The organism is Nitrosopumilus sp. (genome assembly GCF_025699255.1).
Classification (GTDB): Archaea; Thermoproteota; Nitrososphaeria; order Nitrososphaerales; family Nitrosopumilaceae; genus Nitrosopumilus.
Window position 1 is genome coordinate 1 of sequence record NZ_JAILWA010000006.1, and the last position, 88,357, is coordinate 88,357.

An 88,357-nucleotide genomic window follows, 5' to 3' on the forward strand; every position below is an offset into this window, starting at 1 on the left:
AACCAACACCAGAACCAACACCAGAACCAACACCAGAACCAACACCAGAACCAACTTCCGATGATCCTTTCGAAGGAATCAACGATGATGATATTGCAACTTATTCAGATTTGTTTGATGTTCCTCCACCTGAAAATGATAAACAGGCAACTGATTTGGCTAACAAAATTCGTCAGTGGATTAAAAATGGCAGACTACAATCTGGAGAGTCTGTAGATGATGTTAAAGACGAAGAGATACAAAAGCATGATAAAGAAGAACCCAAAAAGAAAAAAGGCAGGTTCGGGTTCTTTAAACGATGAAACTTAAAACAAAAAACTTACTTACTTTGGGAGAACTATCCCCAAAGGAATTTGCAGGACTAATTGATGATTCCATCAAACTAAAAAAACAACTCAAAAAAGGCCAGAACAAACCTCTTCTAAAAAACAAAACACTGACAATGATATTTCAAAAGCCGTCTACTCGAACACGTGTAAGTTTTGAAGTTGGCATGTATCAGCTGGGAGGACATGCAGTCAATCTATCATCAAATGATATGCAGCTGTCTCGAGGCGAATCAGTTGAAGACACTGCAAAAACTCTTTCACGATACTCTGATTGTATAATGGCACGTGTTTATGATCATGAATTGCTTGAGACGTTATCTGAACATGCCAGCATTCCCGTAATCAACGGTCTTTCTGATACTTTTCATCCTTGCCAAATACTCGCAGACTTTATGACAATCAAAGAAAAAAAGAAAAAGATAAAGGGATTAAAAATTGCCTGGATTGGTGATGGGAACAATGTTTGCAACTCTATGATTTACGGCGCAGCATTAGCTGGTGTCACTATGGCTGTTGCAACACCCAAAGGATTTGAACCAGACAAGGACGTAGTGAAAAAATCCCAAAAATCTACAAAGATTGAACTGACAACTGATCCCTTTGCTGCTGCAAAAGATGCAGATGTTATAGTTGCAGATACTTTTGCATCTATCCATAATCTTGATAAGAAAAGATTACAAAAATTCTTGCCAAAATACCAAGTCAATGACAAACTAATGAAGGCTGCAAAAAAAGATGCGATCTTTTTGCATTGTCTTCCTGCAAAGAGAGAACAAGAGGTTACCTCATCAGTAATTGATGGACCTCAGTCTGTTGTTTGGGATGAGGCAGAAAACCGATTACATACTCAGAAAGCTTTGTTAGCTGCTCTGATTCGCGCTTAACGTATATAAGAGCAGATTCAAACTCGGTTTCTATAGATGGCCTATTCGAAAATATTGAGAAGATTAAGGGAAGAGAAGACCAATTATAAAAAACGTGGAACCATGTTGATGGGAAAACGCGATTTTATCACTGTAAATATTACTAATGAAAATACCCAAGTCCAAATTCTAAAGCCTGGCATGACTGGAGACAAGGTTGTCGCATCAGCTCACTCTAGATATTTGCTAAAGCAAGGCTGGAAGGGCTCTAGAAAAAGTGTACCTGCTGCATATCTGACTGGCTATTTGGCTGGAAAGAAAGCATTGGGACAAGGTGCAAAAGATGCAATCTTGTATACTGGAACTAAAAGATACACACAACGAATGGCAGCTGCTCTGAAGGGAGTAATTGATGCTGGAGTTGAAGTACCAGCTGATGAGGAAACATTTCCTGCAGAAGAAAGAATCAACGGTGAACACCTGACAGTTAAAAATGAAATTTCTAAAATAAAATCTTCAATTGATAGTGAGGTCAAATAGAAATGAGTCAAGCAGCACAATCCAAAGGTCCACGCGGAAAAGCTGCACCAGTATATGGTAGAGGTCCTCCTGGAGGAGCAAAAAATGGAGACCGTCCAAAAAGACCAAGAAGAGAACCTGAAGAAGAAGTTTGGGTACCAAAAACAATCTTGGGACAAAAAGTAGCATCTGGAGAAATTTCATCTCTGGAAGAAATTATCGAATTAGGATTAAGAATTCAAGAAGCAGGAATTATCAAGAAACTATTGCCTGACTTGAAAAGTGAAGTTGTAGATGTTGGAATCATTCAGAAAATGACTTCAAATGGTCAATCAACTAGATTCAAAGCAATTGTTGCTGCAGGTAATGAGAATGGTTACTTGGGAATCGGTCAAGGAAAATCTAAACAAATGAGAATTGCAATCGAAAAAGCAACCAGCCAAGCTTATCTTAATGTCAACCCAATCAAAATGGGCTGTGGCAGTTGGGAATGCAGATGTGATCAAAAACATTCTGTTCCATTCAAAGTAAGAGGCAAAGGTGGAAGTGTAACAATTGAAATTATTCCTGCACCACGTGGATTAGGTCTTGTAGCAGGAGGTAAAATTAAACGATTATTGGAATTGGCAGGTCTTAAGGACGCATGGACCACTGCAAAAGGTTCAACACCTACAATGAATTCCACTTCTAAAGCAATACTGGATTGTCTAAGACAGACATTTAGTCAAGGTTGATGAAAAATGGCAAATGCATATCTTGTTGTTAGAATCAAAGGCCAAGCTGATTGTCCTTACTGGGCAACTCATGCAATGATGCTCTTAAAATTAGATAAAAAATATCGTGCAACAATTCTTCCAGCCAAAGAGAATACTTTGGGAATGCTAAGAAAGGTACAACACTATGTATCTTGGATTGAACTTGATTCATCATTAGCAAAAGAATTGATTGACAAAAAAGCAAGAAAATCTGGCTATCAAAAAATTACTCCTGAGGATCTAAAGACTTTGGGATTTGCAAGTACTGATGAATTGGCAACAGCATTGGCTGAAGGCAAAGCAACACTATCAAAACTAAAACCAATAAAACCATGGTTTGCTTTGGCACCACCAGTTCACGGATTCAAAAGAAGTACCAAGAAACTTTATGGACAGAAAGGAGTTCTTGGACAAAACAAAGAACTTGACACTATTGTAAGGAGAATGATTTAACATGGCATCTAGATTAAGAAAAACAAGACGACTTAGAGGCGGACGACACATGGGATGGGGACAAGTAGGTCAACACCGTGCAAGTGGTCACAAGGGTGGTCTTGGAATTACTGGTATGAAAAAACATCATAGAAGTACTATGTTGAAAGAAGATCCAGATCATTATGGTCATGATATTCCTAAAACACCTCACCCAAATATTATAAAAAAATGGACTAGCCTTAGAGATCTAGATGACTTGTTCACTAAGTTCGGTAAAGAAGAGGGAGGCAAAAAAGTCGTAGACCTTGAAAGTGCAGGATACGACAAACTCCTTGGCGGCGGAAAAATTACAAATGCATATTCCGTCAAAGTTCCACAATTTACTGCATCTGCAGAAGAGAAACTCAAAGCTGTTGGGGGAGAAGTGTTAACTAACAATGGCTGAAGGTAGCGTCACTACTATTATTCGAAAAGTCGTCTTCAAAGCAGAACCATACTTACCTCAAGTTCCTAAACCTAAAAAGAAAATTCCACTCCCTACCAGACTACTTTGGTGTGGAATTGCATTACTCATCTACATGATAATGGGACAAACTCCACTATTTGGAGCAACAGCACCACAATTTGATTTCCTAGCCTTTGCTAGAGTTATTTTCGCATCACAACAAGGTACTCTTGTTGAATTAGGGATTGGGCCGATTGTAACAGCTGGACTCTTGATGCAATTGCTGAGAGGCTCAGACATTCTCAAATTTGATTTCAAAAAACCTGAAGAAAGAGGAATTTTTCAGACTGCCACTAAACTAGTAACCTATGTTGTAATCATAGCCGAATCTATTGTGTATGCAGCTGCAGTTTATGGTCCTGGTGTTACAGAGCCATATGTACTGTATGTGATGATAGGGCAGCTGATGGCGGCGTCTATTATTATCATGTTCTTAGACGAATTAATCCAGAAGGGCTGGGGACTGGGTAGTGGAATAAGTCTTTTCATTATGGCAGGTGTTGCTCAACAAATTCTTTGGAGCATGTTCAGTCCGTTGCCTGCTGGAGATGGAGGAATGATTGGTATTATTCCGTATATTGCTCAATCTTTGACTGGCAGTGGTGATATTACAAATATCTTCTTCCGTTCTAACCAGCTTCCAAGTATCTTTGGACTATGTCTTACTGCGGGAATTTTGCTAATTCTCGTATTCACACAAGGAATGAAAATTGAAATCCCAATCGTTTCAACAAAGTACAGAGGTTTCTCAGCAGTTTATCCAATCAAACTGATGTATGTCTCAAACATTCCAGTCATTTTAGCTTCTGCACTTACTGCAAATGCTGTTTTCATTTTCCAAATGCTGTGGGCCAACATGAATCCACGTAACAATAATTTCTTCATGAACTTTATAGCGCAATTTGATCCTACCAGTCCTAACACCCCGATAGGTGGTATCATTTACTATATTACTCCTCCAAGAGGCTTGGATGTTGCAGCACTAGATCCAATGCGTGCAGTAGGTTATGTTCTGTTTATGATAGGAATTGTAGTTGTATTTGGTAGGTTATGGGTAGAGCTTGGTGGTTTATCTCCAAAGAGTGCTGCTCAGAATTTGCTTGATGCAGATGTACAAATCCCTGGATTTAGAAGATCAAACAAACCAGTTGAAGCTTTACTCAACAAGTACATTCCCTCTGTCACCATCATTGGCTCAATGATTTTGGGTCTGTTGGCAGGTGTATCTGATGTCCTTGGTGTGTTTGGTTCTGGAATCGGAATTTTACTTATGGTAGATATTCTCATCAACTATTACACACAGTTAGTTAGAGAACAAGTAGAAGTTACAATGCCGCGTTTGGGTGCTTTGCTTGGTAGAAAATAAAAAAGTTGTAATGGTAGGAATACCAGGGGTTGGAAAAACTACGCTACTTTCCAAAATGGCAACTATCATTAAAGATCATAAAAAAAGTGTCAGTGTTGTAAGCTTTGGAACTTTGATGTTTGAAGTTGCAAAAGAAAATGGACTAAATGACCGTGATGAATTAAGAAAGTTGCCTGTGGCAGAACAGCAACGCATCCAAAAACTTGCTGCAGAAAAAATTGCATTACACCAAGAAGATGTTGTAATCATTGACACTCATGCATTCATCAGTTCTCCAGAAGGATACTATCCTGGTCTTCCAGAACATGTTCTCAAAATTATCAAACCTACCAACTTTGTTTCTGTATCTGCAAAACCTGAAGAAATCTACAACCGACGAATGACTGATACAACTCGAAACCGAGATAAGATTACCCTTGCAAATATTAAAAAAGAATTAGATGCTCAATCTGGTATGATTTCTGCATGCTCTGTAATTTCAGGCTCTCCTGTTAAACACGTTTTAAATCGTGAGGGAAAGGTTGATGAAGCAGCTGATAAAATAATTAATGCAATAGGACTGTAAAAAATGGACTTTAACTTTATTCTACTATTCATTGAATCTATCCCTCTGCAATTTGATATCTTTGGTGGAGAAAGAATGGCATTGGGCAGTGATGATCCAATTGTTAAAGGATTGATTGCATCGATGTTTGCAGTTTCTGGATTTGGAATTTTACTGAACATCTTCAACTCTGGAGTTAGAAAAAAGATGGTTGATCAAGTAAAGCTAAAACGAATCATGAAAGAAACACGTGCTTGGCAAAAAGAAAGAATGGCTGCAATGAGAGCAAAAGACCAAGCAAAGGTTGCAGAACTAGGAAAAAAATCATCATACATGAACAAAATGTCAATGGAGATGATGCAGATGAACATGAGACCAATGATGATTACCTTTGTTCCGCTAATTTTGATATTTTATCTTGTCTTGCCACAATTGTTCTCTTACACTGTTGCACTATCTCCAATTCCACTAAATGTAATTCCTGGAGATATGTTCCAATTAACATGCACTGCTGAACAAGCAGCAGATGTAGACCATGTTTGTACTGAAGAAAATGCACTATATCTGTGGGCTTGGTATTTCCTTTCATCCATTGCATTTAGTGGCATTATCATGAGACTCACAAAAACATCGATGGATCTCAGTTGACCAAATCTATTGTTATTTCTGGTCCTCCTGCAGTAGGAAAAACAACTGTCGCTAAAGGATTAGCTGAAGAATTTCAATTGCAGTATCTCAGCGGTGGCGATGTTCTAAAAGAGATGGCACTTGAACAAGGATTTGATTCTCAAGGAGATGATTGGTGGGATACTGAAGAAGGAATGAAATTTCTTAACCAGCGTGAACAAAATTCTGAATTTGATAAAAAACTAGATGAAAAATTAATTGGTTTGTTTGATCAGGGTGGAATGGTTATCACCAGCTATACCTTGCCCTGGCTAATTAAAGACGGAATCCGAATCTGGCTTGAAGGCTCTCATGAAAGCAGCACAAAAAGAATGCAATCAAGAGATAGCATGAGTCCTGAAGAAGCATATGAAATCACTAAAAAAAGATTTGACCGAAATAAAGCATTGTACAAAAAACTATATGATTTTGACTTTGGAGAAGACAAATCTGTTTTTGATTTGATAATTAATACAGACAACCTAACAGCACAACAAGTAATTGATGTTACAAAAGAAACAGTGAGGAAATTATTATGACTCTAAAACAACTTGAAAATCTCATAGAAATTGATCAGGACATCACTGATGATGCTTTTGGAACATATTATGACAAAAGGACTATTGAGCAGTTGCTAAATTATGGAATTATTCTTTTAGACAAACCGCCAGGACCTACAAGTCATGAAACAGTAGCGTGGACTAAACGTTTACTGAAACTACCTAAAATCGGACATAGTGGCACTTTAGATCCTCAGGTCTCTGGAGTTCTACCTCTGGGTTTGGGCGAAGCAACAAAGGCATTGGGTGTTTTGTTGTATGGCCCTAAAGAATATCATGCACTTGGGAGAGTTCACTCTTTGCCCTCTAAGGAGAAGCTAAAAGAAGTTGTAGAAATGTTTCAGGGTGAGATTTTCCAAAAACCTCCACAGCGTTCTGCAGTTCTTAGACAAACTAGGACAAGGACAATTTATGAATTTGAAATAATAGAACAAAAAGAGAGATTGCTTTTGACAAGAATTCTTTGTGAAGCAGGAACTTACATTCGTAAACTTTACTATGATATTGGAGAAATTTTGGGACCTGGTGCAACTATGGTTGAACTAAGGAGAAGCAGAGTTGATCAATTCCATGAAAAAGACGGATTGGTAACGTTGCATGAACTTGCTGATGCATTTGCATTGTGGGAGGAGAAAAAAGATGATAGTAAACTAATGAAAATGATAAAACCCGTTGAGTTGGCATTAAGTGAATTAAAATCTGTAGTTATTCGAGATTCTGCAGTAGATGCATTGTGCCATGGAGCACAACTGGCAATTCCTGGAATCTTGAAAATTTCACCAAATTTGAAAAAAGGCGATATTGTTGGAATTTATACACAAAAAGGAGAGGCAGTTGCTTTGGCTGAATCAACAATGAACGAAGAAGAAATTCGTGATGCAACTAAAGGCTATGCATTTGAAACTAAGAGAATCATTATGGCTCCAAACACATATCCAAAAAAATGGAGAACAAAACCAACACCTCCAAAGGATTAAAAAATAAAGAATATTTTTTAAAAAGAATTGCTATCAAAAAGCCTTGTAATCTTTATTGGAATTGGTGTTATTGCAGGACTTGCATTTGGTGTATATTTGATTGATTTTAAAAATACCAGTCATTTGGTATTTGTTGAAGGGCCTTCTGTTTCAGTTGTCACTGAAAAATCTGATTTTAAAAAAGGTGAAGAAATCAAAATTAGGATTGTAAATTCTGGAACTGTTCCTCTGGTTTTTCCTGATTCTTCTTTTGGGCTTAGGATTACTGGATTGTCTGGAATACTGATGTATACTCCAGTATCTGCACAAGTAATTTCTAATTTGGAACCCGGAGATGAAGTTGAATTTTCATGGGATCAAATCAAAAACGATGGTGACACTGCATTAGAAGGCCTGTACAAAATATCTACTAAAGGAGTGTATGAACAGGATAACACTGTTGAAAAATCAATTACCATAACAATCTGGAAGTAGTTTGCAGATTACAAAATAACACAATATATAATCACATTTTACCGAATACATTTGTCGCAAGACTTGTGCCGGGGTCGCCTAGCCTGGTAGGGCGCGCGCCTGGAAATAATTAACCATAAAGCGCGTTCTCGCAAGGGAACGGGAGTTCAAATCTCCCTCCCGGCGCCATCAAATTACTCTACATCTCTGCCATCCGTACTGTTCTTGGTTACATACGGCAAACTAAATCCCGTGTTTCTTTGTAACTAGAATCATTTCCCTCAGAATGTTTTTTTGCATTAGTTGATTTCTGATATCGGTTGTGTTTGTAACGAATCCGCAAATAATTTTTAATAATCAAATTTGTAAATCATGTTCTAAAAACTTAGAATATGATTGGTTTTGATCGTGTTTAGGTTTGTTTAATTATTTTTCCTTCCTAATGTCATACTGTAATAATGATCGCTGACATCTGATCACCTTTAATTAACATAGACAACTCGATCTTTCCAGTATGTTTGGTCGGGGGTTAGTGTTAGGTTTACTGTTTACTGTTTTGTTAATTGGATTTTCATTTTCACAAGAATCATTTGCAGCCGCTGGTGATCCAATAGTTGATGCTGGACCCGGTGCAATTATTGATGAAGGTGATACTTTCTCTCATGTAGGTTCTTTTACACTGCCAGATGCAGAAAACAATTGGACTGCAACGGTAGATTATGGAAGTGGTGTAGGAGAAGAACCTCTATCTTTAAACTTTGGAGCTGGAACATTTTCACTTGATCATCTGTATAACATGCATGCACCATTTCAGCTTACAGTAGAAATTACTAATGGTACACATACTGGTACTGATGTAATCACCATAGATGTTCAAAATGTTTCACCTGTTATTGATAATCCCATTCCAGACGTAACCCTTGATGAAGGTGATACTTTCTTTTATAGCGGAACTTTTACTGATCCTGGATTTGATGCATTCACTGGAACTGTTACTTATGGTAACTTTGGTATTGGTAATCTAACATTGGCAATGGGTGCAAGTACATTTGATCTTGAACGTACCTTTGTTACTGATGGAATTTTTGATTCTATAGTAGTAATTTCTGATGATGCAGAAAATTCTAATTCTACTGCAACATTTACAATTACAGTAAACAATGTTTCCCCGACTCTTAGTTTAGGTTCTGGTGGAACAATCAACCAAGGAGATACGTTTCTTTCATCTGGTTCATTTATAGATCCTGGTGAAGATCCTTGGATTATTACTGCTGACTTTGGTGATGGCACTGCCCCTGTAGATGTTTCATTTTCTGATACCAAAACTTTTGATTTATCTCACACTTTTAAAAAATCAGGAATATTTACTGTAACAGTATCTGTTGATGATGGTACTGATATTGTTACTGATACTCTATCTGTAACAGTAAACAATGTTGCACCAATAGTTGATGCAGGTCCTGATGATATCATTGATGAAGGCGAAGAATTTACTTCAATGGGCTCCTTTTCAGATCCTGGTGATGAATCATTAACAATTACAATAGATTATGGTGACGGCGAATCTGAAATTATTCCAGAATCAATTGACGGTAATTTTGATATTAATCATGTTTATGACAATGATGGAAGTTTTACTGTAGAAGTAACCGTTGATGATGGCACTACTACTGTCATAGATTCTGCAATTGTTACAGTAAACAATGTTCTTCCAGAAATTACCCTTGATAGCAAATCTGTTGATGAAAATAGACTATTCACTGGGTCTGGTTCCTTTGTTGACCCTGGTGATGATATGTGGACAGCAACAATAGATTATGGTGACGGTTCTAGTTCAGAGCCTCTTTTACTTTCTGGAATGACTTTTTCACTTTCAAACACTTATTCCACGAATGGAGTTTATGATGCATCTATCACAATTTCTGATGATGACGGTTCTACAGTTTCTACTTTTATGATTGGCGTATTTGTTAGTGATACCACATTACCTAGTGATCTAAATTCACCCATGTTTACATCTCAAATATCTACTGACAGTGCAACATTTAGCACCTCTAATCAGGATATTTGGGGACCTGTAACTGGCGGCTCTGGAACTTCTAGCTGGAACCTTTTCAATCCTCAAAGATGGAATGAATCTGACGGTGATAGCTCCTATGTTACTCTAGCTGGCAAAAGATTAGGTGGCGGTATTAGTGCAGGAACATCTGGACATCTGGAATTAATAGGCTCTGCATCTGATTTATCAGGAAAAATTGGCGTAAACTACCCTGGAAGTATCAAAGTAACTCATCCTGATGCTGATTCTTTCTTGGCAGGTCAGAGTGTACCTGTAAGTAGTGATTGGACACTTGCTTCTAGTGCAAAGATTCTTGCAGGAAAAACAATGGGTGATTTGAGAATGGACTTTGATATTGGATTAGCAGAATTTGTTGATACAGATGTATGTTTGTTAGTTGGATGTGTAGATCTATTTGTAATTCCTGATATTGATATTGACACTGGAAAAACTAAACTCTTTAGCATTTCAGATGCAGGTGACTTGGATATGCCATCAGCATTAACTGGATTTGTAGGACTAACTGGAAACTTTAATCCTATTTCAGTTCAACCTGCAACTACTTCTGTAAATCCTTCTACTGGAAGAATTATTGCAGAACATACTAACAAATTTTCTGACATTAATATAGATCTTGATAAAGTTGCAACTCGTCTTGGTGTTGCACCTCCATTAGGAATAGATAAAGAAATTAGTTCAGTTAAGCTAGTTGCAAATCTATTTGATGTAGATGCAGATATTGACTTTAAGGCACATCAAAAACTGACTTTTGATTCTGATGTCTTGATAAAGTTAGACTTTAGTCGCCCTGTAACTGGCGTTGTAGGTTCAATACTTGATCTTACTACTTCTGGAGACAAAGTTTCTTCAGTAACATATCGCCAAGGAGAAGAAATCAAAATAATATTCCCAATTGGCGAAACAGACCCAATCACTGTAACTCCGACTGCTTTGTTGGATTCATCAAAGACCAAATTACATCAATTCACTGAAGTCATAACTGAAAGTGATGTAAACATGTTCTCACTTGATGCAGGTATCGCTCTTCCTAGTTTTACTGTAGTTCCTGCCATTCCAATATACAATCCAGTCCCTCACTTTTCTAATTGGCAGTGCCATGAGCGTGTACTGGGAGTATGTGTTTGGGCAGGATATACTCATGGTCCTCACTGGCACAAAATTGGTGAAACTCCTGCGGTAAAATTCAATGGAGTTGATGTTGGAGTAGGTCCAGTATGGAATAGTGGTCCACAAGGTCAAGAAATCAAGAAAGATATTCTTGCAAACAAAGCATTTGCACTTGGTGGATTTAACACTGTTGCCCTTTCACCATTTGAACTAAATCCTGAAGTTCCGCCAACTGCAGAAGCCGGTGGCCCATACGAAGTTCTTGAAGGTTCTGTTGTCCAGCTGTTAGGAACTGGTGAAGACCTTGATGGTGATCCAATAACATTTGCATGGGACTTTGATGGTGATATGACGTATGAAACTAGTGGGGCAATAGTAGATTATCCATTAGGCATTGATGGTCCTGATACACTTTCAGCAGAATTACAAGTCTGTGATGATTTGAATTGTGATGAAGACTTTGCAACAATTACTGTCATCAATGTAGCACCAACATTAGAGGCTGGTGATGATGAAACAATTGATGAAGGAAGTTTGTTTACAAGAACAATTAACTTTGAGGATCCTGGTGCAGATACATGGGATATTGAAATTGATTATGGTAACGGATTTACAGAATCACTTTCTGCATTAACTGAAAGAACATTTGATTTGAATCATACGTATGCAGATAATGGAGATTATACAATTTCAATTATGGTGACAGACGATGATGCTGGAACCGATTCTGATTCCTTTGTAGTTACAGTAAACAATGTGAATCCGACAACTGAAGCTGGTGATCCTGATTCGGTAGATGAAGGAACTCTGTATTCATATGTTGCAACATTTACTGATCCTGGATTTGATTGTGATACTTGTGGAACATTAGAGGACTTTACTGCAACAGTTGATTGGGGAGATAATACTGGAGTGGAGTCACTTGCAGTTGATGAAACACCAGGAAGTCCAGGCGTTTTGACTCAAGGTACAGCATCAGGCTCACATACTTTTGCAGATAATGGAATTTACACTGTTACTGTAACTGTAACTGATGATGATACAGGAGTAGGCATTGATATATTTGATATCACAGTAAACAATGTTAATCCAACTGTTGAAGCTGGTATAGACCAAGAAGCTGTAATTCATGATTTAGTTAGTCTTGATCCTTCAACATTTACTGATCCTGGATTTGATTGTGCATTATGTAACACACTTGAAGACTTTACATCTATTGTAAACTGGGGTGAAGGAAGTGATGAACCATTAATAGTTGATGAAACTCCTGGAAGTCCTGGAGTTCTAACACAAGGAACTGCATCAGGTGATCATATTTACAGACTACCAGGAGATTACACTGTAACTGTTACTGTAGATGATGATGATGCTGGAACTCATAGTGACTCATTGATAACAACAGTTCTTGGTGCACAAGATTTGAAGAACAGAGCAATCTCATTTTTGTCTCCATATAATTCAGAAAAAGATGTGAAAAAAGCAATTGAATCTATTAATGACAGCTTGGATTCTAAATTTTGGTTAAGTGATGTATATCTTGATGAAAAATATGGAAAGAAAGTCTTTGATGAAGAGAAAAAAGCAGTAAAGGATCTTCAGAAAATACTAAAAGATGGAGCAAAGAAAGGAATTGACCCAACATTTGCCGAAATAACACAAGACTCTATTGATTTGTTGGTAAATGCAGATAGAGTTTTGACAATTACCATAATGCTTGATGCAACATCAACTCCAGCTGATGATCCTAAGAAACAAGACAAGGTAGACAAAGAGAATGAAAAATCTGCCGAAGAGTTTGCAAAGGCAGATGAATATAGAGATGAAGGTGATTATGATAAAGCAATTGATCATTACAAGAAAGCATGGGAACATTCACTTGCTGCTCTAAAACATGCAAACAAGTAACCTGTCAGTTTTATGTTTAATGTGACTCTTTTTATCTAGTATAAAATCCATCAATCCTCATGGAATATGTTTTGATGATAGGAGTTGCCTTAAGTGGAAAAACAACTTATGTGAAAGCCAATTTTAAGCATGAAAGAATTGCATTGTCTCGTTTTGACAATGACAGAAAAGATGAATTAGAATATATTGAAAAATGTCTAAAAAAAGGAATTAGCATAGTTGTAGATGATACAAATCTTACAGAATCAATACGAAAATCACACATTGACTTGGGTAAAAAATACAATGCAAAAATTCGAGGAATTTTTATGAATACCTCTCAAGGAATCCTTGAGAAAAGACAAAAAAGTAGACGTGACCCTTTTCCTTTGTCTGCAATTTACAAACAACTTCGACAATTAGAGACACCTGTAGTTGCAGAAGGGTTTGATGAATTAGTTGTGAAAAAAAATTACGAACAGCCTAGAAGTACATGATCTAAAAATTCTGTGAATAGGCCTATACTAATTTTCATGAGTTATGGCATTTGTAGACGATATGTAATTTCCAAGATTACTTGTAATTTTGGAGAAGAGCATTTAGTATCAAAAATAATCTGCCCAACCTCTTTTCATCAATACTTCTGCAGTAGATTTGCTCAAACAAACTGCATTTCCATTACTGGTTTTCATTAGTAATTCTAATCCACCATTACATACAATATCTGCAGGATCTAGTGTTTTCATTTGCTTGCTAGGGGAAGGGTATTTTGGTTCTGATTCATATTTGAAAAAAATAACTGGACTATGAAGGGATTCTCCTTTGATGTCAATCGTATATTTTCCAAATTCTCGTAATTTCTCTGAATTTACATCAACTGTAAATCTAGAATTCATCAACAAAGTATATTCTGAATATAGTACGATACCACTAGGAGAAGTTATTTCAGGCGTGATTCTGTATAATTGACTAGGATTTCTAACTTCGCCTGAAATTGTAATTGTGTCTCCCGGATAGTATGTCTGTTTATCAGTGATTGCTAAAACTTGATTTATCAAAACAAATGGTTCTTCAGTGAATTCACCAATTACATCACTTCCTACAACCTTAACTTGTGTTGTATGCCCTTCCAGAGGAATGGTCAATGTAGTGCCACTGTTTGTGGATTCTGAATCATAATTTGTAATTTGGTTCTTTCCTACCCATACTGATTGAGGATTTTCTATTAATTCTTGAGGCAAATAAACTACAAACACATCATTATCAATTTTCCCGACAAAATCAAAAATCAACATATTTCTTGAATTATCAATTTTGATGTCAGAAAGATTTCTTTGTACTTTAAAGGGGATATCAAATGTAACATCTGAAACATCAGAGCCAACATTGTGCATTATCTGAAAATCTTCGGGAAGATCAACTACGTTAACTATTCCTGTCATCCACGGATGAATTGTACAAAAGTATTTGAATTCTCCAAGATCATTGAAGGTAAACAATTTGATGAATTTTTCCCCTCCCTCTAAATAACCACTATCAAATGCTCCATCAAATCCAGATTCTAAAGAACCTGAAGTAATCGTATGTACTTCACCGTCCGTGTTTCCCCATTCAACAAAATCTCCAGGTCTTACAGAAATTTCTTGAGGTATGAAATGAGATGATAATGTAATTTTTGAAGAGCCCGGCGGAATTTGAATATTCCATGTATCAGCTAATACATAATGGCTGGCAGGAATTATTAGAACCAAAAATAATAAACAAACAATATTTTTCATAGACTTGGTTGTTTTATCGCTATTTCATAATTGCATATGATTTTCATTTTTGAAAATAACACGTAGTTTAAATTCAGATAATTCATGAATATGGTCAATTATGAGTGATGATTTTAATTTCAAATCTATCTTGGTGCCATACAATGCCAGTTCAGGTGCAAAACGAGGATTAAATGCAGCCATAGAACTTGCAAAGAAGGTTGATGCAGAAATCACTCTGATTACATGTATTGAATCTTCATCTCTTGCATCGTTTTTTAGAAAAAAAGATGATAAATACGAAGAAGAGAAACAGGTTATTCAAAAAGAATTGGAAAAAGTAGAATATGACACAAAAAAACTCAATTCCCCCTTAAAACACGTGATTCTAAAATCATCTTTTTCCCCAAACACAATAGCAGAATATGCTGAGGAAAACAAAATTGATTTGGTAGTGATTGGACAGTCGAAAATACTGCCTACTGAATCAAAATATCATGAAAGAATGGCCCATTATCTCATACGAGGTCTGACTTGTCCAATTTTGATTGTTAAATAATCGAGAATATTTTAAAAATTATCTTATTTCTTGAGATCTTTTTTCATTACTAAATATTCATCAATCGCTTTCAAACAATTTTGCATATTTTGGACATATTGTTGAGATTCAGAATGACGATTATTTTCTAATGCAGTAATAAGACCCGCTGAATAGAGTTTCACATCATTTACTAATGATTCAATCGTATCTTTCATGACACAAATTATATTATTTTACTGATAAAGAGGGTGGTAAATTTCAAATTTGATAATCTTTAACACTCAATTAAAATATCTAGTGGATTAATAGTAAGAAATTGAGAAAAATAGAAGTTCTTTGCTATGATCAGCAAAGTCAAAGTATAGAATTTACTTTTAAAAAATACAAAATTCCTTTTCATTCTGAATTAACAATGTCTGAAGATGATAGATTGTTAAGATATACAGGAATATGTCCTGACTCTTTAGCAAATGGATTAACTAACGAACTAAATAAAATCATAGACACTAGAAAAAAAGATTTGTATGTCACTAGTTTTGCAATCGAAGCTACTTTATCTGATTATCTCTCAAATTATGTCAAAGAACTTGAAACAAAAAATATTAAAATAAAAAAGAAAAAACTGATTGAAGAATATGAGTCATTAATTGAACCTAATGTAAAATTTAACAAAAATCTCCTTTTCATGATTGTGATAGCTGCAGGGGTTGCAGTAGTTGGTCTATTTGCAAACAATGCCTCTTTGGTAATTGGAGCAATGTTGATATCGCCATTACTTGGACCGATTTCTGCATTTTCATTCAATACTGCAGTTGGTCAGACAAACAAAATGTTCAAATCTGTGATTTCAGGATTATTGTTACTATTAGCAGTTATAGGAACAGGTGCACTTTTAACAATAATTGCAATTCAGTTTACTGAGTTACCTCTAACAAACGAAATTATATCTAGAACTGAAATATCTCCTGTATTTTTAGCAGCTGCAATAGCTATTGGATTTGCAGGAGGGATTGCTATGACTACTAATATCCCAGGCATTTTAGTAGGCGTGGCAATTGCAGCTGCATTAGTTCCACCTGCAGCTGTTGCAGGAATTGGAATTGCGTTATGGGATTGGGATATTTTTTCAAATGCATTGACACTTACTGCAGCAAACATCATAGGGTTGGTTCTTGGGATGATGGTTGTCTTTTTCATAGGAGGAGTCTCTCCAAGGAAATTCTATGAAAAAGAAAAGGCTCAACAACACATGATTATCACAATATCTGTTTTTACGGGATTGAGTATTCTTTTGGGATTCTTGTTATTCAAACCATCCTGAATTCATTAAAAACTTGTTTTTGCATCTTATCAAAATCAATAGAATATTTTATTTCGGACTGTTTTCTACCAAAATGTATGAGACGTAAGTTTTCAGCAAATGATAAAGAATGGCATCAAACATTACTCAATACATTTGAAAACATATTGAAAATAAAAATTCAACCTGTTTTAGTCTATGACAGAAAACATTTTTCAAATTATGTCTACAAAAATAATATTAAACCCAATACCGTTTGGGCTGAATGTATTAAAGAATGTGGCACCATTTGGTTAAATCCTGACTTGGCAACAGAGCCAAAAGTTGAAACCGTGAATACCCTTTATCACGAATGTCTACATATCAAATATCCAAAAAAAACAGAACGAGAAATAAGAAAACTTGCAGACAAAATAATTCCTGTAACAAAATCAATTTCTTCTAGTAAAAAGAAATTTGACATCACCCATATGCATTAAATTTCTATATGACTAATTTTATGACATCTAATGCATTCAAACAATTTGTTTGAATCAGGTATTGATTCTTAACAATTTCAAGATCATTTTCAAGATTCATGATCAACAAATCAAACGTACTTGCCAAAAATTAACCTATGTGGGTTTCATTGTTAGAAGATGACAATGAGATTTGTGATGAATCATGTTTATAATGTCATCATAAAGAGTTATTTCCTCCATTGACAGCTTTGGATAGTCTACAATTAACAAATCTGTTTTGTGCTCTTTGACATAATCAATAACCCAATGAGAAATGTTGTCAGTTAGGCCAAATTTTGTCTTAACGGAAACACCTTCTTTTTGAGCAATTTTCTTCCATTTTTCTAATTCTGCTTTAAGTTTCGAAGTCTGATTCTGTGTTGTTTTTTTATCGGATTTGGTCTCAAAAAAATAAAACTTTGGCGGAATTTTATACATGCACTCAATAACCGTTAATTCTGAATCAAATTTTTTGGCCATCTCCAGACCAAGTTCAAATGATTTCTTTGTATGTGTAGGAGTGATTATTGCAACAACTATTTTACTAAATGTCATACTATAACTCTCATCTTTACAGCATTATTATTTTATTCTGATTTAGTATGTCAAAAACCATTCATCCTCTTGACACTGTTCTCAATTTTCGTATGGGATTTTATAGTAACCAATCATTACCTTCATTGGGTATGCTGGAATCTTCTGAAATTTCTCCATCTGAATGGCTTGCAATCAATCAATTTCTTAATGATTTGAAACAAATCAGAGCAACATGCATCTCTGTATACTATCCGTATGGTAAAGGTACAGAAACTATTTCATTGTTACAAGAAAACAAACGAAGTGACGTTGTTGAAAAAATTGAATCCAAAATAGAAAAAAGGATTGCATATCTCAAAGAAAATCCTACATCTGCAGGAAAATTTACAAAAACCTTGTGTATTTTTGGCTGGATACATAATGGAAAAATTGTCATTAAAGAGATTGGAACTTCAAAAGAACTTCCATACATCTACATGCAAAGTAAAAAGCCATATCTGAAACCATTTGGGGATGTTCTAAAAATCAATCATGATGTTTTGTTGGTAACCATTGATCAAAAATCTGCAAGAATTCAAAAATTCCATGGCAGTCAAATTTTACAAGAGTCTAGAATCAAAATTGATTTACAAGGAAGGCATAGGAAAGGTGGTCAAAGTCAAGGTCGATTTTTAAGAGCAAGGCAAACAAAAATCCATGTTTTCTTTAAGAAAGTCGCTAATAAAGTAAGAACAATGGATGCCAATTCTGAACTAGTTTTATTGGGAGGAGCAGGTCCTGCAAAAACAGAATTTTATGATGAACTAAATTCTGATTTGGTAAACAAATGCCGATTTGTTGAAAATTTATCTTTTTCAACTCCTATGAATGAAATTCACAAGAAAATCATTCACCATTTGTATCAACACCGAAAAAAGTATGTCTCAGAACTACTTGAAAAATATGAAAAACTAGTCAAAGATGGATTGACTGCTAAAAGAAATAATGTTATTTACAAAGCGTTGGAAATTGGGGCAGTTGACACCCTAATTGTATCTGCAAACTATCATACAAACTCTCAATTCAAAAATATAATGAAAATGTTAGAGCTTGCAAAAAATACCTCGTCTAAAATAGAATTTGCAGTATCTCCAAAAATAATTAAAAAATTGGAATTAAATAATTCCGTTCTTGCCATATTGAGGTATAAAATCAAATAATTCTGTTTAATCTGAATTGTGATTATTGTAACTTTTCAATAATTTCTGAAAATTTCCAAGGGCCGCATTCAGAATCTTCTTGCTCACTTTTGAATAGTCCTGTTTTGTTTAGATGATTTACAATATGTGCTGAAAACGGTAATGCTCCCGTAGCCCCTGGAGAATTATAGTTCAAAATATGAAATGATGTTTCATCATCTACCAGTATGACATCTGGAACAAATTTTCCATCCTCATTAATTATTGATGATCTAATACCTGCAGTTCCTTTTTCAGTAATTTTGTTTGCATCAATTATTGGCAAGAATCTTTTTACTCTGTCTACCATTGCCGTTTTTGACATTGATGATTGTATTTCGTTCATTGCCAGTTCTTGAAATTGTTTATCAAAAATTGCCTTTCTAGCGCCAGACCCTAGCATTTCCAACATTTTTGGAATAAACTCTTTGATGTTTTCTGATGTATTGTATCCGTATGGGCTGAAAACTGGAACTGCGTTTGGACCTATTTCACAACTACCATCAACCCTGATAATCCAATGTGGATCTAAAAATGGATACTCTGGAAATTCAGGAACTGAATATACGCTTGATTTGGTTAAATTGTTATACTCTTTTGGAACTTTCCAATATTCTCCTCTGAAATGAACATCAGTAAATTTTTCTGCAACACCAACATTGTGTGCAATATCTACAGCTTCTCCTCCTGCTGCATTAATTAGAAATTTTGCAAAAATTTCATGTTCGTCATTTAGTGTAATCTTCCATTTGTCATTTTCTTTTTTTATTTCTGTAACTTTGGTATCTAATAGGAAGTTTGTTCCCTTTTCTTTGCTGTCTTTCATCACTGCATTTGTAAATGTAGAATAATCAGTTGATGCATCTTTGTATACATACAATGCTGATTCACATTTAATTTCTGGTTCGATTTTTTTCAATTCTTCTTGATTCATCAGCTCGATATCTTTGTCCTCAAGTCCGTTTTGTTTTCCCCACTTGAGATATTTTTCTAAAACCTTGATTCCTTTTTGATCTACTGCAACTTCTATCACACCATCTTTTTTAAATGGCAATTTTTTCAATTCTGCATACTTTTCCCACATCTCATAACCCAGAAAAGCTGATTTTGCAAACAGTTTTTTCTTTTCAGGATTGTAAAGATACGGTGCATGAACTTTTCCTGTATTTCTTCCACTAGTGTGAAATGCAACGCTATGGGCCTGTTCGATAACTGCAATTTTTTTTGATTTGTTAAGAGAGGATAAAAAATATGAAATCGAGGTACCTAGAATTCCTCCGCCGATTATTACAATGTCAAAATTATGAGCCATTTGCTTTCACTCTTAATTTGTTTTAGTTGATAATAAATTGAGTCTGTAGCAATCAAGATTAATATCCAATAAAAATAACTTCAAGTCATGTTACCTGACAAGTGTTCAGTAAAGGAAGAAGGCAAAGAATGTGTTAATCCTCCTGAATTTATTGTATCTATCATTTCAGGAAAAGATGAGTATATGGTTGGTTTAACTTGTCAAAAACATAAGCAAATAGTTTCTGGTAAAATAGGAATTTTGCAAAATGAGGGTAAAATGCATGATGGAAAAGTTAGTTTTTCGCCCGTAAAAGCAGTTGGAACTGATTGTGTTCATGGTGATTCTGATGATTTTGTTCAGATTGACATGAATCGCTCAAAAAATTGAAATAATTTCTTTTTTAATACTCATTGTTGCTTTTAGAACTGTTATCTGATTTAGTTAAAATTGATGATGTCTTATTGATCATAAAAAACAGCGGTACTGTCAGTGAGATTAAAAGTAATTCTCTTAGCATTCGCCAAAAAGAAAAATGGATTACCATTGGTGATAATGATGGTCCTGCACACATGCACATAAACTCTGAACTGATAAAGTCTGCAGAATTTATTCAAGAAGAAAAACCTGACCGAGTCAGTTACAGTGTTCGATTCTTTGATGAGAATGGAGATCGTATACTGGCAGCATTTTTTACAAAAATGTATGATGACTCAAAACATCTAATTCCTGAGAGAAAACAACTCTATGACAAATTGCTTGCAAAGTTTTCCTCTAAAATTCAATTTTAAAAAAAACCTTGTCTGAAAAAGACAAGGAGAAAAAATATTACTCTTCTAATTCTTTCTTCTTCTTCTCTTTTTCAGATTGTAGTTTAGCTAATTCTAATTCTTCATTGGTATGTTTGAATTTTTTCAATCTGATTTTAGATTACGATTTAGATATAAAAACTGCACATTTTTCTCAATCATAACTCATGCGTAAAAATCAATATCCTACAGAATAGATTGGCTTTTTCCCATTCATTCCTAAAATCAAGTTTTTGACAGTAATTTCTGCCATCTTCTTTCTAGTTTCTTTAGTTGAACTCCCTATATGAGGTGCAAGAACAATGTTTTCTAATTTACATAGAGGATTGTTCTTTTTGATAGGCTCCATTTCAAAAACATCTAGGCCTGCACCTGAAATAGTTTTTTTCTTTAATGCTGATTCTAGATCTCGCTGATTGACTACTTTGCCCCTTGAAGTGTTAATCAAAAATGCTGTTTTTTTCATTTTTCTAAATATTTTCAAATTAAATAAATGATCTGTTTCCTTTGTGTGGGGCACATGTACTGAAAGAAAATCGCTATCTGAAATTAATTTTTCAAATGAGACATATTTTGCACCAAGTGCTTTTTCTTTAGATTTTGAAACATGTTTTCTGTTATGATAAATAATTTTCATATCAAATGCCTTTGCTCTTTTTGCAAGAGTGCTTCCAATTCTCCCTAAACCGAAAATTCCCAGTGTTTTTCCTTGAAGATCTGTGCCAACATAATCGTATGCTCCATAGATTTCATTCCACTTTCCATTACGAATGATTCTATCTCCTTCAGAAACCCTTCTTGCAATATCTAACATTAATGAGAATGCTAAATCTGCTGTTGCGTCAGTTAGAACTTCTGGGGTATATCCTACTCGTATTTTCTTTTCTTTTGCATACTCTGTATCTATATGATCAAAACCTACACTGTAAGTGCTAATCACTTTGAGGTTTCTTGCATGTTTGATCATCTCTTTGTCTATCTTATCATATGGAAAACAAATGAGACCCTCAATCTCTTTGATTCTAGATCGCAATTTAGTTTGCGGGATTGGTATCTTTCCAGAATGGATTTCGATTTGATATTTTTTTCTTAGTTCTTTGAGTGCAAAGTCATGCAAAGTACGTGTAAGCAAGACTTTTTTTTTCATCATTCATGATATTCATCTCAAACCATTTATACGATTTCTTTGTACTTTCCTTGATGTCTTCTAAGGTTGAAGAAGAGGAAGAATTTGCTATTTGTGTTGAATGTGGTAATTCTATTGAAAAATGTGTATGTGTATGTCCCTATTGCGGTGAACGAGATAAATGTGAATGTGCATTGTTTGATGCAGCTACTGGGGGTTAGAAGTAATGAACCCTCATACTATTAAAATTCAGAAAAAGAGTGAAAATCAGTGAATAATCTAGATTTTACTTGGTTAATTGGAGGCCCTCAAGGAAGTGGTGTTGAATCTGGAGCTAATATCTTCTCAAAAGTTTGTGCTGAAATGGGATATCAGGTATTTGGCAAACGGGAATTTTACTCAAACATCAAAGGTGAACATAGTTATTTTACAGTAAGAATATCTGACAAGAAAATCAACTCAAATGTTAATGATGTAAATCTCATGGCCTCTTTTGATGCTGAAACAATTTTTCGTCATTATGATGAATTAGTATCTGGTGGAGGAATAATTTATGACTCTGATTTAGAAGAAACAAAAACTGATGCTGTACACACTCTTGACGCACCATTCAAAGAAAGATTACACAAAGAGCTAGAATTAAAAAATAAACCATTTACTGTTGCAGGCGTTTTGGAAATTGCAAAAGAAAACGGGGTGCAATTATTCCCAGTGTCTTTCAAGTCTATACTTGAAACACTTTCTGAAGAAACTGAAAATCCTCGTTTGAAAGGATTGGTAAGAATGTATAATGTAATTGGTGTGTCATTGTCATTGGGATTGGTAAAGATGCCTCCTGATTCATTACAAAAAACAATTGAATCTATTTTTTCAAAAAAACCTGAAATAGCAAAAATAAATCAACAGACTGCAAACTATTCATATAATTTTGCTACTGCAAAATTTGAAAATTTTAAACATACTTTGCCTGGAACAGAAAAAGAACCCAATACCATCTTGGTTCAAGGTTTTCAAGGTACTGCTCTAGGAAAAATGGCGTGTGGTTGCAGATTCCAACCTTACTATCCAATTACTCCTGCATCTGATGAATCTGTTTTCCTGGAGTCAAATGAAATTCTTGAAATAATTGATGACAGGCCTGGCTCTATTGCTGTTGTTCAAACAGAAGATGAAATTTGTGCAATGGGGATGACTATTGGTGGCGCATTAACTGGAACGCGTTCTGCAACATGTACGTCTGGTCCTGGATTCGCTTTAATGACTGAGATGTTGGGTTGGGCCGGCATGAATGAAGTTCCTGTAGTGATAACAAACTATCAGAGAAGTGGGCCCTCTACAGGATTGCCTACACGACATGGTCAAGATGATTTATTGTTCTCTGTATATGCAGGACATGGAGATTTTCCCAAAATCGTTTATGCATCTGGAGACATTGAAGAAAGTTTCTATGATACTGGAAACTGCTTTAATTATGCAGAAATTTTTCAAGTTCCTCTAATTCATCTGATGGACAAGTTTCATGCCAGTTCTGTAATAACCTGTAAAAGATTTGATCCTCAAAAAATGTCTATCAATAGAGGTAAACTATTAGAAAAAGTAGATGATGATTACAGACGATTTGAATTTACAGAAGATGGAATCTCCCCTCGCTCTAGATTGGGAATTGACAATGGTATATTTTGGAATACTGGGGATGAATCAGATGAATCTGGTCATATTACAGAAGATCCAGTATTGCGTGTAAAAATGATGGATAAGAGAATGTCTAGGCTAGACTTTATTTTAAAAGAAATTCCTGAAAGTGAACAAGCAAAATCATTTGGTGTCAAAGAGCATACAATAATTTCATGGGGTTCTGCAAAAGGTCCTATTTTAGATGCCATAGAAATGCTGGAAAATGAGGGGATTTCGATTGGTTTTGTTCAATTAAAGCTGTTACACCCATTTCCAGCTGATTACATCAAAAACATGCTAAAAGATGCCAAAACGATTATTGATGTTGAAGCAAATCATTCGGGACAATTAGGAAAACTATTCAAACAAAATACTGGTAGAGATGTTGATTACTTTATCTTAAAATACTCTGGAAGAGCAATGACAAGTACAGAAGTTTATGATTCTCTTAAAAAAATTATTCAAAACAAAGCAAACAAACGTGAGGTTCTAATGCATGGCGCTTAAACTTGCTGACTACAAAACAGATGTGCACAATGATTGGTGTCCTGGATGTGGAGATTTTGGTATAGTAAATGCAATTCAAATGGCATTAGCTGAAATGGGAATTGAGCGTGATAAGGCTGCAATGTTTTCAGGAATTGGTTGTTCTGGTAAAACATCTCATTACATCAATACGTATGGTGTTCATACATTACACGGAAGAGTTTTGACTTTTGCACAAGGTGCAAAAATTGCAAATCCTGAGATGACTGTTGTTGCAGTAGGTGGTGACGGTGATGGATTAGGAATTGGTGCCGGTCATTTTGTTGCAGCAGGAAGAAGAAATGTCGATATGACATACATTATTTTTGATAATGGCGTATATGGTTTAACGAAAGGTCAGGCATCTCCTACCTTGAAACTAGGCGAGAAGACAAAATCATTGCCAACTCCAAATACTAATTCAAATGTGAATCCAATTGGATTAGCAGTTGCATCTGGATTTACATTTGTAGCTCGTGGATATTCATATGATATCAAACATCTCAAAAATTTGATAATTCAAGCTGTTAATCATAAGGGTCTTTCTTTTCTTGATGTTTTACAACCTTGTCCAACTTACAATGATCTTAACACAAGGGATTGGTATGCAGGAGTAGATTTAGTTGACGAAGCTCAAAAAAGGCATTCTAGAATATACAAACTAGAAGAGCAAGGATTTGAACCAACAGTACATTATGACTCTGAAGCTGAAGTAAACGAAAAACTATCTCAGGCTTTGATTAAATCCCTAGAGTGGGGAAACAAGATCCCAATTGGAATCTTTTACAAAAATGAATTAATTTCCCCTTACACTCAAAGAATTAAAGACAAGATTCCAAACTATTTGGAAAACTCTCCTGCAAAACAAAATATCTCTAAAGATGGTCATCCTAATACTGATATTTCACAGATATTAGATTCTCTTGAAGTATAGTTTTTCTACTTAACCTAAGAAGTTATAGGCAAGTTTCGTAGAATATTATTTTGCATTTGAACATTAATGAGGCAAATAAAATATTTAGAAAATCTATTATCAAAGGTTTCTTTGAACCAGAACTTCTAAATCTAGATTTTAAAAAATCTCCCGTAAAACATCCTTCCATCACTGATGACGGTCTTATGCAATCTGATTTACTACATGTATTTTTTGATGTTGAAACTGGTTCTGATTATCCTGATGGCGATGAATGGTTTATTGTAGAATTACTGTTTCCTCATGATGTTAAACTTCCTGATTCTTTGAAAGGAACTGATTATTTTACAACCTTGTCTATTGAGGATGGAAAGACTTACTGGCATCATCGTGAATTGATTCGTTACAAGTATGGAAAATCTAAAAAATTACTTGATGCCTTGGACTTTTTAGAATCAAAATACAAAGAACTTCACGAATTACTTGAACCATTACAAAAAGATCTCAAGTAATTTCATTCCAAGAATCTCCTCTGAACGTATATTTTTTATTTTCAGATAGAGCTGTATCTAAACGCCATCTGATTGATTGAGAATCAAATTTATACATAATTACTGAAATGTCTGATGGAATTTTTTCTGGATTTAGATGATATGGTAATAATTCTAAAACAAAATCAATTTTTTCTAGTGCATTATCAAACCATTGTTTATCTTCAATGTCGATGGTGAAAATAATTTTTGGGTTTCCTGAAAAATTAATGATAATTTTTAATGCATTTCCACTACCTCGTCTTCGTTTCATCTCTTTGAAAACAGCTTTGACTTTTTCCCATCGTTTAAAATCAAACCACTGGAAAAACTCTTCATTGAATTGAAGTGGAATGTCAATATCCAAGAAACTAACAAAATTTTCATCATCTGCCTCTATTTCATCTTGGATTATCGTAAAATGTGAATTCAAAAACCCATAGAGAACTTCAATCTCCCAAGGTGAAATTCCATAGTAGCGTAATGTTGTTTTCACATTCTCTGTCAATGATATAAAATCTCGAAAATTGTAATTAAAGCTTCAAAACTGGTGCAAATCCACCTTAAAATTAAAATTATATGGAATGATACTCAATTTTAGATATGAAGAAAGAATATGTAGTAAAAAGCATTGATTCTGCACCTGATGGAGCACCATATGTCGTAGTTTCATTATCTTCTCTTAAAGATCTAAAAGAAGGAAATACTGCTCAACAACCTCCCTTTGGAACTCCCAAAGTAATGGGATTTTCAAACATGAATGATATGATGAAGGATCTAAACAAGATGATGTCTGGATTAGGTGGAGCCGGAATGCAATCTGGAATTACTCAACTAAAACTTGAGATGCATGAATACAAAGAGATGAATCTTTCAGTTGGAGACAAGGTCTTTTTAGAACTAAGTAAAGCCGAATCTTTAGGCGTCTAGTTTTACCAGATTGTATTGAAATATTTCCAACCATAGAATGCAGCAATTGTTCCAATGACAAATAGCATTGGTTTCCATGCAAATACTGGGATGCTTGGTGTTGCAAGCTTTACTTTGTAATTATCAACTATTGCATTGACATTTTTCTTAATTTTATCATGCCAAATATTGTAATCTACTTGATATTTTTTTAAAATTTCTTCTACTTCATAAATTACTGGTGTTCTTTGTGAAAACAAATGTTGAAGATAATCTCTTGAAACCTCTACTTCTGCATGAATGCCGATTAAACCTTTTTTCAAATCAACCATTCTCACATGCATTTCCCATGGTTTTTTTAATTTGAGATTTAGTCCATTTCCAATTTGATCAGGTTGTTTGTGTTCAAATTTTACTTTGGTAAATCCTTCATCTTTGAAAATTTTCATTAGCTCATCAAAGCTTTTCTTAACTACAATGTGGAGCTGTTCTACTCCTTCTTTACTATCTACATCAATTCTGTGTTTGATTCCGTCAAAAAATGACACTGTTTTGGGATATGTAGTCAGATATTCCATTATTTTTTCCATCAAATGCCTCTATTTAAAGCAGAACCAAAATTTAGGTTAGGGTTTTGGTGGATTTGACAAGCCTCTGACATACACACATTGATCCGGAGATATTGCCATTTCTGATGAGTTGATTTTTCTGTCTGTAAGCTTTGCACCAGAGTTTCTAATAATTGCAAATGGTTTTGATTCTGCACCTTCGCCCATCTTGTGATTTCCTATTGTTGCAAGATTGTCTACCACTGCTTGAAATGTTACTTTAAGTGGATTTCCATCAAGATCTTTTTTTGCTCTCATGTCTAGTACTGGTTCTATTCCAGCACAAGATATTGCAACACCTGAAGTTCCAATTCTTGCTGGCATTAGTCTGCTGTCTACCAAAATTATTCCAACATGGATGAAGAATTTCAAGAAAATTTTTCTGCGAATCTCTTCTGCAATTTGGTAAGGGTTGTTTGGATACAGAATTGCTCTTCCCTTTCTTGCATTTGATTTATCAATTCCTGCATTGGGTGCCATGATGTTATCTGCCGATGTGATAACAAATCCTCCGATACCTCCAAAAATTTTGTCTGATTCTCTAATGATTATTTCTGCAATTTCTGATTTTAATTGGAATGATTTTGCAATCTTTAATCCTTCTTCTGATGTATGAATATTATCTAAATCTACAATTCGTCCTTGTGAATTTGAGATATATTTTGTAGAAATTACTATTACGTCTCCATCTTCTAAGGCTGCATTGTTTTTTTCTAATGCTTCTAGTAATGCCTCAAAAACATCAAATTTTTCTTCTTTTCTTTCAGCTAAAAGTGGTAAAACTGTCAGTTCCACAGTTTCTTGATAATTCTTTTTCTTTTTTATTGTTCTGAAATTGATCTTTTTTCATAATTACTGAATCTGACAAAAAATGTCTGAGAGTATCAGAATTACAAAAAGTCTACATTCATTACCCTGTGGTTTGTCGCACCTACGCGTTTCTGTTTGTTATGCCTAACAGACTATGGTGTCTCTTCAGAAATATCGTTTACCGTGACATAGACCCGAAAGTCATTTTCATCTATCTTGACTGAAATATCATCAATTGTGGAATAGTATTTCTTGTTGTCATCAGAGTCCTTTAGGTCCCGTGTAGTGAGCAATCCGTGAGATATCAGGTATGATATGTTCTCAGACAGTGACAGGCTGCCATATCTGGTTCTTGATGCAATCTCCCATAGTGTAAGTGGATAGTCAAATGCAATATCTAAGATGTGCTTTTTTAGAGGATCATCATATGCATTTAAAATTGCATTTTTCAGTGACTCGTCTTTGATTTCTATTTTGTGTTTTGACTGTGACTCTAGGTGACATATCTTCTCTAGGGTCTTTTTTATTTTAGATGAGCCATCATCTCCCAGAACTTTTTCTGTAATGCATTCAAACTTTTCAAAGTCTTTTAGCGATGATGCAAGTGTAATTTGATACTGTTCAAACAAGTCGTCCTTGATTTTTGCAATATCGTCATCGTCTACAAAATTTGTAAATGTCTTCTCAAAAGGTGTGGCAAGGAGAGTTTCCATTGCAGTCATGGATAAACTGGCTCTCCTAATCTTGGTTTGGGTAAACGTGACAGGTTTACCTGCAGTCTTATCTGGCTGATTTTAGTTGATACACTAAACTCTGCCTTTGAAATTATTTTGTCAAACACTCTTACCCTTTTTTCCGTTTTTGTAAATCCTACTGGCAAGATGAATCCGTCTTGTAGCAGCTCATTGAACTTGCGGTATGCTGATGACAGTGATGCTTCACACTTTTGCAACAGCTCGTCTTTTGCAATTGGCTTGTCAATGTGCAACAGAATTTTTCGCTTTACAGGATCACTGTAAATGTCGATAATTTTTTCTGCAAGATTGTGCTCGTACAGCTCAATCCATAAAGTATAGTCATGATCCTTGCTTATTGCCAGTGCCGATTTTATTGTTAGTCTTGGAAATTTGTTCTCACATGCAAGCATTGTTCTTTGACCTGGTTCTAGATGATCATTTGCATTTCGAATTGTATCCATGCATAACAGTTGGGAAAATTGGTTTGGCATTGTACCATATTATAGGTCAAAATCTTACTTAAGAAATTCTACTTTTTGTTATTTTTGAAAAAATTTTTTTTGTTTATATACAAGCAAAAATTTAGGCACAAAAAAGGGGGTTTTAGCCCCTTCCAATTGCGGCATATTTGCCGTTTCTGCCACGAAGAAAGAACATTGCAGCAATTCCGCCAAAGACTCCTGCAGACAAGACAGATGCTCCAACTATCCCGTCAGCTGCAAATACTGGAGTGCCAGAACCCATGGCGTCTTCCTGTGTTGCAATCTCTACTTTGATCTTTGAATCTCTCATTCCTTCGTACAGCCCTTTCTCAGAAATATCGTATTGCGCAAATGCTGGCTGTATCATTACTGCCATCAGTGCAAGTGATATTCCTGCAAACAAAACAGATTGTTTTTGCATGACAGCACATATGTATCCGTATGATAAAAAACACAAATCATTTTCTCAATAAAAATAATTTCTTGTCTTTGTTTTATGTAATTGTGAGAAATGTAATACATGTACAAAATGTTTGTTATGATTTTAGTGTTGGTTATGGTGTCATCGTCTGTGAATCATGTATATGCTGCACAACTCGATGCTGCAATCGCAAAAGATTCCCAAGAGTTTACTCCAACATACCAGTTTACAAGAATCATTACCATTAACCATGATGGTGATTCCGAACTGGAACAATTGATTGAAAATGACAAAATATTTTTTGATATTAACAAAGATAATACTGCAATAGTCTCTCAGATAAATTCAGAGATTAGGCAAAAATCTTTTGCAAAGGTTACTGATGTAACTGGAACATATTCTGCAATCATATCTGTTCAGGAAAAATCAATCGGAATTGAATACAGAATAATTCTAAAACCCACAATCCAAAATCACTTTGTTGGTGATTTTGATACTTTGGATTCACAGTGGAGGGGCTTTTCCATAGATGATGCCATTCCTGTAGATACAATTCACGGTGTATATGATATCAATTCTCCTGCCAGCGCACTTGCATTATCTAATGTAAAAGCACTAGAGTATCTATCTGGTACTGGCGCCATGGAGGTTCTCCAGACTCCTCTAATTGATGCTGCAGGAATTTCTCAATTTCCTCTACATCGATGGGAATCTATGTTTGATCCTACTGCCAAGATGAGCGAGACTGCTGATTTTGGTTTCTCAGGCACGGTAATTACCAATTATTCCATGGGGATTTGTACTGTCTACCTTGGATTGTGCGAAGACAAGGAGATGTATCTGGAATTTACGATAGATGGGGAAGATTATTCAATTCGCTCAATAGAATCCCAAGACGATGCCACAATTGTCATTGAAGGATATGTCAGCGAATCAAAACTAGGTCAAGTCGAGATATTTGCAATTCAGGATGCTCCTATGATTGATCCGGAAAATGACATGCAGGCAGTTACACTGTATGGTATGGCAGGGCTGGGAGTTGCAGCAACTGTTGCATTCTTTGTGGTTAGTGACAGAAAGGCAAAACGAACCAGCTCAGAGCAGACTGGGATTGATCCTGCCAATTTACAATCTGTTCCAATATCAAGCTCCGCTGGAGGATACAGGACAAACAGAGGAACATCGCAACTAAAGAATTAAGTTGAGAATCCTTTATCTGTCTCTTCTCAAGGATGAAAAACAATTCAAATGAAAACTAGACTTTTGCTAATTATTGTTGCACTTGTACTTGTTCCGTTGACATCTGAAGTTTTTGCAGATCAAGTCAAAGTAAAGTTTGGAGAAACTGTTTCATATGAAAATCTGAAATTTTATTTCTATGATATAGAAGATTCTCGTTGTCCGCTAGATGTTACCTGCATTTGGGAAGGTAGAGTTTTGACAATGATACGCATTAGCAATGAGACTATTTCAGTTGGAGGAGGATCTGAAATGGATGTGCCTATGACTTTTTTTGAGCCATACAAAATTACTCTGGTTGGTGTAGAGCCACATCCAATCAGCACTGAAAAGCCTGACTATGTGGCAACACTAGAGATAGAAAAGCAAAAACCAAAACCCTCTGACTTTCGTGACTTGCAGACAGATGAGACAATATCTAATCCCGAGGTCATGATCATTATTCAAAGCCTTGGCGCAATTCTGATTGCATTGTTTATCATAATTTATGCAGTAAAGAAGAGAATGAAGAAAAATGAAAAATAGCATTCTGATAATTATTGCAATTGTTTCTGTTTGTATTATTGCTGCAGCAACTGTTGGTGCTCTAGAATACCAATCAGCATACAGTGAAAACTGCACTTCTGATGGTGGCCATGTTACTGGATTCTTGCGTTGCACATATGTCAATGAGGATTTTTCTGATCCTAGAATTACAGGAAAGATGGCACAAGAGATTTGTTCTATAACAGGAGGAGAGTGTCCATCAAACTATCCTGCAAACGTTATGGAGGATGGTTCTAAGATGGTAGGGGTTACAATTTGGAATGCCAAAACAAACTCTGAGAAATCATACGTCTTTACAATTGCAAACAATACCATAAGCTACAAACTAACTGAGAATATTTTTGATTCATCCCAAATCAGCTTAATGCAACCAAACTCTATGGAATTTTTTTACTATCCAAATCCTGAGGATACTGAGAACCGAGATGTATTTCAGAAATTTATCTTGATTCGACTTCCTGAAGAACTAGGTGGCAGTGCAAATGATGTTTCGGCATTTAGGGCATACAGTGCAGTGTCTCTTAGTGATCATTGTCTTGTAAAGTACTGGCCTGATGCTGGACGGAAAAGAATGGAGAATCCTTGCTGGGGAGATCTGTATCGTGCAGTCGATGGCGTACAGATGGCAGCAATTGATTCAGGCCGTGTTGCATTTTCTCCAAATGCTTTGCCCTATCTTGAACTGTCTGCTGATCATAGTGGCTCTTTGTTTGTAGAACCGCCAACATGGACTTTGGATGAGAATGGTGTAATCGGCGTTGGCAGACATGTATCTATGGAGCAAGTACGTGATGGCTCACAAATGTTAGTTGACTCTGCAATGGAATCTCATCCCAACTATCCAGAAATTCCTGTAACTATAGGTGCCTACACTTTAACCCAAATTCATTTCTCTCATGGCATGGAGGCAATGTATCTTGATTTCTCACCTGTTTCCGACTATCTGTATCTTGAAGTTGCTAGAGGAACAGCAAAAGATCAACAAAGTTTTGAGGTATGGCAGATTGATGATATTCTTATTCAGTTTAGAGGTTCAGGTTTTGACAAAAATAAAGCCACTCCGTATTTCAAGCAGTACAAGGCGGTTTTCTCCCTTGATGGATTTAGATTTACACTTGAAGGCAAGGACCTGGAACTGATGAAACGCGGGATTGTTGCAACCTTTTTCCCAGAACATTCCTATGATGATTTGGTTTTGATATCTGGCATGGTGGAAAAATAACATGAATACTTTCAAGCTGCAACAATTGACAATCAAAAAAATCAATATGCTAATTGAACAAAAAATTGGAGATAAAGACCGCCTTGAGCAAATCCAAATGAAGATTGCCCGTGACCTTCCAATGTTTTCAGAAAACCAAGCATATGTTGATTCACTAGTTTTGGATAATCTCTCTGATGGTGACATAGAGTCCATAAAAAAAGATGTAGAGTCTGCAATACTTGAAAAGTCAGAACTTGATGAGCAGCAAATGTTTCACTGTATTTGTTGTGGAAATGCAAACAAATCTCTTGATAATGGAGGCATGTGTGGTACTTGCTATCTTGATTACAATGTCAAAATTTCAAGATTCATCACAAAGCCTACTGGTAGGATGATGTTTTAGTATATGAAAACCAGATACAAGATAATTCTTGTAATAGGAATTTTTGCCTTGTTTTATGTTACAGTTCCGTTGTTTTCCAAACACTGTACTGAAGTATCTGAAGACTGTACTGTATTTTGGCAATTGATGCATCAAACACGAGCCGGAATAGTTACCAATTCGCTAGGGGAGGGAATTGGAGAATGGAGTGGGACTGCTCAAGGGATGGAAACTCCAACTGTTGCTGACCAACTGCGTGTGAATATTCCATTTATTCAGACAATGATAATTCCACCTCTTGTAATTATCAGTGTGATAGTTTTTTGGGATAGACGAAAATCAAAACTCTTGGAATAAACATACTATAATTAATTAGAATTCCTTATCAACTTTGTAGAAACCAAGAATTTGTAATGAACCCAGTTAACTCTCTCTTTATAATTAGCACAGTACTTGTTCCTCTGTTACTGATATCTCTAAACTATTCTGTAATCGATGATTTCTATTCATATTCAGTTCCATTGAACAGTATGAAAATTGACACTCACACATTCACTGATGATCCTGATATTTTTCACAAGACTCTGAACAAAAAAGATTCTACTTGCTTTACTACTCTAAATGGAAATTTCTTCTGCTATGAGTATCCTCGAATCTATGAAGATTCTGCCATTTCATACGTTCGAGGAATTTCGGGAATTGATGGCGAATTACATTTTGATCCTATCGAGCGAGGTGTAGGATATTTTACAATGAAAAACATGACTGTGATTTTCGGAGATACTGCACTTGTAACATTTGCAGACAAGAATTATCGTGTTGGAAACAAAGACAGGACAACTTATGAGATAACAGACAACTTTGAATTTTCAGCAGTAATTGAAAAATATGATACATTTATCGCCAAATGCAATTCTTATGATGGAACAAGTGTAACGGTCGTGCAATATCTTGGTATAGTTACAATAAATGGCATAGAATATTTTGCAACATGGCATACTCCTGCATCTTCTGATGTTGGAGTAAAATGCAAATACCCTGAGATTATCCAGCATAGCTTGAATTATAATTTTGGAGATTTGTAAAAATGAAAACTAGGCTTTTGATAATCCCTTTACTGCCTGTATATGTGAACCATCTGGATTAATCAAGAAATTGACAGAATAACTAAATAATGAATCATTGATCTGAACAAATCATTCATGAATTTTATAAGCAGAAATTGATTATGCTATAGTATGTCAAATGATGAATCATGGGAAGAATTGCTGGGATTGTCTTGGACTATAATTGATGACGAGTAATTTTTAATTTATTTCTATTTTATTTTCATCTAACTTTTGATTTCTAATCTCTGACACTTGGATATCTGAAAAGCTTTTAATCTGTAGAGCAGGCTTTTTTTATCATGAATATTACTGAGAAGATTCTTGCAAAGGGTGCGGGAAAGTCTTCTGTTTCTCCAGATGATGTGGTTTTTGCCAAAGTAGACAAGGTAATGGTACATGATGTCTCAGGACCAGGCGTGATTAAGGTATTTGATAAACTAAAGAAGCAAGGAATTTCAGTTGATAAATTATGGGATCCAACAAAGGTTTGGGTAGCAGAAGATCACTTTGTCCCATCTGCCGAAAAAGCATCAGCTGAAAACATCGTAAAACTATCAAACTTTACAAAAAATTATGGAATTGCAAAGCATTTCAAATATGGAATGGGCCAATATGGAATTTGTCATACTATATCTCATGAAGAAGCTATGGTTATGCCAGGTGATGTCTATGTGGGAGGAGATTCTCACACAAACACCACGGGAGCATTAGGTGCATTTGCATGTGGTCTAGGACATACTGATGTTGCTTATGTTTTATTGAATGGAAAAATTTGGTTCAAGGTTCCAGAAACTTTCTACTTTAAACTAAATGGAAAACTGCCTGACCATGTAATGGCAAAGGATCTAATCTTAAAAATTATTGGAGAGATTGGAACTGACGGAGGTGCATATCAGACAATGCAGTTTGGAGGATCAGGTGTAGACGCAATGTCTGTAGAAAGTAGATTGACTTTGTGTAATATGACTACAGAAGCTGGCGCAAAGAATGGAATTGTTGAACCTGACCAAAAGGTAGTTGATTATCTTACTCAAAGAGGTGCATCTAATTTCAATTTGATCAAAGGCGATGATGATGCAGAATATTCCAAGGTCTTTGAATTTGAAAGTTCTGAAATGGAACCAACTATCGCAAAACCATTTTCTCCAGAAAACACATGCGTTGTAAGAGAAGCTCCTTCAGTTGAATTGGACAAGTCTTACATCGGCTCATGCACTGGAGCAAAGTATGAAGATTTGGAAGCTGCCGCGAGAATACTCAAAGGAAGAAAAGTAAAGATCAGAACCGAAATTTTACCTGCAGCAATTTCAATTTATCAGAGAGCTATGGAGAATGGCTTGTTGAAAATTTTCTTAGATGCAGGCGTAACTGTAGGACCTCCAACTTGTGGGGCCTGCTGCGGAGCCCATATGGGAGTATTGGCAAAGGATGAAATCTGTATCAGTACAACAAACAGAAATTTCCCAGGAAGAATGGGCCACGTAGAATCTCAGACATATCTATCATCTCCTTTAGTTGCAGCAGCTTCTGCAGTAACTGGAAAAATTACTGATCCGAGGGATTTGAAATGAAAGGTAATGTCATAAAATATTCTCAAGATAACGTCGACACTGACGTAATCATTCCGGGTCAGTACCTCAAAGTTCACGATTATGCAGAACTTGCAACACATGCAATGGAGGGATTAGACCCTGATTTTCATTCCAAAGTAAAAGAAGGTGATTTTATTTTATCTGGTAAAAATTTTGGTTGTGGTTCATCTCGTGAACACGCTCCAATTGCATTGTCTCATTCTGGAATCAAGGCAGTTCTTGCGTTGTCTTTTGCAAGAATTTTTTATCGCAATTCAGTTGATGGTGCATTTTTGTTACCTATTGAGATTGAACAAGATGCATATGATGGAATTTCAGAAGGAGATGAAATAGACATTGATGTTGAATCAAATCAAATTAAAAACATTACAAAAAATCAAACATACAAAATGAAACCCTTTTCAGAAATTATCGGAAAGATAATTGCTGCTGGTGGATTATTCAAGTATAACCCTGATCAGGATTAAAATGGGAAAAACTCTTTTCGAAAAGATTTGGGAATCACATGTTGTTGTAGAAAAACAAAACGATCCTTCTCTAATTTACATAGACAGGCATCTTGTTCATGAGGTAACTTCCCCACAAGCTTTTGAAGGATTGCGAATTAACAAAAGAAAGGTTCGTAGACCTGACCTTACCATTGCTACAATGGATCACAATGTTCCAACCACTGACCGTACGTTGCCTATTTTAGATCAAACCTCTTCTGTTCAAATCCAAACTTTGGAAAAAAACTGCAAAGATTTTGGAATAAAATTATTTGATATTACTAGTCCTAATCAGGGAATTGTTCATGTAATTGGGCCTCAATTGGGCATTACCTTACCTGGAACAACCATTGTTTGTGGCGATAGTCATACATCAACTCATGGTGCCTTTGGAGCTTTAGCGTTGGGGATTGGAACAAGTGATGTTGAACATGTTTTGGCTTCTCAGACCATGTGGCTTGAAAAGCCTATTCCGTTTGAAATTAGAGTTGAAGGCAAACGAAAAAACCCTCACGCTGTAACTGCTAAAGATATTGTGTTGTCTATTATCAAACACATTGGAACTGGTGGTGGAACTGGAACTGTAATTGAATATCGCGGTGAGGGAATTACTGATCTTTCAATGGAGCAAAGAATGACTATTTGTAATATGTCCATTGAAGCTGGGGCTCGTGCAGGTCTTATCGCTCCAGACGAAAAAACATTTGATTATCTTAGAGGAAGAGAATACACTCCAAAAAATTATGAGTCCTTAGTTGATGATTGGAGAGAACATCTAAAGACAGACAGTGATGCAAAATTTGAAAAACAATTTACATTGCACATAGATGATATTGCACCCCAAGTTAGCTGGGGAACCAATCCTGGAATGACTTGTGATGTGACAGAATCTGTTCCATCTCCTGATGATTTTTCAAAGGGTGATCCTAATCAAAAGAAAGGTGCAGAAAAAGCACTTGATTACATGGATTTAAAACCTGGAACTCCTATGGAAGAAATCAAAATAGATAGAGTGTTTATTGGTTCTTGTACTAATGCAAGATTAGAAGATCTTATTGAAGCATCCAAAGTTATCAAAGGGCAAAAAGTATCTTCTCATGTAAAGGCCATGGTTGTTCCTGGTTCTCAGATGGTAAAAAAACAAGCTGAAGAAATGGGCTTGGATAAAATTTTCATAAATGCAAATTTTGAATGGAGAGAAGCTGGTTGTAGCATGTGTCTTGGAATGAATCCTGATATTTTATCTCCAGGTGAACGTTGTGCAAGTACTTCTAATAGAAATTTTGAAGGCAGGCAAGGAACTGGTGGTAGAACACATTTGGTTAGTCCTGTAATGGCAGCAGCAGCAGCTATCAAAGGCCATTTTGTAGATGTTAGGAAGATGGATTTGAATTAACATGGAACCTTTCAAAAAAGTAACTAGTATTGTAACCCCTCTTGACAAGGTAAATGTAGATACAGATCAAATTGTTCCAAAACAATTTTTAAAATTAGTTCAAAAATCTGGGTTTGGCAAGTTTTTGTTTTATAATTGGAGATACGATGAGAATGAAAATAAAAAATCTGATTTTATCTTAAATGATTCTAAATTTGAGAATTCCAAAATTTTGGTAGCTGGAGATAATTTTGGATGTGGTTCTAGTCGTGAGCATGCAGTATGGGCTTTGCTTGACTATGGGTTTTCAGTAATAATTGCCCCTTCTTTTGCAGATATCTTCTATAGTAATTGCTTCAAGAATGGAATTTTGCCCATTACTTTGGATGAAAATACTGTAGAAAAACTACAAAACGAATCTGGAGAAATTGAAGTGGATCTAGAAAATCAATCTATCGCCACTTCTTCCAAGAAGATATCTTTTGAGATTGATTCTTACAAGAAAAAAATTCTCTTAGAGGGACTAGATGATATTGCACAAACTCTTCAATACGAAGATAAAATATCTGCTTTTGAGAAAGAATCTAAAATCCCATCTGTTTTATAATCTTCTTTACTGTCTTTTCATTTCTTTCTAAATATGTTGGTGACTCTGCATCAATCCATTCATTGTTTTCAATGTCTAAAGCACTGATTTTTCCTTCCTTTGATAATGGCTGTAAAATATCATATGATAAATTGATCTCTTTTTGTTTTTGTTTTGATTTTATTTTTTTGATGATATCTTTTCCTAGCATATAGATTCCTAAGCATTCTGATAATTGTAATTTCATAACTGGTTTTTCTTTGAACTCTGTAATGATTCCGTTTTCTACTGCTGCAAATCCTGTTTCTTCTTTTCTTTTAGTCCTAGTTGCAATACATGCTGAGCTTTTCTTCTCTTTGAACAATTCTCGCATTTTTTTCAAGTCTATGGCACATAGATTATCTACAAACCATAACACAAATTCAGATTCTTTTCCTAGTTTATTTTCAATATGTAGAAGATCTCCGCCAGTTCCGCTTTGGGAATCTTGAACAAATGTGATGTTTTTCTGATTTTCAAAATAGTTCTTGATTTGACCTCCTAAGCCATTAAAATCTGAAATAATGATCACTCCATCAATAAAACTAAATGATTTTAGATATTTTACCACATAATCTATCACTGGCTTGCCGTTGATGGGGATCATAGCTTTTGGAAAAAATTCTGTATATGGTTTGCCTCTTGTTCCCTTGCCTCCGGCAAGAATTACAGCTTTCACAGTCTAACGGTATGATTTCTGCTTTCTTCTTCTTGCACCAGGTCCGCCAAATTTCTTTGGTTCTTTTCTTCTGGCGTCTCCACTGACTAGGTATTTATCAAAATCAGTGATTCTTTTTCTAAGGTCTTCTCTAGTTGATTTAGGGAAAGGATGGTCTTTTGGATCTTTTTTGGATTTAGTCCATCCTGTTAAGGCTCTTGAAATTCCGGTAGCTGCTGCACTGGCTTGTCCCATAAATCCTCCACCTCTTACTCTTACAGAGATATCTATTTTGTCTCTCAAATCTCCTGTAATTTCTAATGGTGCTAAAATGACTTCACGTGCAGTTTCTTGTGGAATCATTTCTACTGGAATATTGTTAATTCTAATTTTTCCTTTACCTTTAGTAATGTAAACATGAGCACTAGCTGTTTTTCTTGTTGCAAAGTAGATTTCAGTTTTTGGAGTTGTCATTCAGTCCACCCTATTACTCTACATAGTTCTCCAAGTGCTGTATAATTTGATGGAGTTTTTCTAATCATAGCTTTTTCAAATTGAATTTTTTCAAGTGATTTGACTTCTTTTGGAGAGCCAATGTATGTTCTTAATCTCTGATGGGCTTCCTTGCCTGATGGTTTTCTATCATATGGAAGCATTTGACGAATCATCTTTGCCATTACTGTATCTGGTCTTCTGTAGTGTACTGGTCCGTGTTTGTAATTGATGATGCTGTTAATTTCTAAAAATTCTCTATACTCTTTAATTTGATTACTTCTTGTTCCACTCATCATGATTTTTTCACAATTTACAACTGATACTCTGTTTCCTTTGATTAACAATTTTGCAACGTTTGATGCTAATCTTCCTGCTATGTGGTTAGTTGCATCTATTACAATTGGTCTGTCAGTTCTTACAACTGTCTCTTGTTTTGATGCTCCCTTTGGTCTGTTTAATCTTCCATTAGCCAAGTAATACAACTCCTTTCCCTGTTGGATTCTGTTCAATTAAATCTGAATGTGTGATAATTTTTCCGCCTTTTTCAATGATTTTGTTTGCAGCAGATTCTGAAATTGAGAATGAGAATAATGTGATTTTGTGAGAAATATTTCCTGTGCCGAGAATTTTGCCTGGGAATACTACGATGTCGTTTTCTTTAGTTAGCTGATCCACTCTGTTCAAGTTAAGATCTCTTCTTGCAATGGATGGTTTTAATGCATATTCTGCCAATTTAGCCCAAATTGGTGCATCGTTTTTGGATGATGCTTTCTTTAGATCTTTGGCCATATGTATAACGACTTGATTAGTCATGTGAATAATGCGGTTTAAAACCCAAATATAATGTCTATGCTTAGATTATTCTTCGACTTGGTCAATCATTTCCTTAAATTGACCTATTCTATTGCTGACCTCGTCAACTCCTGAAAGAATAATTTGTTCAGGATTGAGTGCTCCTGTTGATTCTACTGTAAGCACTTTGACATCTTCTTTGTCAGTATCCGTAAGTGTTGATACTGTAGCAGCATTCCATTTTGCATGTTCTGTACCGCGACCAAGTCTTGCATAACACTCTACTTTGATTCTTTGACCTGGTGCTAGTTGAACAATTGGAATTTTATCTGATGTTGGCTTGATGGAATCATCTTCAGAAGATAATTCACTTGAAAGAACTGCACGTGTTACATCTGAATCTCCTGAATCTAAAACTAACATTACTTTACAGTTTGAGCATCCTGTTTCACTCTGACATTCACATTTAGATGGCTCATTAAATCTAGCCAAATCTGTTGTTAATGGAATAAGTCCTAATCTGTGAGCCAAACCTTCATCTGGTAATACTGATGAATTTTCAATAATATCTACAGTGTCTATTGCAAATGTTGGAACTCCATTTAGACAAACACGTCTTAACGCATTTGCATATTGTAATGGTATGCCTGTAAGTTTTACAGCAATTTTTTGATTATCTTTACTAATTACATCTAAGGATGACAAATCTTGAACAAAATCTTCAAAGTCCACATAAAAATCTAGCTAGTTTCACGTATAGATAAATAGCAAATAATACTACTATTATTGAAATGGCAGATTATACATTAGTTAGATATTCTTTTGAAGGCGAAAAATTTGAGATTATGGTAAAACCAGATCCTGCACTTGATTATCGATTGGGTAAGAAAAAGGACATTTCCTCAATATTGGTATCTGACGAAATATACACTGATGCCAGTAAAGGAACAAGGCCTACTGCTGAAAAATTACAACATGCTTTCAAAACTGAAGACTCTGCTGAAATTGCAGAGATTATTCTCAAGAAAGGAGATCTGAATTTAACCACTGATCAAAGGCGAAAAATGATTGAAGAGAAAAAAAAACAGATAATTACATTTATTGCTAAAACTTATGTCGATCCTAAAACTCATCTGCCTCATCCACCACTTAGAATTGAACAAGCCATGAAAGATGGTAGAGTTTCAATAGATCCTCACAAAACAGTAGATGAACAAGTAAAGGATATTGTTGATAAATTACGTTCTATCATAGCTTTAAAATCTGAAAATCTAAAATTGGAAATTACAATCCCTGCTCAATATGCATCTCAATCATATGCAGTTTTGAAATCTGTTGGTTCTCTAAACAAAGAAGAATGGCAAAATAATGGTTCACTAAAAGCAATACTTGAAATACCCGCTGCGGCAAGGCCAAACGTGATAGACAGATTAGGTTCTATAACTAAGGGTTCAGCCACAGTAGAGGTAATTCAATAATGGATAATAAGAGAAAATACGTTATTCCAGGCGATGTGGTGACTACTGGCCCTTTTAGACCTGAACAAAATGTAATACTTGAAGGCAATAAAATAATTTCAACTACTATTGGAATTTCTGAAATTTATGATGATTCTGTTAAAGTCATTCCGTTAACAGGAAAATACATTCCTAAAATCAACGATCTTGTAATTGGTAAAGTAATTTCTCATACTTCATTGTCATGGGAATTGGATATCAATTCTTGTTATGTAGGATTTTTACCTGCTCAAGATGTTTTTGGAAGAGATTTTTCAGCCCATGCTGATGAACTATCATCCAAATTAAAATCAGGAGACTTGGTGGCTGCAAGAATTGCTAATTTTGATAGAACAAGAGATCCTCTAGTTACAATATCTGACAGAGATTTAGGTAAAATTGATTCTGGAGACTTGGTAAAAATTTCACCAAGTAAGGTTCCACGCCTAATTGGAAAACGTGGAAGCATGATTCAGATGATTGAAATGGCTACTAATGCTGCAGTGACTATAGGCCAAAATGGCTGGGTAGTTGTTTCTTGTGAAACTCCCGAGGGATTATTAAAGGCTAAAAAAGCAATTGAAATGATTAATGAAAAAGCACATGTTGCTAATTTGACTGATCAAGTGAAAGAAATGTTAGAAATAAAGGATGATGAATCATAATGGGCGGAAGAGACGCAACAATGGTCCTATTGGACGAGAATGGAATTCGTTGTGATGGTCGTAAAGTAGATGAACCACGACGAATTATGATTAGAGCCGGTGGACTAAAGAATGCTGACGGTTCTGCTTACATTGAATTTGGTGATAACAAAATTCTAGTTGGTGTCTTTGGTCCAAGAGATGTCCATCCAAAACACATGTCTGATACTGATACAGGAATTTTACGAGTTAGATATCATATGGAACCATTTTCTGTTGGTGAGAGAAAGAATCCTGCACCATCAAGAAGAGAAATTGAAATTTCCAAAGTAATCAAAGAGGCATTAGAGCCAGCAGTAATGTTGGAAAAATTCCCAAGAACTGCAGTTGATGTTTTCATTGAAGTATTACAAGCCGATGGTGGAACTAGATGTGCTGCACTTACTGCAGCTTCTGTTGCATTGGCTGATGCAGGTATTCCTATGAGAGATATGGTTGCAGCAATTGCAGCAGGCAAAGTTGCTGATACAGTTATTCTTGATGTCAACAATGAAGAAGATCAAGCTGGTCAAGCAGATATGCCAATTGGCTACATGCCAAGTCTTGAGAAAATTACATTATTACAATTAGATGGAGTATTGACTCCTGAAGAATACAAGAAATGTGTTGATGTTGGAGTTCAAGGATGTAAACTTGTTTACGATTTACAAAAGAAAGCTCTTAACGACAAATACTTTGGAAAGGGAAGCGATTAAAATTGACATCTACTTCTGTTATTGACGAACTAAAGAGAACTCAGATTCTTGAATTGTTAGAGCAAGGAAAGAGAGTTGATGGACGAGCATTTGATGAACCTCGTGAAATTTCAATTGAAACTAATGCAATTCCAAAAGCAAATGGTTCTGCAAGAATTCGTCTTGGAGATACTGAAGTAGTATGTGGTGTAAAAATTCAACCTGATAGACCTTTCCCAGACACTGGTGACAAAGGACTCTTCATTTGTACGGCTGAATTATTACCTTTATCTCATCCTACAGTTGAGACTGGACCTCCACAACCTCCTGTAATTGAGTTAGCAAGAGTAGTGGATAGAGGAATCAGAGAGAGTCATATGATTGACGTTACTCAATTAGTAATTGAAAAAGACAAATCTGTAATTGGTGTATTTGCAGATAATGTAGTTGTTGATTATGATGGAAATCTATTTGATGCATGCTCCTATGCTAGTACAGCAGCATTACTTTCATCTAAAACTCCAAAATGGAATTGGGTTGATGATGCTCCAGCACTTGCTGAGGGGGAAGAATCTGATTTACCAATAACAACAATCCCTGTATCAGTCACTATGGGAAAAATTGGAAATCATATCATAGTTGATCCAAATGGTGATGAATGGGATAGCATGGATGCACGTATTACAATTACCAGTGATTCTGATGGAAATATCTGTGCTTTACAAAAAGGTGGCAGCGATGGATTCACCCAAGATGAAATTAACAAATGCGGTGAAATATCTGTCAGAGTAGGCGCAAAAATAAGGGAAAAATTAAAAGAAGCTCAAAAAGGTGGTCAATAAAATGGCAAAAGGAAAAAAATCACTTAAAGGATTGGGTGCCCGTTATGGAATTAAAATCAGAAAACAATATACAAAAATTCACTTACAATTAAAAGAAAAACGAACTTGTCCTGAATGTGGTTCTCAAACATTTAGTCGTGATGCAGTAGGTATCTGGTCTTGCAAAAAATGCAGCTATAAAGTAGCTGGAACAGCATATGACGTTAAACTTTAGTGCAAAAATTATTGTTGATGCAAAAGACAAAACTCAAGCAATTTATGATTCTGTAAATATTGATAACGAATTTTATCCAGAAAACCCCGTGAAAACTAAGATACACTTTGATGAAAAAATTGTCATTTTGGCAGAAGCAGAACAATTAACTCATCTTAGAGCAAATTTGAATTCTACACTTAGATTAATCCAGGCCAGTTTTGACTCGATTGAATCGGTAAAGATATAATGAAACAAATTTTTTGTTAAAATATGTCAGCAGGACAAATGCCACCTTGGCTTCAAGAACAACTAATGAAATTACAACAATCTCAACAAAGCCTCCAATCCATTATGACTCAAAAACAACACCTTGACATTGAGAAAGCCGAGACTGAAAAAGCTCTTGAAGAGTTAAAAAAAATTGCAGATGGTGATGCTGTTTTCAAACAAGCTGGTACTGTCTTGATTAAATCCAAAAAACAGGAATTAATTGATGAATTGGAAGAAAGAATAGAGATGAGTAAAACTCGTGCAACTGTTCTTGAAAAACAGGAAACCCGTATGAAAGAAACTCTAAAAGAACAAGAAGCAAAAATTACTGAAATGATGAAAGGTGGCTCTGCAAATGCCCCTCCAAATTCTCCTCCTTCAGAAGATAATCCTAGAAAATAAAATTCAATCCTATTTCATATAAGATATTAACAATTCTTTTCAGATACTTGTTGTGAAGTTAGAAAATCTCAGAATCATTGTGGATGAACGAGAACGAAAAAGTGGAATTCCTGAATTACTAAAATCAGTTGGACTCAATCTTGAGATGAAAACACTTCCGATTGGTGATTATATTGTGGCTCCAGAAACAATTGTTGAACGTAAAAGTATTAGAGATTTGATGGCGTCGGTCTTTGATGGCAGACTTTTTGATCAATGTACAAGACTCAAAGAACATTTTGAACATCCTGTTGTTTTGATGGAAGGAAATGTAGATGAGATTGAAGAAATAACTGAAAACCCATTGATTTTTTATGGTGCAATTTCTACTGTTGTTCTTGATTTTAAAATTCCAGTAATTCCTACTCCTAGTGCAGCTCATACTGCAAAGTTACTTGTTTCAATGTGTTCTAGAAAGGATGTTACAAAAGGACCATATCTCAAAAAGATAAAAAAATCCTCAGATTTGGAAAAACAACAACTTTCTGTTCTTTGTAGTCTTCCAGGAATTGGAGAAAAGTTTGCAGTTAGAATGTTGGAAAAATTTGGAACTCCGTTGAAAGTTTTTAGTGCAACCACTGCTGAATTGGCAAAAGTTGAAGGATTAGGTGAGGCTCGTGCCAAAAAGATCAAAAAAACTTTGGCTACAAAAAACAAGCTTCTAAAAAAATCAAATCAAATAACTTTGGATGATTCTTAATAGATGTTTTACATTTTTTGAATTATATTGAAACTGATTTTTCTTTGAGTAGTTTTCTTTTCAACTGTGTTCCACACATAGGGCATTCTTTTCCCGTGATGTGATTAGTTCTACAGCCTGGACAATAATGAACCCATTTTCCTACATCTTCTATGCCTTTTGTCATGATTGGTAAAATCTCTAAACCTAAATTTTTGGCTACATTTGATATTGCAAAATCATCGCTAATTATCTGGCCGTTCATTTCAATGCATAGCGCTAGTATTGAAATATCTTGTTTAGATAATTGGGGAAAATCTCCGGTGTCTTTAGCTGCCTTTATTGCATCTTCTGTTGATTTTAAATCAGGTTCTCTTATCTTTAATCTGTTAGTTTCAAGCAGTGTTCCTAATGCATCATGATTTTTCTTTATGTGTTTAATCTCATCATATACTGCAGATGTTGTATAGCAATCTTCTGATGATCTAAATGGTACTCCTGCATAAAATGCACTGGCGTCTAAAATTCTAAAATCCAAGTTTGCTCATCTGTCTCAGTCCTCTTTTCTTTAATCTAAGAAAGACTGCTGGTTTTTTATATTTTTTTATTGTAATTGGTTCTTCATATCCTGCTGTTTTAACAACTTGTGCATCCATAGCTATATTACAATCATGAGAACACGTGATTTCAATTTTTTCATCTGGAACAATTAATGATGCTAGTCTGTATACTGGTGCAACTGGCGTTATGATTAAAACATCTAAACTTTCATGTAAAATTGGGCCTCCAAGTGAAAATGAATGTCCTGTGGATCCACTTGGAGTTGCAATTATCACTCCATCCATTTTTTGTTTGACTGTGTCATCTTGAAATTTAATTTTAATTTCTGCTGTCTTTGTTAAATTAGTTCGTGAAATGTAAATTTCATTTAGTGCGGGTGGAAATTCTTTTCCGCCACATGATGCAACAACTCTAGTTCTTTTATCTAAAAAGAAATTATCTTTTAAAATTTGTTCAATTGCGTCATCAATTTCCTCGATAGTGATTTCTGCTAATATTCCCCTGTTTCCGCCTACATTTATTGTCAAAATTGGTGTTTCATTTTCTAAATTTCTAAATACTCTAAGAGTTGTCCCGTCTCCTCCGAGGGTAATTACCAAATCTAGTTTTTCTTTTTTCAATTCTTCTAATGTTTCAATTTGTTTTGCTCCTTCTACTTCGATTGGAGAAATTGTAAATACTTTGGATTTTTTTGCCAAAAATTTCTTTGCGACATTTTTTGCAGCTTGTTCTGAGTCTTTAGATCCTACCTTGCTTACCACTGCCACTTTTTGTAATTTCAAGCAGTTCTTCTGAAGCCTATTAACATAAAAATGATATTTTTGGTATTCTTTGGAAAAACAAATAAGTATGAAAACAAACTCGTACAAAATATGAGTTACGCACATCCTGAAGTTTTAGTTGATACAGAATGGGTATCGCAAAATCCTCCCAATGAGAATAGGAAATTAGTAGAAGTTGATTATGATCCTGTAAATGGATATGAAAAAGGACACATTAACGGTGCCACTTTAATTTGGTGGAAACGAGACATTAATGATCCTGTAACTCGAGATATTATCAGTAAAAAAGAATTTGAAGCATTAATGTCAAAGAATGGAATTACTGCCGATACTGAAGTAATTCTTTATGGTGACTTTAACAATTGGTTTGCAGCCTTTGTTTTCTGGGTTTTCAAAATTTATGGACATGAAAATCTCAAGATTATGAATGGCGGAAGAAAAAAATGGGAATTAGAAAATAAAGAATACACTACAGATGAACCACAAATCGCTGCAACGAATTATGTTGCACAACCTCCAGATGAAGGATTACGTGCATATCTATTTGATGTGAGTAGAGCACTAGGAAAAGAAGATACTGTAATGGTGGATGTAAGATCTCCTGCAGAATTCTCAGGCCAAATAACTGCTCCTCCAGAATATCCAATGGAGCATGCACAAAGAGGCGGTCATATTCCTGACGCAAATAACATTCCATGGGCAACAGCAGTTAATGATGCTGATGGTACATTCAAAGCAGTTGAAGAATTAAAACAAAATTATGAACCAAAAGGTGTAACTCCGGATAAAGATGTCATTTGCTATTGTAGAATTGGAGAGCGTTCATCACACAGTTGGTTTGTACTAAAATATCTACTTGGATATCCTAAGGTCCGAAATTATGATGGTTCTTGGACTGAATGGGGAAACATGATAGGAAATCCTGTGGAAAAATAAATTGCTATTAGACCTTCCTATTCTAAAGAAAGGCTCTTTCTATTTTATCAAAGATGGTGAGTCTGATATCATCATGGAAGACAAAACAAAACGAGGACTTGAAATTAAAGAAACATCGATTGATGAAAAACTCCATGTTAAAGCTGATAAAGGTATGATCCATGATATGGATGGAATAGGTCATTGGGTCCCTATTCGTTGGTATTTTTCAAAGAATTCGTATGATCTATCTCAAGTAGAAGTTCATGCTGAAGCAATGGAAAAAAAATACACAGAACTTCGAGAACTTACATGTCCTGACGATGACGACTGATAACCTTTTTAAATAAAATAAAATTACAGAGACCAGATGTCCTTACTTCTCAAAGATCGAGTTTGGTCAATGGAAGCACCCACTGCAAAACGTGGAGTATATCCGTTACATGGATTTAAGCTTGGGTTATACCGATTACCAATTAAGCTTGAAGAAATTCCTGAGATAAAATCTGTCCATGATGGCCTCAAAAAGGCTTTTGAGATGGACATGTATGCAGACAGAATTTTTGCAACCTATAGATGGAAAGAACAAAACATGGATAATCCGGATGCAAAAGGATACGAAGAAGTTGATTTATCAGTTACAGTAGAAATTGTAACTGGAGAAGTTGTAGACATTATTTATCAAATTTTCCCAATTGAAAAATTCGGTGATCCGAATTGGGTCAAAGATTACAGAAAGAAAGCAGATCATTTTGCAAAAATGGTCATTGATACTATTTTACGAAATACTATTTTGGCCGACAAAATGATCTCTTATTTTGCTAAAACTGAAAAAATTTCTGAAGTGGCAGCAATTCAAAAACTAGAAGAATTAACCCCTCTTGCAAAAATTGTTCTTGGAGCAAAACCAAAACCTGTTGAGGCAAAAGATGATGAAGAAGAGGAAGATGATAGTTCTATCGAAATTCCAGATGGTGCAAAACCTGGACCAATTGATGTTGATTATAAATCAAAAATGAAACCTTCTGCTGCATATGAAGCTGCAGAACACACAATCAAAACTTGGGGAAGACGTGGAACCAGTAATGGTATCATGGGTGTATGGGGAGAATTTGTTTCAGTAGATTATGATATTTGTATTGCCGATGGTGGATGCATTGAAGCATGTCCTGTAGGTGTTTACGAATGGTTTGATACTCCTGGCAATCCTGCATCTGAGAAAAAACCCTTAATGTCAAAGGAACCTGATTGTATTTTCTGTTTGGCATGTGAAGGTGTTTGTCCTCCACAAGCAATCAAGATTTATGAGCAAAAATAATTTTAATTTTTGCAACTATAAATAGCGATTAGTAATTCTGTGAAATTAGGGATATGGCAATTAACCCTTTCACAACATTTGTATTTGATCTGTTTATTTTCTCTGCAATTATTATTACAGCATACACTGTTAATTTCTATTATCTTGCAATTATTTCTAGAACTAGAAAAGAAAGACACCCGACAATTGATTGGGGAACACCTAGCGTCACAATTCAATTGCCAATATACAATGAAAAATATGTAGCAAAAAGACTTGTAGATTCTGTTTGTAATCTGGATTATCCTAAAGAAAAAATGAGAATAATGGTATGTGATGATTCTGATGATGATACAGTTGAATTACTTGGAAATGTTGTTGATGATTACAAAAAACAAGGATTTCAGATTGAACATGTTAGACGTGGTACTAGGAAAGGATACAAAGCTGGTGCACTAAAACATGCAATGAAAACTACTGATACTGATCTAGTTGCTATTTTTGATGCTGATTTTATTCCTCCTACATGGTTCCTTAAACGAGCTATTCCACATTTTGCAAAATCTAACATAGGATTGGTTCAATGTAGATGGGGACATGTAAATGAAAACTATTCTGCACTTACTCAAGTTCAAGCACTAAGTATTGATTTTCATTTTTTAATTGAGCAAAAAGCAAAAAGCAATTCTCATCTTTTCATGAATTTCAATGGTACTGCAGGAATTTGGAGACGTGAATGCATTGAAGATGCAGGAGGTTGGCACACTGCTACACTAGTTGAAGATCTTGATTTAAGCTATAGAGCACAAATGAAAGGCTGGAAATGTTTATTCTTACCTGACATTGTGGTTGATGCTGAATTGCCTGCACAAATGAATGGGGCAAAAAGACAACAATTTCGTTGGGCAAAAGGCTCCATCCAATGTGCAATAAAACTACTTTCTGATATTGGTTTAAAACGAAACGTTGGATTAGAGGCAAAAATTCAGGCATTCATTCAACTGACTCGTCATATTGTTTACCCTCTAGTTTTAATTCAATTTTTGACTTTGCCTATATTACTAGCTGCTCAAGTTAATCTCTATGTAGTTAGTGTTTTGCCCGCAATTACACTTGCTACCTATCTTGCAATGGGACCTGGTGCATACATGATTGTAATTCGTGGCATGTATCACAAATCGTGGAAATCAAAAGCCAAATTATTGCCTGCTTTACTTGTTTACAATGCTGGAATGTCAGTTAACAATACTGTTGCAGTTTTTGATGCAGTACTTGGAAAGAAAAATGAATTTCATAGAACTCCAAAATATGGAATAGTTACAAAAAAAGATGATTGGAGAGACAAAGCTTACAATCTTCCATTTACACAAACAACTCTTTTGGAAATATTTTTTGGCGTTTATGGAATAATGGGAATCTTTATTTCAATATTTTCTAACAATCCTGTGTTTGTACCAATTATCGCCATTCAGGCATTAGGTTTTTTCTATATTGCTTACATGAGCTTGTCTCATACTCGCTTTAAAAGAAATAAATCCAGTGTTAATCGACCAAAAACGAAGAAAGAAAAAATGGCAAATACTATTTACAAACTTTCCATGATTGGAATTATTGGAATAATTGTTTTTGGAGCATATATGGCAGTTGCTGGTTATAATTCAGATATTTATCCTCTTGATAGAATCCGAGGAAATCTTGATGGAATTGTTGCTTCTTCCGATCCTAATGTTATTCGGGATCACTTGACATCTATTCAGGCTGATTTGGATATTGTTATGATTAATTTGCCTGAAACAACTGATAGTGATGGTAAACTGATTTCTAAAAACCCTGTTTGGATTTTTGGTACAGAATCTACAAATTTCATTAGAATTCAAAATGATGTAAACTCTATGTTTGATGGTCTTGATGAAATCTCTTCTATTTCAAAAGATAATTCTGCTTATCATACTGGAATGTTGGATATTAATGATAGAGCATTATTATTAAAAGCCAATATTATGGATGCTACTCCATACATGTATGTCAGTCCTGCAAATATGATGTTAAGTGTTATTTGGATTGCAGCAATCATTGGAATTTTTGCAGCTCTGAAACGAAAGAAAGATCAGCTTACTAAATCTGATGAAGAATAATTAAGAAATATTCAGATCTTTTCTAAGCTCATCTACAGCTCTAATACCGTAAATGTCTCTAACTTGTTGAATTCTAATTGACTCTTTTAGCATGTCTCTTCCTATTGCATTTGTCAAAATTGAGTAAACATCACTAAATCTAATTTCCCACCTATCTGCGCAATCTAGAATTTTACTTACTGCCCACTGTCTAACTTCATGTGGTAATGGGATTTTTTCTCCTGATTCAATGGAAATTCTATCAAACAGATTTACAATGTCTGCAGTTTGTGATGCCATATTTTCTATATCTTTAGAAACACCGTATTTTGATTCTGCATTCATTCTGATGTTTGATTGATATTCTGATAGTTTTAACAACGCCATCATTTCTTTTGAGGAATCACTAGATGCTTTGTTTGTGACATTCTTGACTGATTGTAATTCTTCATAGAGTTTTTCAGATTTCTTATGAAACTCTATTGTGGATTCATCTTGTCTTTTTAGAGTGTCTGAGACTGATGATATTTTTTGTTCAATCTTGTTAGTTTTATCAAACACATTTTCTTTGAAATTTGAAAGTTCTTCCTGAACTGATTTTAATCCTTCTCCAACAAATGCTGTTGAATCTGCTCTTTGAGATAGGGCGCCAATTTCAGTCTCAATTTTGTCTATTTTCCCTCCTAATTCTTTGATTGATTCTAGACTCAAGTTATCTACAGAATTAGCTTTGGAGGATATTGTCTCAAACTGTTGTTTAAGGCCGTCAATTACTCCTCCTAACGAATCAATTTTTGATGCTTTAGATGAGATCGAATCAATTGTTATCTTGATGGCTTCTAATTCTGCATTGAGATTTGAATTAGATGTAATTCCTTCAGATATTCTACCCAATTCTAGTTTTAGACTCTCAATGATTTGGGAATCTGTATCGAGTTTTTCAGTTTTTCCTGAAATTTCTTCTATTGTATTTTTTAGACTATTCATTTCAGAACCAATCTCTAAAAATGAGTCTGTTTTCCCTGAAACTTTTCTTAGATCATCTCTAACTTCATCAATTCTCTGAGCAATTTTTATGATCATTTGAGAATTATTTTTAATTGAATTCATACTGTCTTCTACTTGCTGAGATAATTCTTGGGGTTTTGTTGATTTTTGTAATTCAGATATTCTGCTAATCTCTTTTTCTAATTTTGATGTTTGATCATTGATTTTATTTACTAGATTTGATTGTGATCTAACTTGATTTAATCCTGCATACAGCTTTTGAGTATCATCTTCAATAATGTTGATTTGTTTTGATTGCTTTTGAATGTGCTCTAATGTTGATGTTAATGTATCAATCATACCTTTCATGGATAGTAGAACTTTTTGATTTTCTCCAAATATTTTTGACATGACTTTGATCTCTTTTTGTAAAGCCTTGTTGGAATCTGAAACAGATGCTACTTTTTTTAACACTGCTGCTGGACTAGGCTCTTTTTTTGTTTTAGTTGCGGTTTTCTTCTTTGTCGTTTTAGTAGCCATGTAAATTCAATTAAAAATTTGGAGTTAAAAAAGTTGGGTGTAAAATAAAAAATGTAAAGAGTTACTTGTTTACAACTTCTGGTTCATGAAGTAATTCATGAAATGTCTTTTCAGCCAACCCATTTGCTGTTTCAATAAACCCTCTTGGACAATATTCACATTGAATCATATAGTACGGTATGGTACCGTACTATTAATAGCAAGGTGATTACAAAGTAACCAATTATGCAGTCAGATACCCCAGGTCATATCTCCTCATGAAATCAGATGACCTACTCATCACTCTGCATTTAGAATATGATGTTTGAGAATAAAGAGGTTAAAGATTTTGAAATCTCTTGAGCCTCCAATTTTGAATCCATAATCATTTTTAAACAAATTTGTTAACTGAAAACATGCAAAGCCTTCCACTACAATTAGATTCAAGTGGAATTCATAGCTCTTTGAACAATACTGTTTCTAGTTTAATTGAACAGATTACTCCCGAACTTCCTCATACTAGTTTTGTTACTGATTTAGCTTTTATCATGATAATTGGTGCAGTTGTAACTCTGGCATTTTTTAAAATCAAACAACCCCTGATCATTGGTTATCTTTTTGCAGGTATGTTGATTGGACCGCTATCTCCTTTTTGGTCTTGGGTTTTACCTGAAGGTGGGCCCCCTACTGATGTTTTAGAGGGTGTTGGAATATTGTCTGATATTTCTGCATTGAATCTTTTTGCAGAAATTGGTGTAATTTTACTTCTTTTTGTAATTGGAATTGAATTTCCTTATGCCAAAATCAAAAGCATAGGTCGTGTTGCAATTGGAGTTGGAACCATTGGATTGTTTTCCACTTTGGGTGTGTTGTTCTATACTGCGACTGCTCTTGGGCTGGCATTTATGGATGCATTGTTTATTGCAGCTGCATTATCTATATCCAGTACTGCAATTATTGTCAAACTTTTAGAAGAGATGGGAAAGATCAAAAAAGAATCATCTATTCTGGTTTTGGGTATCTTGATTGTAGAAGACGTCATAGCAGTAATTTTAATTTCTTCATTACAATCTATTGCTTTAGTAGGAACTGTTTCTATAGAATCAATACTTGTTGTTGTACTAGTTGCAACTGGTTTAATTGTGGGAACATTCACTATTGGAACTCGTGTAATTCCCCCTCTGATTGATAAGGTTGCAGCTGCAGAGCATCGTGAAATTTTACTTCTTAGTGTTCTTGGGGTATGTTTTGGGTATGCTTTATTGGCAAATATCGTAGGACTCTCAGTAGCAATTGGGGCATTTTTGGCTGGTGTTTTAGTTGCTGAATCAAAATCTGCTGAAGTTGCAAAACTGCTTTCTAGTCCTATCAAAGATATGTTTGTAGCAATCTTCTTTATTTCGGTCGGTGCTTTGATGGATGTTTCACAGCTTGAAAATTATATTTTTGTAGCCATAGCTTTGATTGCTGTAGCTACTGGAATGAAGTTTGGAGGAAACATGATTGGAAATATGATTTTCAGACAAAAACGTGGAAAGGCTATGCGTTCTGCGTTTACTTTAGCAGCTCCTAGAGGAGAATTTTCAATTGTAATTGTGAAAGTTGGTGTTGATATTGGTGCAGTTAGTGCTTTCTTGTTTCCGTTAATTGGTATAATCTCTATAATCACTGCCTTTATTTCTCCATTTTTAGTAAAAGCTGGTGATAAAATAATACCTGCACTAGAAGAGCAAAATAATGTCTGATGAATTAAAAGAATTTCTCAAGAAAGTTCATCCTGGAATTACAACTTTTGATTTTGATGGAAAACAAACACCTTGTATTGAATTGGATGAAAAAAAATATGATGAGATGATATCTAAAGTTGCTGGACAATCTTTGTCTATAAATACAGATTTGAATATTTTACAAGATGGTTTAGGAAATGTTTTCGTGGAAATTACTTTGACATTTTCAAAAGGAAACATTGTTGAAAAATTTCTTGTCAATGCTAATACTGATCTTGAATTTTTTGAATCATTAGCAAAAACATCCATGCTTGCACTTTCTTCTCCTAAATCTAATTATGGTAAAGATAATGTGTTTATGATTCAATTGCCTCGTCCTGAAAAAGCTCAAGATGCTCTTGATATCATTAAGGATGCTCTAATTCCAAAGAATTAATCAAAAGTGGTGCAGTTACCGGGATTTGAACCCGGGTCACGTACTTGGCAAGCACGAGTACTAACCAGACTGTACTATAACTGCAACAACCCTCAAGGTTGAATTTGGATATTAAACTGTTTTTAACTATTTCAATCAAGATACATCATGGATGAAATTCTGTTGAAGAAAATTGAACAAAAAATTCAAGACTCTGTTTCTAACAAAGATGAAATTATTCAATTGATTGAATCATTTTCAAATATTGATGATTCTCAATCATTTGGATTGGGAATAATTGTGGGACGTATCTATAATACATTTTATTATCAATCTAAACGAATTCTAAATCGAGAACCTACAAAAGAAGAGTTTTTAGAATTTGTAGAATTTGTAAGAAATAAGAGATCTAATTTAACCAAACTATGGGGATAGTTTATTCCATTCAATGACCTTTATTTGTGGTGTTCCTGGTAATTTTACACATGCTCCGTGAAGTGCTTTCTTTGCAGCTTCAACATGTGCATCACCATTAACATACAATTCCATAATGCATTGACCTTGTTTTACTCTTGCACCTAAACTAACTGCTTTACCCCATGATCTTCGCATTCCTTCAGAAACTCTATCTGCACCTGCAGTTGCAATCTGTTTGTTTTCTCTAAGAAGATTGTGTGGATAAATTCTTAATCTTGAATAATAACCTGATTCACCTGTGGTTTTTTCAAGTGTTTTGTTTGCTGCTAATCTTGTAGACTCGATAGCCATATGTCTAATCTGAATTTTTTCATTGATTAATAATTGAACACAATATTGATATGTTCCTCTTTTTCCACCTTGAAATTTTGCAATTTTAATTTGTGGCTTACCTTTGATGTACTCTTTTCTGGTAAAGACTTGTCCAGTTCCATCTCGATAGTTTGCACCATGCATGATATTCTCAAGCCAAAACGCCCATATTTTAACGGTTAGCAGGCTATTCTTCGTATTATCCAATGCTTATATGGAAATCCAACAATTTCCACTTCATCATGGAAGATGCCCCTGTTGTTAATGGAGATCTGGTTTCAGATCAAGTATGTATTTCTAATAAAAATATGATTCATGAACTTGATTTGAAGGGTTTTGGAGAAATTGAAAGCGAGAAATTGTTTTTGAAATCTTTTGAAACTCTTTATCTGTTATACACAAAAAAACTCATTTTAAAAAAAGGAAAAAAATCGATTGATTTTGATTTCTTTATGAATATGTGTCAAAAAATTGATTTCGAAATTCTAACAAAGTTTTTGATATATCGTGATTTGCGAAACAGAGGTTATGTTGTAAAAGATGGTTTTGGTTTTGGATTTGATTTTCGAGTTTATGAGAGAGGACATTATGGTGAAAAAGGTGCCAAATTTCTTGTCTTTGGCCTTAATGAAGGTCAGCAAGAAAAAATGGGAACTTTGCAAAAAAAGGTTGAAGAAATAACTCAAATGGGTAAAGAACCTATAATTGCAGTAATTGATCGTCGTGGAGAGGTAATCTATTACAAAATTAACAGAATGAACTTTTATGAAAACAAAGCCCGCTTGGAAGAATCTTTCAATCTTTAATCTTGTAAAATCCACTCCGAAGAATATTTTAAAAGACTATTCCCTTCGGCTTTCATAAAATCATACACTTCGACATATTTGGTTTTATTGTCCCATAATTCTTCAAAATCCTTCATCTTTCTTTCTACTCTGGATTTGTCATTCCATGATGTAAACACATCTACAGATTCAAAATCTCGTGTTTGGGTTGAAAATGATTCTCTAGAAGTTCCAGTAAATGCTACTGTTTGATCATGTTCGTCTCTAAAAATCCCAATTCTTTCTGAGAATGAATCTGCAATTTGTTCAGAATTTGGAATTGCAACCTTTAATTCAATCTGGCCTTTATTGACAATATCTTGAAGTTTTTGAATCTTTGAATCTTTGATTAATTTTCCTTCAAACGACTTTGAATATTTTTCAGAAAATAATTTAGTGAAAAGATTCAGATCTGTAGTTCTAAATCTGTGCCCTGTAATCATTCTTAATTTTGCTTTTCCTATGGAAAAATTCTCAAAAGCCATGGCAATGGTTGCTAGCGTTTCTATTGATAGAAAATCAACACATCTATCATATTCAATACAATTACTGAGACAAGGAAAAAAAAATTCTGCTACAATATCATTTCTATCTGAACGATATTCTTCCTTTAATTCAATTTCTCTAAGGCTCAACAATTATTCTTCTTAATTTTGTTATTTAAAGAAACAATTTTGAAACAAAAGTGAAATGTTTCCATCATGTTTTGTGACTAGTCCAATCTCTAAGATAAAAAAATTATAACTAATTATGATGATTTTACATTAGATTATCATGAATAATTTCAATTATTTTTTTACACCTGTTGGCCCAGAATATAAGAAAAAATTTGCAAGAAATGTTGGCATTGGCTTTTTGCTGCTTTTTGCATTTTATGGTGCTTGGAATTTATTCAGCGATATTTCTGAACCTGAAATCATTTCAAATGATTCAAATCTTGAAGAATTAATTGATACATTCAAAGAAAAGTATTCTGACCGTGAGATCACTGAATTTCCTGATTCCAAAGGTGTTCCATACAAATATTCTACAAAAAAGGGTGACAACTATGTTGATTTGATTTTGGAAAAGGATCGTATTGTGTTGAAGACATGGAGTGGTGATGGTGATACGCTTTGCATAGTTTCAAATCCGTTTCCAAGAGATATTTTGGATAATTGTCCTCTAAAGTGGTAATGTGATAGAAATGGATAGAAATCTTCTTTTGTTGATTTTAGGTTCAATTGGGGCTGTATCCTTGGACATTTTTCTTTTAGTTTTATGCTGCGTGTAGATATCTAACAGTATTTGACGTGCAAACCAATTGTTTTCTAAACCAATGTGGTATGGTAGAGAATCCTGATTAGAGTACTATTGCAGTGTTGAAGTTTTAGTTTGACACTCTCATTTTCTTAAGGAAAATTGTTATTTTGATTCAAATCTCTAATTGTAATTTGTAACATTTGAAATTTTTAAGATCATCTTTAAGTAGAATATTAGAAATATTATTCTGTATTGTGGCAAAAACTACTCTTTACTATTTTATTATTTTCTATAGGAGGATTGTTTCTACCAACTACTGTTTATTCTGCATCTTCTGCTGAATTACAAACAGCCTATTCTCAAGGACAATCAGATGCATCTAAAAAATACGGTGAATGCTCTGGTGCTGCAGACAAGGATAAGAATTTGGGAAAATCCCCTGATCCTTCTGCAGCTTCATATGAAATCGTGGGAACTATTATCAATCCATACGGTGCATCCAATCGTGATTTACAAGATGAATGGGCCAATGGATTTGTTTCCAAGTGTTCAGAATCTTATATGAGTCAATTTACTTATGACTCTGAATATTCTGGAGAAACTCAATCTTTTCAATCTTCTGGTGTGTGTTGGAATAAAGGATTTAGTGATGGTATGAATGGTGGTAGACCTGAACCACAAAAAGCTTCTGACCAACTTGCTCGTTCAAGTGTACCTTTTCAAAAATTGAGTAATGCTGGAGCCTCAACTGAAGAAAAGAATGAATTTATTCAAAGTTTTTCTGTAGGGTGTAAATGGCATTATACTCTAGGATATGAAGAGTTTCAAAAGAAATCTCAAGAAGAATCTGCCAAAGATATAATTGGATCAGTACAAGAAGATTTTGATAACCTACTGGGCGAAACTGAAAAAAAAGTTACAGAGTCCATTCAAGGTAATACAGATCAAATGGCAGATGAATTAGGAAAAAGTATAGGCGAATCTATAGTTCCTGATGTTGATCTAAAGTCGGGAGGATGTTTAATTGCAACTGCAACATATGGAACAGAGCTTGCACCACAAGTACAATTCATGCGAGAAATTAGAGATAACACTGTACTAAGTACAACTTCGGGTGCAGTATTTATGACTGGATTTAACCAATTGTATTATTCATTCTCACCAACAATTGCTGATTGGGAAAGAGAAAACCCAATGTTCCAAGAAGCAGTTAGAGCCTTTATCACTCCTATGATTTCAACACTATCCATTATGACCTTGGCTGAAGATGGTTCAGAAGTTCAAGTTTTAGGACTAGGAATTTCTGTAATTGTATTAAACTTGGGAATGTACATAGCAATACCAGCTGTTATTGTTTGGCAAGTTAAGGAACACATCTAATACTTGGATCATCTTTAAGTAAAATTCCCTCATTGTGTGTAGTGTATGCTCGATTTATTCTATCTGCATTTTTAGGAATTGTCTTACTGGCTCATTCTTGCAGTCAAGAATATGATTTCCTACAATTCACCTGATCAAACTTAGTGCAAAAATTGGGGGCGTGTATATATCCCCAAAAGTGTAATGCTCCCATCGGGATTTGAACCCGAGTCTTTGGCTTGAGAAGCCAAAATGCTTAACCGGACTACACTATAGGAGCTTGATAAAAAACAAATTAAATCTTAATTTAAAGGAAATGTTTTGACTTTGCATGAATTGGTAAATTTTTGTGAGTTAATTCCTTTATAGAAAAATCCTATCAAGCAAATTAGTTGAACCTTAAGAAATTTGTTGAAGACAATGGTTTCTCTGATTTTCCTGTTGGATTAGGAGGATGTAGGACTTCTAACCTGTCTTTTGATTCTTGTGATTATGATCTATTTGTTTTTGATGAAAAATCTGAACCTTCTAGTATTATGAAATTTGATGACGAATTTGTTGTAATACATCATGCATCTTTATCAGAAACTAATTCAGAAAAACTTCTTCAATATCATCAATTGGATATCATTCATGATGAATCTTGGAATTTACGAATGTTTATTTCACAAATTGATAAAAAACACGTTTCTCTGTTTTCTGACTTTGCAAAAAATTGTTTGATAGAGTCCCAATTCTGTTGTCAAAAAACTAAAGAATCTATTCAATCCTCTGATGCATTTGCACCTTGTTGGCAAAAATGTGCCAGTGTTTATTTGGCAAATGCGATTTCTTCAATTAACCATCTTCGTCCTAGTCCTTCTCATATGCTTGATGTGTTTAGAAAATTAGAAAAAAATCCCATCAATGAACATATTTCAATCCTCAATCAAACTGTAGGTATCGAGAGAGCCACTCCAATTTTGTTAGAACGTATGCTCAAATCAACTATTGGTTTTTCTGACTTGGTTGAGAACAACAACCACTCTGAAATTATTCAACAAAAACATGATTTTTTTGTAAAAAACTCGATGCTATCTGATTGCTATTTCTATTTCGTATTTGTAAACAAAGAAAACTATGTTAAAATTAAAAATACATTAAATCGAAATCAGGATCTTATACACATTCTAAAAATAGCCTTTGATGTTGAGGCTGACTCAAACCTTCTTGAACAACAATCAGAAATTATTCAAAAATCTTGTAATGAAATCCTTGAGACCCTAACAAGTGCGTAGAGTTCTATCTTAATGTACTAACCTTTTAAAATAAGTAAAATCCCTAGTTTACCATGGTAGATCAAGCATGTGGATGCGAAGCAGATAGCGGCGATCCAGATTACTCATGTGATTGTGCAATGCAAGGTCATTGTATATGCAGTGCTGATTGCAAATGTAGTACAGACGTTTGTAAAGAAGCAACTAAAGATATGTGATTGGATTAGTTCCAATACTAATTTTTTATTTTTTGATTATTCTTCCTCTTCCTCAAAGCCCCATGATTTAACTAATTCCTTTTGGAACTTGTCTGCTTGTTTTTCATCTAATGCAAATCCACAATTTTTGTGAGTAGGAACAACAGTCATTCCATCTAATTTGAATTCTACTTCAAACAAGTGAACTTTTGGGCATTCGCACATTTCTGGAATTTCTGTACTTATTCCTCTATATTTGCTTATTTGAATTAGAATTCACTACTCTTTTTTCTCATTTTTTACATATTTGAAAAACGTTTAACTATCCGTTTTGTGAATTTTGATCAGTTTGAAAGGCTCATTATTACTTATTTCAGCTATCACTGCACTTCTTTTAGGTTCACTATCAATTCCATCTGCTTTTGCACAATTCCAATCTGGAGGTGTTTCTTCTGATACTGTTCCTGATGGCAGTTCTTGGTATGCTGGTGAGGGTCTCAAACAAGGTGATTTCTTTTCTTATTCAATGTGTCATGTTGATTACAAAGAATGCTCCAAATTTGAAATGGATATGTGGATAAAAGGTGACAAACAAGTTGGCAGTGAAACAAAATGGTTGGCTGAAGTTGCAGTTTTTGATGGCAAAAAAGTAATTGTTGGTGAAATGGAGCTTGGAAAAATTGCTCCTGAACCAACTGGCGGTAGTACTGAATTAGGCGTTTATAGAGGAGCTTTCAAATCTTCTATAGTTTGGTTATCTGCTTTTGCAACTTCTGATGATAGCTCTGGTGGAAAGGGACCAAAAAAATTTAGTGATAAATCTTGGGGTAAGATTGGAAACATTGGTGGGGAACAAGTAGTGCCAATGAAAATTGAAAATATTGTTGTTCCTGCAGGTTCATGGGAAACAGTTCAAGTAGGATGGAAAACTGGCGGTGTTACAAGTAAGGTTTGGATCGTAGATGATTTTCCATTTCCAATAAAAGCTAAAACATTCACTCATGTTTCTGAAGGAATTCCTCCAACAGAATACGAGTTTACTCTGTTAGATTACAAAGAAAACGTTTCCAAATCTCCAATTGCACAATATCACTCATCTGCAGACGAGTTTCAAGCTGCTGGATGTGAAACTGATTTTGAAAAAGAAGTTAGTGTAAAGAAACCTACAAAGAATTTTGATTATCAAATTCATGCATTTTATGGCCCTGAAGATCCTGTCAAAGGATGTGAAATGCAATGGCTAATCAAATTTATCAGCAAATATGATGACACTGAATTTTTGAATCAAGTTCAATTTGATTTCCTAGTGGTTGATGATAATTTGAAGCCTTTAAGATCTATTGCACAAGAAGAAGGCAGGGATTATCTTTATTCTCCATCTGGACAATACATACTTGATATGATTGTAAAAGAAGATCCTGGCACTGTTAATTATGTTGTTTGGGTTTATGGATTAGCTCGTGAAGGCATAGTTCCAAATGTTGCATCTGATTTTCTTAAAATCCCTGTAACAATTTATGCAGGTGATGGCACAATTCCTTCTATTCCTGATCCTGTTCCAACTCAAGAAATCCCCTCATGGATTAAGAATAATGCAGGATGGTGGGCTGATGGGGCAATAGATGATGATTCTTTTGTCCAAGGAATTCAATTTTTGATCAAAGAAGGAATTATGAAGATTCCTCCAACTTCTCAGGGTGCTGCTGGTGGAAGTAATGAAATCCCCTCATGGATTAAGAATAATGCAGGATGGTGGGCTGATGGGGCAATAGATGATGATTCTTTTGTTGGTGGTATTCAATTCCTTATTGAAGAAGGAATTATGAGCGTATCTTCCTAGTCTACATTCAAATTGTGAATACTATCTAAAAATTTCTAGTAATCATGGTTGGTCTTTTCAAACATCCTAAACGTAAAATCAAAAAATTACTCAAAGACGGTGAATATGATGAAGCAATAAAATTTGGTCAAGGTTTAGAATCTGAATATTCTGATGATCATGATTTTATGTTTATCATGGGCAGTGCTTTTTTTATTGTTGATGATGCAAAAAGAGCATTACCTTATTTCCAAAAAGCATTTGAATTAGATAATGATGATGTTGAGACTCTTACTTTGAAAACAAATGTACATTTGGCCTTGGAGCAGAAAAATGAAGCAATTGAATGTTGTCAACGTATTCTTAAACTTGAACCAAAAAACACTGAAGCTCAACAACTACTTGATGAACTTGAATCAGTGTAATTTTTGAAATTATTATTTCTTTTTCATTTCATATGCATTTTTCATTAACCAATTACAAAATGCTGTGACATTCTCATCAAAATCAGTCCATATGTGCACTGAATGAGGTAGAATGTCTATTTTCCATTCATCTGTAAACACCCTTACTCCTTCTTTATTTTCATACATGTATGCATCTTCTGTTTTTACTTCTCCTAACATTTCAACTGCTTTTTGTTTGATAATTTCTCTATCTATTGGAAATCTTTTTCTGTCATAATCTATAATTAAACTCAAATCTCTTTTTCCATATTTTTCAAATTCTTCTATCTTTCCTTGTTTTGGAAAATTTACAATCAATTTGATGCTGTATTTTTTACCAACTTCTTTTCCTATTTCTACAATTCTGGTATATGCCATTGCAGGGTTTTTGTTCAAAAGAAATCTAATTTGAGCAAGATCTTTTTTTAATTGTGCCTGCAAATCTTCTACTAATTCAGAAAATATCATAATTCATTATTGAGAAATTCCTATTATAACCATTAATTTCTCTCAAGATTGGTTTTTTTAGAACTTGTACTAGTTGCTAGTATGGCCATGCCTATGGATTTTGATGGAATGAGAACCGATGATGCTTCATTAAGAACTGATAATGTGGATGATTACAAAAGAACCTGCATTGATTTTATCGAAGACATATCTCATGATTATGAGGCATGGGTTGACTATTACAAATTGCCTGAAGACGAAGATAAACGACGCCGTGCAGGAATTCGTGCTACCATTACTAGAACAAATGAATGGATTGCAAAAGTCGCTCAATCCATTAAGGCAGTTGATGTTGTCATGAATGATGGTATTCAAAAGATGGCAGAATCTACTGCTGGAAAACCTCTTGAAATTGGCGTTTTTGTAAATCACAAATCTGGATACACTGAAACAAATCCTGGCATAATTGATGTCAATGTCAAGGGTGCTGGAAGAGAAGGAAGAAAAATGAAACTTGGATTTCATTTTAAAGATGACCGATTTAGAATAGAATCTACATGTGATGCATATTTGGATGAGGTGGATCTCCCTACTCAAGAATCTGACATGTTAGATGTTCACTTGAAACTTCATGCAGAAAATGGAAAGCCTCGTGATGTCATTTCCTTTACTGTAACTCTAAGTGAGATTGAAAATGATGTGGAGTTTGATAGACGCGGCGTTTCAACTATTGTACATTTGGTATAGCTTCACGTACAACTTCTTCATCTATATACTCCATAAATTTTCCAGTATTTTCGAGTTTTATTGAATTAATTTCTTCTAGATCTTTCAAGGAATTCATCTTCAAAAATCCTTCAGAGGCAGTATACAAGATTTCGTCAATATAGAATGTTCTTGCATTGCCCATTCCGTAATAACGTGAATCTTCGGCAGAGTGAGTTACTGTACCTTTAAGATTAAATCCTTCAGATTTATCCAAATCAAATACATAGAACCCACTCCATCTGTTGTACTCTGGGGCAAACATCTTGGAACTTGAATTTTCGTTTAGATTTTTAGCGTCTCCACTTATCGGTACTGATAGGACACCGCTCTTTTTATCAAAAAAGAATGCCTTATGATCATACAATGCTTCTGAATGTGTTGAACTGTCTCCTATTACAAATTCATCGGCAACTTTTGGATTATTCACATCTGCTACATTAAACAATGCAATTTTGATTCCAAGTTGTTGTACTCTGCCATTCTCTATTTCTTTTGTGTCCCTGCCCAATCCAATCACATGTTCTTCATCATATGGATGCAAATAGTTTGAAAATCCTGGAATCTTTAGTTCTCCTAAAATCTTTGGTGTATCCGAAGATAAGTCAATTACGAAGAACGGGTCGATTTGTTGGAATGTGACTAGGTAAAGTGTATTCCCCATGAATCGTGCTGAGAAAATACTCTCATCTGGTGCAATATCTTCTAGTTCCCCTACTCTGTTTAGCTGTTCATCAAGTATGTATACTGCATTTGCTCTAACTGTACCCTGATGTTGAATATAGTATTCTGTGGTTGTTGCAACTCTAAATCTATCTCCATTTTCGTCCATAGAGAATTGGTTTAGCAATCTTCCTGGAACAGAACCCTTTGCAACATATTCTATTTTGTCTTCATTGATTGAAATTTTATGAATAATTGTTTTTCTTGTATCTTCTTGAATTTTTGCATCATACTCGTTTAGCGCTTCTCTTATTTTCTCAAACAATTTCTCTTTTACCTGTTTATCCATCTCATTGTAGGAATCTTGCATTAGTTCTGAGATCTTTATCCATTGCTCAGATGAACTCAATGAAGAATCTTTTTGGATATTTTTTATTTTGTCTTGAATATTATTTGGTAGTAAGGGAACAATCACATCATAGAATCTATCTCGTGAAGAGTTTTCATAAAATCCGAATGGCATATTTTGTTGATATGTCAAATAGAAGTTGTTCTCTGAAACATAAAATGAACCTGTATATCCCATCAAAAAAGTCTCAGAGTTTATTGTATCTCCAAATATGTCGATTGCAGTTAGTGTGTTGAAGTTTGAAAATTCTTCAACATTGTCAAAGTAAAATGCTTCTGGAGTCATGATTCTTACAGAATTTTCCATGATTACTGGAAGTCTTGGGTATTGGTGATTGATATTGCTGTTTGTAACAAAATATGCATAGTCTCCAATCATTCTTGCATCTCTGAAATGACCATCAATCGAATAGTCTTTGAGAATAGTTGGGTTTTCCTTATCTGATACATCTACAATCAACGCATGAGTAACTGGGCTGTAAGATGGTCGTGGAACAAAGTCAAACTGTGGAATTACCTCCTCATCACTTTGTCCGTTGTAAAATATTACCAGTCTGTCATTGTTGAGGAACATATTTTGAATATATTGAGATTCAATGTCTAGAGCAATTTTGAGAATTAGCTTTGCATCTTCTGCTGGATATGCATCAATTATTGATAATGTGTTTCTTGAAACAATATAGACATATTTTGAATCATTTTTGAGATAGTCTGGCTCATCTACATTTTGTACCTGGACATTTGTTGTTGAATAATCAGTTCCACCTGCCACTTTTGAATTTTCATTTGATGGCATTGGTTCTGCTGCTGGAACAGGAGCTCCCGTGGAAACTGCTGACTCCATCATGGCATCATCCATTGCCATAGTTCTGATTCTGGGATCATAGAATGCTCCTCCAAAAGATGAAGTTGTTTCAAGGATTGATACTAGCTCTTCTTGAGATGAAATCCTCTTAATGTCATTTGTTCCTTCAAAGAATTTAGAAATCGATTTATCTACATAGATGATTTCTGGCTCTATAGTTTCAGTCACCGTTCTTATCTGTGGTTCTTGATCAAAACCAATTGCATACATTATGCCTGCTGTTGCAATTACCGAAATGACTACTGCAATTGGAATTATTATTTTTGAACTCATTTTTATCATCTTTTCTGAATCATCGGTTTTAGTGATTACTATTCTTTGGTAGTTTGGAATAAAAGGATTAGTGAAAATCCAATTTTACCAAACAATTTACATATACCAGATTTACACTACCAACTCTAATGTCCTTTGATGAAAATTCTGGAGATGAGTTTACAGAAAAAATCAAAATTCTTGCAACTGATGATGACAAAATAAAGTCTTTTGGTGAGTTATTTACCAATGATTCTAGTCGTGAAATCTTACAATTGCTGTTCAATGAAGAATTAACTGCAAATCAAATTGCACAAAAAACAAAAATCTCACTTCAATTGGTGAAATACCACTTAATCAAACTACAAGATTTAGGTATTGTAAAAATCTCTAAAATTGAAAAAAATTCAAAATCTCAAGATATGAAAGTTTACACTGCCACAAAATTTAGTATTGTTATTGTTCCTCCAAAACTTTCTGAAAAAACTAAAGAAAGTAAATTGCTTGTACGTTCTTTTCGACATATTTACAAAGTAGCCGGACTTGGAATTGCAACTGGAATTTCTGGATTACTTTCATTATCTCAATTACCAAAAAGTAAAGAAATTTCTTTAGATGATTCAATTACAAGTAGACAGTTTGCTGTTGAAGAGTCTTCTAAAAAGATTGAATCTTCTGAATTTCTTGCAAGAGATGAATCGTCGGAACCTGTGGCTGCTTCTGCACCAATGATAGAATCGGAAACAGAAGATTTTGAACACAACGCTGTTGATATTGCAGAAACAATTGTTGATCCTGATGCTGTTTTTTCTGCAACTGATTTATTCTTGCCTCTTGTTGCAATTACAATTATTCTTGCTGGTTTGACTATGTTCTATCTGTGGAAATCAAAGTCAAAATAACTATGAATCAAGCGTAACTTCAATTGTGACTCTTTTCTCTTTTGCTCTTTCTTCTCCTGGGTATTTTAAAATTGAAATTTTTTTATCTAGTTCTTCATCTTTGACAAGCTTTGCTTTCCCTGAAAATATTTGATCCTTGTATTTTATTTTAACATCTGGATTGTTTACTGCATTTTGGAACCAATCGCCATCTGGTCTGTGTCGTGAAAAATAGATTTTTCCATTATAATTTACTGCTCTGAGCATTACCGAATGTTCTTTGCCTGTCTTTCTCCCTTTGGTGGTTAGAATTGGCCTGAACAACTCTTCTTTAATTTCCATGCGTGATTCTCTTCTGTCAAGTAATTTAACCTCATTGCTAGAAAATTCTGATATTCGATATGATAAGCAAATCTGTTGATTTGGCTACATGTCCGTAAAACTAGAAGGAATGCCAAACAATTTGGCCACTGCAGATACTTTTACTGGAAAAAAAGTCATAGATAGAGAAGGAATTGAATATGGCAAAGTCAAACATATTCACATCAATCAAGAAACACTAGCTGTGAACGGCGTCACTATTCATCAGGGATTCCGTAGAGATTATTTTCTATCTGAAGATTATATTGACAAATTTTCTGAGGAAACATTACTTCTTAGCAGGCCTCCTGTGAGAACTGGAATCCAAGTAACTGATATTGACAGACACAAAATTGGCAAAGTAAAAAGATTGCACAAGAATTCTGACACCAATGAATTAGAATCAATTGAGGTCAGTGACGGTTTGATGCATTCTAAAATTCTATCAAAATCTGACATTTGGGGCGTCGGAGAAAAAGTCATTTTGCGAATGACCAAAGAAGAATTCAAAAAACTCGAATAATTTTTCTAACTTTCTTTTTTTAAAATCGATTTATTGATTACTCTGTTTTTTTAGAACAGATCTCGCATACAGGAATTCCTTCCTGAACTGATATCTCGACATTTGATGAGTGACATTTTTGACACAATCCTTTCATATCGTTCATCAGACATTTGGTCTTTAAATTTTTTATGAGGATCGAATAAACAAATACTTAGCAATTTATAATTGACAACTACGATCAATGTATTGTATTCAATAGAGACTAAATCCCTAACAAAATCTTTTGGCGATGTAATTGCAGTAAACGATGTTTCATTCTCTGTTAAAAAAGGAGAAATTTTTGGTTTCTTGGGACCTAATGGTGCTGGAAAAAGTACAACAATGATGATTCTTACTACTTTGCTAAAACCTACATCCGGAGAAGCTTTGATTGCTGGATTTGATGTTACTGCAAATCCAAAAAAAGTTAGAGAAAATATTGGATATGTCCAACAAGAATCTACCGTTGATGAGTATCTTACCGGTAGAGAAAATCTTTTACTTCAAGCAAAATTAAATCATATTCCAAAAAACCAAATCAACAAAAGAATTGATGATGTTTTAGAATTGATTGAACTTGTTGAAAAACAAGATCAACCCGTTGTAACTTATTCTGGAGGAATGAGAAAAAGACTAGATATTGCTGGGGGATTACTACATCGACCCAAAGTATTGTTTCTAGATGAGCCTACGGTTGGGTTGGACATTCAAACTCGTAGAAAGATTTGGGAATATATCAAGAAAATCCACACTGAATTTGAGATGACAATTTTTGTCTCTACTCACTATATGGAAGAAGCAGATCAGCTTTGTGATCGAGTTGGAATTATTGATGATGGAAAAATTCAAGTCATTGATTCCCCAGAAAACATGAAAAATGCCATGGGCAATGAAGTCATATCGATAATAATTGATGAAGGTAAAAACCATGAACCCTTCTTGACAGAGATTAAGAGCATAGAATTTGTAAATAAAATTAATCAGGATGGGTTGAAACTTACTTTATTTGCATCAAATGGAACAGAAGTGATTCCAAAGATTTTCCAAATCTCATCAGAACTTGAAATTAAAATCAAATCTATATCCTTAACTCAACCAACACTTGATGATGTTTTCATTTCTTATACTGGACATGAAATCAAAGATGATGATTCTGGATTTAATAGAAAACGTGAACATGCAAAGATGAAGAGGTTGCGTGCATGAACAGTTTGCTTTATGATACATACACAATATTTTGGAGAGAGTTAAAGAGATACAAAAAATCACGCAGCGGTGTTTTGATCAGATTGATACAACCTGCAATTTGGATCATAGTTATTGGCAATACTTTCTCTGGAACACAACCATTGATTCAATCTGTTGGTTTTGAAGGAGAATATATTGAATTTATGGCACCTGGTGTAATTATTCTCACTGCAATTTTTACCAGTATTTTTGGAGGTGTCAATACTTTATGGGATAGACGTTATGGTTTTATGAACAAGGCATTATCTTCTCCAATTTCCCGTTCTGCTATAGCATTAGGAAAGATGGCTGCAATCTCCTTGATTGCTGCATTACAAGCTAGTTTGATTTTGGGAATTGCTTTGGCAATTGGAGTTAATTTCCCTAACCCGATAATGATTGCACCAATCATGGCAATTGTTATTTTGTTTTCATTGGGATTTTCTGGAATCTCTGTAATGATTGCAGCTACTGCAAAGTCCCAGGAGACTTTTTGGGGCATGATCAATTTTCTTGGAATGCCATTATTCATGCTCAGTCCCGCATTATTTCCGTTGGAGTTACTTCCTGATTGGCTTGCAGTAATTGCTAAACTTAATCCAGTTACTTACACTGTGTTACTTGTTAGGGAACTTATGACTGGCGTTTCTGAGGGTGGAATCCCTATAATTTTGAGCCTTGGAATCTTGGTGGCATTTGTTTTTGCCATGGTTGGACTTGCAAGTTATGTGTTTACGCGTGAAGTAAACAAGCCTTTTTGACAATAATTGTAACATTAGCTAACCTTGGTAATGTTTCTCTAATTTTGAAATGAATACTCGTTGAAATTTCTTTATGCTACAATCATTGCTTTTACGGCTCTTTTAATCACTTCTTCTATTACTACATCTTATGGTTTTGAAAACTATGATCCGTTGGATACATGGGGACAATATGGCTTTTCAGAACCTGGCCATTTTGTCAACCCTCAGTATGTCGCAGTAGGTGAAGATGGGAGTGTGTATGTGACTGATTTTGGAAACAAACGCATTCAAAAATTTTCAAGTAACGGTGAATATCTTACACATTGGGGCAATAGCGGAAAACAATTAGGCGATTTTTACAATCCTTCTGGCATTGCAGTAAGTGATGACTCTGTGTTTGTTGTAGACAGAGACTTGAATCGCATTCAAAAGTTTTCTTTGGATGGAGAATTTATTAAAACATGGGGAAAGAAAGGAACCTCTGATGGCCAATTCTTTTATCCTAACGGAATAACAGTAAGCAATAACCTTCTATATGTTGTAGATACAGGAAATCAAAGAATCCAAATATTTTCTACTGATGGTGACTTTGTTTCATCATTTGGTTCTAGTGGGTTAGATCCTGGCCAATTTCTAAATGTTGTTGGTATTAGCTCGGATGTGGATGGAAATATTTTTGTTACTGATAAAGGAAATAACAAAATTGAAAAATTTAATGCTGATGGTGAGCTGTTAACATCATTTTCATTTTATTTTCCAAGTTATGTGTTTGCTCCAGAATCTATAGTTATTTCACCTTTTGGTGACATATTTGTAGTAAATTCTGCCGATGATAGAATTTTACATTTGAATGAGAATTCTGATTTACGTCTAAACCAATTTGCTCAAAACGGTCCATATCCTGATACTTTTGAGAATATCTCTGGGTTGGCAATTGGAATTAATGGTGAATTACTAGTACTTGATTCTAAAACACATGCTATCCAATTATTTGAAACTGAATTTTTTGAACAACCTGCAGAATCCTACTATGTTGCACCTGTTGAAGTTAGACCTCCTCACAGAGATCAAACTAAACCTGAAATCACTGCCCCTGACTCAATCGTAGTAGAGGCAGAAGATGTCCAAACAGATGTCTCTATTGGAATTGCCACAGCAACTGATGCAAGTGGAATTAAAACAATCATTAACAACGCTCCTGAAGGATTCAAGCCTGGAATCACCAATGTTATTTGGATAGCCTTTGATAATGCCGGACATAGCGCTACTGACTATCAGCGTATTACTGTAAACACATGTGGTCATAATCCTTCCACATACAATCTCATTGAAGGAACATCTGGAGATGATGTCATTTCTGGAACCGATGGAGATGATTTGATCTTTGGAATGGGAGGCAATGATCTAATCTCTGGAGGATTAGGAAATGATTGTATTTTTGGAGGTAGTGGAGATGATATTATTTCAGGTAATGAGGGTGATGATACAATTAAAGGAAATTCTGGTCATGACATTCTGAAAGGAAATTCTGGAAATGATTTGATCTATGCAAATTCTGGCTCTGATGTGATGGATGGCGGTGAATCATTTGATAGATGTCATGTTGATTCCGATAAAGATCTGACACTAAATTGTGAAGAATAGAAATAAACTATATAGTTCTATTACTCTATCTATCAGTATATTTTAAAAATAGAAAATGATCATGTCTCTTATACTGTAAAAATTATTTTTACAACATAATGACTTGTAAAAACGCAAAAAACATTGCAATATTTAGTATTGTTGCATTATGTGCAATAGGATCATTTGGAATCACAAATGTATTTGCTGAAGAATCTGAAGAGGCAACTACTGACTACTCAATGGCAGATGATGTAGAAGCTATTTTCACATTTACCTTCCGAGATGGGATTGAAGTACATAAATTCCCTATTTTTAAAATGGGTCAGAATTTTGTAGATAATAGCGGTGTTTCATTCACTGTTGAAGGAATAATTACTAAAGCTCCTCATTTGTACAAAGCACTCGATGAATCATTCTTCTACCGTTTACAAACAACTGGTGGTAGTAGTTATGAGTATGATTATCGTTACTTTGAAGTAGATGTTGATTTTGTCAAAAATGGCAATTCTGTAAAAACTCTGAACTACTATAACTGTGAAATTGAAGACTATCAGGTAACCACTCTCAATGATGACTATGAAAGTTATTTATCTTCTAAAACTGGATTTGCAGTAATAGATGAAATTGAATTTAATTGTGGTGGATTAGAAAAATCAGAACATTCTAAATCTAGAACTGTTGATAGAACACTTAATGACTTTGGTGCTCTTGACTATACATTTGCAAATGATGTTAGAACTAGTGTGACATTTGACTTTGATGATGGTATGGAAAAAATTGAATTCCCATACTTTGAGTTAGTTTCAGGATTTGCTGAAAGTGCAGATACTGTTAGTGCTCAATTCAAAGTAGAAAGTGTAGTTGGAGATTATCCCTTATTGTACAAAGCAATTGATAACGCCCGTAAAGTTTCTGGTTTAGGAACCGCATTCAACACTGATTTTGATGCCTTGGTGGAATTTACTAAAGACGGTCAAGTTCTAAGAGGCTTTGATTTCAGAGATTGTATTGTAGAGTCTGCAGAGATAACAACCTTGTCTGATAAAGAAGAGGGCTTTACAGGAAAAAGCGGCTTTGCTTTAGTTCAGGAAATTCAATTTCAATGTTCAGGACTTACCCCTATCAATGATCATTTGAAAACAATAAAAGGTGATGTTCCTAGTTGGGATAATGCACTAATTCATAATGCATTACCAAATCACGAATTCCCTACAACTAACAATGTACATGCAGTAGCAACATTCACTCATCTTAAAGGACAAGAAATCATTGACTTTCCAATCTATGATCAAGGTACGGTTCTGACTCGTTCAAATCCTACCTTCACGCTAACAGGAATTGTGACAGATACTCCTTTGTTATATTCAGCAGTTGATATTAATCAAAAACTCAAAGGACTTACTGGTACTCACCAAATTGTGGATGTATTCGAAGTTGATGTTGATTTGATGAAAGATGATGAAGTGATTAGAGGCTTCAATTATGTTGATTGTAGAGTAACTGACTATGTTGTAGAATCTCAACGTGATAAAGAAGAAAGTTACTTCAAGGGATTTGCACTTTCAAATACTATTAATTTTGAATGTCAAGGATACCATCCAAACAACCCTGTATATGACGCAATGTTCAAAGTAGACAAAGCAAACACCCCAAGCTCAAAAGATCTCAGCAACACCCAAAAGTGGCGTCCTGATTTCACTGCTAATTAGAGCATTTTTTCTTTTCTTTTCTTTTTATTATTTACGATCAGCATCGTATATGCTGTTTGATTTTTAATAATACCTTGGTTTTTATTTCCGCAAAAATTTTTTCAAACATTCAATGGACATATTACAATTAATTCAATCAAACCTGCTTACTCCGATAATCTTGTTTTTCTTGTTTGGAATAATTGCAGCCAGAATAAAATCTGACTTGAAAATTCCTGAAGCCATATCTGAATTTTTACCCATCTATCTTCTTGCAGCAATTGGACTTCATGGTGGAATAGAAATGAGAAATACTGGATTTGAAAATATGTTGATTCCAATGTTTGCAGCAATTGGACTGTCTTTGTTGTTTACACTAAATCACTATCAAATTTTACGAAGACTAGGAAAGTTCAATCTTTTTGATTCATATGCATTAGCATCTACATATGGTGCTGTAGGTGCAGTACATTTTTCTGTTGGTTTATCCTTTTTGAAAAATCAAGGAGTCGCTTCGGAAGGATATATTGCAGCAATTCTTGCAGTACTAGAACCTCTTGCCTTCATTTTAGCAATATTTATGACAAATATGGCAGTTTCAAAACAGATCAAAGCAAAAAAACAATCTTTTGCAGATGATGGCTCTTCAGATATAGATGTTGGTTTAAACCAAACAAAGACAAAACTCTCAAAAGTATTACATGAATCTATAACTGGTAAAGCAATTGTAATTCTTCTTGGCAGCATTGTGATTGGTTACATTATTGGTGAAGATGGTTTTGAATCAATCAAGATTGTATTTGATGATATGTTTACTGGGGCAATAGTGATTTTCATGATTGAAATGGGTATTATTGCTGGCCAGAGACTCGATGATATCAAAAAAGTAGGTATTTTTCTTACTGCATTTGCCATCATCATACCTGTATTCAATGGAACAATTGGTGTTTTAGTTTCAACTGCGCTCGGATTAAGCATAGGGGGAGCAGTCATGTTTGGATTGCTGATGGCTAGTGCTTCTTTTATTGCCGCACCTGCAGTTTTACGACATGCAATTCCTCAAGCAAAACCCAGCCTATACATTACATCTGCCTTGGGGATAACCTTTCCATTTAACATCATTGTCACGTTACCCATCTTGTTTACAATATCTACACTTGTTCATACTGGAGAAGGAACGATAGACTTATTCCATTACATTACTGAGGGGTTCTTGTGAAACTGTATAATGTTAAACTGCTTACCATAACTTGTGAGATTTTAGCACAAGAAAACATCATTGATATTCTCAAAAAACATGAGATCACTGGATATACAACATATGAAGTTGATGGGAATGGTGCACGTGGAATCCGCGGACAAGGTCTCAAAAATGAAAAAAATGTCAAAGTGGAAGTAATTATGCGCGAGGAAAAACTTCAAGATGTCGTTGAAGAAATTTCAAGAACATTATTTGCAAATTTTGCAATTGTTCTCTATGTTAGTGATGTCGGTATTGTACGAATTGAAAAATTTTAACAACAATTGTCATCTGAACATAAAACTGGAATTTTTTTACTTGTTTTAGTCACTGTAGAAATCAATTCTGATAGTTGGTTATTTGAAATTGCATACATTGCTTTTTTACCCTCGTCTCTTGATTTGACAATCCCGCATTTTTTCAATGTTTTTAGATGATGAGATACTAGCGGCTGATCTTTTTCTAATTTTTCTACAAAATCATTGACACACAATTCTTTATTTTTTTGCAACAATTCTAAAATCTCAAAACGTGTCTCATCACAAATGCATTTTAAAAGACTAACACCATTCATATCAATTTAGATTTATATAAACTGATATTTATGTGATATTGTAGAAATGACTGATAATGTTCTATTTGTATGCGTAGAAAATGCTGGCAGAAGCCAAATGGCTGAGGCTTTTTTTAGAAAATTTGCTCCAAAACATTTCGTTGTTTCTAGTGCGGGCACAACCCCTTCCCAACAACTTAATCCTACTGTTGTTCAAGTTATGAAAGAAATCGGAATTGATTTGATTAATCAACAACCCAAATTATTGTCCAACTCTATGATTGAAAATTCATCTAAAACCATTAACATGGGATGTATGGACAAAGAATCTTGCCCTACATTATTTGTAAGGGATGTTTTAGATTGGAATATTTCTGATCCTAAAGAAAAATCTATTGAAGAAGTCAGAATAATTCGAGATAAAATAAAATCTGAAGTTCTCAATCTGATCAAAACTCTTGAGGGATAAATTAATGACCTATTCAAACTTGCAAATTTTTACAGTAGAGTTAATTGGGACATTCATTCTTGTACTTTTTGCAACTGGCTCAATAGTATATGATGTTAAAGTTTTTGATGGACAATTAGGGATTCCATTTGCTGCTCTGGCCCCCTTTGTTGCATTGTTAATTGGTGTTTATTCTTTTGGAAAAATATCTCTTGCACATTTTAATCCTGCAGTGACTATTGGATACTATATCACAGGTCATATATCAAAAATACAAATTGTATATTATTTTGCAGCTGAAATAATTGGCGCATTATTAGGTTCACTTTTTGTTTTAACATTTATTGGAGATCAAGCTAATCTTGGAGCAAATACCCCCAACCTTGATTTTTCATTATTTGTAATTTTTCCTGTTGAAGTTTTAGCATCTGCACTGCTCATGGGAGTCATTTTTTATGTTGTTTACACAAAAGGATTGAGAGGATTTAGTGGAATTGCAATTGGAGGAATAGTTGGATTAGATATTATGTTCTTGGCTTTCATTTCGGGCGCTTCAATGAATCCTGCTAGAGCTCTTGCTCCTGCATTATTGTCTGGAACCTTTGAAAATCTCTGGCTTTATTGGACTGCCCCTTATGTTGGAACCATGATTGTTGCATTTCTATTTAGAAAGAAATTCCAAGCACAAAGAGCAGCAAATTACGAATAATAATGACCCAAAATACCCCTGAATAGTGTCTGAATCAAAAAAATTATTCAATTCTGCTAAAAAGGTTATTCCATCAGGAGTCAATAGCCCTGTAAGGTATTTTGAACCCTATCCTTTCTTTACGAAAAAAGCAAATGGTGCATACATTTGGGATGCTGACAATAAGCGCTACATTGATTTTTGCAATGGTTATGGGGCTCTCCTTTTAGGACACCGACGAAAAGAAATTGTTAATTCTGTTTCACAGCAATTATCAAAAGGCACTCTTTATTGTACTCCTACTGAATCTGAAATTGAACTTTCTAAATTAATCATTGGAAATTTCCCATCTGTTGACAAAGTAAGATTGATGAATACTGGTGGAGAAGCTACGATGACTGCAATTAGACTAGCTCGTGGTTTTACAAAAAAGAAAAAAATTATAAAATTTGAGGGCTGTTATCATGGAGCACATGATTCTGTCCTAGTCAAAGCAGGCTCTGGTTCTGCACATAATGGTATTTCAGTATCTGATGGTGGATTAGATGAGGTATCAAAAAACACCCTTGTTGTAGAATATAACAATATTGAAGATTTAGAAAAAACTATTAGAAAAAATAAAGACATAGCAGGAGTAATTGTAGAACCAATACTTGCAAACATGGGTTTGATTTTACCTGAAAAGAATTTTCTTTCTGATTTAAGAAAAATCACTAAAGAAAACAGTATTCCGTTGATTTTTGATGAAGTGGTAACTGGATTCAGAGTATCTCCTGGTGGAGCTCAAGAACATTTTGGAATAAAACCTGATATTACAACAATGGCAAAAGCACTTAGTAACGGATTTACCATTTCTGCAGTAGGTGGAAGAAAAGAAATAATGGATTTGCTTTCTCCTGGTGGCAAAGTTTACCAGGCAAGTACTTTTGCTGGCAATCCGATTTCTGTTAGTGCCGCAATTAGTTCAATTAAAACAATAAACAAAATTAAAAACAAACTCTATTCCAAACTTGAAAGATTCAATCTCTTGTTTTCAACTGCTTTAGATGACATGGCTACTGATATGAACATCCCTCACCAAATCAATTTTACAGCCTCTATGTTTCAGATTTTCTTTACAAACAAACCTGTTGTTGATTATCAAACCTCAAAGAATGCAAATGCAAAGAAATTCCAAAAACTATTCCAAACTTTATTGAAAAAAGGGATTTTCATCGCTCCTTCTCAATTCGAGGTTGTTTTTCTTTCTGATGCTCACACTGAAACTGATCTTAACAAAACACTTGATGCATACCATTTGGCGTTGAAATCGGTGAAAAATTGAAATATTTAGTTGGAGCCAGAGGAAGCCAATTATCTATTGCACAGACTAATTGGGTGATTTCAGAATTAAAAAAAATAAATCCTGAATGTGAATATGAAATAAAACCAATCACTACCAAAGGTGATACAGATACACGACCATTGTTTACAATAGACCAAAAAGGAATTTTTGAAAAAGAAATTGATAGAGCTGTTGCTCAAAAAGAAGTTGATTTTGCAGTTCATAGTTTGAAAGATGTTCCATCTGAATTGGATGAAAATCTGATATTGGCATCAATTCCAAAACGAGAAGCTGTAAATGATGTGTTTATTTCTTCAGATGGTTCCACACTGGATGATATTAAAAAAGGCTCAGTTATTGGAACTAGCTCTCTAAGAAGAGCAGTTCAAGTTTCTAGACAAAGACCTGATTTGATTGTAAAACCTATTCGAGGCAACATTGAAACTAGAATTAAAAAAGCATCTGGAGAAAACTATGACGCAATTGTTCTTGCACAAGCTGGAATTTCCAGATTGGGAATTAATGTAAGGTATACATCATTATCTGTTGAATCTTTTTCTCCTTCTCCTGGACAGGGCGCAATTGCAATTGTTGCTAGAGCAGATGATGTTAATACAATTTCAATGTTAAAAAAAATTGAAGATGTCAATTCACGTTTAGAAATAGAGGCTGAACGTTCTCTTTCAGATTATGTTGACTCTGGATGCAGGTTTCCATTAGGTGCATATGCTAAATCACATGGTTCAGATATGACTCTGACTGTATCTGCTTTTTCTGTAGATGGAAAACAATCTATTCAGGTAAACAAAACTGGACCAAAAGAAAACCCTAAATCTTTGGGACAGAGTGTTGGAGAAGAATTAAGAACAAAAGGAGTAAATGATCTTGCATTAAATTGGAGAGAAAAAGTGGAGGAGTGGAATAAAAAATGACTGGAAAAGTGTATCTTGTTGGTGCAGGTCCTGGAGACAGTAAGTTAATTACATTACGTGCAGTTGAATTACTTGAAAAAGCTGATGTTGTTTTGTATGATAGACTAGTTAGCAAAAAAATTATTTCTATGATTCCAAAAAAAGCAGAAAAAGTCTATGTTGGACGTGCTGTTGGTGATGACACAACTCATCAGAACACAACAAATGATCTAATGGTAAAATATGCAAAATCTAAAAAGAATATAGTTAGACTAAAGGGAGGTGATCCCATAATCTTCGGACGCGGTGGTGAAGAAGCGGAATTTCTAAAAGAAAATAAAGTAAAATATGAAATTGTTCCCGGTATTACTTCTGGAATAGGCTCTGCAACCTATGCTGGGATTCCTTTAACTCATAGAAAACATGCTTCATCTGTAGTTTTTGTTACTGGTCATGAAGATCCAGAAAAGAAAAAAGAGATTGTAAAATGGAAAAATCTTGCAAAATCAGTTGATACTATAGTAATAATGATGGGACTTTCTAGGATAGATGTAATTTGTAAACAACTCATTACAGGTGGAATGGATAAAAAAACTCCTGTTGCTGTAATACAAAATGGTACTACTCCAAAACAAAAAATGATCAAAGGAACCGTCACAAATATTGCAAAAAAAATCAAAGAAAATAAAATCACTCCGCCAACAAATATCATTATTGGCAATGTTGTGGATTTATCAGAAACTATTGGGTGGAAGTAATGTTGGAAGGAAAAACTATAGCAATTACCAGATCAAAAGATGATTCTTCAGAATTCGTTTCTCTTGCTGAAGAAAACAAAGTAATTCCAATTTCATTGCCTACCATTGAGCTTGTAAGCAAAGGAGAAAAAATAGTTGATGAATTCTTAGAGTCTGTTGCCAAATACAATCCTGATTATTCTGTTTTTATGAGTTCAAAAGCTGTAAAATTATTATTTGATACTGCAAAAAATGTTGGAAAATTAGAACAACTACAGTTGGCAGTTGCAAATACTATGGTGATGTCTGTAGGTCCTAAAACAACCATTGCACTTGAATCTGAAGGAATCAAAGTAAATCACCAACCTGATACCTATTCCTCTGTAGGTGTTGGAGAAGAATTTACAAAAATTCATGCAGTTGGAAAAAAAGTAATTGTTCCACGCAGCGGTGCTTCTACTCCATTTCTAAAAGAACTATTAAACAAAATTGGTATTGACGTGCTGGAGATTCATCTTTATGATGTATGTGCATTTAGAGATACTTCTCAATGGAATGGTTTTCGTCAATTATTTTCCCAGAACAAAGTAGATGGTGTTGTTTTTACTAGTGCTTCATCTGTAAGAGGTTTCTTTGAGATCATGTCTAAAGATTATGAAATGAATGATTTGTTAGATCATCTAGGAAAACTATCTGTAGTATCAATTGGGCCATTTACTTCTGATGAACTAAAAAAATTCAAAGTCAAAAACACTGTTGCCGAAGTTCATACTGTTGCTGGTGCATTTGACGAGATGAAAAATACGTTAACTGCTTAGTACAAAATTTAGCTGAAGCTATTTAGCTATGCCTATTTTTCCTCATGTATTTATAATATAACGGGGTTATTTTGAGCATGACCTCTGAAAATCTAGATATGGATTATTCAAAATATGATTTTAAAGACTCTACAGAAATGTATGTCCACCTTAGCAAGAAAGGCCTGTCTAAGGAAACTGTGATTAGTATCAGTAAAATGAAAAACGAACCACAATGGATGCTTGATTTCAGATTACGTTCTTATGAAATTTTCATGCAAAAACCAATGCCTACTTGGGGAGGTGATCTCAGTGTAATTGATTTTCAAAATATTTACTATTATGCAAAAGCATCTGACAAAGTTGAAAAGAATTGGGATGATGTTCCAGAAAATGTAAAAAATACTTTTGACAAACTTGGTATTCCAGAAGCAGAAAAGAAATTTTTAGCCGGTGTAGGTGCACAATATGAATCTGAAGTAGTATATCATAGTCTTAGAGAAGACTTGGCAAAACAAGGTGTTCTCTTTTTGGATACTGATGCAGCACTCCATGAACATCCTGAGATTTTCAAAAAATATTTTGGTAAAATTATTCCTCCTGAAGATAACAAATTTGCAGCATTAAATAGTGCAGTTTGGAGTGGTGGCTCTTTCATCTATGTTCCACCAAATGTGAAAGTTGACATGCCTTTACAAGCATACTTTAGAATTAACGCTGAAAACATTGGTCAATTTGAAAGAACATTGATTATTGTTGATGAAGGTGCAGAAGTACATTATATTGAAGGTTGTACTGCCCCTGTCTATTCTTCAGAATCTTTACACTCTGCAGTTGTAGAATTAGTGGCACACAAAGATGCAAAATTAAGATACACTACAATTCAAAATTGGAGTAATGATGTATACAATCTTGTTACCAAACGTGCTTATGCATATGAAGGTGCAACAGTAGAATGGATTGATGGAAACATTGGAAGTAAATTAACCATGAAATATCCTGGAGTATATCTTATGGGTGAAAGGGCATATGGTGAAACATTATCAATTGCTTTTGCAGGTAAGGGCCAACACCAAGATACGGGTGCAAAAATGGTTCATCTTGCACCAAACACTACTTCTAAAGTTACATCAAAATCTGTTAGTAGATTGGATGGACGCTCAACTTATAGAGGAATGCTAAATGTGGCAAAAGGTGCTACTGGTGTAAAATCAACTGTAAGATGTGATGCATTACTATTAGATGATACCTCTAAAACTGATACCTATCCATACATGGAGATTAATCAGGAAGACGCAACAATCACTCATGAAGCAACTGTTGGAAAAATTGGAGATGATCAAATTTTCTATTTAATGAGCAGAGGATTTAGTGAAGAAGAAGCATTATCTTTAATTGTTAATGGATTTATGGAACCATTCACAAAAGAATTACCAATGGAATATGCTGTTGAATTAAACAGACTCATCAAATTAGAGATGGATGATTCAGTGGGATAACTCCCAAACTTATTTTGATTAACCATGTCTCAAGAAATTCTTTCAAAACTTAACACTAGTCTCATTGATGAGATCTCCTCATCTAGAAATGAACCTGATTGGCTAAAAAATTACAGAAAGACTTCTCTGTCAATCTATGATAGATTGCCAATTGAATTGTCTCCTCTTTACAATAAATATACTGATGCTAAAAAAATGGATCCTGAAAAAGTTTCTTTATCAACCTCTACTACTGAAACTATTCCTAATTTTCTTACAAAACGATTAAGTGAGTTAGAAAATGAGATATGTATTATTCAAATTGGAACTAATATTCATAGAATTAACTTACCTGATGATTTAAAATCTAAAGGGCTTGTAATATCTTCAATTTCTGATGCAATCAAAAATAATTCTGAATTAGTGAAAAAAGCATTAGAAGCTTCACATTCTGAAGATGATAAATTTACCGCATTAAATAATGCTGCTTTTAATTCTGGTATCTTCATCCACATCCCACGTAATTTGATAATAGAAAAACCAATTCATTTCATGATTTGTCTATCAGAAGATGGTCATTCTACAATCTCTAGAAATGTAATCTTTGCAGATGAAAGTAGTAAGGCTACAATAGTTCAAGAACTTTATTCCCCAGGAATTCAAACACAACAAGCCTATTTGGAATTACTAAATACCAATCTTGGAGCAAATGCCCAATTGGATTTTACTACTTTACAAATGATTGATCAACATGCAGTTGTATTTTCAACAAGACGAACTGATTTAGCTCAAGATGCTAAAGTAAATTGGTATTCTGGATTATTTGGTTCAATGCTTTCTAGATACAAAATTGAATATTTTCTAAATGGGACAGGAGCATCGTGTAATGATTCTGAAGTAATTTTTGGAAACAATGAACAATCTTTTGATATTCAAACCAACGTCAATCATGAAAGCCCTGCAACTGAAGGACGAGTAGTTGAAAAATCAATACTGAGAAATAAATCTAAATCTCTTTTCAAAGGAATGATCAGAATCAAAGAAAATGCAACAAAATCAAATTCCTTCTTGTCTGGTCGTTCAATTCTATTAGATAAAGACGCAAAATCTGATGCCATTCCTGGATTAGAAATTTTCACCAATGATGTCAAGGCAACTCATTCTGCATCAGTTGCACAAATTGATGAAGAACAAATATTCTACTTGAAAACAAGATGTCTTAGCCATGAAGAAGCTGAAAGAACTATTGTTGAAGGATTCTTAGAACCTCTTTCCAGAAAAATGTCTTTTCAAGTTAGAGCATGGATTGCATATCTCATTGAATCTAAGTGGGATAACAAAGAACTTACAATTAACACCGATGAAGAATTAGCTAAATTTGTTGAAATTGAAGAGACTCGTTACAACGAAGACTCTGAAATTGAACAACACTACAAGTATCGGTGATATTTTGTCTGAATGGATTAAAGCCTGTAATATAGATCAGGTTAAAGAAGGTCAACTTTTTGGATTCGTTCATGAAGATAAGAAACTCCTCATTGCAAATCTTAAAGGTAAAATCCATGCTACTGATTTGATATGTACTCATGCAGATGCAGATCTTTCTACTGGTTTTCTAAGTGATGAGGGTGTCCGATGCCCTTTACATCTCTCTGTTTTTAATTTAGTAAGTGGAGAACCACAAAACCTTCCTGCAGAAACTCCTCTTAAGGTGTACAATGTTAAAATAGATGCTGACGAAATTTACGTGGAGCTTTAAGACATGCAAAGTACAGAATCTCTTTTTGAAAACATTAGAAATGATTTTCCTATTCTTAAAAGAACTGTTAGGGATAACAAACCTCTTGTTTATTTGGATAATGCATCAACTACACAAAAACCAAATCAGGTAATAGATTCTATTACTGATTACTATCAAAATCATAATGCAAATATTCACAGAGCTGTTTATGCATTGGCAGAAGAAGCTACTGAAGCATATGAAGCAACAAGAGATAAGATTGCAAATTTTATCAATATTAAAAACCGTCAAGAAATTATTTTTGTTAGGGGAACAACTGAAGCAATTAACTTAGTTGCATATGCTTGGGGCAGAACTCATATCAATGAAGGTGATATTGTTGTTACTACTGAATATGAGCATCATAGCAACATTGTACCATGGCAACTTGTCACTCAAGAGAAGCATGCTAAATTAGAGTACATTGGAATGGATGATAATGGTGAATTGATTTTAGATGATCTTGATAAATATTTGGCAACAGGTAAAGTTAAACTTGTAACTTTTAGTTTAATGTCTAATGTTCTTGGAACCATAACTAATGCTAAAAAAATTATTGAAAAATGTAAAGCAGCAGGAGTTCTTACTCTGATTGATGGTGCACAAGCAGTACCTCACATGAAAGTAGATTTAGAAAAATTAGGTTGTGACTTTTTTGCATTTTCTGGTCATAAAATGCTTGGACCTACTGGAATTGGTGTTTTATGGGTCAAAAAATCAGTTCTTGAAACCATGAGTCCTTTTCATGGTGGAGGTGATATGATTAGAGAGGTTCACAAGTATGAAACTACGTGGAATGATTTGCCATACAAATTTGAAGCAGGAACTCCTAATATTGCAGATGTTGTGGGATTGGGCGCTGCAATTGATTACCTTACTAAAATTGGCATGGATAATGTACGTGAACATGAAATTGAATTAACAAAATATGCAATTGAAAAATTATCTCAAGTTAAGGGACTGCATATCTATGGCACAAAAGATATTTCAAAACGTGGTGGGGTTATTTCATTTAATTTTGCAGATGTACATCCGCATGATGTTGCACAAATCATTGACGAGGAAGGAATTGCAGTTAGATCTGGACATCATTGTGCACAGGTACTAATGGAAAGATTAAACGTTGCAGCTACTTCAAGAGCTAGTTTTTACATTTACAATACTAAACAAGACATTGATATTCTGGTAAATTCATTAAATACTGTGGCAAAGGTGTTCAAATTATGAGTAGCAATGCAGATATTTATCACGAAATGATCGTTGATTATTCAAGAAATCCCATTAACTATGGTGAAATTGAAAATCATGATGTAACATTTCATGATTCTAATCCTCTATGTGGGGATAGTATTGATATTGACATGAAAATTGACGACAACAAAGTATCTGACATTAAATTTCATGGAAAAGGATGCGCAATTTGCATGGCTTGTTCTTCTGTTCTAACAGAAATTACTAAAGGTAAGAGTATTGAAGAAGCAAGAGCAATTGAAAAAAATGATGTTTTAAGTGAGTTGGGTCTTGAACATCTTCAGGCAGTCCGAATCAAATGTGCATTACTTTCTCTAAAAGTACTCAAATCTGCACTTTATACTTACATTGGTAAGAATCTAAAAGATTCTGAAGATGTGGATAAACTAAAAGAAGAGGCAGCAAATCTGTACTAGTATGAGTGATTTTACTCCTACAGTGCCAATTGAAATTCAAATACGAAAAATAATCTTTGAAAAATTTAATGATGTTGATACAAATTTTACAAACGATGCAATTTTTGAAATTCTTAAAACAAATGGGGATATCGACCCTTCGTGGATAATAGATGACACTGAATCTTTTTTCAATGAATTATGTGATTCTGGACTTGCAAGAAATATTGGCCAAAACTTTACTACGATATATCTAAAACTATTTGATCCTATTGAAAAACATCATTGTGATTCATGTGGTAATGACGTTCATCTGGGACCTTCTGAAGAAAAAAAATGCCCTAACCCTTCTTGTAAGTCTGCTATCTAGATCTGTATTTTATCGCGGCATCTTCTAATGCTTTAATCATTGGTAGTTTTTCTCCTGTAAGATAAAGGACAAGAGCTCCTCCTGCTGTACTTACGTGATTAATTTTATCTGCTAATCCTTGTTGTTTTAATGCTGTTGTGAGATGTCCTCCACTTACAATTGTTGTTGCCATTGAATTTGCAACTGCTTGCAACAATGCTTTTGTCCCATAACTGAAATTTTCTTTTTCAAAAAATCCTGCAGGTCCGCTGATAAATACAGTTCCTGCCCCTGCAATAAGTTTTGAATAATATTCTACTGTTTTTGGTCCTAAATCAAATATTTTATCTCCTTTTCCCATCTCTCTAACATCCATCTCTACTCTTTCTCCATCTTTATCGATTGCAATATCTACAGGAGTTGCAAATACATCTGGGTATTCACCAATTAGTGAATGTGCTTTTGCCACTACTTCTTCTTCTCTTTTTATTCCCATTGGAGATTTGATTCTAGCTTGTGCTCTCATGAACACATTTCCAATTAATCCTGTTAATAGAACATGATCTGCACGACCATTCTGAATTAATAATCTGATGGCCTCTAATCTGTCTGGAATTTTAGAACCTCCTAAAACGATTACGTGAGGTGCTTTTGCCACTGTCATTATTTCATCAAGATTTCTGACTTCTCTTTCTACAATTCTTCCTGCACAGGCTGGAAGTACTTGTGGGAACCCTACAATTGATGGATGTGATCTGTGTGCACTAGGAAATGAATCCAATACCACAAGATCAAACAATTTTGATAGACGAGAAACCATGATTGTTTTTGCTGCGTTCTCTGGTGTAAATTCATAATTTTCTTCAGCACATAATCGAAGATTGTCTAATAGTAAAATATCTCCACTTTCTAAATTTTTAATTGCATTTTGTGCTGCTTCTCCAATTGTATCTTCTACATATTTTATCTCTCTTCCCATTAATTTTTCAAGGACTTTGGCATGTTTATCCATCCCAGTGTATTCATTATTTCCAACTCTTCCTTGATGTGAACCGATGACCACTTTAGCTTCTTTTAATGACTCAAGGGTTTCAATTGCCTCTTCAATTCTTTTTGTTCCTGAAATTTCTAGAGTTTCAGGATTTATTGGACAATTCATATCAACTCGCAAAAAAACCGTCTTGCCTTTTAGGTCAAAATCGTCTAGTGTGAGTACCTTCACGATTTGTCTATTGCCCACTTGGTTAAATTCTTTAGCCGATCAGAAATATTTTCTATATTTTTCTTTCAAAACTTATCTATTGACAAAAATTAAAAGACATGTGTTTGAGGTTTCTATAATTGCAGAATTGGCTTTTTGATATTAGGTCTCGTTCTTTTGTTCTACTAACCATTTTATTTTTAATACTTACAGCAATTGTATATTTTAGAATTTCAGAAAGTTTTGATCAAAATGTGATCTTGTTTTTTTCTGAAAATGTTGGAAACCCTTCACTTGATCTCATAATGCAATCCGTCACTGAAAGTGGAGAGGCCCTCTGGATGTTGGGTTTTGCAATTTTGGTCTTGCTGATTCCTAAAACCCGAAGAGTGGGGATTACATTAATGATTTTGATTGTCATTTCTACTCTATTGACTGGATATGTAAAATGCGGTGTTGATAGAGACAGGCCTGATTTTGAATATGCCTCTGTGCCTTTTCCTGTGCCTGTTAGCAAGGATACCTTTGCTCTCTTTTGTGAGGGTGGTTATGATGCATCATATCCATCTGGTCATGCTGCAAGATCAATGATTTTTGCTATTATTATTGGATATGCCCTTTCTGAAAGATTCCCTCGTGGAGCATATCTGATGTTTTTGTATCCCTTTTTGATTTCGATTAGTCGATTATATGTCTTAGAACATTATCCCATGGATGTAATTGGAGGAACTGTAATTGGAGTAATGCTAGCTGGAGTCATGGCAAAAAGAACAAAACTCTACAAAATCTTTGACAAGTCAAAAACCTAATTCTGTCAATCTTTCTCTATGAATTAGAACTATTGCATAATGATTATCATCATGATGATATGTCCAATATTTGATATCTCTATCTTCTTTTTTTTGTCTTAACCCCGTTGTAATGCCTGTCGTAACAGAATATCCAATTCTTTTTGCAATTTTTGATTCTTTTGGCATTAGAACTTTGTATCCTTCTTTTTTTCCTTTGAATCCTAAATTTACCATATCTTCAACTGCCATAACTGCATCTTTTTCATCTTTTAGATCATATGTTTTTGATATTGGCAAATCTTTTGGATGAAATTCCATATTATTTCTTACTTCTTTTTACTAATATTTTTTAAAAATATGTTTTTAGCGATCAAATTAAGTTAATTTTCTTAACTTGAAAGTCAAATCATGATTATGTCCACCACTTAACCGACTCTTTTGTCTTGATTCAATCATTGGCATCATTAGAAAAACTAGTCGTTCAATTAAGAGAAAAGAAACAAGAAGCAACCAAATTACGAAAAAAAGCTGAAGATCAACTCAAAGAGTTTCGATCTGCTGAAAAACGTTCTTCCTCCGGATTACAATCTTTGGATAAAAAAATTGAATCTGAAAAAGAGGAATCTTCTGATGTTTCTACTGTTCTAACTAGGAAAAATTCTCAATTGGAGAGTATTGCTAGATTAGTGGCTGCAGCAGAAGAACGCCTTGCTAGAGAAAAAGAGGCCATTGAACAGGCTGAACAAGAAATCGAATTTGCTGAAAACCCCTTAGAAAAACAAAATGCTGAGGCTAGATTACGCTCATTAAACAATCATGTGGATGAATTAGTTGAAGAAATAAAGAATAGACAAAAAACTGCAAAAAAAATTTCAGATGATGTTGACAATTACTCTGATATTAAATCAAAAATAGTATCAAAAATACAAAAACAAACAAAATCAAAACCTTCTTTGCGTGAAACAAAAACCGCAAGTCACAAAGCAGCACAAAAATTACTTAAAGAAGTGGAAAGGCGAATAAAAACCGAAGACTCTGTCCAAAAATCATTAGAAAAAGCATCTTTAAAATTAAAAGAACTGTTAGCAAATAGAAAAAAATCTACTGCAAAGAAAAAGACTGCAGCTAAAAAGAAACCTGCAAAGAAAAAGACTGCAGC

The 88,357-nt window shown here is 34.5% G+C and carries 107 protein-coding genes, 3 tRNA genes and 1 pseudogene; 81 read left to right on the forward strand and 30 right to left on the reverse strand.

All coding sequences use genetic code 11. From position 1 onward, the window contains the following. The 15 genes and pseudogenes from K5781_RS06515 to K5781_RS06585 all read left to right on the forward strand — a co-directional run. Positions 1 to 302 (forward strand): annotated as a pseudogene (locus tag K5781_RS06515) (signal recognition particle-docking protein FtsY); the annotation flags it as partial. Then, positions 299 to 1,213: an ornithine carbamoyltransferase gene (gene argF / locus K5781_RS06520; protein ID WP_297441963.1), complete on the forward strand. Its 915-nt coding sequence runs from the start codon at positions 299 to 301 to the stop codon at positions 1,211 to 1,213. The pseudogene K5781_RS06515 and the gene argF, both read left to right, overlap by 4 nt. A 36-nt stretch (positions 1,214 to 1,249) precedes the next feature. Next, the gene (locus K5781_RS06525; protein WP_297441965.1) at positions 1,250 to 1,732 is read left to right on the forward strand and encodes a 50S ribosomal protein L18; all 483 of its coding nucleotides are present in this window, start codon (positions 1,250 to 1,252) and stop codon (positions 1,730 to 1,732) included. 2 nt (positions 1,733 to 1,734) lie between these two features. Further along, positions 1,735 to 2,445: a 30S ribosomal protein S5 gene (locus K5781_RS06530; protein WP_297441966.1), complete on the forward strand. Its 711-nt coding sequence runs from the start codon at positions 1,735 to 1,737 to the stop codon at positions 2,443 to 2,445. A 6-nt stretch (positions 2,446 to 2,451) separates the two neighbouring features. Further along, a complete protein-coding gene (locus K5781_RS06535) occupies positions 2,452 to 2,919 on the forward strand; it encodes a 50S ribosomal protein L30 (RefSeq protein WP_297441968.1) in 468 nt (155 codons plus the stop codon). Position 2,920: 1 nt separating this feature from the next. Then, positions 2,921 to 3,346 (forward strand): uL15 family ribosomal protein, encoded by a 426-nt coding sequence (locus K5781_RS06540; RefSeq protein WP_297441969.1) that lies wholly within the window; start codon positions 2,921 to 2,923, stop codon positions 3,344 to 3,346. Further along, entirely contained in the window at positions 3,339 to 4,772 is a 1,434-nt protein-coding gene (gene secY, locus K5781_RS06545) for a preprotein translocase subunit SecY (RefSeq protein ID WP_297441971.1), read from the forward strand. The genes K5781_RS06540 and secY overlap by 8 nt, the downstream gene beginning before the upstream one ends. Continuing rightward, a complete protein-coding gene (locus K5781_RS06550) occupies positions 4,750 to 5,337 on the forward strand; it encodes an adenylate kinase (RefSeq protein ID WP_297441973.1) in 588 nt (195 codons plus the stop codon). Before secY ends, K5781_RS06550 begins: the two co-directional genes overlap by 23 nt. Positions 5,338 to 5,340: 3 nt before the next feature. After that, positions 5,341 to 5,964 carry an EMC3/TMCO1 family protein gene (locus K5781_RS06555; RefSeq protein WP_297441975.1) on the forward strand — a complete coding sequence of 208 codons (624 nt, stop codon included), beginning with the start codon at positions 5,341 to 5,343 and terminating at the stop codon, positions 5,962 to 5,964. Next, positions 5,961 to 6,521 (forward strand): cytidylate kinase family protein, encoded by a 561-nt coding sequence (locus K5781_RS06560; protein ID WP_297441977.1) that lies wholly within the window; start codon positions 5,961 to 5,963, stop codon positions 6,519 to 6,521. Before K5781_RS06555 ends, K5781_RS06560 begins: the two co-directional genes overlap by 4 nt. Next, a complete protein-coding gene (locus K5781_RS06565; RefSeq protein ID WP_297441979.1) occupies positions 6,518 to 7,519 on the forward strand; it encodes an RNA-guided pseudouridylation complex pseudouridine synthase subunit Cbf5 in 1,002 nt (333 codons plus the stop codon). Before K5781_RS06560 ends, K5781_RS06565 begins: the two co-directional genes overlap by 4 nt. 27 nt (positions 7,520 to 7,546) lie before the next feature. Next, on the forward strand, positions 7,547 to 7,993 hold the full coding sequence (locus K5781_RS06570) for a hypothetical protein (RefSeq protein WP_297441981.1): 447 nt from the start codon (positions 7,547 to 7,549) through the stop codon (positions 7,991 to 7,993). Between the two features lie 67 nt (positions 7,994 to 8,060). Continuing rightward, positions 8,061 to 8,161: transfer RNA gene (locus K5781_RS06575), tRNA-Ser, on the forward strand. A 325-nt stretch (positions 8,162 to 8,486) separates the two neighbouring features. Further along, positions 8,487 to 13,064, forward strand: coding sequence for a PKD domain-containing protein (locus K5781_RS06580; protein WP_297441983.1), 4,578 nt, complete (start codon positions 8,487 to 8,489; stop codon positions 13,062 to 13,064). 59 nt (positions 13,065 to 13,123) lie between these two features. Further along, a complete protein-coding gene (locus tag K5781_RS06585; protein WP_297441985.1) occupies positions 13,124 to 13,540 on the forward strand; it encodes an AAA family ATPase in 417 nt (138 codons plus the stop codon). 108 nt (positions 13,541 to 13,648) lie between these two features. Here K5781_RS06585 and K5781_RS06590 read toward each other — a convergent pair whose 3' ends face one another. Then, positions 13,649 to 14,794, reverse strand: a complete 1,146-nt coding sequence (locus K5781_RS06590; protein ID WP_297441987.1) for a plastocyanin/azurin family copper-binding protein — start codon at positions 14,792 to 14,794, stop codon at positions 13,649 to 13,651. A 127-nt stretch (positions 14,795 to 14,921) separates the two neighbouring features. On the opposite strand from K5781_RS06590, the gene K5781_RS06595 reads away from it, so the two are divergent. Beyond that, on the forward strand, positions 14,922 to 15,359 hold the full coding sequence (locus K5781_RS06595; RefSeq protein ID WP_297441988.1) for a universal stress protein: 438 nt from the start codon (positions 14,922 to 14,924) through the stop codon (positions 15,357 to 15,359). A gap of 23 nt (positions 15,360 to 15,382) precedes the next feature. On the opposite strand, the gene K5781_RS06600 is transcribed toward K5781_RS06595, so the two are convergent. After that, positions 15,383 to 15,556, reverse strand: coding sequence for a hypothetical protein (locus K5781_RS06600; RefSeq protein ID WP_297441990.1), 174 nt, complete (start codon positions 15,554 to 15,556; stop codon positions 15,383 to 15,385). Between the two features lie 101 nt (positions 15,557 to 15,657). Here K5781_RS06600 and K5781_RS06605 point away from each other — a divergent pair, with 101 nt between their 5' ends. Both K5781_RS06605 and K5781_RS06610 read left to right on the forward strand, forming a co-directional pair. Next, positions 15,658 to 16,662, forward strand: coding sequence for a TIGR00341 family protein (locus K5781_RS06605; protein ID WP_297441992.1), 1,005 nt, complete (start codon positions 15,658 to 15,660; stop codon positions 16,660 to 16,662). A 77-nt stretch (positions 16,663 to 16,739) separates the two neighbouring features. Beyond that, positions 16,740 to 17,120 (forward strand): hypothetical protein, encoded by a 381-nt coding sequence (locus K5781_RS06610; RefSeq protein ID WP_297441994.1) that lies wholly within the window; start codon positions 16,740 to 16,742, stop codon positions 17,118 to 17,120. Between the two features lie 135 nt (positions 17,121 to 17,255). Here the strand turns inward: K5781_RS06610 and K5781_RS06615 are convergent, their stop codons facing one another. Further along, positions 17,256 to 17,696, reverse strand: coding sequence for a universal stress protein (locus K5781_RS06615; RefSeq protein ID WP_297441996.1), 441 nt, complete (start codon positions 17,694 to 17,696; stop codon positions 17,256 to 17,258). 47 nt (positions 17,697 to 17,743) lie between these two features. Here K5781_RS06615 and K5781_RS06620 point away from each other — a divergent pair, with 47 nt between their 5' ends. Then, a complete protein-coding gene (locus tag K5781_RS06620) occupies positions 17,744 to 18,877 on the forward strand; it encodes a Vms1/Ankzf1 family peptidyl-tRNA hydrolase (protein ID WP_297441998.1) in 1,134 nt (377 codons plus the stop codon). Positions 18,878 to 18,899: 22 nt separating this feature from the next. Here K5781_RS06620 and K5781_RS06625 read toward each other — a convergent pair whose 3' ends face one another. Next, entirely contained in the window at positions 18,900 to 20,207 is a 1,308-nt protein-coding gene (locus K5781_RS06625; RefSeq protein WP_297442000.1) for an FAD-dependent oxidoreductase, read from the reverse strand. 87 nt (positions 20,208 to 20,294) lie between these two features. Between K5781_RS06625 and K5781_RS06630 the strand changes: the two genes are divergently transcribed. Both K5781_RS06630 and K5781_RS06635 read left to right on the forward strand, forming a co-directional pair. Beyond that, on the forward strand, positions 20,295 to 20,576 hold the full coding sequence (locus K5781_RS06630) for a hypothetical protein (protein WP_297442002.1): 282 nt from the start codon (positions 20,295 to 20,297) through the stop codon (positions 20,574 to 20,576). A gap of 26 nt (positions 20,577 to 20,602) precedes the next feature. Further along, entirely contained in the window at positions 20,603 to 20,977 is a 375-nt protein-coding gene (locus K5781_RS06635; protein WP_297442004.1) for a ChuX/HutX family heme-like substrate-binding protein, read from the forward strand. Positions 20,978 to 21,173: 196 nt separating this feature from the next. On the opposite strand, the gene K5781_RS06640 is transcribed toward K5781_RS06635, so the two are convergent. Beyond that, positions 21,174 to 22,142, reverse strand: coding sequence for a D-glycerate dehydrogenase (locus K5781_RS06640; RefSeq protein WP_366848079.1), 969 nt, complete (start codon positions 22,140 to 22,142; stop codon positions 21,174 to 21,176). 53 nt (positions 22,143 to 22,195) lie between these two features. On the opposite strand from K5781_RS06640, the gene K5781_RS06645 reads away from it, so the two are divergent. Genes K5781_RS06645 through K5781_RS06660 form a run of 4 tightly spaced genes read left to right on the forward strand, consistent with a single transcriptional unit; the run spans position 22,196 to position 25,745 of the window. Then, positions 22,196 to 22,342 carry a hypothetical protein gene (locus K5781_RS06645; RefSeq protein WP_008301345.1) on the forward strand — a complete coding sequence of 49 codons (147 nt, stop codon included), beginning with the start codon at positions 22,196 to 22,198 and terminating at the stop codon, positions 22,340 to 22,342. A 49-nt stretch (positions 22,343 to 22,391) separates the two neighbouring features. Next, entirely contained in the window at positions 22,392 to 24,302 is a 1,911-nt protein-coding gene (locus tag K5781_RS06650; RefSeq protein WP_297442008.1) for a 2-oxoacid:ferredoxin oxidoreductase subunit alpha, read from the forward strand. Continuing rightward, positions 24,292 to 25,254, forward strand: a complete 963-nt coding sequence (locus K5781_RS06655; protein WP_297442010.1) for a 2-oxoacid:ferredoxin oxidoreductase subunit beta — start codon at positions 24,292 to 24,294, stop codon at positions 25,252 to 25,254. The genes K5781_RS06650 and K5781_RS06655 overlap by 11 nt, the downstream gene beginning before the upstream one ends. A 50-nt stretch (positions 25,255 to 25,304) precedes the next feature. Beyond that, a complete protein-coding gene (locus K5781_RS06660; protein WP_297442012.1) occupies positions 25,305 to 25,745 on the forward strand; it encodes a hypothetical protein in 441 nt (146 codons plus the stop codon). Here K5781_RS06660 and K5781_RS06665 read toward each other — a convergent pair. Next, positions 25,738 to 26,271 carry a hypothetical protein gene (locus K5781_RS06665; protein ID WP_297442014.1) on the reverse strand — a complete coding sequence of 178 codons (534 nt, stop codon included), beginning with the start codon at positions 26,269 to 26,271 and terminating at the stop codon, positions 25,738 to 25,740. The two genes, K5781_RS06660 and K5781_RS06665, sit on opposite strands and share 8 nt — an antisense overlap. Positions 26,272 to 26,366: 95 nt before the next feature. Here K5781_RS06665 and K5781_RS06670 point away from each other — a divergent pair, with 95 nt between their 5' ends. After that, positions 26,367 to 26,693 carry a hypothetical protein gene (locus K5781_RS06670; RefSeq protein ID WP_297442016.1) on the forward strand — a complete coding sequence of 109 codons (327 nt, stop codon included), beginning with the start codon at positions 26,367 to 26,369 and terminating at the stop codon, positions 26,691 to 26,693. 2 nt (positions 26,694 to 26,695) lie between these two features. Here K5781_RS06670 and K5781_RS06675 read toward each other — a convergent pair whose 3' ends face one another. The 5 genes from K5781_RS06675 to K5781_RS06695 all read right to left on the reverse strand — a co-directional run bounded on the left by K5781_RS06675 (position 26,696) and on the right by K5781_RS06695 (position 29,730). After that, positions 26,696 to 27,250, reverse strand: a complete 555-nt coding sequence (locus tag K5781_RS06675; protein WP_366848081.1) for a hypothetical protein — start codon at positions 27,248 to 27,250, stop codon at positions 26,696 to 26,698. Between the two features lie 48 nt (positions 27,251 to 27,298). After that, on the reverse strand, positions 27,299 to 28,075 hold the full coding sequence (locus tag K5781_RS06680; protein WP_297442020.1) for a coenzyme F420-0:L-glutamate ligase: 777 nt from the start codon (positions 28,073 to 28,075) through the stop codon (positions 27,299 to 27,301). A gap of 167 nt (positions 28,076 to 28,242) precedes the next feature. Beyond that, entirely contained in the window at positions 28,243 to 28,812 is a 570-nt protein-coding gene (locus tag K5781_RS06685) for a hypothetical protein (protein WP_297442022.1), read from the reverse strand. Then, positions 28,809 to 29,288 (reverse strand): hypothetical protein, encoded by a 480-nt coding sequence (locus K5781_RS06690; RefSeq protein WP_297442024.1) that lies wholly within the window; start codon positions 29,286 to 29,288, stop codon positions 28,809 to 28,811. Before K5781_RS06690 ends, K5781_RS06685 begins: the two co-directional genes overlap by 4 nt. 142 nt (positions 29,289 to 29,430) lie before the next feature. Beyond that, a complete protein-coding gene (locus K5781_RS06695; RefSeq protein ID WP_297442026.1) occupies positions 29,431 to 29,730 on the reverse strand; it encodes a hypothetical protein in 300 nt (99 codons plus the stop codon). 99 nt (positions 29,731 to 29,829) lie between these two features. Here K5781_RS06695 and K5781_RS06700 point away from each other — a divergent pair, with 99 nt between their 5' ends. From K5781_RS06700 to leuD (K5781_RS06745), 10 genes are all read left to right on the forward strand, one after another. After that, positions 29,830 to 30,930: a hypothetical protein gene (locus K5781_RS06700; protein WP_297442027.1), complete on the forward strand. Its 1,101-nt coding sequence runs from the start codon at positions 29,830 to 29,832 to the stop codon at positions 30,928 to 30,930. A gap of 48 nt (positions 30,931 to 30,978) precedes the next feature. Continuing rightward, positions 30,979 to 31,494 (forward strand): hypothetical protein, encoded by a 516-nt coding sequence (locus K5781_RS06705; RefSeq protein WP_297442029.1) that lies wholly within the window; start codon positions 30,979 to 30,981, stop codon positions 31,492 to 31,494. Next, entirely contained in the window at positions 31,484 to 32,737 is a 1,254-nt protein-coding gene (locus tag K5781_RS06710) for a hypothetical protein (protein WP_297442031.1), read from the forward strand. The genes K5781_RS06705 and K5781_RS06710 overlap by 11 nt, the downstream gene beginning before the upstream one ends. Position 32,738: 1 nt before the next feature. Next, positions 32,739 to 33,122, forward strand: coding sequence for a hypothetical protein (locus K5781_RS06715; protein WP_297442032.1), 384 nt, complete (start codon positions 32,739 to 32,741; stop codon positions 33,120 to 33,122). Positions 33,123 to 33,125: 3 nt separating this feature from the next. Then, entirely contained in the window at positions 33,126 to 33,458 is a 333-nt protein-coding gene (locus K5781_RS06720; protein WP_297442034.1) for a hypothetical protein, read from the forward strand. A 173-nt stretch (positions 33,459 to 33,631) separates the two neighbouring features. After that, positions 33,632 to 34,186 carry a hypothetical protein gene (locus K5781_RS06725; protein ID WP_297442036.1) on the forward strand — a complete coding sequence of 185 codons (555 nt, stop codon included), beginning with the start codon at positions 33,632 to 33,634 and terminating at the stop codon, positions 34,184 to 34,186. 323 nt (positions 34,187 to 34,509) lie between these two features. Next, positions 34,510 to 35,781, forward strand: a complete 1,272-nt coding sequence (locus tag K5781_RS06730; RefSeq protein ID WP_297442038.1) for a 3-isopropylmalate dehydratase large subunit — start codon at positions 34,510 to 34,512, stop codon at positions 35,779 to 35,781. Further along, entirely contained in the window at positions 35,778 to 36,269 is a 492-nt protein-coding gene (leuD, locus tag K5781_RS06735) for a 3-isopropylmalate dehydratase small subunit (RefSeq protein WP_297442039.1), read from the forward strand. Before K5781_RS06730 ends, leuD (K5781_RS06735) begins: the two co-directional genes overlap by 4 nt. A 1-nt stretch (position 36,270) precedes the next feature. Further along, positions 36,271 to 37,686, forward strand: a complete 1,416-nt coding sequence (gene leuC / locus K5781_RS06740; RefSeq protein WP_297442041.1) for a 3-isopropylmalate dehydratase large subunit — start codon at positions 36,271 to 36,273, stop codon at positions 37,684 to 37,686. Between the two features lies 1 nt (position 37,687). Beyond that, the gene (gene leuD, locus K5781_RS06745) at positions 37,688 to 38,272 is read left to right on the forward strand and encodes a 3-isopropylmalate dehydratase small subunit (protein ID WP_297442043.1); all 585 of its coding nucleotides are present in this window, start codon (positions 37,688 to 37,690) and stop codon (positions 38,270 to 38,272) included. Here the strand turns inward: leuD (K5781_RS06745) and K5781_RS06750 are convergent. From K5781_RS06750 to K5781_RS06770, 5 genes are read right to left on the reverse strand one after another with little or no spacing between them, the layout of a single operon-like run. Next, complete coding sequence (locus tag K5781_RS06750) at positions 38,250 to 38,969, reverse strand: nucleotidyltransferase family protein (RefSeq protein ID WP_297442045.1); 720 nt, start codon at positions 38,967 to 38,969, stop codon at positions 38,250 to 38,252. The two genes, leuD (K5781_RS06745) and K5781_RS06750, sit on opposite strands and share 23 nt — an antisense overlap. A gap of 3 nt (positions 38,970 to 38,972) precedes the next feature. Continuing rightward, the gene (gene rpsI, locus K5781_RS06755; protein ID WP_297442047.1) at positions 38,973 to 39,422 is read right to left on the reverse strand and encodes a 30S ribosomal protein S9; all 450 of its coding nucleotides are present in this window, start codon (positions 39,420 to 39,422) and stop codon (positions 38,973 to 38,975) included. Next, entirely contained in the window at positions 39,419 to 39,916 is a 498-nt protein-coding gene (gene rplM, locus K5781_RS06760; RefSeq protein ID WP_297442049.1) for a 50S ribosomal protein L13, read from the reverse strand. Before rplM ends, rpsI begins: the two co-directional genes overlap by 4 nt. Further along, entirely contained in the window at positions 39,909 to 40,256 is a 348-nt protein-coding gene (locus tag K5781_RS06765; protein WP_297442051.1) for a 50S ribosomal protein L18e, read from the reverse strand. The genes rplM and K5781_RS06765 overlap by 8 nt, the downstream gene beginning before the upstream one ends. 45 nt (positions 40,257 to 40,301) lie before the next feature. Continuing rightward, the gene (locus K5781_RS06770) at positions 40,302 to 40,967 is read right to left on the reverse strand and encodes a DNA-directed RNA polymerase subunit D (protein WP_297442053.1); all 666 of its coding nucleotides are present in this window, start codon (positions 40,965 to 40,967) and stop codon (positions 40,302 to 40,304) included. A 59-nt stretch (positions 40,968 to 41,026) separates the two neighbouring features. Between K5781_RS06770 and K5781_RS06775 the strand changes: the two genes are divergently transcribed. From K5781_RS06775 to K5781_RS06810, 8 genes are read left to right on the forward strand one after another with little or no spacing between them, the layout of a single operon-like run. Then, positions 41,027 to 41,713, forward strand: coding sequence for a ribosome assembly factor SBDS (locus K5781_RS06775; protein ID WP_297442055.1), 687 nt, complete (start codon positions 41,027 to 41,029; stop codon positions 41,711 to 41,713). Next, positions 41,713 to 42,396 (forward strand): exosome complex RNA-binding protein Rrp4, encoded by a 684-nt coding sequence (gene rrp4, locus K5781_RS06780; RefSeq protein ID WP_297442057.1) that lies wholly within the window; start codon positions 41,713 to 41,715, stop codon positions 42,394 to 42,396. The genes K5781_RS06775 and rrp4 overlap by 1 nt, the downstream gene beginning before the upstream one ends. Beyond that, a complete protein-coding gene (rrp41, locus tag K5781_RS06785) occupies positions 42,396 to 43,130 on the forward strand; it encodes an exosome complex exonuclease Rrp41 (protein WP_297442059.1) in 735 nt (244 codons plus the stop codon). The genes rrp4 and rrp41 overlap by 1 nt, the downstream gene beginning before the upstream one ends. Before the next feature lie 2 nt (positions 43,131 to 43,132). Next, entirely contained in the window at positions 43,133 to 43,951 is an 819-nt protein-coding gene (gene rrp42, locus K5781_RS06790; RefSeq protein ID WP_297442061.1) for an exosome complex protein Rrp42, read from the forward strand. Position 43,952: 1 nt separating this feature from the next. Next, a complete protein-coding gene (locus K5781_RS06795) occupies positions 43,953 to 44,165 on the forward strand; it encodes a 50S ribosomal protein L37 (RefSeq protein ID WP_297442063.1) in 213 nt (70 codons plus the stop codon). Then, the gene (locus K5781_RS06800) at positions 44,149 to 44,394 is read left to right on the forward strand and encodes a KEOPS complex subunit Pcc1 (RefSeq protein WP_297442065.1); all 246 of its coding nucleotides are present in this window, start codon (positions 44,149 to 44,151) and stop codon (positions 44,392 to 44,394) included. The genes K5781_RS06795 and K5781_RS06800 overlap by 17 nt, the downstream gene beginning before the upstream one ends. A 23-nt stretch (positions 44,395 to 44,417) precedes the next feature. Continuing rightward, positions 44,418 to 44,819, forward strand: coding sequence for a prefoldin subunit beta (locus K5781_RS06805; protein WP_297442067.1), 402 nt, complete (start codon positions 44,418 to 44,420; stop codon positions 44,817 to 44,819). A 52-nt stretch (positions 44,820 to 44,871) separates the two neighbouring features. Then, the gene (locus K5781_RS06810) at positions 44,872 to 45,558 is read left to right on the forward strand and encodes an ERCC4 domain-containing protein (protein ID WP_297442069.1); all 687 of its coding nucleotides are present in this window, start codon (positions 44,872 to 44,874) and stop codon (positions 45,556 to 45,558) included. Positions 45,559 to 45,580: 22 nt separating this feature from the next. Here the strand turns inward: K5781_RS06810 and K5781_RS06815 are convergent, their stop codons facing one another. Both K5781_RS06815 and K5781_RS06820 read right to left on the reverse strand, forming a co-directional pair. Continuing rightward, the gene (locus tag K5781_RS06815) at positions 45,581 to 46,075 is read right to left on the reverse strand and encodes a nucleotide-binding protein (protein ID WP_297442071.1); all 495 of its coding nucleotides are present in this window, start codon (positions 46,073 to 46,075) and stop codon (positions 45,581 to 45,583) included. Continuing rightward, on the reverse strand, positions 46,065 to 46,880 hold the full coding sequence (locus K5781_RS06820) for an NAD(+)/NADH kinase (RefSeq protein ID WP_297442073.1): 816 nt from the start codon (positions 46,878 to 46,880) through the stop codon (positions 46,065 to 46,067). The genes K5781_RS06815 and K5781_RS06820 overlap by 11 nt, the downstream gene beginning before the upstream one ends. A gap of 90 nt (positions 46,881 to 46,970) precedes the next feature. Between K5781_RS06820 and K5781_RS06825 the strand changes: the two genes are divergently transcribed. From K5781_RS06825 to K5781_RS06840, 4 genes are read left to right on the forward strand one after another with little or no spacing between them, the layout of a single operon-like run. Beyond that, positions 46,971 to 47,816, forward strand: a complete 846-nt coding sequence (locus K5781_RS06825) for a sulfurtransferase (protein WP_297442075.1) — start codon at positions 46,971 to 46,973, stop codon at positions 47,814 to 47,816. A gap of 1 nt (position 47,817) precedes the next feature. Continuing rightward, on the forward strand, positions 47,818 to 48,129 hold the full coding sequence (locus K5781_RS06830) for a hypothetical protein (protein ID WP_297442077.1): 312 nt from the start codon (positions 47,818 to 47,820) through the stop codon (positions 48,127 to 48,129). A 36-nt stretch (positions 48,130 to 48,165) separates the two neighbouring features. Beyond that, on the forward strand, positions 48,166 to 49,113 hold the full coding sequence (locus K5781_RS06835) for a 4Fe-4S binding protein (RefSeq protein ID WP_366848066.1): 948 nt from the start codon (positions 48,166 to 48,168) through the stop codon (positions 49,111 to 49,113). Between the two features lie 53 nt (positions 49,114 to 49,166). Then, a complete protein-coding gene (locus K5781_RS06840) occupies positions 49,167 to 51,227 on the forward strand; it encodes a cellulose synthase family protein (protein WP_297442081.1) in 2,061 nt (686 codons plus the stop codon). Here K5781_RS06840 and K5781_RS06845 read toward each other — a convergent pair whose 3' ends face one another. Continuing rightward, positions 51,228 to 52,733 carry a chemotaxis protein gene (locus tag K5781_RS06845; RefSeq protein ID WP_297442083.1) on the reverse strand — a complete coding sequence of 502 codons (1,506 nt, stop codon included), beginning with the start codon at positions 52,731 to 52,733 and terminating at the stop codon, positions 51,228 to 51,230. A 395-nt stretch (positions 52,734 to 53,128) separates the two neighbouring features. On the opposite strand from K5781_RS06845, the gene K5781_RS06850 reads away from it, so the two are divergent. Together K5781_RS06850 and K5781_RS06855 are read left to right on the forward strand one after the other, a co-directional pair. Then, on the forward strand, positions 53,129 to 54,457 hold the full coding sequence (locus tag K5781_RS06850) for a cation:proton antiporter (RefSeq protein WP_297442085.1): 1,329 nt from the start codon (positions 53,129 to 53,131) through the stop codon (positions 54,455 to 54,457). Then, on the forward strand, positions 54,450 to 54,875 hold the full coding sequence (locus K5781_RS06855) for a hypothetical protein (RefSeq protein ID WP_297442087.1): 426 nt from the start codon (positions 54,450 to 54,452) through the stop codon (positions 54,873 to 54,875). Before K5781_RS06850 ends, K5781_RS06855 begins: the two co-directional genes overlap by 8 nt. A gap of 7 nt (positions 54,876 to 54,882) precedes the next feature. Here the strand turns inward: K5781_RS06855 and K5781_RS06860 are convergent. Next, positions 54,883 to 54,959 (reverse strand) — tRNA-Gly (locus tag K5781_RS06860). A gap of 63 nt (positions 54,960 to 55,022) precedes the next feature. Here K5781_RS06860 and K5781_RS06865 point away from each other — a divergent pair. Beyond that, a complete protein-coding gene (locus tag K5781_RS06865) occupies positions 55,023 to 55,289 on the forward strand; it encodes a hypothetical protein (RefSeq protein ID WP_297442089.1) in 267 nt (88 codons plus the stop codon). On the opposite strand, the gene K5781_RS06870 is transcribed toward K5781_RS06865, so the two are convergent. After that, a complete protein-coding gene (locus K5781_RS06870; RefSeq protein WP_297442090.1) occupies positions 55,278 to 55,787 on the reverse strand; it encodes a 50S ribosomal protein L16 in 510 nt (169 codons plus the stop codon). The genes K5781_RS06865 and K5781_RS06870 overlap by 12 nt on opposite strands. Before the next feature lie 98 nt (positions 55,788 to 55,885). Between K5781_RS06870 and endA the strand changes: the two genes are divergently transcribed. Further along, complete coding sequence (endA, locus tag K5781_RS06875) at positions 55,886 to 56,449, forward strand: tRNA-intron lyase (RefSeq protein ID WP_297442092.1); 564 nt, start codon at positions 55,886 to 55,888, stop codon at positions 56,447 to 56,449. Here endA and K5781_RS06880 read toward each other — a convergent pair. Next, complete coding sequence (locus K5781_RS06880; protein WP_297442094.1) at positions 56,446 to 57,102, reverse strand: DNA repair helicase; 657 nt, start codon at positions 57,100 to 57,102, stop codon at positions 56,446 to 56,448. The two genes, endA and K5781_RS06880, sit on opposite strands and share 4 nt — an antisense overlap. 139 nt (positions 57,103 to 57,241) lie before the next feature. Here K5781_RS06880 and K5781_RS06885 point away from each other — a divergent pair, with 139 nt between their 5' ends. After that, entirely contained in the window at positions 57,242 to 57,643 is a 402-nt protein-coding gene (locus K5781_RS06885) for a hypothetical protein (protein ID WP_297442096.1), read from the forward strand. A 366-nt stretch (positions 57,644 to 58,009) separates the two neighbouring features. Further along, a complete protein-coding gene (locus K5781_RS06890; RefSeq protein WP_297442098.1) occupies positions 58,010 to 59,089 on the forward strand; it encodes a CFI-box-CTERM domain-containing protein in 1,080 nt (359 codons plus the stop codon). Positions 59,090 to 59,273: 184 nt separating this feature from the next. Here the strand turns inward: K5781_RS06890 and K5781_RS06895 are convergent. Then, positions 59,274 to 59,348, reverse strand: a tRNA-Glu gene (locus tag K5781_RS06895). Between the two features lie 112 nt (positions 59,349 to 59,460). Between K5781_RS06895 and K5781_RS06900 the strand changes: the two genes are divergently transcribed. Beyond that, entirely contained in the window at positions 59,461 to 60,345 is an 885-nt protein-coding gene (locus K5781_RS06900) for a hypothetical protein (protein WP_297442100.1), read from the forward strand. A 53-nt stretch (positions 60,346 to 60,398) separates the two neighbouring features. After that, complete coding sequence (locus K5781_RS06905) at positions 60,399 to 60,542, forward strand: hypothetical protein (protein ID WP_297442102.1); 144 nt, start codon at positions 60,399 to 60,401, stop codon at positions 60,540 to 60,542. Between the two features lie 36 nt (positions 60,543 to 60,578). Here K5781_RS06905 and K5781_RS06910 read toward each other — a convergent pair whose 3' ends face one another. Further along, positions 60,579 to 60,746, reverse strand: coding sequence for a hypothetical protein (locus K5781_RS06910; protein WP_297442103.1), 168 nt, complete (start codon positions 60,744 to 60,746; stop codon positions 60,579 to 60,581). Between the two features lie 124 nt (positions 60,747 to 60,870). Between K5781_RS06910 and K5781_RS06915 the strand changes: the two genes are divergently transcribed. Next, the gene (locus K5781_RS06915) at positions 60,871 to 62,361 is read left to right on the forward strand and encodes a peptidase (RefSeq protein ID WP_297442105.1); all 1,491 of its coding nucleotides are present in this window, start codon (positions 60,871 to 60,873) and stop codon (positions 62,359 to 62,361) included. Positions 62,362 to 62,405: 44 nt separating this feature from the next. Then, on the forward strand, positions 62,406 to 62,765 hold the full coding sequence (locus tag K5781_RS06920; RefSeq protein ID WP_297442107.1) for a tetratricopeptide repeat protein: 360 nt from the start codon (positions 62,406 to 62,408) through the stop codon (positions 62,763 to 62,765). Positions 62,766 to 62,777: 12 nt separating this feature from the next. Here the strand turns inward: K5781_RS06920 and K5781_RS06925 are convergent, their stop codons facing one another. After that, on the reverse strand, positions 62,778 to 63,254 hold the full coding sequence (locus tag K5781_RS06925; RefSeq protein ID WP_297442109.1) for a hypothetical protein: 477 nt from the start codon (positions 63,252 to 63,254) through the stop codon (positions 62,778 to 62,780). An 81-nt stretch (positions 63,255 to 63,335) separates the two neighbouring features. On the opposite strand from K5781_RS06925, the gene K5781_RS06930 reads away from it, so the two are divergent. Then, positions 63,336 to 63,980: a hypothetical protein gene (locus K5781_RS06930; protein WP_297442164.1), complete on the forward strand. Its 645-nt coding sequence runs from the start codon at positions 63,336 to 63,338 to the stop codon at positions 63,978 to 63,980. Here the strand turns inward: K5781_RS06930 and K5781_RS06935 are convergent. Further along, positions 63,961 to 66,207 carry a beta-propeller domain-containing protein gene (locus K5781_RS06935; RefSeq protein WP_297442111.1) on the reverse strand — a complete coding sequence of 749 codons (2,247 nt, stop codon included), beginning with the start codon at positions 66,205 to 66,207 and terminating at the stop codon, positions 63,961 to 63,963. The two genes, K5781_RS06930 and K5781_RS06935, sit on opposite strands and share 20 nt — an antisense overlap. Positions 66,208 to 66,335: 128 nt before the next feature. Here K5781_RS06935 and K5781_RS06940 point away from each other — a divergent pair, with 128 nt between their 5' ends. Then, complete coding sequence (locus K5781_RS06940; RefSeq protein WP_297442113.1) at positions 66,336 to 67,088, forward strand: winged helix-turn-helix domain-containing protein; 753 nt, start codon at positions 66,336 to 66,338, stop codon at positions 67,086 to 67,088. On the opposite strand, the gene K5781_RS06945 is transcribed toward K5781_RS06940, so the two are convergent. After that, positions 67,089 to 67,409, reverse strand: a complete 321-nt coding sequence (locus tag K5781_RS06945) for a nitroreductase/quinone reductase family protein (protein WP_297442115.1) — start codon at positions 67,407 to 67,409, stop codon at positions 67,089 to 67,091. An 88-nt stretch (positions 67,410 to 67,497) separates the two neighbouring features. On the opposite strand from K5781_RS06945, the gene K5781_RS06950 reads away from it, so the two are divergent. The 7 genes from K5781_RS06950 to K5781_RS06980 all read left to right on the forward strand — a co-directional run bounded on the left by K5781_RS06950 (position 67,498) and on the right by K5781_RS06980 (position 74,773). Then, complete coding sequence (locus tag K5781_RS06950; protein WP_297442117.1) at positions 67,498 to 67,950, forward strand: hypothetical protein; 453 nt, start codon at positions 67,498 to 67,500, stop codon at positions 67,948 to 67,950. A gap of 228 nt (positions 67,951 to 68,178) precedes the next feature. After that, positions 68,179 to 69,177, forward strand: a complete 999-nt coding sequence (locus K5781_RS06955) for an ATP-binding cassette domain-containing protein (RefSeq protein WP_297442119.1) — start codon at positions 68,179 to 68,181, stop codon at positions 69,175 to 69,177. Beyond that, positions 69,174 to 69,959, forward strand: coding sequence for an ABC transporter permease (locus K5781_RS06960; RefSeq protein WP_297442121.1), 786 nt, complete (start codon positions 69,174 to 69,176; stop codon positions 69,957 to 69,959). Before K5781_RS06955 ends, K5781_RS06960 begins: the two co-directional genes overlap by 4 nt. Positions 69,960 to 70,019: 60 nt before the next feature. Next, positions 70,020 to 71,585 carry a 6-bladed beta-propeller gene (locus K5781_RS06965; protein ID WP_297442123.1) on the forward strand — a complete coding sequence of 522 codons (1,566 nt, stop codon included), beginning with the start codon at positions 70,020 to 70,022 and terminating at the stop codon, positions 71,583 to 71,585. Positions 71,586 to 71,683: 98 nt separating this feature from the next. Continuing rightward, a complete protein-coding gene (locus tag K5781_RS06970) occupies positions 71,684 to 73,276 on the forward strand; it encodes a hypothetical protein (protein WP_297442125.1) in 1,593 nt (530 codons plus the stop codon). 112 nt (positions 73,277 to 73,388) lie between these two features. Further along, positions 73,389 to 74,474 (forward strand): sodium-dependent bicarbonate transport family permease, encoded by a 1,086-nt coding sequence (locus K5781_RS06975; protein WP_297442127.1) that lies wholly within the window; start codon positions 73,389 to 73,391, stop codon positions 74,472 to 74,474. Beyond that, positions 74,471 to 74,773 (forward strand): DUF3240 family protein, encoded by a 303-nt coding sequence (locus K5781_RS06980; protein WP_297442129.1) that lies wholly within the window; start codon positions 74,471 to 74,473, stop codon positions 74,771 to 74,773. Before K5781_RS06975 ends, K5781_RS06980 begins: the two co-directional genes overlap by 4 nt. On the opposite strand, the gene K5781_RS06985 is transcribed toward K5781_RS06980, so the two are convergent. Continuing rightward, positions 74,770 to 75,069, reverse strand: coding sequence for a metalloregulator ArsR/SmtB family transcription factor (locus K5781_RS06985; RefSeq protein ID WP_297442131.1), 300 nt, complete (start codon positions 75,067 to 75,069; stop codon positions 74,770 to 74,772). The two genes, K5781_RS06980 and K5781_RS06985, sit on opposite strands and share 4 nt — an antisense overlap. 46 nt (positions 75,070 to 75,115) lie before the next feature. Between K5781_RS06985 and K5781_RS06990 the strand changes: the two genes are divergently transcribed. The 12 genes from K5781_RS06990 (at position 75,116) to K5781_RS07045 (ending at position 85,227) form a co-directional block, all read left to right on the forward strand. Then, positions 75,116 to 75,517 carry an arsenate reductase ArsC gene (locus K5781_RS06990; protein ID WP_297442132.1) on the forward strand — a complete coding sequence of 134 codons (402 nt, stop codon included), beginning with the start codon at positions 75,116 to 75,118 and terminating at the stop codon, positions 75,515 to 75,517. 4 nt (positions 75,518 to 75,521) lie between these two features. Then, positions 75,522 to 76,205 (forward strand): aquaporin, encoded by a 684-nt coding sequence (locus K5781_RS06995; RefSeq protein WP_297442134.1) that lies wholly within the window; start codon positions 75,522 to 75,524, stop codon positions 76,203 to 76,205. Between the two features lie 25 nt (positions 76,206 to 76,230). After that, entirely contained in the window at positions 76,231 to 77,508 is a 1,278-nt protein-coding gene (gene hemL / locus K5781_RS07000; protein WP_297442136.1) for a glutamate-1-semialdehyde 2,1-aminomutase, read from the forward strand. Then, a complete protein-coding gene (gene hemC / locus K5781_RS07005; protein ID WP_297442138.1) occupies positions 77,505 to 78,440 on the forward strand; it encodes a hydroxymethylbilane synthase in 936 nt (311 codons plus the stop codon). The genes hemL and hemC overlap by 4 nt, the downstream gene beginning before the upstream one ends. Next, positions 78,437 to 79,177, forward strand: a complete 741-nt coding sequence (gene cobA / locus K5781_RS07010) for a uroporphyrinogen-III C-methyltransferase (RefSeq protein WP_297442140.1) — start codon at positions 78,437 to 78,439, stop codon at positions 79,175 to 79,177. The genes hemC and cobA overlap by 4 nt, the downstream gene beginning before the upstream one ends. Continuing rightward, positions 79,177 to 79,974 (forward strand): uroporphyrinogen-III synthase, encoded by a 798-nt coding sequence (locus K5781_RS07015; RefSeq protein ID WP_297442142.1) that lies wholly within the window; start codon positions 79,177 to 79,179, stop codon positions 79,972 to 79,974. The genes cobA and K5781_RS07015 overlap by 1 nt, the downstream gene beginning before the upstream one ends. Before the next feature lie 77 nt (positions 79,975 to 80,051). Continuing rightward, positions 80,052 to 81,452, forward strand: a complete 1,401-nt coding sequence (sufB, locus tag K5781_RS07020; protein WP_297442144.1) for a Fe-S cluster assembly protein SufB — start codon at positions 80,052 to 80,054, stop codon at positions 81,450 to 81,452. A gap of 24 nt (positions 81,453 to 81,476) precedes the next feature. Continuing rightward, complete coding sequence (gene sufD, locus K5781_RS07025; protein WP_297442146.1) at positions 81,477 to 82,877, forward strand: Fe-S cluster assembly protein SufD; 1,401 nt, start codon at positions 81,477 to 81,479, stop codon at positions 82,875 to 82,877. 4 nt (positions 82,878 to 82,881) lie between these two features. Further along, entirely contained in the window at positions 82,882 to 83,190 is a 309-nt protein-coding gene (locus K5781_RS07030) for a non-heme iron oxygenase ferredoxin subunit (RefSeq protein ID WP_366848083.1), read from the forward strand. 3 nt (positions 83,191 to 83,193) lie between these two features. Beyond that, positions 83,194 to 84,438 carry a cysteine desulfurase gene (locus K5781_RS07035; protein ID WP_297442149.1) on the forward strand — a complete coding sequence of 415 codons (1,245 nt, stop codon included), beginning with the start codon at positions 83,194 to 83,196 and terminating at the stop codon, positions 84,436 to 84,438. Further along, on the forward strand, positions 84,435 to 84,878 hold the full coding sequence (locus K5781_RS07040) for an iron-sulfur cluster assembly scaffold protein (protein WP_297442152.1): 444 nt from the start codon (positions 84,435 to 84,437) through the stop codon (positions 84,876 to 84,878). Before K5781_RS07035 ends, K5781_RS07040 begins: the two co-directional genes overlap by 4 nt. 1 nt (position 84,879) lies before the next feature. Further along, positions 84,880 to 85,227, forward strand: coding sequence for a hypothetical protein (locus K5781_RS07045; RefSeq protein WP_297442154.1), 348 nt, complete (start codon positions 84,880 to 84,882; stop codon positions 85,225 to 85,227). Here the strand turns inward: K5781_RS07045 and pgk are convergent. Continuing rightward, a complete protein-coding gene (gene pgk / locus K5781_RS07050; RefSeq protein WP_297442156.1) occupies positions 85,220 to 86,446 on the reverse strand; it encodes a phosphoglycerate kinase in 1,227 nt (408 codons plus the stop codon). The genes K5781_RS07045 and pgk overlap by 8 nt on opposite strands. 266 nt (positions 86,447 to 86,712) lie before the next feature. On the opposite strand from pgk, the gene K5781_RS07055 reads away from it, so the two are divergent. Continuing rightward, a complete protein-coding gene (locus K5781_RS07055) occupies positions 86,713 to 87,216 on the forward strand; it encodes a phosphatase PAP2 family protein (protein ID WP_297442158.1) in 504 nt (167 codons plus the stop codon). Here K5781_RS07055 and K5781_RS07060 read toward each other — a convergent pair. Continuing rightward, positions 87,205 to 87,516 carry a hypothetical protein gene (locus K5781_RS07060; RefSeq protein ID WP_297442160.1) on the reverse strand — a complete coding sequence of 104 codons (312 nt, stop codon included), beginning with the start codon at positions 87,514 to 87,516 and terminating at the stop codon, positions 87,205 to 87,207. The genes K5781_RS07055 and K5781_RS07060 overlap by 12 nt on opposite strands. A gap of 125 nt (positions 87,517 to 87,641) precedes the next feature. Between K5781_RS07060 and K5781_RS07065 the strand changes: the two genes are divergently transcribed. Next, the coding region (locus K5781_RS07065) for an ATPase V (RefSeq protein ID WP_297442162.1) at positions 87,642 to 88,357 on the forward strand (716 nt) is incomplete at its 3' end.

Bases quoted from the DNA above. Each gene is read 5' to 3' on its own strand.
- K5781_RS06945 (WP_297442115.1), bottom strand. From the start codon at position 67,409: ATGGAAATTAAAGAAGAGTTGTTCAGGCCAATTCTAACCACCAAAGGG.
- K5781_RS06670 (WP_297442016.1), top strand. From the start codon at position 26,367: ATGAAGAAAGAATATGTAGTAAAAAGCATTGATTCTGCACCTGATGGA.
- argF (WP_297441963.1), top strand. From the start codon at position 299: ATGAAACTTAAAACAAAAAACTTACTTACTTTGGGAGAACTATCCCCA.
- rrp41 (WP_297442059.1), top strand. From the start codon at position 42,396: ATGGGCGGAAGAGACGCAACAATGGTCCTATTGGACGAGAATGGAATT.
- K5781_RS06615 (WP_297441996.1), bottom strand. From the start codon at position 17,696: ATGACATTTAGTAAAATAGTTGTTGCAATAATCACTCCTACACATACA.
- K5781_RS06695 (WP_297442026.1), bottom strand. From the start codon at position 29,730: ATGCAAAAACAATCTGTTTTGTTTGCAGGAATATCACTTGCACTGATG.
- K5781_RS06540 (WP_297441969.1), top strand. From the start codon at position 2,921: ATGGCATCTAGATTAAGAAAAACAAGACGACTTAGAGGCGGACGACAC.
- K5781_RS06840 (WP_297442081.1), top strand. From the start codon at position 49,167: ATGGCAATTAACCCTTTCACAACATTTGTATTTGATCTGTTTATTTTC.
- K5781_RS06885 (WP_297442096.1), top strand. From the start codon at position 57,242: ATGAATAATTTCAATTATTTTTTTACACCTGTTGGCCCAGAATATAAG.
- K5781_RS06960 (WP_297442121.1), top strand. From the start codon at position 69,174: ATGAACAGTTTGCTTTATGATACATACACAATATTTTGGAGAGAGTTA.
- K5781_RS06610 (WP_297441994.1), top strand. From the start codon at position 16,740: ATGAGACGTAAGTTTTCAGCAAATGATAAAGAATGGCATCAAACATTA.
- K5781_RS06930 (WP_297442164.1), top strand. From the start codon at position 63,336: ATGGCCATGCCTATGGATTTTGATGGAATGAGAACCGATGATGCTTCA.
- sufD (WP_297442146.1), top strand. From the start codon at position 81,477: ATGTCTCAAGAAATTCTTTCAAAACTTAACACTAGTCTCATTGATGAG.
- K5781_RS06725 (WP_297442036.1), top strand. From the start codon at position 33,632: ATGAAAATTGACACTCACACATTCACTGATGATCCTGATATTTTTCAC.
- leuD (WP_297442043.1), top strand. From the start codon at position 37,688: ATGGAACCTTTCAAAAAAGTAACTAGTATTGTAACCCCTCTTGACAAG.
- K5781_RS06865 (WP_297442089.1), top strand. From the start codon at position 55,023: ATGGATGAAATTCTGTTGAAGAAAATTGAACAAAAAATTCAAGACTCT.
- K5781_RS06715 (WP_297442032.1), top strand. From the start codon at position 32,739: ATGAATACTTTCAAGCTGCAACAATTGACAATCAAAAAAATCAATATG.
- K5781_RS06555 (WP_297441975.1), top strand. From the start codon at position 5,341: ATGGACTTTAACTTTATTCTACTATTCATTGAATCTATCCCTCTGCAA.
- K5781_RS06585 (WP_297441985.1), top strand. From the start codon at position 13,124: ATGGAATATGTTTTGATGATAGGAGTTGCCTTAAGTGGAAAAACAACT.
- K5781_RS06645 (WP_008301345.1), top strand. From the start codon at position 22,196: ATGTCTTCTAAGGTTGAAGAAGAGGAAGAATTTGCTATTTGTGTTGAA.
- K5781_RS06640 (WP_366848079.1), bottom strand. From the start codon at position 22,142: ATGAAAAAAAAAGTCTTGCTTACACGTACTTTGCATGACTTTGCACTC.
- K5781_RS06530 (WP_297441966.1), top strand. From the start codon at position 1,735: ATGAGTCAAGCAGCACAATCCAAAGGTCCACGCGGAAAAGCTGCACCA.
- K5781_RS06690 (WP_297442024.1), bottom strand. From the start codon at position 29,288: ATGGATACAATTCGAAATGCAAATGATCATCTAGAACCAGGTCAAAGA.
- sufB (WP_297442144.1), top strand. From the start codon at position 80,052: ATGACCTCTGAAAATCTAGATATGGATTATTCAAAATATGATTTTAAA.
- K5781_RS06625 (WP_297442000.1), bottom strand. From the start codon at position 20,207: ATGGCTCATAATTTTGACATTGTAATAATCGGCGGAGGAATTCTAGGT.
- leuC (WP_297442041.1), top strand. From the start codon at position 36,271: ATGGGAAAAACTCTTTTCGAAAAGATTTGGGAATCACATGTTGTTGTA.
- K5781_RS06835 (WP_366848066.1), top strand. From the start codon at position 48,166: ATGTCCTTACTTCTCAAAGATCGAGTTTGGTCAATGGAAGCACCCACT.
- K5781_RS06595 (WP_297441988.1), top strand. From the start codon at position 14,922: ATGAGTGATGATTTTAATTTCAAATCTATCTTGGTGCCATACAATGCC.
- K5781_RS06710 (WP_297442031.1), top strand. From the start codon at position 31,484: ATGAAAAATAGCATTCTGATAATTATTGCAATTGTTTCTGTTTGTATT.
- K5781_RS06855 (WP_297442087.1), top strand. From the start codon at position 54,450: ATGTCTGATGAATTAAAAGAATTTCTCAAGAAAGTTCATCCTGGAATT.
- K5781_RS06925 (WP_297442109.1), bottom strand. From the start codon at position 63,254: ATGATATTTTCTGAATTAGTAGAAGATTTGCAGGCACAATTAAAAAAA.
- K5781_RS06950 (WP_297442117.1), top strand. From the start codon at position 67,498: ATGTCCGTAAAACTAGAAGGAATGCCAAACAATTTGGCCACTGCAGAT.
- K5781_RS06920 (WP_297442107.1), top strand. From the start codon at position 62,406: ATGGTTGGTCTTTTCAAACATCCTAAACGTAAAATCAAAAAATTACTC.
- K5781_RS06905 (WP_297442102.1), top strand. From the start codon at position 60,399: ATGGTAGATCAAGCATGTGGATGCGAAGCAGATAGCGGCGATCCAGAT.
- K5781_RS06910 (WP_297442103.1), bottom strand. From the start codon at position 60,746: ATGTGCGAATGCCCAAAAGTTCACTTGTTTGAAGTAGAATTCAAATTA.
- K5781_RS06935 (WP_297442111.1), bottom strand. From the start codon at position 66,207: ATGAGTTCAAAAATAATAATTCCAATTGCAGTAGTCATTTCGGTAATT.
- K5781_RS06700 (WP_297442027.1), top strand. From the start codon at position 29,830: ATGTACAAAATGTTTGTTATGATTTTAGTGTTGGTTATGGTGTCATCG.
- K5781_RS06630 (WP_297442002.1), top strand. From the start codon at position 20,295: ATGTTACCTGACAAGTGTTCAGTAAAGGAAGAAGGCAAAGAATGTGTT.
- K5781_RS07035 (WP_297442149.1), top strand. From the start codon at position 83,194: ATGCAAAGTACAGAATCTCTTTTTGAAAACATTAGAAATGATTTTCCT.
- K5781_RS06675 (WP_366848081.1), bottom strand. From the start codon at position 27,250: ATGGAATATCTGACTACATATCCCAAAACAGTGTCATTTTTTGACGGA.
- K5781_RS06995 (WP_297442134.1), top strand. From the start codon at position 75,522: ATGACCTATTCAAACTTGCAAATTTTTACAGTAGAGTTAATTGGGACA.
- K5781_RS06800 (WP_297442065.1), top strand. From the start codon at position 44,149: ATGACGTTAAACTTTAGTGCAAAAATTATTGTTGATGCAAAAGACAAA.
- K5781_RS06940 (WP_297442113.1), top strand. From the start codon at position 66,336: ATGTCCTTTGATGAAAATTCTGGAGATGAGTTTACAGAAAAAATCAAA.
- K5781_RS06685 (WP_297442022.1), bottom strand. From the start codon at position 28,812: ATGACTGCAATGGAAACTCTCCTTGCCACACCTTTTGAGAAGACATTT.
- rrp4 (WP_297442057.1), top strand. From the start codon at position 41,713: ATGGATAATAAGAGAAAATACGTTATTCCAGGCGATGTGGTGACTACT.
- K5781_RS06795 (WP_297442063.1), top strand. From the start codon at position 43,953: ATGGCAAAAGGAAAAAAATCACTTAAAGGATTGGGTGCCCGTTATGGA.
- K5781_RS06775 (WP_297442055.1), top strand. From the start codon at position 41,027: ATGGCAGATTATACATTAGTTAGATATTCTTTTGAAGGCGAAAAATTT.
- rpsI (WP_297442047.1), bottom strand. From the start codon at position 39,422: ATGACAACTCCAAAAACTGAAATCTACTTTGCAACAAGAAAAACAGCT.
- K5781_RS06580 (WP_297441983.1), top strand. From the start codon at position 8,487: ATGTTTGGTCGGGGGTTAGTGTTAGGTTTACTGTTTACTGTTTTGTTA.
- K5781_RS07055 (WP_297442158.1), top strand. From the start codon at position 86,713: ATGCAATCCGTCACTGAAAGTGGAGAGGCCCTCTGGATGTTGGGTTTT.
- K5781_RS07060 (WP_297442160.1), bottom strand. From the start codon at position 87,516: ATGGAATTTCATCCAAAAGATTTGCCAATATCAAAAACATATGATCTA.
- K5781_RS06985 (WP_297442131.1), bottom strand. From the start codon at position 75,069: ATGAATGGTGTTAGTCTTTTAAAATGCATTTGTGATGAGACACGTTTT.
- K5781_RS07015 (WP_297442142.1), top strand. From the start codon at position 79,177: ATGTTGGAAGGAAAAACTATAGCAATTACCAGATCAAAAGATGATTCT.
- K5781_RS06990 (WP_297442132.1), top strand. From the start codon at position 75,116: ATGACTGATAATGTTCTATTTGTATGCGTAGAAAATGCTGGCAGAAGC.
- secY (WP_297441971.1), top strand. From the start codon at position 3,339: ATGGCTGAAGGTAGCGTCACTACTATTATTCGAAAAGTCGTCTTCAAA.
- K5781_RS06600 (WP_297441990.1), bottom strand. From the start codon at position 15,556: ATGAAAGATACGATTGAATCATTAGTAAATGATGTGAAACTCTATTCA.
- K5781_RS06870 (WP_297442090.1), bottom strand. From the start codon at position 55,787: ATGCATGGTGCAAACTATCGAGATGGAACTGGACAAGTCTTTACCAGA.
- K5781_RS06655 (WP_297442010.1), top strand. From the start codon at position 24,292: ATGGCGCTTAAACTTGCTGACTACAAAACAGATGTGCACAATGATTGG.
- K5781_RS06535 (WP_297441968.1), top strand. From the start codon at position 2,452: ATGGCAAATGCATATCTTGTTGTTAGAATCAAAGGCCAAGCTGATTGT.
- K5781_RS06970 (WP_297442125.1), top strand. From the start codon at position 71,684: ATGACTTGTAAAAACGCAAAAAACATTGCAATATTTAGTATTGTTGCA.
- K5781_RS06720 (WP_297442034.1), top strand. From the start codon at position 33,126: ATGAAAACCAGATACAAGATAATTCTTGTAATAGGAATTTTTGCCTTG.
- K5781_RS06850 (WP_297442085.1), top strand. From the start codon at position 53,129: ATGCAAAGCCTTCCACTACAATTAGATTCAAGTGGAATTCATAGCTCT.
- K5781_RS06525 (WP_297441965.1), top strand. From the start codon at position 1,250: ATGGCCTATTCGAAAATATTGAGAAGATTAAGGGAAGAGAAGACCAAT.
- K5781_RS06705 (WP_297442029.1), top strand. From the start codon at position 30,979: ATGAAAACTAGACTTTTGCTAATTATTGTTGCACTTGTACTTGTTCCG.
- leuD (WP_297442039.1), top strand. From the start codon at position 35,778: ATGAAAGGTAATGTCATAAAATATTCTCAAGATAACGTCGACACTGAC.
- K5781_RS06565 (WP_297441979.1), top strand. From the start codon at position 6,518: ATGACTCTAAAACAACTTGAAAATCTCATAGAAATTGATCAGGACATC.
- K5781_RS07040 (WP_297442152.1), top strand. From the start codon at position 84,435: ATGAGTAGCAATGCAGATATTTATCACGAAATGATCGTTGATTATTCA.
- K5781_RS06845 (WP_297442083.1), bottom strand. From the start codon at position 52,733: ATGGCTACTAAAACGACAAAGAAGAAAACCGCAACTAAAACAAAAAAA.
- K5781_RS06975 (WP_297442127.1), top strand. From the start codon at position 73,389: ATGGACATATTACAATTAATTCAATCAAACCTGCTTACTCCGATAATC.
- K5781_RS06805 (WP_297442067.1), top strand. From the start codon at position 44,418: ATGTCAGCAGGACAAATGCCACCTTGGCTTCAAGAACAACTAATGAAA.
- K5781_RS07045 (WP_297442154.1), top strand. From the start codon at position 84,880: ATGAGTGATTTTACTCCTACAGTGCCAATTGAAATTCAAATACGAAAA.
- K5781_RS06620 (WP_297441998.1), top strand. From the start codon at position 17,744: ATGTCAAAAACCATTCATCCTCTTGACACTGTTCTCAATTTTCGTATG.
- K5781_RS06765 (WP_297442051.1), bottom strand. From the start codon at position 40,256: ATGACTAATCAAGTCGTTATACATATGGCCAAAGATCTAAAGAAAGCA.
- endA (WP_297442092.1), top strand. From the start codon at position 55,886: ATGGAAGATGCCCCTGTTGTTAATGGAGATCTGGTTTCAGATCAAGTA.
- cobA (WP_297442140.1), top strand. From the start codon at position 78,437: ATGACTGGAAAAGTGTATCTTGTTGGTGCAGGTCCTGGAGACAGTAAG.
- K5781_RS06730 (WP_297442038.1), top strand. From the start codon at position 34,510: ATGAATATTACTGAGAAGATTCTTGCAAAGGGTGCGGGAAAGTCTTCT.
- K5781_RS06825 (WP_297442075.1), top strand. From the start codon at position 46,971: ATGAGTTACGCACATCCTGAAGTTTTAGTTGATACAGAATGGGTATCG.